A 115343-nucleotide genomic window follows, 5' to 3' on the forward strand; every position below is an offset into this window, starting at 1 on the left:
GGCGGCACGACGAGGTGGTGGAGGTCCTCGTCCAAGAGGGGCATCCCCGCGCACTCGCCGAGTGGGAGCTGGCCGGGTGCCTGCACGGGACGAGCCCCGAGACGATCGGGCTGTGCGCGGAGCAGATGCACCGGGAGTACGACGACACGAACCGGCGTCTACTGGTGGTGCGCAAGCCCGACGGCGTGGTCGCGCTGAGCCCACCGCAGAACGCGGCGGCGGTCAACTCGCTGCTCGGCGTTCCCGCGCTCGCCGCCGGCAACGCGCTCGTCGTGAAGGCGCCGCGCGGGAGCCCCTACGGCGTGATGTTCGTGCTGCGCGAGATCGTGGCGCCGATCCTCGACGAGGTCGGTGCCCCACCCGGCACCCTGAATGTGGTGTGCGGTCCGCCCAAGCGGATCCTCGACCAGTTCCTGGCCAGCCCGCTCGTCGACGACATCTTCTACTTCGGCAGCAGCGAACTCGGCATCCCGCTCGGTGCGGAGGCGGTACGCCGGGGCAAGAAGCCGATCCTGGAGTTGGCCGGCAACGACGGTTGCGTGGTGTGGCACGACGCCGATCTCGACCGTGCCGCCGAGGCGCTCACCGAGAGCTTCTTCGGGTCCGGCCAGATCTGCATGGTTCCCAACTACGTGGTGGCCCACCCGGCGATCGCGGACCGTCTGCTGGCCCGCCTGATCAGCCACGCCCGCAAGATCCGGCCCGGTCATCCCGAGGACCCGGACGTGCTGCTGTCGCCGGTGCTCAAGAGCGACCAGTTCGCCCGGTACGTGGAGCAGGCCACGGAGTGCGGCGCCGAGGTGCTCGCCGGTGGGAACCGGATGGAGCTGGACGGCTCGATCTCGTCCACCGGGGTGTTCGTCGAGCCGACCGTTCTGCGGGTCAACGGCCTGGCCGACGCCCGGGCGGTGTGGGCGGTGGCCCGGGAGACCTTCTTCCCGCTGCTGCCGGTCGTGGTGCCCGACCCGGAGCACGGCGACGGCCTGCTCGACGACGTCATCGACTTCCTCAACACTAACGAGTACGCCCTGCGCAACTCGGTCTGGGCCGGCGACGAGTCCGTTGTCGAGCAGTTCGTGGCCCGGGTGCACAACGGTGGCCTACTCAAGATCAACGATTCGCACATCGGGTTCGTTCCGTACCTGTCCACCCACGGTGGCGCCGGCCTGACCGGCGGCCCGGGGGGCGAGAGCAACTATCCAATGCTGCGTACGTCGCACCTGCAGGGCATCAGCATCGGCCGCGACGTCCAACCCCGGCGGGCGGCCCTCGCCTCGCCGCTGCGTGCCGAGCGGGAGGGTCTGGCCGCATGAGTTTTCTCGACACCGAGCGGGACACCTGCGAGATGCTGCTTCCGGGCCTGCTCAAGAGGCTCGGCGAGGTTCCCCTGATGGAGCTGGAACGCCCGGGTGGGCCGGGCGTCGCCCTCTTCCGGGAGGCGGGGGGCGCGGGTCTGGTGGTGCCCAAGACCTACCAGGGGCTCGGCGCGTCCGCCCTCCAGACCGTGCGGGTCACCCGCGCCCTGGCGGCGCAGGCGCCGTCGCTGGCGGTCGCCACCACGATGCACCAGTTCTCGGTCGCCGGCCTGGTGGCCCTGGCCCGGGCGAACGTCGGGTTCGAGTGGATGCTGCTGGAGGCGGTGGCCACCGATCGCCGGCTGGTCGCGTCCGGCTTCGCCGAGGGGCACGCCGGTCGCGGCATCCTGACGCCCACCATGACCGCCCGGCGGGACGGCAGGAACTGGCGGGTCACCGGAGCGAAGCGCCCGTGCAGCCTCTCCGCCTCGATGGACCTGCTGACCGCGAGCGTCGCGGTGCCCACCGAGGACGGCGGCACCCGCCTGGGTGTGGCGCTCATCCCGGCGGAGTCGCCGGGCATCACGATCGAGCCCTTCTGGGCGTCGCCGGTGCTCACCGGAGCCGAGTCCGACGCCGTGCTGCTCAACGACGTCGAGGTGCATCCGGACCTGTTCGTCTATCCGGAGGTCGCGCTCGACGGCCAGCTCGACGACCTGCAGACCATCGGGTTCGTCTGGTTCCAGCTCCTGGTGACCGCGTGTTACCTGGGGGTGGCGTCGGCGCTGGTCGAGCGCGCGATCACCAGCGGCCGGGGACCGGTCACCGAGCGGGCGGACGTGGCGACCGCCGTGCAGGGCGCGGCGATCATGTTGGACGGCGCGGCACGCAGCCTCGACGACGGCGACGGCGGCAACGACGCCCTCGGCCGGGCGCTCGTGGTGCGCTTCGCCGCCGCGAACGCGATCGCCACGGCGGTGCGCGGGTCGGTGGATCTGCTCGGTGGGATGGCGTTCATCTCCTCGCCCGAGGTGGCCTATCTCGCCGCCACGTCGCACGCGGTCGCCTTCCACCCACCGTCGCGGGTGAGCACCGCCGCGGAACTGACGGCCTGGTTCGGCGGCCAGCCGCTCGTGGTCAGCTAGGAGGAGTGGTGACAGCCAGCAGCGTAGAGACCGATCACCAGGTACGGGAGCAGGTCCGGAACAACTACCGTCGGTTCCTGTCCCGGGGTCGCGCCAAGCTCGGCGACATGTTCGGCGGGCACGTTGAGGTCGGCTCCGAGGGCGCGTGGGTGTACACCTCGGACGGCGACCGTTTCCTCAACGTGGGCGGCTACGGCGTCTTCCTGCACGGCGCCCGGCACCCGGCCGTGGTCGCCGCGGTCGTCGCGCAGATCCAGAGCCATCCGATAGCCACCCGACTGATGCTGGAGCCGTCGGTGGCCGAGGCCGCGGCGGCGCTCGTCGCGGTGGCGCCGCCCGGGCTGACCCGGGTGCACTTCGCGGGCTCCGGCGCGGAGGCCGTGGAGGCGGCCATCAAGATGGCCCGTGTCCAGGGCCGGCGCAGGCTCGTCTCGACCGTCAACGGCTACCACGGCAAGACCATGGGCGCGCTCTCCGTCACGGCGCAGGACCTCTACCAGCGCCCGTTCCGCCCGCTGTTGCCGGACGTCACGCACGTCCCGTACGGAGACGCCGAGGCGCTGGGCGCCGTACTGGCCGCCGGGCCGCCGGCCTGCGTGATCATGGAACCGGTGCAGGGCGAGGGCGGGGTGGTCGTCCCACCGCCCGGCTACCTGCGCGAGGTGTCCCGACTGTGCCGGGAGCACGGCGCGTTCCTGGTGCTCGACGAGATCCTCACCGGCGTCGGCCGCCTCGGTCACTGGTGGGGCGCCCTCCGCGAGGGCGTGACACCGGACGTGCTGCTGGCCGGCAAGAGCCTGTCCGGCGGCATCGTGCCGGTCTCCGCCGTGGTCGCCACCGCCGAGGCGTTCCAGGCCTTCGACAAGGACCCGTTCCTGCATACGTCCACGTTCTCCGGCGCGCCGATCGCGATGGCGGCCACCCGCGCGGCGATCACGGTCGCCACCGAGGAGCGGCTGATCGAGCGCGCGGCGACGCTCGGCGACGAGTTGCTGGCCCGACTGCGGGCGGTGGCCGCCGGCTACCCGCACCTGGTTCGTGAGGTACGCGGCGTCGGGCTGCTGATCGGCGTGGAGTTCGCCGGTCCGGGGCTCGCCGGCGAGGCCATCCTCGAACTCCTCAACGCCCGGGTGATCGTGAACCACTCGCTGAACGCCAGCGCCGTGCTGCGCCTCACTCCACCCGCGGTGCTCTCCGGCGACGAGGTCGCCCTCCTGGTCGACGCGTTCGACGGCGCGCTGCGCACGCTCGGCCACCGCTATCCGACAGCAGACCGGCTGGGGGTCCACTGACATGCGACGGGTCGAGATTCAGGCATTCCTACCCGGTGGGGACGGCGGCGCGGTGTTCGACCAGCTGGTCGACTTCGAGCGCTACCCACACCTGGTCGACGTGGTCCAGGCGGTGACCGTGCAGTCGCCGGCCGACGCGCGACGGGTCGTCAGCTCGTGGGAGGTCCTGTTCCGTAACGGGATCCTGGCCTGGACCGAGGCCGACGACCTGGACCGCGACCGTCTGACGATCGAGTTCGACCAGATCGACGGCGACTTCGACGAGTTCTCCGGCGCGTGGACGCTGCGCCAGGACCCGGACGGGGTGGCGATGACGTTCGTGGCGAGCTTCGACTTCGGCGTGCCCAGTCTCGCCAGCATCATCGACCCGGTCGCGGAGCGGGTCCTCACCGAGACGATCCACCACGTCCTGCGGGGACTGTTCCCGGCGGTGACCATCCCGGACGGCGTCCTGGCGACCGCGTCGGTCGGCGTCAGCGGGAAGGCCTGACGATGGACCAGCTGAACACGTTCGACACGCCGACCACCGCCCGGCTGCACCGCGCCGAGTGGCTCGCCGGACTCGCGCTGGCGAGTGGCCTGTTCATCGCGCACTGGGACGAGATCCGGTGGTTGCCGGCGATCGGGCTGTTCCTCTACATCGACCTGATCGGCTACATCCCCGGGGCGATCGCCTACCACCGCAGCCCGGACGGGCGGATTCCGAAGGCGTACTACGTCCTCTACAACAGCATGCACAGCCTGCTCAGCGCCGGACTGGTGGTGGCGCTCTGGGCCTGGCTGATCGGGCCGGAATGGGCGCTGCTGGCGGTGCCGATCCACCTCTTCGGTGACCGCTCGCTCTTCGGCAACCAGCTCAAGCCCTTCGGCGTGCCGTTCGAGCCGAAGCGTCTGCCCGCCTTCGACGCGCTGCTGCGCGAGGTGACCGGCCGTCCGTCGCCGGCCCCGGCCGGGCGAGCCGACGCACCGGTCCCGACGGCCACGTCGAGACCCACCTCGGTGGCCTGATGAGCCGGCCGGGCTCCGCGGCGAGCGGTTGGCAACGCGACGACCCACGGGCCGCGCGACTGCCCGCCCTCGCCGGCGACGAGGAGGCGTCCGTCGTCATCGTCGGCGGTGGGCTGGCCGGGCTCGCGCTGGCGTACCAGTTGACGAACCACCTGCCCGCCCGCGACATCCTGGTCCTGGAGGCCACCGAGGTCGGCTCCGGCGCCAGCGGACACAGCACCGGCATCGTCGGCCCCGGGGTCGGCGGCCCGATCACGACACTGGTCAGACGGTACGGACGGGACCGGGCCCGGACCATGTTCGCCGCCACGCTCGACGGGATCGCCGCGCTGCGGCGGCTGGCCCGGGCCCTGCCCGACGGCTGTGAGCTGACGGACGGCTTCCAGCTCGTGGCCGCGTCGGCGCCCGCACACGCCGGATCGCTCCGACGTCAGGCGCAGACCCTGCGCGACCTCGGCTTCGACGCCTCCTACCTGGACCGCGACGGCACCACCGAGCGCCTGGGCAGCGGCCGTTACCACGGCGCGTTGTGCTATCCCGACGTGGCGCTGGTCAACCCGTGGCTGCTGGTCCAGGCACTCCGCGCGGCGCTGCTCACCGCCGGGGTGCGCATCGCCGAGGACACGCCGGTCACCGCGATCACCGGCGGCGACCCGGTCACGGTGACGGCCGGGGGACATCGGGTACGCGCCAGACGGGTGGCCCTGACCACGGACGGCTTCACCACCGGGCTGGGACTGTTCACCCGGAACGTCGCGGTGATCCGTACCCATGTCCTGCGCACCGGCCCCGTACCCGCCGACCTGCTGGCGCGGACCGGTTGGGACGGGCGCGGCGCGGCCATCGACAGCCGGTCGTTCTTCAACTACCTGCGGATGACCGCCCGTGGCCGGCTGCTGTTCGGCGGTGGTCCCGCCCTGCTGGAGCCGCGCGTCGACGAGCGCGGCATCGCCGCCGTTCGGGACCGGCTGGTCCGCGAACTCGCCACGACCTTTCCGGCGCTGGCGGACGTGCCGGTGACCGACTTCTGGTCCGGCGTCACGGCGTCCACGTTCGACCGGCTGCCGATCGTCGGTCCGGTTCCGGGCCGGCCGGGTGTGTGGTTCGCGGGCGCGTGGTGTGGGCACGGCCTGGCCCTCTCCGCGCTGACGGCCGAGTTGCTCGCCCCCCGGCTGGCCGACCGCTCGGATCCGACGGCGGCCGACCCGACCGCGTCGCTGCCGGAGCTGCCCTGGCTGCGCAGCACTGCGGGAATGATGCCGACGGGCCGGATCGGCAATCTGCTGCTGGCCGGCTACCTGCGCGGACTGGACGCGGCCGACAAGATCGCCCCCGCCCGCCGCTCGCCGACCCCACCCGCCCTCGCCGGGCCCGCTGTGCTGGCCGGGCCGACGGAGCTGTCGGCCTCCGCGACCGAGCCGCCGGATCCTGCGCGAGAGCCGCTGGCTTCTGCGACCACACACTCGCCGGCCTCGGCCGAGGAGCCTGCGGTCGCCTGGCCGGGCCGCCCGGTCGCGGGCGGGGACCCGGCCGTGGAGCAGCAGGTCGACGTCGTGATCGTGGGAGCGCGGGTGGCCGGTTCGGCGCTGGCGGCCCGGCTCGCGGCGGCCGGTCTGTCGGTGGCCGTGTTCGACCGGGGTGACCTGCCCGCGCCGACCCTGTCCACGCACATCCTGCACGGCACCGAGGACCTGCGGACCGAGGGCGTGTACGACACCGTCGTCGCACAGGGCGTGCCGCCGCTGCACGACGTGTGGGTCCGGCTGGACGACGTGAAGCTGCACTTCCGCCACCCGGACGATCCCGGGCTGTGTCCGCCTCGGGACGTCCTCGACCAGATCCTGCTGGACCGGGCGGTCGCCGCCGGCGCCAAGACCTCCACCGGCACCGCCGTCGTCGGTCTGCGGCGCGGCGCGGACGGCACGGTGACCGGCGTGACCGTGCAGCGTGCCGACGGTTCGGTCCGGGACGTGTCGGCGCGGCTGGTGGTGGGAGCGGACGGCCGTAACTCGTCGGTGGCCCGGTGGGTGGGTGCCCGGCAGTACCTGACGGCGCGCAGCGAACGGGCCCTGCTCTGGCGGTACTTCACCGGCGTACGGATCCCGCCGGCGCTGCTGTGGCACCGCGTCGGGGTGCACATCGTCTCGATCCTGCCCACCGGTCCCGAGGATTTCGTGGTCATCGCACAACCTCCGGAGCGCCTACAGGGCGAGCTGGCCGGTCGGAAGGTGGCCGGGTTCCTGCGGCACGTCGAGTCGGTCAGCCCTGAGGTGGGCCACCTCGCCGCCTCCGGCGAGCCGGTGGGGGACCTCCACCGCGTGGTGCGGTACCCGTCCTTCTTCCGGCAGCCGTTCGGGCCGGGCTGGGCCCTGGTGGGCGACGCCGGGCACGCCAAGGACGCCACCCTGGGACACGGGATCAACGACGCGTTGCGCAACGCCCGCGCACTCGCGGCGGTGCTCACGGCGCACTGGGAGCGGCCGGCGGCGCTGTCGTCGGGGCTGGCCCGGTGGGCTCGGGACCGGGACCGGGCCGAGTTGCCGAACTACTGGTACGGCCAGGACATCGGGCGGGGCGGCACGGTCACCGCGATGGAGCACGCGTTCCTCGCCGGCCTCCAGCGCAACCCCCGGGCGGTGGGCCGGCTCGACGACGTGATGGGTGACCGGCTCGACGCCGACCGGCTGCTCACCCTGCCCCGGCTGGTGGGTGCCGTCGCCCACCGCGTCACCGGCGGCGAACCCGCCTCGGCCGTCGGGCGTGAGGCCGTGGACCTTGTCCAGCTCGCGTGGGCACGCCGGCGCGCGGCGACCCGCCACGACCCGTCCGCTCCCTGACAGGTGGAGGCCGCCGCCATGGAACCGATGACCGCCCTGGCCGTCCTGCGCCGGCACGCGCAGCACTCCAGCGCCGCGCTGGCGCTGAACAGGGAGACGCGGCACTTCACGGTGCCCGGTCTCGACGGGTTCATCGCGTACCGGCCGGCCGGGCGGCGGCACGCCGTGCAACTGGGCAGCGTCTACGCCGACCCGGAGGACCGCAAGCGGCTGCTCGGGGCGTTCCACGGCTGGGCGCAGCAGGAGGGCCGGCGGCTGTGCGCGGTCCAGCTCACCCCGGACGACCTCGACCTGTACGCCGAATTCGGTTACCAGCTCAGTCAGCTCGGCGCCGCGTACTCGATCGACCTGGACAGCTTCACCCTGCGCGGCCGCAAGTTCGAGAAGGTCCGCAACAAGTTGGCGCGCTCCCGGCGGGCCGGGGTCACCGTGGTCGAGGCCGGCCGGGACGTGCCGTACGACGCGGCGCTCGCCGCGCGGCTGGACGCCCTGGACGCCCGTTGGCTCGCGGACAAGGGCCGGCACGTCAAGCAGATCGAGTTCCTGGTCGGTGAACGGGCCCGCCAGGACGATCCCGTACGCCGGCTGTTCCTCGCGTTGTCCGACGGTGAGCCGGTGGCGTACGTGTCGTACTCCCCGGCGTTCGGCCGCGAGGGCGGATGGCTGTACGACATCACGCGCCGTGAGCCCGACGCGCCACCCGGCGCGGTCGACCTGGCGTTCGTGGTCGCGTCGCAGCGTTTCCAGGCCGAGGGCGCGCGGTGGCTGCACCTGGGCCTCACGCCGTTTCGGGAGCTGTCGCCCCGGCACCAGCCGGCCGGTGGCAGCCACCGGGGCACCGACCGGCTGGTCGGGTTCATCGCCGAGCACGGGGACTGGATCTACCCGGCCCGCAGCCAGGCCGAGTTCAAGGAGAAGTGGCAGCCGCGGGTGACGCCCGAGTACGTCGGCTTCCACCCGAGCGTGTCACTGCGTACCGTCTGGCGGTTGCTGCGCTTGACCCGGGCGGTCTGAGAGCCCGACGGTCGTCTCCGGAAAGCCCGCGCGGGCCTCCGGAGACGACCGTTCGTCTCAGCTCCGCGTCACTCGACGGTCAGGCGGATGCGCCGCCGCCGGGCCGCGACGAGCGCGACGGCGCCGGCCAGCAGCAGGAGGATGCCGGCGCCGGCGATCGTGAGGGCCTTGACGCCGGTGATCGGCAGACCGGGTTCGCCGGCCCCGCCGCCGTTGCCGGTGCCGCCGCTGGGGCTGGCGGTGGGGCTGGCGGTGGGCTCACCGCTGGGGCCGCCGCCGACCGGGGCGCCCGGCTGGTCCACGGTGTACGCGCGCTCCACCGTGTCGGCGGTGACCGGGGACTTCGCCCGGAAGTAGTCGACGAGCACGGTGAGGTCGTTGTCGCCGGTCGCGAGCGGGTCGACGCCGCCGGCGAGCGCCTTGAAGTTGTCGCCGCCGGAGGCCAGGAACGAGTTGACCGTCACCCGGTAGGTGCCCTTCGGGTCGATGACCGTGCCGTTGAGGAAGATGCGGTCGGCGATGACCCGGTTGCCGGCCGGACCGTTCGGGTCGTAGACGTAGCTGAAGCCCTTCGAGACGCCCAGGTGCAGGAAGGGCCGCGACGCGCCCGCCGGTTGCCACTGCTGCTCCAGCGTCTCCTTGATCTCCGCGCCGGTGTAGGTCTTGGTGATCACGTCGTTGGCGAACGGCTGGACGGTGGCGGCGTCGGCGAAGGTGACCGTGCCGTCGGGGCTCTTGACGAAGTCGGCGCGCAGGCCGCCCGGGTTCATGAAGGCGATCTGCGCCCCGCCCCGGTTGGCCGGGCGGGTGCCCTCCAACTGGACGTCCGCGATGAAGTTGCCGAGGGTCGACTCGCTGCCACGGTCCTCGACGCCCTCGGCGGTGACGGCGCGCTTGATGTCGGCGGTGATCTCGCCGATCTTCACCTTGCCCTGCACGTCGGCCTCGGCCTTGGTGTCGGCCACGAACTGCGCGACCGCCGGGTCCGCCGGGTAGCCCTTGATCGGGAGGAGCGCGCCCTCGGCCGCGGTCACCTTGCCGTCCGCGACGGTGAGCTTGACCTGGTCCAACGCGTCCCCGTACCGGCCGGTCTGCAGGACGGGCCGCTTGTGCCCCAGATTCGGCACGTCGTACGAGCAGTTGTACGGGACGTGGGTGTGACCCGAGATGATGACGTTGATGTCGGCGCTGGCGCCGGTCACGATCTTGCCGAAGGGAGTGCTCGGGTCCGCCACGGCGGCGCAGGCGGCGGCGTCCGTGCCGCTCGCCTCCGAGCCCTCGTGCACGAGGAGCACGACCGCGTCCACGTCGTCGTCGGCCTTCAGCTTCGCCGCGACGCGGTTCGCCTCGGCGGTCGGGTCCTTGAAGGTCAGGCCCGGGATGCCGGCCGGTGACACCAGCGACGGGGTCTCCAGGGTGACCGCGCCGACGACGCCGATGCGGACGCCGCCGACCGTCAGCACGGTGGACTCCGCCAGGCGGCCGGGAGCGGCCTCGGTGCCCCGGTACACGTTCGCGGCCAGGTACGGGAAGCCGGCGCGCGGAATGACCCGGTCGTTGAGGTCGTCGAATCCGCGGTCGAGTTCGTGGTTGCCGATGCTCGACGCGTCGACCCCGATCATCTTGAGGAAGTCGATCGTGGGCTCGTCCTTCTGCACGAGCGAGATGAACGGGGACGCGCCGATGCTGTCACCGGCGGACAGGACCAGCGTGTTGTCGTTGGCCGCCCGCAACTGCTTGATCATGCCGGCCATCTGCGCGGCGCCACCGACTCCCGCCGTGGGTGCCTCCAGGCGGCCGTGGAAGTCGTTGAAGCCGAGGATCTGCACCTCGGTCGGCGCGGCCTGCGCCGGGGCCGGCGCGGTGCCCAGCACGACGAGTGTCGCCGCCGCCGTGGCCAGAGCCGCGCGCATAGGAAGGGAACGCAAGGGATACTCCTCATCGAACCATCGGTGGAAGCGCCGTTCGGGCGCCCTCGAAGGAGATTGCTTGATCTTCGCGCTCATGGTCAGTCATCCGTGTGAATGGCGAGTAACGTACCCGTTCACGTGACCATCAGGTAATTCTCGGTGCTGAACGATGTTCGTGCAGAGCGAGCCAGACCCGGTCGGCGGTGAGAGGCAGATCGGTGAAGCGGATGCCGGTCGCGTCGCGCAGGGCGTTCGCCAGCGCCGCCGCGACCGGATTGAACGGGCTCTCACTCATCGACTTCGCGCCCAGCGGCCCGACGGCGTCGCGCGTCCGGGCGAAGTGGACCTCCGTGCGCGGAATGTCGGCGAGGGTCGGCAGGTGGTACTGGCGGAACGCGGCGGTGGTGACGGTACCGCCCGGGTCGACGCGTACCTCCTCGCACAGGGCGGCCCCGATGGCCTGGGCGATCCCGCCCTCGACCTGGCCCCGGCACTGCATGGGGTTCACGACCGTGCCGGCGTCGGCGGCGTGGACGCTGCGCAGGATGCGGATCTCGCCCGTGTCCGGGTCGACCGCGACCCGGAACCACTGCGTGTTGAAGGCCACCGACCGTGGCGTGCCCGCGCAGTGCCCGTCGGCGGTCGTCTGCTCGCCGGCCGAGTGGGCGAGTTCCCACAGCTCCGGCAGGGGTAGCCGGTCGCCGGCGCAGTCGAGGGCGTCGGCGTCGAGTCGGCAGTGCGCGACCGGTACGCCGGTGTGCGTGGACGCGAGCGCGAGCAGGCGGTCGCGCAGCGCCTGGCAGGCCCGGAGAACGGCGGTGCCCGCGACGATCGTGCCGGTCGAGCCGAACGCCCCGGTGTCGTGTCCGACCAGGTCCGTGTCGGACTGGCGGATGGCGACCCGGTCGGGCGTGGTGCCCAGCGTCTCGGCGGCGAGCTGCTGGTGCACGGTGGTGCTGCCGTTGCCGAACTCGGCGGTGCCGACGGCGACCTCGAAACGCCCGTCGGGCAGCAGCGTCACCCGGGCGTCCGCGTAGTGCCCACCGGGTGGCGCGGTGGCGATCATCGACAGGGCCATGCCGTGCCCGGTGAGCCAACCGGGCGGTGCGGGCGGTCCCGCGTCCCGCGCGGCGGCGGCGACGACGTCCAGACACTGGTCGAGCCCGTAGCTGCCGACGGTCAGGTCGTCGTCGTGGCCGGCCGGCGGAACGAGTCGTTCACCGGGGCGTACGACATTGCGGGCGCGCAGGTCGACCGGGTCGAGGTCGAGGCGTCGCGCCAACTCGTCGAGGACCGACTCGACGGCGAAGCTGACCTGCCCGAGACCGTAGCCGCGGAACGCGCCGGCGGGGACGGTGTTGGTGTAGACCGCGTACCCGTCGACTCTCTTGTTCGGGCACCGGTACACCGACAGGGATTCGTGGCAGCCGTGGAACAGCACACCGGGCCCGTGGTTGCCGTACGCCCCGGTGTTGGAGACGACCCGCAGGCGGATGCCGGTCAGGGTGCCGTCCCGGCGGGCGCCGGCCGTCACCTCGACGGTGAAGGGGTGCCGGGTGGTGGTGGCGGTGAACTGCTCCGCGCGGGTGTGTTCGAGTTTCACCGGGCGGCCGGTCCGCAGCGCGGCGAGGACGACGAGGTCCTCGACGAGCATCTCCTGCTTGCCGCCGAACCCGCCACCGACCCGGCCGGTGAGCACCCGCACCCGGTCCAGCGGCAGGTCGAACAGCCGGCACAGCGCGCGGCGGGTGAGGAACGGCGTCTGGGTGCTGGAGCGTACGGTCACGCGTCCGTCGGCGTCGACCCAGGCCACGGCCCCGTGCGTCTCCAGGCTGGCGTGCTGCACACGTTGGGTGCGGAACGTCTGCCGATGGACGAGGTCGGCGGCCGCGAGCCCGGCGTCCACGTCGCCGACCTCGGCGTGGATCTCGCCGACCACGTTGTCGGCCGGTCGGGCGATGCCGGCCTCCGCGCCCCGGTCGCCGTGCAGGACCGGCGCGCCCGGTGCCATGGCCTCCTCCGGGTCGACGACCGCCGGTAGCAGCTCGTAGCGCACGACGACGCGTCGGCAGCCCTCCTCGGCGGCCGCCTCGGTGTCCGCGACGACGGCGGCGACCCGCTGCCCCACGTGGCGCACCACGTCGTCCAGGAGCCGGGTGTCGGCCGGGTCGTCGCTCGGGTGCTCGTGCTGCGCGGTCGAGTAGCGACGGTCGGGGGCGTCCGCGTGGGTGAGCACCGCGTGGACGCCCGGTAGGGCGAGCGCCGCGCTGGTGTCGACGGCCAGGATCCGCGCGTGCGGGTGGGGCGAGCGCAGCACCTTCAGGTGCAGCAGACCGGGCACGTCGACGTCGAACGTGTACCGGGCCGCGCCGGTGACCACCTCCCGACCGGCCGGCGCCGGCACGTTCGCCCCGACCGCCGCGCCCGAGGCCGGCTCGTGGACGTGGCGGTCACCGCGAACGGCGTCCTCGATCGCCCGGTAGCCGGTGCAGCGGCACAGGTTGCCCTTCAACGCCTGCGGGAGCGCGTCGAGTTGGCGCTCGTCGAGCGCGGCGGCCGTCATGATGAACCCGGCCGTGCAGAAACCGCACTGGAAGCCCTGCGCGTCCAGGAAGCGCTGCTGCACGGGGTGCAGGCCGTCGGGCGTGGCCAGGCCGCCGATGGTGGTGACCTGACGACCCCGGGCCCGGACCGCCGGGTAGACGCAGCTGTGCACGGGCTGGCCGTCGACGTGCACCGTGCAGGCGCCGCAGTCGCCCGTGTCGCAGCCCTTCTTGACCCCGAAGCGACCGCGTTCGCGCAGGTAGGTGCGCAGGCACTGGCCGGGCCAGGGCGCCTGCGCGCACGCCGTCCCGTCGACCACGATTCCTCCGGTGGTCACCACGTGCTCCTTCCGGCGAGTTCGGCGCGGATCTGCTCGGCGAACAGCAGGGTGAGGTGGCGTCGCCACCGCGGCAGACCGTGCACGTCGTCGACGTACCGCTCGGCGGGGATGTCGTCGCTGACGGCCCGCCGCAGGGTCCCGGCCGTGGGCAGGGCGTCGAACCGGAGCTGCACCGGCCGTACCGTGGACGCGGTCACGGTGAGCACGAACGACCCGTCCGGGTCGGCGCGGCCGACCAGCAGCGCGGCGGACCGGCCGCCGACGAACAGGGATCCCCGGCGGAACGCGGTCGGGCTGCGCAGGGTGGCGGCGGGCAGGGTCATCGACCGCAGGAACTCCCCGGGTACGAGGGCGGTGGTGCCCTCGCCCGTCACGAAGTCGGCGACCGCCAGCTCACGTCGGCCGCCCTCGGCGGTCAGCAGCAGGCAGGTGCCGTCCAGGGCCGCGCCCAGCGAGATCATCGGGCCGGCCGGCAGCGCCGTGCACAGGTTGCCGCCGACGGTCGCCGTGTTCCAGATCTTGAACGAGGCGAGGAACGCCTCGCAGCAGCGCCGGACCAGCTCCCGCAGTGCCGTCGGCCGCACCGCCGTGGACCGGGCCAGCTCCGCGATCGTGCACGTCGCGGCGATGTCCAGGCCGCGCGGTGTGTCGGTCACCGGCGGCCAGTCCTCGCCGGTCAGGTCGCGGAGCCGGCGGAGGTGCCGCTGCGGTTCGGAGAACAGGTACGTGCCACCGGCCAGCCAGGCGTCGCCCGGCTGCCAGCGACCGGCCGACGCCGCCGGCACCACGGTCCGTACCGAGTTCAGATCCACCCCGCACACCCCGTCCCGCGAACCCGGTCGGCTCACCTGACAGCCATCTCAGCAGTGCGGGAGGTCGCAGCCCATTGGCGCACGACACGAACGCGGTCGTGCGCTCAGCGCCGTGAGTTGGGCGTTCGCACAGCGGGCTCGGGGCTCAGTGACGTTGCAGCTGCAGCGCGAGGTACAGGTCGACGCGGTCGTCGAAGCGGTGCAGCTTGCGGCCGGTGAGCTGCTCGATGCGCTGGATGCGGTAGCGCAGGGTGTTGACGTGCACGTGCAGTTCCTTCGCCGTGCGGGTCCACGAGCCGTCGCAGCGCAGGAACATGTCGAGAGTGTGCACGAGGCGGGCGTCGTGCGCGCGGTCGTACTCGGCGAGGGGGCGCAACAGCCGGCGGTGGAACGCCCGTCGGGCCTCGGTCGGGACGCCGGCCAGCAGCAGCGCGTGCGAGGACAGGTCTGAGCTGGACACCACCGCCACCCGCTCCTGCCCGGTGACGGCGTACCGGTAGGCGTGGCGGGCCTCCTCGACCGCCGTGTCCAGCGCGTCGACCCCGGATGCCGCGGCGCTGATCCCGATGGCGAACCGCTCTCCGCCCAGAGCCGGTGTCAGTGCCCGCGTCGCCTGACGGATCCCCTCCACGAGGTCGGCCGGGCTGACCTCGCCGGGGGAGTCGACGGGGATGACCGCGTGGACCTCGTCGCCGACGGCCGCGATGGCCGACGTGGGCGCCAGCGGCCGCACGACCTCCTCGACGACGGTGAGCGGCAGGTCGCCGGGCGTGGCCGTGGCGGTTCCGGCGGTGAGAGCGAGGAAGGTGGCGTCCGGGTCCAGGCGGCACGCTTCGAGACGTGCCGCGATCTCGGCGGGCGCGGCCCCGCCGACCAGCGGTCGCAGCAGGAGCGCGGCGAGGCGACGCTCGACGTGCAGGTGCCGGTCGAGGTGGGCGCGTTCGAGGGTGAGCAGGGTGACCAGCCCCTCGACGGCCTGGCGGCGCTCGGGCGCCCAGGTGGTCACGTCGCCCGCGCAGGCCAGGAACCACGCGCCGACCCGCCGGCCCGGGTGGGCGCTCGCGCCGAAGAGCGAGACGCGCCGGTCCCGTCCAACGCCGAGGACGTGCGGCAGCCGAGGGGCGGTCAGGAACGTACGCGCCAGACGGGCGCACAGGTCGCCGTCGATCGGTGCGGTCCCCGCGACGAGCCGGCCGGTGGGCGACAGGACCCAGCAGGGGATCTCGGCGGCGGCCGACGGCAGCAGGTCGGCGAGGTGCGCGTCCTCGGTGAGCGCCGCGATCAGACCCTGGTGCCGATGCACGGTCGCGGCCAGTCCGGTGGCTCTCTCGACCCGCAGGGCGGCGCCGATCGCATCGCTGACGACGGTGAAGGACACCTCGACGGGTACCTCGAACACGGGGACGTCGTGACGTGCGCACGCCTCGACGACATCGGCCGGGACGGTGCCGAACGCCGCCGCGCCGGCCCCGACCGCGCTGACGCCCGCCCGCGCGACGGCCGCCGCGAACACCTCGGAGTCCGTCGGACCGCGTCTCCACATGAGACCGGTGAGCACCACCTCGCCGCCGGACAGGTAACGGCTCGGGTCGAGCAGGTCGGTGGTGAAGAACTGCTGGATCACCCGCTCGCCCTGGCTGTGGCCGCTGAGCAACGTCAGTTTGAGGCCGGCCTGGCCCAGGAGGTCGTTGAGTCGCATCGACAACTCCTTGCCTTGGAGGAAGCTCCAGAGACCGTAGGGCGGCAATGTTTCAAGTTCGGTTCGCTCGCCCAATGCACCCGGCTCGATGTCGCTGCTTGACTACCGCCACCGCGAAGTGGAGGGGAGGTCCGGTGCACGAGCGTCTGACGTGGTTCAACGCGTTGCCGGCGGCCGACGCCGAGCGGGAGTTGTCGGCGTGCTGCGCGTCGCCGTCGTGGGCGCGGGCCGTGGTCGCCTCCCGTCCCTACGCCACCCCGGAGGCGCTCGTCACCACGGGATCCGCGACGCTCGCCGCCCTGCCCTGGCCCGACATCGCCGAGGCGTTGGCGGCGCATCCCCGGATCGGGCAACGGGCCGACGGCGACGGGCGGGACGCGACCTGGTCCCGCCGCGAGCAGGCCGGCGTCGCGGACAGCGACGAGGCAACCCGGCTCGCCCTGCACGAGGTCAACCGCGCCTACGAGGCGCGCTTCGGCCACCTCTTCCTGATCTTCGCGAACGGACGGTCGCCCGCGGAGATCGTCGCCGCCGCCACCGCCCGGCTCGCCAACGGCGCGGCGGCGGAGCGGGAGGTGGTCCGGGCCGAGCTGAGCCGGATCACGGCGCTGCGACTGACGAGGCTGATGGACGAGTGAGCCTCTCCACGCACGTCCTCGACACCGCCCGTGGGGAACCGGCCCAGGGAGTGGCGGTGCACCTGTACCGCTGGGCCGGCGACCGGTGGATCGACGTCGCCACGGGGCGTACGGACCCCGACGGGCGGCTGCGCGACTGGGTGCCCAAGCGGCGCTGGGCCCGGGGGACGTACCGACTCTGCTTCGACACCGCCGGCTATCTCGGCCTCGGGGCGTTCTTCCCGGAGGTGTCGGTGGTGTTCGTGGTCACGGATGTCTGGCGGCACGTGCACGTGCCCCTGCTGCTGAGCCCGTACGGCTATTCGACGTATCGAGGGAGTTGACCCGTTGGACGTTGTTCTCGGCCCCCACCAGTACGGCAAGGCCGAAGTGCGGCTGGTCCACGTCGTCCGCCACGGCGAACGGCACGACCTGACCGACCTGACGGTCGGCGTCGCGCTCGCCGGCGACCTGGCCGACACCCACCTGACCGGCGACAACAGCAAGGTTCTGCCGACCGACAGCCAGAAGAACACGGTGTACGCCTTCGCCCGCCGCCACGGCGTCGGCGCGATCGAGGACTTCGGGCTGCGCCTGGCACGGCATTTCGTCGAGTCGCAGCCCGCCATCACCCGGGCGACCGTCGACATCCACGAGCACGCCTGGGGACGCCTGGGCCCGCACTCGTTCGCCCGCTCGGGGACCGAGACGCGGACGGCGACGGTCACCGTCGACGGATCGGACGCCGTCGTCGTCTCCGGGCTGACCGGGATGGTGCTGATGAACACGACCGACTCGGAGTTCTTCGGCTTCGTGCGGGACGCGTACACGACGTTGCCCGAGGCGCACGACCGGATCCTGGCCACGGCCGTGGACGCCCGCTGGCGACACGCGACGAGCGGGAGCGACGACTGGGCGGTCTCGTTCGGCGAGGTACGGCGGCATCTCGTCGAGGCGTTCGTCGACACGCACAGCCTTTCCCTGCAACAGACGCTGCACGCGATGGGGCAGCGGGTGCTGGAACACCGGCCGGAGATCACCGAGGTACGGATGTCGCTGCCCAACAAGCACCACTTCCTCGTCGACCTCGCGCCCTTCGGGCTCGACAACCCCAACGAGGTCTTCCACGCCCCCGACCGCCCGTACGGGCTGATCGAGGGCGCGGTGCGTCGCGACGACGCGCCACGGTGGGTCGAGTCGTGGTGGGACGTGTGACCTCGCCCCGGCCGGAGCGCATTGTCATCGAGGGCTGCGCGGTCGCGACGGTCGACGGCACGGGCCGCGAGTACGAGCGCGGTCACCTGGTCGTCGAGGGTGGACGGATCGTCGCCGTCGGGCCCGGTCCGGCGGCCGCCACGGACGAGGCGGTGCCCGTCCGGCGCGTCGACGGCACCGGCTGCCTCGCCACGCCGGGGCTGGTCAACACCCACCACCACCTCTACCAGTGGGTTACCCGGGGCCTCGCGCAGCAGGCCGACCTGTTCGGCTGGCTGACCGAGCTGTATCCGGTGTGGGCGCGCATCGGCGAGGAGGACGTCTCGGCGGCCGTCGGCGCGGGGCTGGGCTGGCTCGCGCTGTCCGGCTGCACCACGACCACCGACCACCACTACGTGTTCCCGGCGGGGGCCGGCGACCTGTTCGCCGCCGAGGTGGCCGAGGCGGGCCGGGTGGGGCTGCGCTTCCACCCCGTCCGCGGCTCCATGGACCTCGGCGCGTCCGCCGGCGGTCTACCTCCGGACCACCTCGTGGAGGACACCGACGCCGCGCTGGCCGCGACGGCCGACGCGATCGACCGCTTCTCCGATCCCGCACCGGACGCGATGGTCCGGGTCGCGGTCGGCCCCTGCTCCCCGTTCTCCGCGAGCGAACGGTTGATGCGGGACGCCGCCGCGTTGGCGCGGGACCGGGGCGTCCGACTGCACACCCACCTGGCCGAGACCGTGGACGAGGAGGACTACTGCCGGGCCACGCACGGCTGTGCGCCCGCCGAGTACGCCGAGCGGCTCGGCTGGCTCGGCGACGACGTCTGGCTCGCGCACGGCGTGCACCTGGACGCCGACGCCATCGGGCGGATCGCGGCGACCGGCACGTCGTTGGCGCACTGTCCCAGCTCCAACGCCCGGCTCGGCGCGGGCATCGCCCCCGTGCGGGACCTGCTCGACGCCGGCGCGTCCGTCGGCCTCGGCGTCGACGGCGCCGCCTCGCAGGAGGCCGGACAGATGGTCGCGGAGGTACGCCAGGCGCTACTGGTGGCCCGCCTGCGGGGTGGGCCGACCGCCCTGACCGCGCGCGAGGCGCTCACCCTCGCCACCCGTGGCGGCGCCCGCTGCCTCGGCCGCGCGGACGAGATCGGCTCACTGGAGGTGGGCAAGCTGGCCGACGTCGCGCTCTGGCGTCTCGACGGGCTCGGCCACGCCGACATCGCCGATCCGGTCGCCGCCCTCGTCCTCGGCGCGCCGCCGCCGGTGGAGCTGCTGCTCGTCGGCGGTCGACCGGTCGTCGAGGGCGGCCGTCTGACCACCGTCGACGAACGGGACCTGCTCCTGCGGGCCCGACGGGCAGCGGGTCGGCTGCGCGACGCATCCCGGTGACGGCCCACCCGACAGCGAGGACAGGAGTGCACGTGCCGACGATGACCGAACGGGAAATCCTCAGCCCCGAGGCGCTGGAGTTCGTCAGCGAGCTGCACCGGCGCTTCGACGCCCGCCGGGCCGAACTGCTCGACCGTCGCGCCCGGCGACGCGCGGAGATCGCCCGGACCGGTCGACTCGACTTCCTGACCGGGACGAAGGACATCCGCGAATCCGAGTGGCGGGTGCCCCCGCCGCCACCCGGTCTCGTCGACCGGCGCGTCGAGATCACCGGACCCACCGACCGCAAGATGGCCATCAACGCGCTCAACTCCGGCGCGCAGGTCTGGCTCGCCGACCTGGAGGACGCCAACACGCCGCACTGGGCGAACGTGATGGCCGGGCAGATCAACCTGTACGACGCCGTACGCGCCACGATCACCCACGACGCGCCGGACGGGCGGCACTACGCCCTGCGCGCCGACGGGCCGCTCGCCACCATCGTCGTACGACCACGGGGCTGGCATCTCGACGAGCGTCACGTGCTGGTCGACGGCGTGCCGGCCGCCGGCGCGCTCGTCGACTTCGGCCTGCACGCCTTCCACAACGCGCGGGAGTCGATCGCGCGGGGCGTCGGCCCGTACTACTACCTGCCGAAGCTGGAGAGCCACTCCGAGGCGCGACTCTGGCACGACGTGTTCGCGTACGCCGAGGACACGCTCGGCGTCGGACGCGGCGCGATCCGCGCGACCGTGCTCATCGAGACCATCACGGCGGCGTTCGAGATGGACGAGATCCTGCACGCGCTCGGACCGCACGCCGCCGGGCTCAACGCGGGGCGCTGGGACTACCTGTTCTCCATCATCAAGAACTTCCGCGAACGGACCGTCCTGCCCGACCGTGCCGCGATCACGATGACCGCGCCGTTCCTTCGCGCGTACACCGATCTGCTCGTCGCGACCTGTCACCGCCGTGGCGCGGTCGCGATCGGCGGCATGTCGGCCTTCGTGCCCGGCGGTGACGCGCAGCGGAACGCGGCGGCCTTCGCGCAGGTCCGCGCGGACAAGGAGCGGGAGGCGAACGACGGCTTCGACGGCTCCTGGGTGGCCCACCCCGCGCTGGTGCCGGTCTGCCGCGAGGTCTTCGACGGCGTCCTCGGACAGCGGGACAACCAACTGGACCGCACGCGCGACGAGGTGCGCGTGCCCGCCGACCGGCTGCTCGACTTCACGGTCACGGGCGGCGAGGTCACCTCGGCCGGGCTGCGGACCAACGTCTCGGTCGCGCTGCGATACCTGGAGGCCTGGCTCCGGGGCGTCGGGGCCGTCGCCATCAACAACCTCATGGAGGACGCGGCCACCGCCGAGATCTCCCGCGCCCAGGTCTGGCAGTGGGCGCACCAGGGTGTCCGGCTGGCCGACACCGGCGAGACCGTCTCCGCGGACCTCGTCCGACGCGTCGTGGGGGAGGAGCTGGCCGGGATCCGCAACGCCGTGGGGGAGACCGCCTACGCGGCCGGACGGTGGCCGGACGCACGCGCCCTCGTCGAGCGGGGCGCGCTGGACGACGAGTTCGTCGACTTTCTCACGGTGCCCGCGTACGAGGTCGTCGACTGATGGGCCGCCGACTGCACGAGCGGACCGGCCTCGAACTGGACCGCCGGCTCGCGCCGGTCGACGAGGCGCTGCGGCGTCGCTACCCGGGTGAGGCCCCCGGTCGGCAGCCGGTGCACACCGTCTACGTGCCGGCGGACCGGTACACCCCGGACCTGTGCCGGCGCTGGGGCGAGCAGGCGCTCGACACGTTGAACGGGTGCCCACCCCTGCCGTTCGGAGTGGAGCTGCGCGACCGCGTGCTGGCGAAGCTGTCCACCGAGCCCATCGAGGATCTCCGTCTCGACTTCGAGGACGGCTACGGCGTACGCGACGACGACGAGGAGGACGAGACCGCCCGGGTCGCCGCCACGGCGCTGCGGGACGGCCCGTGCCCCGCGTTCGTCGGGCTGCGCTGCAAGAGCCTCGACCCCGACAGCCGGGACCGGGCGATCCGTACCCTCGACGTGTTCCTCGACGCGCTCGGTCCACCCCCGCCCGGTTTCGTCGTCACCCTGCCGAAGGTTCGGGCCGTCGAGCAGGTCGCGGCCATGTCCCTGCTGTGCGCGGCGTTGGAGGCCGCGTACGCCCTGCCGGCTGGGAGCCTGCGCTTCGAGTTGCAGATCGAGACCCCGGAGGCGGTGCTGGGCGCGGACGGCACCGCCACCGTCGCCCGCATGATCACCGCGGCCCAGGGCCGCTGCGTCGGGCTGCACTACGGCACGTACGACTACAGCGCCGCCTGCGGCATCGCGGCCGCCCACCAGTCGCTGGAGCATCCCGTCGCCGACCACGCCAAGGCCGTCATGCAGGCGGCGGCGGCCGGCACCGGCGTACGCCTCAGCGACGGCTCCTCGAACGTGCTCCCGGTCGGCGACGCGACCGCCGTACACCGGGCCTGGCGGCTGCACACGAGCCTGGTCCGGCGGTCCCTCGCGCGGGGCTTCTACCAGGGTTGGGACCTGCATCCCGCGCAGTTGCCCACCCGGTACGCCGCCACCTACGCCTTCTTCCGCGAGAGCCGGGCGGCCACCGTGGAACGCCTCACGGCCTACCTGGACCGCCGGGCCGGTGGCGTGTTGGACGAACCAGCGACCGCACACGCGCTCGCGGGGTTCCTGCGCCGTGGGCTCGACTGCGGCGCGCTCGACCCGGACGAGGTCGGCGTCGACCGAGCCACCCTGGAGGCGCTGTGAGCTACGACCTCGTCCTGCGCTCGACGCGGGTCGTCACCCCGCAGGGCGAACGGCCGGCGACGGTCTGCGTCACCGACGGACGTGTCGAGGCGGTGACCGACCACGATGCCGTACCCGACGGGCCGGTCACCGACCTCGGCGACCTGGCCCTGCTGCCCGGCCTCGTCGACACCCACGTGCACGTCAACGAACCCGGGCGTACGGAGTGGGAGGGCTTCGCCTCGGCCACCCGCGCCGCGATAGCCGGCGGCGTGACGACGATCGTCGACATGCCGCTCAACTCCCTCCCGCCGACCGTGTCGGTGCCGGCCCTCGACGTCAAGCGCCGCGCCGCCGACGGCAGGGTGCACGCGGACGTCGGATTCTGGGGTGGGGCCGTGCCCGGCAACGCCGGAGACCTCGCGGCGCTGCACCGCGCGGGCGTCCTCGGTTTCAAGTGTTTCCTCGTCGACTCGGGCGTGCCGGAGTTCCCGCCGCTGGACCCACCGGCGCTCGACACCGCGCTGCGCGCGGTCGACGCCCTGTTCATCGTGCACGCCGAGAACCCCGACGACATCAGCGCCGCACCGCCGTCGCGCCGCTACGCCGACTTCGTGGCATCAAGGCCACCGAACGCCGAGACGGCGGCCATCGCCCAGGTGCTGGACGCCGCCCGTCGCGCCGCCGCGCGCGTCCACATCCTGCACCTGTCGTCCGCCGACGCCCTGCCGCTGATCGCCGCCGCGCGAGGCGCGGGCGTCAGAGTCACCGTCGAGACCTGCCCCCACTACCTCTGCCTCACCGCCGAGGAGGTGCCCGACGGCGCGACCGAGTACAAGTGCTGCCCGCCGATCCGCGACCGCGCCAACCAGGACCGGCTGTGGGCGGGCCTCGTCGCCGGTGTCATCGATTGTGTGGTCTCGGACCACTCGCCCAGCACGCCGACGCTGAAGAGACCGCCGAGCGGTGACTTCGCCGCCGCGTGGGGTGGCATCTCGTCGTTGCAGATCGGGCTGCCGGCGGTGTGGAGCGGTGCCCGGCGGCGCGGATACCGGCTGGTGGACGTCGTCCGCTGGATGGCGCAGCGACCCGCCGAGATCGCCGGGCTGGGCACCAAGGGGCGCATCGCTGCGGGATTCGACGCCGACCTCGTCGCCTTCGCGCCGGACGAGCCGTTCGTGGTCGACCCGACCGCGCTGCGACACCGCCACCCCGTCACCCCGTACACCGGGCGGACGCTGCACGGCGTCGTACGCGACGTGTGGCTGCGTGGCCAGCCGGTCTCGCCGGACGGACCGGCACGGGGACGCCTCATCTCCCGGAGCAGCCGATGACCACACTTCCCGACCTCGCCTCCCGGGCACTGTCCGGTGGCGTCGTCCACGCCAACGACGAGTTCTTCGCCCCCGCCGATCACCTCGTCGACCCGAAGCCGCCGACGTTCACCCCGGCCACCTTCGGGGCCAAGGGCCAGGTGTACGAGGGGTGGGAGACCCGCCGTCGGCGTACCCCCGGGCACGACCACGCCATCGTGCGGCTCGGCGTGCCCGGGATCGTGCACACGGTCGTCGTGGACACCAGCCACTTCACCGGCAACTACCCGCCGTACGCGGCGGTCGACGCCTGCCGCCTGGACGGGCATCCGGCACCCGAGGACCTCGACGACGCGACCTGGACGCCCCTGGTGCCCCGGGTGGCGCTCGCCGGCGACACCCGCAACGTCTTCTCCGTCGAACCGGGTCACCGGGTCACCCACATACGGCTGTCGATCTTCCCGGACGGCGGTGTCGCCCGGCTGCGGGTGCACGGCGAGGCCACCCCGGACCCCCGGTTCCTCGCCGGCGGCCTGGTCGACCTCGCGGCCCTGGAACACGGGGGTCTCGTCGTGGGGTGCAGCGACATGTTCTACGGCACGCCGCACAACCTCATCGCCCCCGGTCGGGCACGCACGATGGGGGAGGGCTGGGAGACGGCCCGCCGCCGCGACGACGGCAACGACTGGGTCCTGCTGCGCCTGGCCGCACCCGGCGTCGTCCGCGTCGTCGAGCTGGACACCAGCCACTTCAAGGGCAACGCGCCCGGGGCGGCGGCGGTCCGCGGGTGCGCCACCGACCCGGACGACCCGGACGGCTGGTTCGACCTGCTGCCGGTGACCCGCCTGCAACCCGACACCCGGCACCGCTTCCTGGTCGCGGACGCGGACGCCGCCACCTGGGTACGCCTCGACGCGTACCCGGACGGTGGAATGGCCCGGCTGCGTGTCCTGGGTGAGATCACCCCCGCCGGCCTGGCTACCCTGCGAAGGCGGTGGTCGTCGGCGTGAACCTGGCGTCCGCGGGTCTCGTTGCAGGTGCGTGGGGTCGTCATCGGGAGGACGGAACGTGCGGGCTCGTGGGACGTCTCTGCGCGGTCGTGGCTGGGTCGCCGGCCTGGTCGCGGTCGGTGTCGCCGCCGCCGTCGGCATCGGAGTGACCGCGTACGCGCGTCAGGACGAGACGGTCGGACGGTCGCTGTCCGACGAGCAGATGTCCGCCGTGCTGTCGGCGGGGCACGCCTGCCCGATGCTGTCCTCGGCCCGGATCGCCGGGCAGCTCATGGCCGAGTCCGGCGTGGACGTGAACGCCACGCGCACGGTGTCCGGCGGCACTGGCCTGACCGGCCTCGACGATCAGCAGTGGCAACGCTGGGTGCCCTGGCCAGGCGCGCAGCGCACCGACCCGGCCGCCGCCGTGGCCGCCCTGTCACACCTCATGTGCCAGCTCGGCGGTGAGATCCGGCAGGCCGGCGTCAAGGGCGACCCGTGGCGGCTGTCGCTGGCCGGCTTCCGGTCCGGCGTTCCGGCGGTGACCAAAGCTGGTCGGGTCCCCGACTCGGCCACCGAGTACGTCGACCGGGCCGCCGGCTACGCCACCTACTACCAGGGCCTGCCGCACTTCGCGGACGCCGGCGAGCTGGCCCTCACGGCCGGGGCAGCCCCGGACGCCGTACCCCTGCCCGAAACGCTCGCGCCCGTCATCGCCGCCGCCGGCCGGCGGTGCCCGCAGGTCCCCGCCGCCGCGCTCGCCGGTCAGATGATGGCCGTGTCCGGGTTCCGGGCGGACGCGCCGGGCGGCGTCGCCGGGGTGCCACCAGAGCTGTGGCAGCGGTACGCCCCCGCCAACGCCTCGCCGTCGAAGGCCGAGGACGCCGTCGGCGTGCTCGCTCTCGCGATGTGCCGACTGGCGAAGGAGCTGGCCGGGCTGCCGGGCGACCCGTACCTGCTCGCGCTCGCCGCGTGGCGGGCCGGCGAGGACACCGTCCGACGCGCCGGGGGCGTACCGGACGCGAGGACACTGTCCTTCCTGGACCAGGTCCGCCGGTACACCGACTACTACCGGCTCGACACCCGCCTCGGTGTCCTGCCGGTGGCCGCGCCGTCGCCGTCCGCCCCGGTGGGCCCGTCGAGGTCGCCCGCGGCCACCCCATCGAGGCGGGCGAGTGCGCCGCCTCCCGCGTCGCCGAAGCCGGGGACGCCCAAGCCCAGTGCGAGCCGGAAGCCCTCGGGGACGATGTTCGCGCACGAGCGGTCCGGCCAGTGCCTGGACGCGGGCGCCGCCACCGACCTGCTCGCCTCCCGGATTCAGCCGTGTGACCCGGACAAGGTGTCGCAGCGGTGGAACGTGCGGTCGGACGGCACGATCCGGTCCGCCCGCAGCGGACTCTGCCTCGAGGTCAACGACAGCGGCGTCACCGACGGCACCCTCGTGCAGACCGCCACCTGCGACGGTGCCGACACCCAGCGCTGGACCCTGCGCGACGACGCCCTGATCAGCCCGGTGAACGGCGGCATGTGCGTGGACATCGGCTGGGACCTGGCGACCACGGCCATCTGGACCTGCAACTACGACGCCGACCAGACCTGGCGGCCGGTCACCTGATCGGCCGTCCGCCTCCGGTGAGGGAAATCCCCGGAGATCGACCCACGGCTCTCCCGGTCGGACCTGTGCCCGCCCGCCGCCTGGTTGTCTGTCGGTGCCAACGATCACCGGCGCACAGGAGGCAGCCAGCATGGCGATCACCGACATCACCCCGGAAGAAATCGAGGCGGCGGCCGACAACCACCAGGCCGCGGAGGCGGACCTCGACAAGCAGCGTACGGGTCTCGACGACACGGTCAACGACCTCTACGCGGCCAACTCCGGTTACCTCATGGAGACGCTGAACAAGGTCCAGGACGAGTGGAGCACGGACATGATCGGCATCCTCAAGCTCCTCGACGACTGCGAGCAGTTCCTGCGTGAGTGCAAGACGGAACTGGAACGGCTCAACCAGGAGCAGGGCAGTTCCCTCTCCTGATCGCCGTCCTCCATCAACCTTGAGAAGGAGCATCCGCCGTGACGGATCCGGGTTACATCAAGTACGACTACGACTCCATGGACGTCGCCTACGACGAGATGAAGCGCATCAGCGACAACGTGATCACCCAGTTGGACGTCCTCGAGCAGGAGGCCAAGAGGGTTCTCGCCTTCAACGGTGAATACGTCGCCGCCTACGACGCGAAGGCCCAGAAGGTCCGGGACGGAATCACCACGCTGAACGACACCACGCTTGCGCGAAGCAAGGACCTGGCCGACAAGTTCGCCGACTACCAGTCGACCGACAGGAAGCTCGGCTCCCGGTAGACCGCAGGGGCGGCGGGGATTCTCTCCGCCGCCGCCCGCACCTCGTGACGCACACCTCGGTCCGGAAAGGAGCAGTGGAGCAAATGGCCAGCTCGGACAGCACCGAGATCGACCTCACGGCGTTACGCGACGCGGCGAGGCAGATCGAGGACCTCATGACCGACGGCAGCATGACGATCTTCGAGACGGCGGCGGACACCAGCACGCTGGAGGCCGGCAAACTCGACGCCGCCCAGTGGCTCGAGGCCATGGTCGCCGACCGCGGTGCCGGCCTGCGCCAGCACGCCCTCGACCTACAGGCGTCCTTCGAGGCACTCGGCACCAGGCTGCGCACCATCGCCGACATCTTCGAGCAGCAGGACCAGGCCAACGGCGACTCGTTGCAGGGCAAGGCCGTCGACGAGATCGAGACCTGGACCGCATCGGTCGGCGGCCTCACCATCCCGCCCGCCGATGGCGAGGAGACGTACGACACCGGCGACAACGTCAACCGCGACGGCGCGCGCCTCGGCTTCGAGGTGGACCCGATGACGGGCGAGGCGCGGAAGGCCGACGACGGCAGCATCGAGGTCACCCTGCCGGCGCCGGAGGACCTGAACGTCACCGTCTTCCCGGACACCTCCATCACCCCACAGGTGCTCTTCACCGACACCGACGTCCTCGACTACGACTACGAGGGCGGGTTCTTCACCGACGGCGAGAACAACCAGTCCGTGCCGCAGAGCACCAGCTTCACCACGACCGTCACGCCCGAGGACGACGAGAAGTAGGCCATGCCCGAGGATTCGGTCGGCTCACTCCAGACGCCCGCCCCCCGTGGGCAGACGTTCGCCTCGCTGCACGTGTGGACGGACCTGCAGCCGTACGTCAGCGAACTGGTGGACAACACGGCGGAGACCGGCAACGCCTGGCACGACGCGGGGGCCGCCTTTGACAAGGCCGCCGCCGAACTCGCCCGCATCAACGACGAGTTCGACCGGATCAAGACGGCCCTGGACCCGGGCTTCGTCGGCCAGGCCGGTGACGCGTTCCAGGAACGGACGACGGAACTGCTCAACCACAGCCGGGCCGTGCACGACCGGCTGGAGGGGTACGGGCAGCTGGTCGGCGACGTCGGGCACGACATCAAGGTGTTCGCCACCGCCTTCTGGGAGGCGGTGGAGACGTTCCACCAGCTCACCGACCAGCAGGAGAAGCTGTTCGAGGGGGCGGTGTACGACGCGTACAACGCGGTCGAGCTGTCGCCGCCGGCGGACATGTTGCAGAAGGCCCGCGACGCGGCGTACCAGATGGTCGAGCAGAACATCATGATGCCGCACATGCGGCAGCTGCTGATGACGCTGAGCGACAAGTACGTCATCAAGGGCGAGGCGCTGGACCCGCTGGAGATCACCCCGCCGAACGTGTTCACCAGCGCGGCGGACGACTCGTCCTCGTCCAACGGGGACGACGACGACTCCTCGTCCAACCAGGATGACGACGACTCCTCGTCGAACGACGACTCCTCGTTGTTGGACGACGACATCTCCTCGTCGAACAACAACGACGAGCGGGACGACGCGGCCGAGGACCGGGCGAACGACGCGATCGACAACCTCCAGGACGCCGCGCCGGACGGCAGCGCGGGCGGGTCGACCGGCGGCTCGTCCGGCGGGGGCCTCGGCGACGGCGCGCTGAACAGTGACGGCTCCGGGGCCGGCGGCAGCGACGGCTCCGGGTCCGGTGGCGGCGACGGTGCCGCGGAGCGGCAGGCCGCCCTTCAGGACGCGCAGAACGCGGCCAACGACGCCATCGACAGCCTCTCGAACCCGGCTGGCGGTACGTCCGGCAGCGAAGGCGCGCCGAGCGGGGAGACCTCCGGCGCCGGTGCGGGCGGTGGCATGCCGGGCATGGGCAGCGGTGGCAGCCCCGGGTCCGGCAGCTCGGGGGGCGGCAAGGGCAGCGGTAGTGGCGGGGGTCCGAGCAGCGGCAGCAGCCCCGGCAGTGGCGGTGGTAGTCCCGGCGGCGGCATGCCCGGCGGGGGCTCGGGCAGTTCCGGTGGCGGCAAGGGCAGCACCGGTGGCGCTGAGCAGGCACGGCAGAAGGCGTTGGACGACGCGCAGAAGGCGGCGAACGACGCGATCGAGGGTTTGCAGTCGGCCGGTGGCGGCATGCCGGGCAGCGGCTCCTCGGGAGGCGGCCTGCCGACCGAGTCCTCCGGCCCGTCCAGCGGCTCGGGTGGCGGCACCGGGCCCGGCGCGGGCGGTGGACAGCCGTCCGAGGCGGCCCGGCAGCAGGCCCTGAACGACGCCAAGAAGGCCGCCGACGACGCCATCGCGGACCTGTCGGGCAAGTCCGGCGCGGGTGGCGCCGAGCGTCAGCAGGCGCTCGACGACGCCCGGCAGGCCGCGGACAAGGCGATCGAGGACCTGCTGGGCAAGGGCGACGCCAGCACTCCCGCGGAGGCCGTGCAGGACGCCCGGGACGCGGCCACCGACGCCATCGACGATCTGTTGGAGGAGAACGAGGCAAGTGACGCGGATCCGGAGTCCAAGGAGCAGCGTCGTGCGGCGCTCGAGGACGCCCGGGACGCGCTCGACGACTCCCTCGAGGACATGGCCCGATCGGCGGACACCACGGATCCCCAGGATGCCCTGCACGACGACGCCGTCCGCGAGGCCCGGGAGGCGGTCGACGCCGCCATCGACGACCTGGTCGCGGACGCCGAGGCGCAGCCGGGCGAGAGCGCCGAGGAGAAGACCCGGATCGAGGCGCTGGAAGACGCCCGCGAGAGCGCGACCGAGGCTCTCGACGACCTGACCGAGGAGAACGGCGTCCACACCGGGGACGGCCGGCCGACCAGCCTCGCCGACTTCCTGCGGGGGACCGGTTCGGGCGGCGGCCTGGGCTCGGGTGGGAGCGGCTCGGCCGGTGGCGGTGGCGGCGGCTCGGCAGGGAGTGCGGGCGGTGTCGGTACCGCCGGCGGCCCGCTCACCGACCTCCGACCCGCCGTCCCGGTCGCGCAGGCCGGCCCGGCGGGCCCGGGGGCCGTCGACCCGTCCGCCGGGCAGGGCATGCCGATGATGCCGCCGATGGGTCAGGGCCACGGGCAGCAGCCACCCCGCGACCGGGAACGCAGCATCTGGCTGGAGGGCGACGACGAGGCCTGGCAGGAGAACAGCGACGGGGCTTCCGCCGAGGCGATCGGGCGGCCGTCGTGACCGTCGCGTTGCTCGAGGAGGCGGCGGCCCGGCTGAGCCGTACGCCGCCCGCGACCCTCTACGCCGCCGCAGACCGCTTCGAGGAGCGTCGGCAGACCTTCGCCGAGCTCGCCGACCGGTACCGTCGTGCCCTGCGTGACGCCGACGAGGCCTGCCGGACGACGGGCCCGTCGTCCTCGGTGCCGTCGTCGTCCGCCCACGTCGCGGCCGTGCTCGACCAGCTCGCCGCGACCGACTTCGCGAGCGCGCTGCGCCGGGCCGGCGACTCGCTGGCCGACGCCCGCGACCGGCTGGGCGAGCTGGTCGCCCGCCAGGCCGCGGATCCACAGACGCGACCCGATGGGTACGACGTGCAGGGCCAGGTCGTCCTCTCGTCCACCGGGGCGGCGCTACTGCGGGCCGGGCTGGACCTGCCGCCGCCGCCTCCGGTCACCGCGACCGGGCGGGAGCTGGCCGGATCGGCGCCTCCCGGCGTCGAGCTGTTCGCCGGCGACCTCGACCCCGACCGGGACGTCCCACCCAGCCCGCCCGGTGCCGCGTCGCCCGGCGCGGGCTCACCCATGATGCCGATGATGCCGATGGGCGGGATGGGCATGGGCATGGGCGCGGTCGGCGCGCAACAGCGCGAGCGGCGCGTCGTCATCCCCGCACCCGTCGATCCCGGCCCCTGGGCCGAATCGTCCGACGGCTGGGGAACGCCCGGACGCGGCCGGACCTCGACACCCGTACGCCCCGAGAGGAGCCCGTCATGACCGACCAGCGACCAACCGGTGAGACCGCCGCCGGATTCGAGGCCGCCCTGCAGACCCTCGCCGAGGAACGCGAACGCCTGGGACGCATGCACGAGCGGATGGCCCAGGGCACGACGACCACCTCGAAGGACCGGATGCTGTCGGTCGCCGTGAACGCCCGCGGCGAGATCCTCAAGCTGACGTTCCACACCACCCGGTACCGCCAGATGGCCCCGGCCGAGCTGGCCGCGCTGGTCACCGAGACGATAGCGGCGGCCCGCGCCGAGTCCCTGACCCAGCTCACCGACGTCGCCGGCGACGAGGTGCTGCCCGGCATCTCGTTCCAGGATCTGGCCGGCGGCCGGGTCGACCTGGACCGGATGGTGAGCAGCTTCCTCAGTGCCTCCCTCGACGTCCTGCCGCCGGGCGCGGTGTCCCCGGCCGACCAGGCACGGCTGCGGGGGGACAACTGATGTCTGAGATCACCTCCGCGGACATTCCCGGTGTGCACGGCGTGGCCGACCGGCTCGGGACCGGCGGCGACCGACTCGGGGAGGCGCTCAGGGCCTTGCAGCGGGACCTCGACGCCGTCTACGGGTGCTGGGGAGACGACGACGCGGGCAAGTCGTTCGCCAACAACTACGTCGGGACCGCCGAACAGCAGCTCGCCGACATCGCCACGACGGTCGCGACCCTCGGTGGGGTCGCCGACAACCTGCACGTGATCGCCGACGCGTTCCAGCAACTCGACGCGCAGGGCGGCGGCTCGCTGGAGCTGACCAGCGAGTAGCAGAGGGCACGGAGGATTCGATGGCGGAGGATTCCGGGCCCGGGGTCGTCGACCTGCCCCCCGATCTTCAGCGGCTGCTGAAGGTCGTGGTCGGCATGGAGTGGCCCGAGGGCAACGAGGCGATGCTGCGGCGCATGCACGGGCTGTGGAGCGAGCACGGCACCGTCCTGCGGGCACTGCGCGAGGACATGCCCGGGTTGGCCCGTTCCCTCGGCGACTCGATGACCGGGTCGGCCGCCACCACGTACACCGATCTGGTCCGCTCCGACCTCCCCGGAGTCCTCGACGCCCTCGCCAGCGTCACCGACGAACTCGCCAAGACCTCGATGAACGCCGCCGCGGACATCCAGAAGACCAAGGTCACGATCATCGTGCAGCTGATCGTGCTGGCGGCGTCCATCGCCTGGCTGCTGGCCACCCTCTTCGGCGCGCTCTTCATCCCGGTGGTGGTGGCCACCGCGCGCGGCATCCTCTACGCGATCCTGCGCACGCTGGTCACGGAACTGGCCGCCGAGGTCGCCCTCGGCTTCGGCGTGGACCTTGCCACCCAGCTCGCCCAGATCGCCCGCGGCCTGCGCATCGGCGGCCTGGACACCCAGTCGTTGCTGGTGTCCGGCGTCGGCAGCGTGATCGGTGGCGTCGCTGCCGGCGCGGGCCGCCTCGTCGCCGGCGAGGCCGCCCGACACCTGGCCAACGCGTGGACGAGCACCACCCAGAGCATCACCGGCAATGGGATGCGCGAGATCAGGGACATCCAGTTCAAGGGCGCGTACGCCGCCATCTCCGCGACCGCGCAGGGTGCCGGCGGTGCCATCGCGGACGCCAGCACCGGCGCCATCTTCGGGCAGGCGTTCAACTGGGGCTCGGTGACCGCCGCGACGATCGGCGGCGCGTCCGAGGGCGGACCCTCCAACGGCAGCCACGGCGGCGGCGTGGGTGAGGTGGCCGTGCCGGACGTGGACGGGCTACCCACCTACGCCGAGGCGGTCGGCGACGCCGAGAAGCCCGTCGACGCCGAGAAGCCCGGCGTCGAGGAGAAACCTGGGTTCGACGAGAAGCCCGACGCGAACGCGCCGGAGAAGTCGGCCGACACCGGCGGGGACAAGGCCGGAGACACTGCCGCCGACCGGCCCACCTCGGACGCCGCGTCGCAGGCGGATACGTCCGGCGCCACCGCCGCACCGGCGTCGCTGGGCACGCCCACCGCCGGTTCGACCACCGCGCCGACGACCGCCGCTCGTTCGGGCGGGACAGCATCGACCAGTCCGGCGGCGGCAGGCACCGGACCGGCCTCGGCCTCGGCTGCCCCGTCGTCGGCGTCCGCCGCGCCGACGTCCTCAACGTCGGCTCCGGCTTCGCCCTCCTCGGCCCCGGCGTCGGCGTCGTCGGCGTCGAATCCTGCGTCTGCGTCCTCTGCGTCGTCGGCGTCGGGTCCTGCGTCGGCATCGGCTCCGGCGACGTCTGCCTCGGCCCCGGCCGGATCGACGCCGTCCGTCGGCGCCGGCCCCGCCGCCGCGTCGCCCGCTTCGACGTCCGCTTCGACGTCGGCCTCCGCGCCGGGAGCTTCCTCGAACGGGAGTTCCGGGGTGGGGGCTGCGATGGGACCGTCGGCGGGTACCGCTCAGGTGACCGGCACTTCCGGTAGCGGCGCGGCGGGGGCTCCCACATCCGGGACGACCGCCGGCACCACACCGGTAGCCACAGTCGGCGGACCGTCGGGCGGGCAGACGAGCGGCAGTGCCACACCCACCGGTTCGACGCCGATGACCACTTCGTCGTCACCCGCCGGCACGTCAACCGGGGCGAGTGGATCGGCCGGTGCGCCCAACTCCACCACCGCGCCGTCCATGACGACGGCGGCCGGCGGTAGCCCGACGGCTACGACGACACCCGGCTCGACTGCCGCCTCGTCCCCGGCCCCGTCCGCCGCTACCGCCACGCCGGTCTCGCCGGCCAGCTCGTCGGCGGGACCGACGCCGTCGACATCCGCCTCCGGCACGCCGGCTGCCGCCTCGACGCCGTCGAACGCCGCCTCGACGACAACGTCGACCAGTTCACAGTCAACGTCGGCGCCGGTCGCTCCACTGCCGACGTCAGCACCCGCGCCGGCAACCGCGTCAGGCCCGCCGACGGCGCACCCCGCCACCTCATCGCCCGCCTCGACGTCGCCCGCCGCCTCGACGTCGGCGACCACTTCAGCGTCGGCCCCGACGTCAGCCTCCACTCCGCCCACGACGGGGACTCCACCCGCCCCTACGTCACCGACCGCGCCCGCGACACCGTCCCCGCCCGGAACCGCGACGACGACGCCGCCCACGGCGGGCACTGCGACGGCGACCGCGCCCGGAACCCCGGCGGCCCCGAGCCTCGCGCCGTCGACACCAACCACGACGCCGAATCCCACACCGACCGTGACATCGGGCCCGTCCGCGACGCCGGGCCCGTCCGCGACGCCGGGCCCGACCGCGACGCCGGGCCCGACCGCGACGCCGAACCCCACGTCAACGGCGACGCCGGTCTCCACCCCGACCGCGACTCCGACTTCCACTCCGACGCCGGCTCCGACCGCGACGCCGTCCCCGGCGGTTTCGCCGCCGACCACGATCGGCGACGCCCCGGCGGGCAAGCCGGCGCCGGTCGTCTCAACCCCGGATCCCGGCACGGGGTCCCGGCAGCACCCGCAGACCACAGGCTTGAGCGTGACCCCGCACGCCCCCGGGCCCGTGCCCACAACACCCGCGTCGAACAGTGGCGGTGGTGACGTGGGCGGTGTCGTCTTCGGGTACGCGGTGCCGCGTCCGGCCGAGCGCGCCCGTACCGATGGGGAGCCGATCCCGACCTCGCCACCCGCGCCCGACGAGTCGAGCAGCGCCGCACCGGCCGCCGCCGACGTGGCGGGCGCGGTGCCGGTCGATCGCAGCGGCTGGATCCCGGTCGGTGATCCGATGACTCTGGACCAGATGCGGGAACGCTATCCGTACCTGGACCGGGTCAACCCGCTCCGGTCGCTGCTGAACTGCGTGTTCGCGGCGATCGTCACCGATCTGCTGGTGCGCGTCGGTGGGCGGGACCGGTTCGAGGCGCCCGCGTCGGTCGTCACCGAGGTGGGGGTGCTGGGCTTCTACGCGGGACGGCCCCTGCAGGAGGTCGACGGCTACCAGGCCGTCATCGACGCGATGCGCGCCGCACCGGTGGGCTCGCGCGGCGTCCTGGTCGTCAACGACGCCACGGGCTCGGTGGCGCACTCCGTGAACGTGGTGCGTGACGAGCACGGGGTGTTCTTCCTGGACGGCCAGACGAACGCGCCCGCGACCGTACCGCCGGTGCCGTCGCGGGTCCGCTTCGTCGCCACCACGGCGGACGTGCCGACGCCTGCCGTACCGGCTGATCCGGCGCCGGCGACGGAGCCGGACCTCGCGGGATCGGACCACGCCGCGCTGTTCGGGCTGCAACCGCTCGGCGGCCCGCCGCGCGACCTCGTCGCCGCCCTGCTCGCGGCGGCGGGCCGCGACCAGGATCCGGCGTCGGTGGCGCACCGCTGGGGTACGACCGACCCCGGCCGCCTCGCCAACGGCCTCCGACTCCGGCTCGTCGTGGTGGGCGAGGACGGCGCGCTGCGGGCGTACGGCGATCCGGGGAGGCCCGAGGCGTTCGTGGCGCGCAGCGGCGGCGGCTACCTGGCGTTGACTCCGACCGCTGGCCGCGAGCCGGAGTTGCCGGGTGACGGGGACGTCGAGGCGATCGGGCAGCCACGGGGCCTGACCGGCCAGGACGGCGCGGAGCCGGTACGCGCGGTGGCGTCGGAGCTGCTCGACGCCCACGACGGCGGCCTCGGCCGGTACCGCTGGACGCTCGACGGTCACCAGGTGAACCTGAGCGCGCTGCTGACGCTGCCGTCGGTGCACCGTCACCTGCCCCGGCTGCTCGACGGCAACCTGGTGCTGCGGTCGGACCGGACCGGCCCCCGGGCGCACCGCTACGAGCTGCGGCTGACCGGTCGCCGCGCGGACGGTTACGACCTCGGCGTCGACCACCTCACCAGCCGGGTCGATCTCACCGTGACCCTGCGCCGCATCGGCCAGGTACGCGGCAGCACCACCCGCGAGTGGCCGCGGACGGTGACGCTCACCGAGGAGTTCCAGCGGACCGTCCCGCTGCTGCCGCTGCCGCCGTCCGGGATGCCGGAGCCGACGGGCGTTCCGTTCCCGGTCACGCCCGACCAGCTCCGCACCGGTGCGGTGACGGTCGGCGCGACCCGTAGCCCGTCCGACCGGGCCCGGACGGGCGGGTTCACCGACGCCGTACCCCTCGGGTTCGTGCGACTCGGCGACCAGTACCGCCTGGTGGCGCGGGCCGTCGGGGGCGCGGGTCCGGTGGAGCTGCTGCTCGACGTCACCGCCGTCGCCGAGCTGCGGGACCACTTCGCCGGACCGGGTCTGGACGGTCTCGCGTCGTACGAGCGCCCGCCGGGGTACGCGGAGCCGAACCGCAGCCTCGGTCCGGCACCGGAGGGGGTCGACAGCGTCAGGTGGGCCGACCCGTCCCTCGACCTCGACCGGCCCCGGTGGGACGCGCTCACGGCGCTCGCCCCGGACGTACCCGCCGTGCGGCTGCTCAGCTGGATCGGGGCGGTCGGCCGAGCGCCCGGCGACCTCACCGCCCTCGCCGACCGGATGGGTGTCGCCCCTCGGGCGCTGCTGACGCTCGCCGTCGACCTCGGTGTCGACCCGCGGGCGCTGAGCGTGTTCGCCAACCGTCTCGTGCGGCTCGACGAGGTGACCGTTCCGGAGCTGCGCAGAAGCCTCGACCCATTTGGTCGGATCACCGACGACGACGTGGTGGCGATCGCGGACATCGCCGGCCGACTGGGCCTCGCCGCCGACACCCTTCCGGCGCTGCTCGACTTCGTTCGCTACGCCGTGCCGTTCGACCTGCTCACCGCACTGCCGGACACCCTGCTCGACGCGGCGGTGGCGGTGGCCTGGCTGCGGCACGACATCGACACCCGGCCCGACCGGGCCGCCGAGGCGCTCGGACTCGACGACCGTGACCAGGTCGAGGACCTGGCGATGGAGTTGGGCGTGCTGCCCGGCCACCTGGCGGTAATCGCGCCGGAGGTCCGCGACGCCGTGCTGCCAGACCTGGACGTGCCCGGTTCGAGCAGGGCGCCGGTGGCCGGAAGAGCCGAGGCCGTTCGTGCGAATTTGCGCCGCAGCGGCTACCTGCCGCACGACAACGCCGCCGGCCTCACCCGTCAACTGACGCTGGCCGGCCGGCTCGGGTTTCACCCCGGTCAGCTCTCCTTCCTGCTGCCGTCGCCGCACATCGTGCTGCTGGCCCACGAGTTCCTCGCCGACGTGCCTCTGCAGCGGGTCGAACTCACCCTGCGGCTGCTCGCCGAGGACCTGACCGGCCCGTCCCAGGCGTTGCTGACCGGGCTGCCGCGCACCGAGGTCAGCGACGCCGAGCTGACCGAGTGGGCGGGCTCACTGACCAGCCTGGACTCCACCGCCCAGGATCTCCGGACCGCCGCCCGAGAGCTGCTCGACCGGTCGTGGGGCGATCTGCGCGGGGCGACGGCGCTGGGTTACCGGGTCGGGTCGTCGGCGCTGAACCGCTTTCTCGACGTCGCCCGGGTCGCGGTGGCCAGCGGCCGGCTGCCGGTGGACCTGCTCCGCATCGCGCACCGGATGAACCTGTCGGCGGACACGGTGCTGGTCGCGGCCGGTGTCATCGGCACCGACCCGCGGTACCTGCACCCGTTCACCGCGCCGCTGCTGCGCAGTGAGCTGCCCGTCTCCGACCCTGACTATGAGAACGTGGTGGAGGTCGCCGCGCTGCTGCGGACCTTCGCGGCCCGGCGCTCGCCGCTGCAGGACGAGGCGTTGCGCGTGCCGTGGATGTTCCGGCAGGCGGCGCGAGGTGCCGCCGGGGCGTGGGGTGCGGTGGTGACCCCGGCGGTCCTGACCACGGCTCTGGGCCGGTTGGGGCACGCGGAGGAGCCCGGGTCCGACACCGACGTGTTGCGCGAGCGGGGTAACGGGCTCCGCGAGGCGATGCAGCGCTTCGTCACGGACCTGCCCGCCGACCGGATCGGCCGGCTCGGTGACCTGGATGACCTGCTGAGCGGCTGGGTGGGAGGGTTGCGGCAGCTCGCCGGCTTGTATCCGGCCGTCGCGGCGGCGGTTATCAGCAGCCGGGATCGGCTGCGCAACTCCGTGGTGGCGCGCGACCGGCTGGAACGCGAGATCATCCGGCTTCTGGACGCCTCGGCGCAGCCGGCGCCCGAGCTGCAAGCGGCGTGGGCGAACCGGGACCAGGCCTTGCGGAGCCTCACCCTGGAGCCGCACGATCGGCTCGCCCGTACCCTGCCCGGGCTCTACCTCGCGGTGCTCACCGCCGACGCCCGGTACGCCCGACTGCTGGCTGCGGCGGTGGCGACGAACCTGCGACAGCGCCCCGAGCTGCGGGAACCGGACGGCACAAACCACCCGGCCGCCGCCGGCCTCGCCGGCGCGATGGAGGCGGTGGGGAGGGCGTTCGAGGAGATCCTGCACGACCAGCCGTTCTTCCAACGGCCGGACGACCTGAACGCCCTGGACTTCGACGATCGTCTCGTCAACGCGTTGCCGGACACGCATGGCAGCGCCGTGACCGGGCAGCGCTCCGGTGAGGCGTGGCTGGGGACGTACTGGACGCGGCGATTCGCCGACCCACGGTTCGATCCGTTCAACTTCCTGCTCGACCACGAGGCGCGGCCGTGGCTCGACCACCGGGCGGTCCTGGCGCTCGCCCGTGCCGCTGGTCAACCGCCCTGGAACATCTACGAGCTGGTGGCCGACGAGCTGGAGCGGACCCCGGTCGAGCTGCTGGACCCGGCCAACCGGCACGGCATCCCTCTCGACCGCCTGCTGGACTACGCCGCTCGCTGGTTCCTCGATCCGGCCGTCTTCGGGCTGCTCGACCCTGCGGCGCTGGCCGACGACGACCGGCACGCTGAGTACGCCACGCAGCTCGAGGAGCATCTCGACGCCCAGGGCAGCGCGGTTCGGCACTTCGTGCTGGCCCGGGCGACGCAGGGTCGGTTCGCCGGTCCGCCGGCCGACACCCCGCTGTTTGACGATCCGACGGCCGTGGTGCTGAGCATGGGTCTGCCCCGCGCCTGGGGAACGGGTGACCCGGTCCCACGCGCGACTCTGATCGAGTTTGGCGAGCTCCAGGTATCGCTGATCGAACTGACGGACGTCCAGGAGCCGTCCATCAGGTTGGGCGCCGAACTCGGCGTGCCGGCGATGTGGGCGGCCATGGTCGGCACGCGGGTCGGCCGGGTGCCACTGGACGTCGCGGCGCACGCGGCGCGGCTCGGGGTGGCAGACCCGCTGCTGCTCTTCGCGCTGGTCGCCGAACTCGGCGTCGACCCCGCCGTGTTCACCTCGGCCGACGGGCTACGGGGGCTCAACGACCCGGCGCCCGCGCACGACCGGTACGCGCCGGTGCATGCCCTGCTGGCGGACCCGGTCACCGGCCCGCGACTCGCCACGGCGTGGACCCGCCCCGGTGCCCGGGTCAGCTTGGTGCCGGGCGGCGACCGACCGCCCCGGCCGTTGATCGAGTCGCTGTGGCAGATCTACCGGGCGACCGATCGCGTACCCAGTGATCTCTTCCGGCTGGCGGCCAGCGCGTACCTGCACCCGGCGGTGCTCGCCGACGTCGCCGCCGATCTGGGGATGGACCCGCGCACGGTGTCGGCGCTGGCGCAGTCCCTGCCGGAGGGCCCGCAGCGAGACGCGGCATCCACCGCGCCTCGCGCGCCGCGTGTCGACCGGGCCGCCCGGGTACGCGACGTGGCGGTGGAGTGGGTGGACCGGCTCCAGCGGCGCTGGTCGGTGGCCCAGGACGAGATCGCCTCGCTGTTTCATTTCCTGCGGGGTGAGGGGCGTGACCTCTCGGTGCTCGACGACGGGTCGGCCACCCAGGTGGCGGATCTGCTGACGCAGTGGCGGGCGGAACGCGCCGCCCGGCAGGGACGCCCGGGGATCACCACACCGGCGAACTCGCTCGACCTCGACGAGGTCATCAACTCCGCGGACGCCGGCCCCGGGGGCCGGTCCACCGAGATCCCGGACCCGCCCGGTCTGCTGGATTTCCTGCGGTCCATCCCGGGAGTCGAGGTCACCGACTTCGCCGACGCCGCGCAGGCAGAGGTGGCGGCGCAGTGGCCGGCGGCCGCAGAACGGGCCGATGAGTCGTCCGACACCGACACGGACAGCACCGTGGACGCGCAGACCCCCGCACGCCGGTCTCCCACCGAACCGGGGGCGATCGGCGACCCGGACACTCCCGGACGCCCCCGGCTGCTGGCCGGCGAGATCGTCGGGCGCGCGCTGCCCGGTCTGGGCCGCGCCGGCGGCCGGGACCCGGAGCGGCTGCGACAGTGGGTGGCCGCGGTGGAGCCGGACCGGCCCGGCGACGAGGTGACGCTGAGCGAGACCGACTGCGTCGTCCGGGCGTACGCGGCGTTCGTCGCCCTGCACGGCCGCAGCGCGAACGTGGTCGACAACCGGGCCGCCGCCGCGCCTCAGTCGATGACCGTCCGGGACCTCCAGGATCTGTTGGACGGGTCGCTGACCCGGTTGACGGACTGGCCCGCCCTGGTCGACGGGCTGCGCGCGAACCCCGGCGCGCTGGCGCTGATCCACCTGCCCGCGAACGACCTGGTGCTCGCGCCGGACGCCGGCCCAACCCGGGGGCACGTCTTCTGGCTGTGGTCCGACGACCGGACCGGGACACCGACGCTGCGGGTGATCGACACGCAACGCGCCGGCCTGCTCGCCGACGAGGCGTTCGCCGGGACGCCGAGCACCCGGTGGGAGCGGGCGCTGACCGGGTACGGCGTCCGCGCGTTGCTGCTCGACGCGGACGGCCGCCCCGGCACGCTGCCGACGCCGAGGGGTGCCGGCCGGCCGCCGACGCAGTCGACGCCCGACGGTGTGCCGTCGTCGCCGCCGGTGCCGGATCGGTCCGACGTGGACGCCATCACCCTGGCGTCGCGCTCGCCCGCCGAGCCGGGCGTGCTGGGCCTGCCGGGAACGCGGCACGGGACCGGCTCGGACGCCGTCGCCGCAGCCCTGGCCCTGCCCGGTCGGGCCACCGGCCGTAACCCGGACCGGTTGCGTGACTGGGTGCGTACGGTCGAGGCGCAGCGCCCCCAGAGGGTGTTGCAGCACGACGTGGCCCGGGCGTACGGGGCGTTCGTCGCGATGCACGGCCGGGCGGCCAACGTCGTGGACAGCAGCAGGTCCCCGGACGTCGTCCGGCTCACCCTGCCCGAACTTCAGCAACTCCTCGGCGGTGCCGTGCGCGCCCTGAACGACGTACCGGGCATGCTCACCGCGCTGCGCGGCGCGCCCGGCGCGATGGCCCTGGTGCACGTACCCGATGGCGACCGCGTCTTCTGGCTCTGGTCGGACGATACCGGCGTCGCCCCGGTCGTGCGGGTCGTCGATCCCACCCACGCCGGGCTGTTGGACCGGCCCACGCCCGGCGTCCTGGAGCGGATGCTGCGCACGCCCGGCGTCACCGTCCTGGCGCTCGACGCGGACGGACAGCCCGGCGGCCAGGGCCCGGCCGGCGCTCTGCCGCCCGCCGCGCCGGCTCAGGGGACCACCGTGCCGTGGTATCTCGAGGACGGCGCGCTCGGCCAGTTCACCGTGCTGGCCGCCGGGCGACCGGCGAGCGCCCGCGTCGGGTCGGCCGCGCAGATCGCGAGGGGTCTCGCGGCCGGCCTGCCCGTCCTTCCCAGCGTGCCGGCCCACCACGCGGAGGCGATCCGGGTCGAGGTACGGCGCGAGATCGCCCGGGCGCTGACCGCGCCGGAGCGCGGCACCGGTCCGGCCGACGCTGCCTATGAGCAGTACCTCGAACACTGGGACGAGCGGCTCACCAGCGGCATCCACCTCAGTGTCGGCGACCGTCTGGTCTGGATTCTGCCGGTGCCCCGGGTGGCCCGTCCCGCGCCACCCGCACCCGAGCAGGACGCCAAGGTCTACAAGGTCAGCTTCGGTTCCACCTCCCGCGGCTGGAGCCGGGACAGCGAACGGCCGTCCGGCGGCGTCTCCAGCTGGGACACGGCTCTCGGCGGGATCAGTCGGCACCTGACCCGGGTGATCTTCCAACTGCCGGACATCACCTTCGGTAGCCAGCGCGAGCAGGGCAGCTCCGAGGGGCGCAAGGTGCTCGCCGGCCGCCAGATGTTCGTCACCGACTCCACCTCGTTCCAGGCCGGCCTGGCCTTCAAGGTGTACGTCGACGGCCGGCTCTGGGCCACCACGCGAACCCTGCCCCCGCACGAGAACCTGCTGCTCATCCAGTTCCCGACGCCGTACACCGACCCGGCGAACGGGCAGTTGAGCCCGGCCCGCGCCGACGCCGCCGTCGGCGGGTCACCGGCGCGTGTCCCGTACGCCGACCGGGTGTTCAACGCCCTGGCCACCGAAAGGTTGATCACCGGCTGGCACCGGGCGCTGCGGGAGAGCCTCGACGCGGACGCGGCCGCCGACTTCGCCCGACAGGGCGTGGCGCAACTGCTCAACGAGCGGACCGCGCTCAACCGCAACCGACGCCTGCTGCACGGCTCGGACCGTGCCACCGGCCTGCACCACGGCAGCACGACCATGTCGCTGCACCTCATGCTCCAGCCGATGAGCCTGCAACACCTCGGTGACACGCCGGACGTGGCGGTCCGCGACGACCTCGGCGTCATCGCGGAGGCCGGTACCAGCGCCGACGGCAGCCGGCACGTGGCGCTCGCCGGTGAGGTGGCGTCGTACGGCATCAGCCACCTCGCCCGTGCGCTGCCCAAGTCGGACGGAAAGCTGCCCAAGGACAACAGGTGGCAGGGCACGGTGAGCGCGGAGCTGGGCGGCAGCGTCGGACGCGATGCCGGCGTCGAACTCTCCGAGAGCGTGCTCAACCACACGGTGTTCAAGCGCACCGACGCGCAGACCCGCTACCGCCAGCAGTTCGAGGCCGTCCTGGTGACCCGGCTCAGCTCCGGTGACGTCCGGCCGGTGGTGCTGCTCGGCCTGCCCGGCGAGGTGGCCGTCTGGAAGGACCAGCGCGACGCGTACGAGCGGGCGTTGCTCGGCGCACCCGCCCACGGGCCGATCGTGGCGGTGCCACCGGCCGTGCGGCGTGTCGGCCGGCTGGTCGACGAGGCGGAGATTCGCGACCGCCTCGGGCCGCGCGCCGTCACCGTCCTCACCGGTGGTCGCGTCGTCGACCCGAAGACCCGCCGGCTGATGCCGTACGTCGAGACGCCGCAGGTGCGGGGCCGCTACCCGGCGACGGCCGTGCCCGGCGAGCCCCTGGCCCTGGCCACCCGGCGCGGCATGGGCCCGAGCGTGCCCCTGTCACTGCCCGGCGCCGAGGCGGTGCTCGACACCGCCACCGTCGGGCTGCTCGCCCTGTCGCAACGCGACGAACTGCCCGTCGACGTCATCGAGGACCTGGAGATCCACATCGGGCGCGACGCCATGGAGGCGGACCCGAGTCGATTCCAGACGGGTGACCCCTTCCAGGTCACCATCGACGGCGTTCCGTACGACGTGCTCGTCATCGCCTACCTGGAGGAGCTGCGCGACACGAGCACCTATCCCATGGACGTCAACCTGCGCGCCCTGCAGGGCAGTTCCGTGGAGGGTTCGGTCGGCACCTCCAACGGTCTGAGCGGTGGCTTCGGCGGCGGTCTGCTCGTCCCGTTGCCGCTGAACGAGTGGAAGCTCCAGCTCGGACGTGCCGAGGTGCAGGGGGAGTGGGACTGGTCCCGCTCGGACGCGTACGACGGCGCGGTCAAGCACTACCGGCGTACCGAGACGACGCAGGGCGTGACCGAGTTCCGGTATCGGGTGATCTACGAGGTCGTGTTGCGTCAGGGGACGCAGCCACGGGTCACGTACCTCGTCGGCGACGACCCGAGAGACCCGAACAACCCCGACGGCCCGGACGTCACCGCGCTTCGGACCGTGCTGCCCGACGAGCACCGGTTGGACCGGACGGTCACGCCAGGCGAGCAGGACCTGGCCGGCCGGGTGACCAACGTGAGCTTCCGGGAGTGGGACCAGGCCGACCCCATCCCGTACGAGAAGGAGTCCGCCGCCGGGGTCTTCCCCTTCCTGCCCGGCCTGCCCGAGGTCGCCGCACGCGTCGCCGACGCGTACCGGGAACTCAACAACCTGGGTCGTCGATGGTTCGAGGAACCGCTGAACTGGCCGCGACCGCTGTGGCGCGTGGGCATCGCCAGCCAGGTCGCCGGGCGTCTGGCCGAGATGACCGACGGCTACGGCTGGCTCATCGATCTGCCCGACGAGGGCGGGCACCACCAGGCGGTACGGGTGGAGATGCGGGCGTTCAAGCCCGCCCAGACCCGGCCCCCCTCGAAGGTCGAGATCGAGCACTACCAACAGTTCAGCGCCGGGCACAAGTGGTCGCACGACAGCGGCAGGAGCACCGGAGTCGCCATCTCCAGCGGTCCGGTCTTTCCACTCGGCGGTTCCGGCAGGGCCGACGACCCGACCGACCGGGTCGCGCCGTCCGACCCGTCCGGCCCCACCCGCCGGCAGGTCGGCGGCATCGGCAGCGGCGGACCGCTTCCCGGTGGTGACACCGCGGGTGAGGGCGGTCTGGGTCGCCTCGCCTTCGGTCCGTCCGGCGGCTACCGGTGGTCCCGCGAGGATGGGGTGTCCGACGAGTCCGGCTACATCGACATCACCCGGGCCACCTACGGAGGGCTCACCCAGCACTATCGCAGCGACGTCGTCTTCAAGATCACTGCGCAGCGGTGGGACGATGAGCAGGGCGAGATCCGGCAGGCCATCCGCCACGTGCGCGTCAACCTCGGCAAGGACTTCATCGCGCCGGACCGACTCGCGGCCGCGCTCGGCCTGCCCGGCGCCACCCCCGTCACGCCGTCGCAGCCGCCGGCCCATCGCCCGTTCGACCCGGAGCCCGTCCGCGCCTGGTCGCACCCGGAGCGGCTCGACGCCCGCGCCGTGCTGCCCGCCGTCACCCGCGCGCTGTCGGTCTGGAAGCTGCTACCGCGCCGCGCCAATCCGGTCGACCTGCCGCCCACGCTCCTCGTGCGCGCGCTCACCGCCCGCCTGCGGCCCGCCGCTCTGGAAGGGCAGTTCGCCACCCTGACCGGCACCGGCCTGCGGGTGTGGCAGCCGATCGTCACCGACGGGAAGGTGCGGTTCCTTCTCGTCCAGGTGACCGGCGACCTCCAACCGCCGACCGCGGATCTGCCTCGCGACGACGTCGCCCTGACCGAACGCAGCGAGGCGGTGACGGCGCACTCGACCGACACCGCGCACTCGGGCACCCTGCACGTGGGCGGCCGGATGCGGGCCCGTGGCGAGATCGCCTCGAAGGCGGACCTGGCCGGCGAGTTCCGGGCCGAGTGGCAGCGCACCACCGGCGTGGGCAGCGGCCTGGCCGACGAGACCAAGGACATCATGCGGCTCGGCATCAAGCAGTCGCACGAGTTCACCCAGCCCATCACCTTCCGGGTCGACATCGGCCTCACCACCGAACTGCCGGAACTCCTGCGGTTCCTCAGCACCGCCAGCGCCAACCTCCTACGCGCCCTGGAAGGGCTGGTGCGGCGCGACGCCGGCTCGTGGAGCCGCTGGTCGGCCGACTCGCCGGTAGTGGGCCGGGCCGAATGGTGGGTACGGACCACCACGATCACCGACATCACCGGCGACGGGCGGCTCGTCGTCCCGGCGTACCTGACGATCGCGGACACGCCCCCGACCTCCACCGGCCCGGCGGACGGCAGTTGGGCCCCGGCCGGTCCGTCCCGGCCGGCGGCGGTGCCGGCGGTCCGGGTCGAGCGGGGCCCGCGCCCCGCGCCCCCCACCCTCAACGCGACGGTGCTGGCCGACCCCACCTTCACCCCGCAGTCGATGAGCGCGATCGCGGCAGCCGCCCACGCCTGGGCGAAGCTGGTCACCGAACCGCTGCGGACGTGGCCGGACGTCTTCGACGAGGACAACCCACCCCAGATCGCCCGCAAGGGCCACCTCAGCTCCCTGGAGCGCGCGGTGGCCCACCACACCTCGGACCGCCAACTCAACCGGCGGTTCGACGAACTTCTCGAACACCGGTACCGGGTCGGTGACACCGGCATCCGGCTCGGTCTGGACCTTCGGGGCTCGTCGTTCAACGTGGACCTCGCCCCGGATGGCACGGTGCAGCCCCGCGGCTTCGTCCACAAGGGCCGCAACTACCGGCAGCGGGACACCAGACCCAGCTACGAGGTCTCCGAGAGCACCAGTTCCTCGGTGGGCGGCGGAGCGACGCTGCGCGGCACGGGCGGCAACGTCCGGACCGGCCCGGGTGGCTCCGGGTACCGCGGCTTCGGCGGCGGCCGGGGGTACGAGGGCGAGACCAGCAACGTCGGCGAACGCAACAGCGAACGGCGAGCCCAGTACCACCTGATGCGCTACGACGCGACTCTGGTGATCTATCCGCCGGGCAGTCCGGGTCACCGGCTGCTGATCGACCGGGACGGTGGGCTGTTCGCCGTGACGACCGTGCGACCGGACACCACGTACCAGCCCCCGGCCCGGTTCGCGCCGACGGTCGTCGACCGCGTGCAGGGCATGGAGCTGGGCAGCCGCATCGACACCGCGCCCACGGCCCGGATGGCGGCGCCGTCCCCGGCCCGGCTGGACGAGCCGGCGTTCCGGCGGACGGTCGACGAGGTGGCCGACGCCGGCAACGCGGCGTTCGTACGCACCGGCCTGCTGTCCCTCGCCGAGTGCCTCGCGCTGGCCGAGCGGATGGTCACCCGGCTCTACCCGTCGGCCACGCCGGAGCTGCACGCCCTTCGCCCGAGCCGCACCCGGGAGGCCGACGCCGCGACGTCCTGGCTGACCGGTCAGACCGACTGGACGCCCGTGGCGGGTTGGCACACGGTCGAGGCGGACCTGCGCGACCGGCCCGGCACGACGGCCGTCGTACTGCTGCAACGACCGAACCAGACCGTGCACCACATGTTGCTCGCGCACACCCTCGCGGACGGTCGCGTGCTCTGGGCCGACCCGGGCCGTCCGCCCGGCGAACGGGTCTTCGCGAATCCCGGGCCGTTCGCGGACGCCCGGTTCGAGTCGGCCGTCGCCGCTCGGGCTCTCGTCATCGGCGCGGACGCCACCGTCACGCCCGGCCGGGCCAGCCCGGAATCCGCGTCGACCGCGCGTGCCCTGGTGGACGCGCCGCTGGGCCACGACGTGCGGGGCAGCGTCCCCACCCGGGCCACCGCGCGGCCCTCGGACGCCCCCGCGCCGCCGTCGACTGGTGAGACGCCGGCGGCGCGTCCGGCAGCCGTCGTCGACGCCGAGCCGCCCGCGCGGGTGGCGGTCGACGTCCAGGCGGTACGCGCCACCCTGCGCGACCGGGCGGCCGCCGGCGACGACCCGATCCCGTACCGGACGGGTCCGGTCCTGACCGGCGCGGACGCCGCCGGCCTGAGCCTGACCCTGCGCACGGCCGGCCCGGTGGACCTTGCCGAACTCTCCGGGCGGCTGGCCGACCCGAGCACGGTGACCACCGAGCCGGACGGCCACGGCGTGACCCTGCGCCTCTCCGACACCCGCGACACCTGGGCGGACCTGCGGGCCGTGGCCCGCCACGTCCGGGCATCCGGTGCGCGGATCCGGTCGGCCACGGTCGACGCCGTGCTCGGGCCCGACGAGCACACCGCGCTCGCCGCGTTCGTGTCCACCCACCACGCGGCCCTCGCCCGGATGGTCGGTGTCACCGAGGCCACCGTCGACGCGCTGCGCGCCTCGATCAACTGGACGAACCTCAACCTCGGTGTCCTGCAGGCCCAGATCCGACTGGTGCACGCGCTGCGGGGCGCCGGTCGGGCGGCCGCGCCGGCGTGGCTGGGCAACCACCACTACTGGTGGCACGACGACGAGCCGGCGGTCGTGTCGCACGAGGCACGCCGCCTCCTCGACGCCGTCGCCGCCGTCCTGCCCGACGACCCCTCCGACCTGGTCGCCCTCGCCCTGCTCGCCGACGACGTGAACCACGGACCGGCGGTCCCCGTTGGTCAGTCATGACGATCCGCATGATCTCGGCCGACGGTGGCCGCCACGTGCTGGCGGAGGATCCCGCGGAGCTGCTCGCCGAGCTGATCGACGGGTACGCCCGGTTGCCGTCGCGGCACCGCCGCGCCGCCCGGACCGCCCACGCGGAGCGCTCCCTCGCCCGGATCCGGCAACGGTTGCTCGCCGGGTTCGGGCCGGATGCCGTACCGCCGACGGTCCTCGTCGACGTGCACCGCGCCGAGGTCGGCGGGCAGCACCGCGACGACGACACGATCTGGTTGGACACCGATGACGACGAGCGCTACCTGCGCTCGCTGGCCGCCGCCGGGGAGATCTTCCTGACCGTGGGGGAGGGGCATTCGCGAGGGATGTCCCCCGACTTCGCGGGGGCGAGCGGTGACGACACCCCGACCGCCCGCGTGCGCTGATAGGAACCGGGCATGCGGAGACGGCGTACGGCGGTGGGACGGCAGGCGGAACTCGACGCCCTCGCCACGGCCGGACGCGACGCCGGGGACGGCGGCCGCTTCGCGCTGGTCCGTGGCGTCGCGGGTAGCGGGCGGACGGCCCTGCTGGACGCCGCCGCCGACGCCTGGCAGTCCACGGGCGTCGCGGTGCTGCGGTTGCCGCCGGCCGGTCCGGCGCAGAGCGGCACGAGCGGGTTCGAAGCGCTGCTCGACGCGGTCCGGGAGCACTACGAATCGCTGGGTGAGCCGACCCTGGCGGCGCCCGTGGCCGCCCTCGGCGCGCTGTGCCCGCCGTCCACCGACCCGTCGCCGGGCCGCAGCGCCGTACTGGCCCGCGAGGCCGGCGCGCTCTTCGCCCTGATCGGCCGTCGGGGCCCGACCGTCCTGCTGGCCGACGACGCCGTCGACCAGCCGGCCCAGGTCCTCGCGCTCGGCGCGGCCGTCCGCCCGGGAGTCCTGGTCGTCGCCGCCACCGAGCCGGACGCGCCCGCCGCCGGTCGCCTCGACGCGCTTGCCGACGTGGTCGTCGACCTCCCACCGCTGCCTGCCCCGGCGGTACGCGAACTGCTCGGTCGCCGCTACCGCACCCCCGTCGACGACGCGTTCGCCTCGGCACTGGGTGACGCGCTCGGCCCGCTGGCCGGGCATCCGGCGACCGTCGTGGCGACCGTCGACGCGTTACGCCGCGACGGCCGGCTCACCGAGGCCGGCGGGCACCTGTGCCTGCGCGACCCGTACGCGCCGATCCTCCTGCCTCCCGGTCACCCGCTGACCGTCCGGCTGCACGCGTACGGCGCCGACGCCGTACGTCTGGCCACGATGGCGTCGGTGGCCCGGTTCGGCCTCGCCGATCTGCCGCTGTTCGCCGCGGCCACGCTCGGCGACCCCGACGGTCACGGCGCGATCCTCGACAACCTGGTGGAGGCCGGAGTGCTGGTCGCCGACCGGCTCGGCGGCATCCGCCCGCAGAGCCCCGCGCTGGCCGCCCGTCTCGTCCACGACGCCGGACCGCGGGCGGTGGCCCGACTGCACCGGGCGTGCGCCGCCGCGCTGTTCCGCCGTACGGGCGCGGGTGACCGGGCGGACCGGGCCACGCTCGCCGACCACGTCACCTCGGCCGGCGCCGCGGTGCCGCCCGATCGGCGTACCGCCCGCACGCTGCTGTCCACCGCCGCCCGGGCCACGGAACGGGAACCGGACCGCGCGGCGCACTGGCTGAGCGCCGCGCTGCGGCACTGCGACGGCGACGACACGGCCGGCGACATCCAGGCGCGGCTGCTGCGGCTACTGGTGCGGACCGGCCAGTTCACCCGACTCACCGACGAGGTCGACCGGATCGCCGCCCTCGGCGTCCCCACCGCGGGCCACGCCGACCTGGCCGCCGCCGCGCTGCTCGCCACCCTGCACACCGGTCGGTCGCTGTCACCGCGCGTACGGGCGGCGCTGGCCGGGCCGGACCCCATGGTGGCGTTCGGCGACGCCTGGCCGGCCGGTACACCGATCCCGGTCACCGACCCGCCGGTCGCGGACGCGTCGCTACTGACGGCGCACGAGTTCGCCACGGTCCGGCGCGCGCTCACCGTCGGGGCGGGGGACGACCCGCTGGTACGTGCCGGCAGCCTCGGCGACCTGGCCCTGGTGCTGCGCCTGGTGCTCGGCGACAGCCGGTACGGCGTACCCGTCGACGGTCCGGTCGCCGCCTACCACCGGTTGCACGAGCACCGCGCACGAGGCGACCTCGCCGGCGTGCTCTCCGCCGCCCGGGAGGCGAACGTCACCGACCTGCCGGACCGGCTCGTGCCCCGGCTGGCCCGACTGTGGGCCGCCGAGGCGTTGGCGCTGCGCGGGCAGAGCGAGGCCGCCGCCGAGTGGCTGCGCTCGGTGCCGACCGATCCGCCGTACGTGGCCCTGCGCTGGTGGGTCTCCAACGGCCCCGGATGGGAGCCACGCGACGCGGCGGACGTGCGGGAGCGGCTCGCCGCCGGCCGGCGTGCCTACGAGGCGCACCTGTCGTACGGCAGCGTGCTCGGCGTGGAGCAGTTGCTCGTCCGGCTCGCGGAGCTGGGCGCCCGGTACGCCCCCGGCACGGCGGGCCTCCGGCTGCCGGTACCGGACGGCACGGGTGGTCCACGGCTCACCACCGAGGCGGAGTCGTTGATCCACGCCCTCGTCGAGCGGGACGCCTCGGCCGCCGAGCGGAGCGTCGAGCAGACCCGCGCGCGTGGTCACCGTCTCGACCTGTGGCACGCCAACCTGGCCCTCGGCCACACCGCCGAGGACGCCGGACCGTGGTTGCGCCAGGCGTACGAGGTGGCCCGGACGCTGGACGCGGCGTCGACCCGGACGGTGGTCGCCACGGCGATGCGCCGCCGGGGCGTACCGCTGCCGCAGACCCGTGGCGCCCGGCCCGCGTTCAGCGCGATCGAGCTGCAGATCATCGAGCTGCTGCGCGGCGGGCGCACGAATCGGCAGATCGCCGCTCGCCTGCGCCTCAGCGAGAAGACCGTGGAGAACCACCTGACCCGACTGTTCGCCCGTACCGGCCTGCGTTCGCGCGTGGAGTTGGCCGCGGCGAGCCTGGACAGGGACGTTCTCGGTGCGGTGTCCTGACCGGTCGACGCGGAGGTACCACCCGGCGTGAGAAGCAAGAGGATCCTCGTCTCCCGGACCGCCCCGGCGGCCAGCCGCAGCATCCGCGAGGCGTTGCAGAAGGCGGAGCCCGGCGCGCTCATCATGGTGGCGCCGGGCCGCTATCCGGAGAACCTGCTCCTGGACAAGGTGGTCACGGTGACCGCCGAGGAGGGGCCGGGCACCGTCAAGATCACCGCTGCCAGCGGCCCGGCCGTCGTGCTGACCGCCGAGTCGGCGGCACTCAACGCGCTGACCATCGAGGCGCTCGACGCGGACAGCCCCGCCGTCGCCTTCGAGGCCGGCCAGCTCGGCGTCACCGAGTGTGAGCTGTCCGCCGGCTCCTGGGCGACCGTCTTCGTCCTCGGCCGGGCCTCGCTCACCATGCGCGGTAGCCGCGTCACCAACCAGGTCGGCGCGGGGGTGGTGGTCACCGCCGCGACCGGGACCGTCCTCGACGACTGCCGTCTCGTCCAACTGGGCACCTCCGGCGTGGTCGTCGGCGAGAGCGGCGTGTTGCGGATGCGGGCCAGCACCGTGCAGGGCGCGGGCGGCAACGGGGTGTGTCTCAACGGGCGCGCGTCCCTCGACCTGGCGGACTGCGAGATCATCGCCGCCGGTAAACCGGCCCTCGCCGTGGAGCAGCAGGCCGCGGCGGTGATCCGGCGGTTGACCGTCACCGGCGGCGACAGCATCGGCGCGTACCTGGCGACCACCGGCGCGGTGTCCATCGAGGACAGCGCGATCAGCGGCAACGCGCACGACGGCGTGTTCGTCAGCGGCCGGTGCGCTCCACGGTTGACGCGGTTGGCGGTGCGTTCCCCCGGCCGGCACGGCCTCCGCTTCGTCGGGCAGGCCGCGGGTGTCGTCGAGCGGTGCGCGGTCGTCGGGGCCGGCGCCACGGCGGTCAGCGTCGACGAACGCTCCACACCCGAGTTCGGTGAGCTGGAGGTCGACGGCGGCGGCGACTCGGCGGTACGCATCGACGGCGGTGCCGACCCGTTCTTCCGCCGCCTCCAGGTGTCCGGCTGCCCCGGTACGGCCATCGTGGTCACCGGTGCGGCGCGCGGCACCCTGGAGAACGTCACCGTGGACTCACCGGGCAGCCACGGTCTGGTGGTCGAGGACGGGGCGCGTACCACGGTCAGCGGGCTCAGCCTGCGCGCCGCCACGGCCGCCGGCCTGCGGGTCGCCGGGGCCACCCTCACCTGCACCGACGCCGACATCGCCGGGTCCGGCGGCCCCGGTGTGGAGGCCGCCGCCGGGGCCGAGCTGTCCCTGACCCGGTGCCGCGTGCACGACGGCCGGGCCGACGGGTGCGCCATCGCCGCCGACGCGTCCGGCGTCGTCGCGGAGTCGGAGTTCCACGGCAACGCGGGCAACGGGGTCACCGTCGCCACCACCGAGCAGGTACGCCTGACCGGCTGCGCGGCACACGACAACCGCGGATCCGGGCTGCGCCAGCTGGTGCCGGGTGAACTGACCGTGGACGGGTTCAGCAGCGCCCGCAACGGCGCGCCGGACGCGTACGGCACCACCGCTGCCGCCACCGCCACCGCGTACGCCACGACGGCCCCGGCGGACCGCGCCGAGATCCGCCGCGCCGGTGACCCGCTGGCCGAACTGCACGACCTGGTCGGCCTGCAGAGCGTCAAGCACGAGGTGTCGTCGCTGGTCAACCTCAACAAGATGTCGCAACGCCGCAAGGAGGCCGGGCTCAGCGCCCCGCCCATGGCCCGGCACCTCGTCTTCGCGGGGCCGCCCGGCACCGGCAAGACGACAGTCGCCCGGCTCTACGGCGCGATCCTCGCCGACCTGCGGGTCCTGCGCTCCGGTCACCTCGTCGAGGTGGCCCGCGCCGACCTGGTCGCCCAGATCATCGGCGGCACCGCGATCAAGACCACCGAGGCGTTCAACCGTGCCCTCGGCGGGGTCCTGTTCATCGACGAGGCGTACACGCTCAGCACCGGCCGGGGCGGCACCGGCCCCGACTTCGGTCGCGAGGCGATCGACACGCTGGTGAAGCTCATGGAGGATCACCGCGAGGACATCGTGGTGATCGCCGCCGGCTACTCCGCCGAGATGCAGCGTTTCCTCGACACCAACCCGGGCCTCGAATCGCGGTTCAGCCGGACCATCGAGTTCCTCAGCTACAGCGCCGCCGAGCTGGTGACCATCGTCGAGGAGCAGTGCCGCCGGCACGACTACCACCTGGACGCGGAGGCGGCCGAGCTGCTGCTGACGCACTTCGAGGCGATCCCCAGGACCGGAACGTTCGGCAACGGCCGAACCGCCCGCAAGGTGTTCGAACGGATGGCCGACCGGCAGGCGTCCCGGCTCGCCACGTCCGACCGGCTCACCGACGCCGACATGCGACTGCTCACCGCCGCCGACTTCGCCGGTGACGCGTGACGGGCGTGGACCTGCGCGGCGGGCCGGCGCTCACCCTGGTCACCGGGCCGCCCGGCGTCGGCCGTACCCATGCGCTGCGGGCCACCGCCGACGCCGCCGCCCGGGACGGCGCGCGGGTGCTGGCGCTGCGGCTGGCGCCGGAGGACCGCCACGAGCCGTGGTACCTGGCCGGACGCATCCTCGCCGCGCTCAGCCCGGCCCGTGGATCCGGCCGGGTGGCCGAGCCACCGACGACCGCCCTCGCCGGCATCCTGCGCCGACGACCCGGCCTGCTCCTCGTCCTCGACGACGCCCAGTGGGCCGACCCGGAGTCGGCGGAGGCGATCGGCGACGTGCTGGACGACCCGACGGGCTCGGCGGTGCGGTGCGTGGCCGCCCTGCGGACCGGCGGTGGGCCGGCCGTCCCGCGCCCCCGGCCCGGCCTGCGCGCCCGCATCGTGCCGCTGCGGCCACGACCCGCGGCCGAGGCCGAGGCGTTCGCCGCCCGGCTGCTGCGCGCCACCCCGCACGAGGACCTGGCCGCGGCACTGCGCCGCTACGGCGCCGGCGTGCCCGCCGCGATCGACGCGGTCGTCGCCGGATACCGCGACACCGGGCAGCTCGTCGTGGCCGACGGTCGCGCGGGCCTCCGCGATCCGGGCGCGGTCCCGATCATCCCGGCCGGACACCAACTGCTGCGGCCGGTACGTCGGCTCGACCGGTCGGCACGCGCGGTGGCGCGTGCCCTCGCCGTGCTGCAACCGTTCGGACCGGCCGCGCCCGCCCTCATCGGACAGGCCCTCGGACTGACCCCGGACGAGGTGGACCGGCAACTCAGCGTCGCGCGTACGGAGGGAGTCACCCGGGCTCTGCGGGGCGGTTGGACGGTCACCCCGCCGGCCCTGGCGCTCGCCCTCGCCGCCGGCCTCGGTCCGTACGAACGACACCGCACCGCCCAGGTCGCGGCCGAGGCGCTCGGGGGCGACAGCTCCGCCGTACCCGATCCACACGACCTGCCCGACCGTCTCGTCGAGGCCGGCACGTCGGTCGACCCCGGGCAGCCCGTCGCGGCCCTCGCCCGCGTACGCGCCGGTGGTCGGCCCGCCCGGCTCTCGCTGGCCGACCGGTGCCTCCTGGACTTCCGGGCGGGTCGCTGGACCGCCGCCCTCGACGGGGCGCTGCTCGCTGAGGCGGCGGGGCAGCCCGGAACCGACGTGCCGGTCGCCCGCGTGGCGGCCGAGGTGCTGCTCGCCCGGGGTCGGCCGGCGCGGGCCCGAGCCCTGCTGGACGCCGTCGCCGACCAGCCGCCGCACCTGCTGGCACCGGTCCGCGCCGACCTGCACCGGGCCCTCGGTGATCCAGCGGCGGCCGCCGGGGCGGTACGGGACGCGCTGGAGCTGTCGACCGACGGCGAGCTGTGGGTGCTCGCCGCCGAACTGGCGACCGAACACGGCGACCCCGCCACCGCCCGGGCAGCGCGAGCGGCGAGGCTGCCCGCGTACCCGGCGGCCGTGGTCCGTCTGATCGTCGACGGGGACGCCGACGCGGCCGCCGAGGCCGTGGAGTGGACGCGACGACAGGAACGACCGTACGAGGTGGCCCGCACCCTGGAACGCGCGGTGCGCTGGGCGGGCGCGGACCCGGGCCTGCTCGCCGAGGCGTACGTCATCCTCGGCGGGCTCGGGGCGCTGCTGCACCGGTCCCGCCTGCGACAGTTCGCCCGGCAGCGCGGCGCCCCGGTCGCCGGTCGCGCCGAGACCGTCGCCGAGGGCGACCTGCTGCTCGCCGTCCTGGTCGCCGAGGGACTGTCCAACCGGGAGCTGGCGGCGGCGACGCAGAGCAGCGAGAAGAGCGTCGAGGGCCGGCTGAGCCGCCTGTTCGCCCGGACGGGCTACCGCTCCCGCGTCGAGCTGGCCACCGCCGTGCTGGCCGGAACGTTCCCCGGGCAGGTCGACCCGGTCAGGCACACGGCCTAACGCCGTTCCGGGGCGATGAGGCTGGACAGCGGCAGCTCGATGCCCTTGGCCCGGGGCCGCCAGCGGTCGTTCTCCGCGTGCAGCACCTGGTCGACCGTCGTCCGCTCGTAGTACCGGCTGGGCAGCAGCATCGTCACCCCGTCCGCCACCAGCTCCGGCAGCCGTGACCGCACCGAGGTCAGGCCGGCCAACAGGGCGGCGCTGGCCAGCACGTCCACCGCCCGGTTCGGCGCGACCCGCAACCGGACCAGCCGGTGCCCGGCGCGGACTCCGGGACGCCGCGCCAGCAGCACTAGGACGTCGTCGTCCGTACCCGAGGGGTCCGGTCGGTCCGGCACCACCGCCCACATCCGTCCGCCGCGCGGCGCGAAGACGACCTCGTTCGGCAGGCCGTCCGCGCCGTGTCGGGCGCCGGCGCACCGCAGCGTCAGCGGGTTGGCGGGCAGCTCGACCGGATCGCGCGGCTGCCCGGCCTCGTCCACCCGGTAGCCCTGTTCGAGACGGGCCAGGTCCAACCAGCCCGCCGGCAGCAGGAACGTCCCGTCGGTCGCCTGGTGGCGCAGGTCGGCGGGCAGGTCGACACCGGGCCCGCCCAGGTGCACCGCCCCACCCGCCTCGACCCGCAGCGCCAGCAGATGCTGGCGTGGACCGGACCGGGCCAGCCCGTCGCCGGCGAGGTGGCCGACCAGATGGAGGTTCGCCGACGGCACCCCCTCGACCGCGACGCGCTGTGCCGGCCACGGCGACGACAGCCACAGGCGTACCGGCGTCGCGTTGACCTCGGGCCGCTCCGGCAGCCAGCGCACGCCGTGCGGCCGCCGGCCCCGGGCGGACACCGTCAACGACGGCCGTGGACTCGGCGGCGGCAGCGGACCGGCCGTCGCCGGGGCCGTCGCGGCCGGCTCCACCACTGCGCCGCCGGGCGACAGCTCCGGGACCTGCCGCCGCAGGGAGACCAACCAGCCGTCGTCGTTGCGCCACCGGCTGTCGTCCGGGTCCGGGCCGGCGGAGGCAGCGCGCTGCCAGCGCGCGGGAAGCCGCCGCTCGTCGACGGCCCGCGGCAGTCCCTCCTGTACGGACACCACGGCGCCCGGCGCGAGCGACCACACCTGGACGCCCAACTCCTCCTCCAGCACCCGCAGGTGCTCGTGCAGACCGTCCGCCCGCTCCGGCGGCACCGGGGTGAGCACCATGAGGTCGTCGCCGTCCCAGCCGGCCATCTCCAACAGCCGGCGCAACTGGGCGGTGCCGGTGGCCAGGACACCGCCGTCCCCGTGCCGCAGCCCCAGCCGGCCGTCCTCCAGGATCGTCAGGTCGACGAGCGTCAGACCTGGCTCGGCGCCCAACCCCCGGTACCGGTCGCGCGTCGCCGCCTCGCGCTGCCGCGAGGTGCTCATCAGCGCCACCGCACCGGCCGAGGCCGTCGTGACGCCGTCGGCCGGGGTGAGCCGCCCGTCCAGGTCGGTGTCGAACACCGGCTCACCCGTGGCGTACGGGGGACGGGCCGCCCGCCACGGCACCGGCTGCCCGGACCGGTCCCGCGCGGCCAGGTCCCGGCAGCCCTTGAGCAGCACCGCCTCCGCGCCGACCGGAGGGGTCCACACCGTCGCGCCGGTCGCCTCGGCCAGCGCGTGCACCTGGGCGTCGAGCAGACGCTGCTCCGCCTCGTCCACCGGCCAGCGCAGCCACAGCCGCAGGTCACCACCGTGCAGCGGGATCGACGACAGCGCGGCGGCGACCTCGTCGGCCCCGTGCACCGCGCTGCGTCCCCGATACGTGGACAGCACGAACCCGCCGCCCCGGGTGGCGAGGGCAACCGTCGCCAGATCGGGGTGCGCCGCCCCCAGCCGGGCCGCCGCCGCACGTCGTACGACGTAGCTCTCCCGGTCGGCGAATTCGAGGCCGTTCGGCAGGGGCAGGGTGACGAGCCCGCCGCGTTGCAGGACGAGACCGCCCGCCAGGTCGTACCAGCCGGGCAGTGACGTACGCAGCGACGCCGGCTGCACCAGCACCCAGTCGACCACCTCGCCGCTGGCCCGGTTCACCGGTACCGCCTCGGTCCGGCCTCCGGCCGCGGCCACCGGCTGGACCGTCGCCCCGGTCGGGGTCACCAGCACATCACTGCCCAGGGCGTCCGCCAGCCGGGCGAACACCGCCGCCTGCCGCGCGCCGTCGTCCATCAGCACCCGCAGGTCCCGCTCCCCGGCGCCGGCCTCGCGGGCGAGATCGGCCAGGGCGTCGACGGACAGCGCGGTCACCGGATCCTCCGGCGTGGCCAGCCCGCCCTCGTCACAGCGGACCAGCGCCAGGTCGGCGAGGCCGGGAACGGGCGAGGGGCGATCGTCCGGGCCCCGCGTCACCACGTCGACCACCGGTTCCGCGGCCTGTCGCATCATGTCGCCAGCCCTTCAGCCATCGCGCGCACGGACCATCGGGCCGCCGGGGCGGCACCGATCACCACCGGCACGGTACGGTGCCCGACCGGCGTCAGCGAGCGGCGCTCCCGCCACAGAGTTCCCACGGACGTCGCCGGGCAGAACACCACCCGCAGCGGTGCCGGGTCCAGCCGTGCCAGCTCTGCCAGGGACGCGAGCCGGCGGGTCCGCTCCGGCAGTGGCTCCGCGCCGAGCGCGTCACCGATGACCACGACGTCGACGGCCGGCGCGAGCTGGGTGAGCAGTCGCACGCCCAGCCCCCGGCTCGCGTCCGGGTCGCCGCCGAGGGTGAGGACGTCCGGGGCGGCCGCCAGGTCGACCCAGAGGCGGCGTCCGTCGCGTTCGCCGAGCACGACGGGGATGCTCGACGGCGGCGGGTTCCAGCCGTCCTCGAGCCATCCGTAGGCCGAGCCCCAGCGGGCCGGCCGGGCGCCGACCAGCCGGACGGTCGTGGTGGCCGTGCCGGTGCTCAGGTCGGCGACCAGGGGTGGGAACCAGCCGGGCATGGTCGCCGCGAGCGATCCGATGCCGGCCACCCGTTGCAGGTCACCGGCCGGCAGCACGATGGCACGGCGCAGTCCGTCGACCACCGGCGCGGGCGTCTGCGTCGCCGGATCCGTGGCCTGCTCGTCGTCGACCGACGGAAGTTCGTCAGGCGGTGTGGACGGCTCGCCCGCAACGAGCGCGGCGTCGTCCGCCGGTTGCCGGGGCCCGGGTACGGGCGTCGGTCGGGCTGTGGCGATCGGCGGCGACACGCGCGTCGGTGGCGTGGCGGGCGTCAGTGGTGTGACCGGCTGCGGCGCGGCGGTCGGGGCCGGGCTGAGCGGTCGCGGAGCGACGACCCGCGTCGCGGCGGTCGGTGCTGCCACGGGCTTCGGGCCCGGCGGCACGACCCGCTGCGGCCCGGACTGCTCCGACTCGCCGGGCAGCGGCGCGGTGGGCTTCGGCTCGGCGGGCACCGATTCGGCGGGCGGCGGCGCGGCCTGCTCCAACTCGGCGGGCGGCGGCGCGGTTGGCTTCGGGGCGGCGGGCTTCGGCTCGGCCTCACCTGAGCCGGCGGCTTCCGACCTGTCCGTCGATGGCTCGACGTCGTCTGGCTCGGTGGCCCGTGGCCAAGCCGTGCGGGACTCCACCGTCGACGGTTTTACGGTTCGCGGCGGGGCGGTCGACGACCCGGGGGTCGGTGCCGAGGTGCGGGGTGGCACTACCGGCAGAGGCCCAGCCGGATCGGATACAGGGGAGTGCCGCGCGATGCTCGATGGAGCAGGAGCAGGAGCAGGAGCAGGAGCAGGAGCAGGAGCCGGCGGTGCCGGCGGCGCGGCGGACAGCGGCGGCCGGTGGGGTTCGGCCGTGGGGGCCGCCGGCGTGGCGGATGTCGCAATGGTGCCCGAGGGCCTGCCAGGGGTCGGGTCGGACAGCCTCGGGACGAGCGGCGCGTCGGGGGTGTCGGCGGGCACGAGCCGGGTGGCGGCGGGCGGCCGGGCGTCCGCAGACGGCGGTGCCGTGGACGCCACGGGTGCGGCGGAGGGGCGGGTGGTGACCGGCGGCGCGGGGGCCGGGTCCACGGTGGAGGCGGCGGGTACGGCGACGACGCCGACGGCGGGCGCGTCGGCCTCCGTGCGCGCGGTGCGGTCGCGGCGTCCGCCGGTGGCCCGGCGGGACGGGCTGGCCGGCGTCGGGGCACGGCGGGAGCGCAGGACCAGCAGGGGTACGGCCAGCGCGGCCAGGAGTAGAGCGGTCAGGGTGACCAGCAGGGTGGGGGACGTGCCGCCCTCGTCGCTACGCGGCCCGGCCTCGGCGGATGAGTCCGGGGCCCCGGGCGACGGCGGGGTGGACGCCGGCGCGACGGACGGCAGTGGCCCGGTTCGCACACCGGGGCCGCGCGCGTCGGCCGGCAGCAGCAGGATCCAGCCGGGTTCGAGGACCGTCGGGTCGTCCATGACGCGACCGTCCGGCTGCGCTCGTCCGCGGTTGAGCTCGAAGATCTCGCGATAGCGCTTGCCGTCCCCGAGGGTCTGTGCGGCGATCGCGAAGAGGAACTCACGCCGGCCGTCGACCGGATCGCCGACCACATAGAACTTGTCGGCCGTGGCCGAGGGAGTCGGGGCGGCATGCGCGTCCCGGGTCGGCCCCCACGTCAGGAGCAGCCCGATCACCACGGCGGCCAGGATCGCGGGCACTTTGCCGCGATCCGTGGCGCGGATCGTGAACAGCGGAGCCCCGCCCTTCGTTTCCATGGTGAACTCCTGAGTGTGGAGGCATTATGAGCGGAATTACACCGTATTCGTCCGGCGAGGGCAATGTCGCTGACCGATGCCGTGCCGCCGTCCTGGAAATCGGTGAACAGGTCGATCGGCTGCGTGTCCATCTTGGTCGGCTCGACCCCGAGCGGCTGCGCATGTCCCCCCTACGGTTCCAGGCACTGCTCGTCGGATTCGACATCTACGCTCGGATGCTCGACGACGCGCTGAACGACATCGTCGCCGAGCTACGGTCGCCCGCCGCGCCGGGGCGTCGCGACCTCGAGATGGTCGCGGGCGAGAACCGATGACCGGCACACCGTACGAGGTCGACCCGGGCTCCGCCATCGGTGAGCTGGCGGCGGATCTCGTCAACCGGTTGGCCCTGCTGCGACAGCTCGTGGAGCCCGCCACCGCGGCCGCCCCGGGTTCCGGCCTGGTCGCGTTGCCGCCGGCGCACGAGTGCGCGATAGCCGTGGACGGGCTGCTGGGGCGTACCGGCATTCTCAGCCTCATCGGCGGCGCTCTGGAGGCGGGCTGGTCGGTCGGCGGCGACGCCGGTTGGGACACCGGCCACGTGGCGGGACGGGGTGAGTGAGATGTACTGCGAGGACGCCATCATGCGCGCGCAGGTCGGTCTTCTCACCATCGGTCGGGTCGACGACGCGGAACGCTCGGAGGTGGCACGCCACCTGACCGAATGTCCGTCGTGCCGGTCCGAGCGCGACGACATCGCCCGGGTCGTCGGGCTGCTCGAGGTGCTGCGTTCCGCTCCCGGCGTCTCTCCGTACGACTCGTTCGCGTCCCCCGCCGTGGCGCGACCCCGCCCTCCGGCGCAACTCTTCGGCGCCCCCGGCACGCCGCCGCCCAGCGCCCCGGAGCGTACGGCGCTTCCGCCCGGTGGCCCGCCGCGGCCGGCTCTCGAATCGGCCGACCGTCCCGTACGCGTGGTGGCGACGCCACCGTGGTTCGAGCCACAGCGGCGTCCGGTGTCCCCGCCGAGGGCCGCCGAGCGCCTGGTGCCGCGACCCGTCGAGTCGGCCGGCCCGGTGTCCCGCGTTCCCGCGCCGCCGTACCGCGCGTCCGTGCCGTACCGACCGGCCCTGCCCTATCGACCGGCCCTGCCGTACGCGCCCGTCGCCGCCCTCGCGTCCCGTCCCGACGGTTACCTGCCACCTCGCCCCACCACCGGCCCCCTCGCCCGGGGCCCGCACTCGCACCGGCGGCCGCGCCGCAGGTCGGTCCGGTTTCCCGTCTCGTTGGTCCTGCTCACCGTGACCCTGACCGCCGGCGCGGTCCTCGCCCCCTGGCCGTCGGCCGACGGGCGGGCACCGGTCGTGGCGACCGCCGCCTCCGGCGACACGGCGCAGGTCGACCTACGTGCCGTGCTGCGCGGCGGTGGTGACAGCGTGCGCGTGGAGCTGACCGTCGTCGGGCTCGCCCCGGGCGCCACCTACCAGGTGTACGTCGGCACGGTGCACGGTGACCTGGAGCTGCTCGGCGAGCTGCCCGGGGACGGAGGATCCACCGAGTGGTCGGGCGCGGCGACGGTGCCGGTCGACGACCTCGCGTACCTCAGCGTGTGGGAGGTGGGAGGTTCGGTCGTCGCCGCGGCGAACGTCGTGGAGGACCCGGAGAAGGCGGTGTGACGTACGACACATCGCGGGTTTGAACGCTGTTTGCACAGGTCCCGATCCCCAATGGACACCACAGGTGTCGGTAGGGTCCCCTCGTCCGTGAACCCGGCATTCGGCGGCGTCGTTATGGTTTCCGTGGATCAGGCCACCGCGCAGGCGGCGTCCGGTGAGTTGTCACAGCCTCCGGCGGATGACGAGGCGTTACGGGTTGCGTATCGGACCCATGGTCCGATCCTGCTCAACTACCTGTCGCGCATGACCATGGGCAACCGTGCCCTGGCCGAGGACATCCTCCAGGAGACACTGGTCCGCGCCTGGAACCATCCGCAGGCGCGTACGGCCGACGGGCAGTGGAGCCGAGGCTGGCTGCTGACGGTTGCCCGGCGCATCGCCATCGACCACATGCGGTCGGTGCAGGGCCGGTCGACCGAGGTCCTCGACGAGCGCGTGGCGGAACGTCAGGTGGCCGACGACGACTTCGATCGGCTGTTGAACGCGCGGACGGTGCGGGAGGCGGTGGCGTCGCTGCCGGAGCGGCTGCGCGGGACGCTCGTCGAGATCTACTTCCGGGAGAGTTCGGTCGCCGAGGCGGCCCGTAACCTGTCCGTTCCCGAGGGAACGGTCAAGTCCCGGACCTTCTACGCGCTGCGGGCGCTGCACGAGGAACTGGTGAAACGTGACTTCACGCTCTAGGACCTGTCCGGCCTCCCTTGTGGAACAGTCGTCTGGCCGTGTTCCGGTGACGGGCCGATCGATTCGGCGGTGGGTGGCGGCCGGACTGGTGGCCGCGCTGCTCGTCGTGCTGACGCCGGGCTCGGCGGCGGCGGCCGACGACTACGTCCTCTACGCCACGGTCACGGCGGGCGGCGCGACCAAGGCGCCGACCCTGACCGACCTCGCCGAGCGCTACCTGGGCGACGGCGGGCGGGCGCAGGAGTTGTTCAACATCAACAGCGGCCGGCAGCAGCCGGACGGCGCCGCGCTGACCGACCCGGACCGGCTCACCGCCGGGTGGTACATCGTGCTGCCCTGGGACGCCGTCGGGCCGGGTGTCCAGTACGGCGTCCTGCCGACCCGGCCGCCGGCCGCGTCTCCCGCTCCGACGTCGTCGTCCGCCCCCGGCGGCCCGGCGAGCCCTCCGGTGGGTCCCGGCGCGGCCGGGCCGGCGCCGACGTCGAGTCCGGGCGGCAAGTGCGTGGCCGCGGCTGTCGCCAGCGACCCGTCCAACTGGGCCCTGACCCGGTTGGCGGCGAGCCGGGTCTGGCCCCGCACGAGGGGCGCCGGCCAGTTGGTCGCGGTCGTGGACTCCGGGGTGGACGGCCGCCTGCCGCAGTTGGCCGGTCGGGTCGCGCAGGGAGCGGACCTGGTCACCGGCCGTGGGCGCGGTGATGCCGACTGCCTGGGCACCGGCACCGCGATGGCGGGTCTGATCGCCGCGGCCGCGCCGGCCGGTGGCGGCTTCGCCGGCGTCGCGCCGGAGGCGGTCGTGCTGCCGGTCCGGATCGCCACCGACGGCAGACCGGTGGGTCCGGCCGACCAGGCCGCGGCGATCGAGGTCGCCGCCTCCGCCGGTGCCACCGTGATCGCCCTCGGCGACCACGTCGCGGTCACCGACGAGAAGGTACGACAGGCGATCGACCAGGCGCTCTCGCGTGACATCGTGGTCGTCGCGAGCGCTCCGGCCGGTGCCGCGAACGCCGGCGCGGCCGCGCTGCTGCCGGAGTACCTGCTCTCGGTCGGTGGGGTCAGCGCCGACGGCAAGGCGGCCGAGGAGTACGCCACCGACACCGTCGACGTCGTGGCCCCGGGCGTCAACATCTCCAGCCTCGGCATCACCGGTACCAAGGGGTTCGTCGGTAGCGGCACGCGGTACGCCGTGGCACTGGTCGCCGGCGAGGCGGCGCTGGTCCGGGCCGCCCACCCGCGCCTGTCGGCAGTGCAGGTCGCTCGCCGGATCGTGGTGACCGCGGACGAGATGGGCGGATCCCCGGCCGGGAGTCCGTACGGCCACGGCATGATCGACCCGGAGGCCGCGGTCGTCGAGGACCTGCCGGACGAGACCGAGTCGTTGCCACCGGAGTCGACCGGTACGGCCGGCGGGGTCGGGGGCGCCAGCACGGTCACGCAGGTCGCCATCCTGCTGGTCCTGCTGGCCGTGCTGGTGGCCGGCGCCCTGCTGGTCGTCCGCCTGCGCCGCTCGACACGTCGTACGGTCGGCGGCGAGCGCGACGATCCGCCGGGCGGCGACGAACCGGTACGGAACGCGGACGCGGAGCCGTCGACGTCGGGCGGCGGACGATGAGTCACCCCACGACTGAACCTCCACCTGGCGACACTCGTTCTCCAGGTGGTGCAGCGGAACGTGCGGAGCGGGCGACCAGGATCATGAGGACTTGATGCCCAGTGGGCGACAACGGATGTGACGAACCGGAGGTGCGCGGCAAGGTCGCGCTCTACGTCGTCGGCCAGATCTCGGGCAGCGAGCGGTGGACGGTGGAGGAGCACCTTGCCCACTGTTCGGAGTGCCTGGACGAGAGCCGGATCCTCGGCGACGCCGTGCTGGCCCTGACGCTCCTCGGCGACGCGGATCGGCAGGAGCTGATCGCCGAGTTCGGCGTACCGGCCGGGGTGGCGACCGCCCCCGTGGCGGCGCGCAATGCGAGGACGTCCGGGCCGCCGGCGCGGGTCGACGCGGACCGACGGCCCGCCCCCCGGGCGCCCGGGACGACCCGGCCGGGTTCGGGCCCGCGTCGCCCGCTGCGTCGCCGGCCCGTCATGATCGCGGGTGGGCTGGTCCTGGTGGTTCTCCTCGCGGTCGGCGGGGTGCTCGGTCAGGCCGCGCTGTTCGGGCCACCGTCGCCCGCGCCGACGGCGCTGGTGGCCGACTCGGGAGGCAGTGCCAACGGCGCCGTCCTGTCGGTGACGGTGTCGGCGGGCGGCGGCGACAGCGCCGTACGGGCCACCGTGTCCGGTCTGGAACCGAACCGCAGCTACCGCTTCTACGTCACCGACGTGGACGGCAACAGCTACGACATGGCCGGGGTGACCGGTTCGGAACAGGCCCAGGACCTCACCACCGCGTGCCCGGTCCCGATGGACCGGGTGGACCGGTTCAGCGTGACGGCCCCCGACGGCGCGCTCGTTGTGGCGGCCGTGGTACGTCGGGACACCGCCGCGCCGTCCCCGCCCGGTTAGCGGTTCAACAAACTCTCAGTCGATAGTTGCCCACCGGAAACAACCAGGGCCTACCATCGCCTAATGCCCACCCCCGGCGGCGTGCGCCACGCCCGTCCACCGTCGCCGCCGGCATGACGCCCGACCAGCCCCGACGGCCGAGCCGGTCGGCGGCCCGCCCCTGATGCCACCGTCCGCAGCCTCCTCCACCGGCCCGCGTCGACGTCTCTCCGGCTCCCTGCGCTGGCTGGCCGACGGCCTCGCCGTCGTCGGACCGGATCCGGACGGCGTCGTCGCCGTGGCCGCCGGCCAGCTGCCGACGGAGCCCGGTGTGGTGACCGTCGTGGGCGAGGTGGCCGGGCACCAGGATTGGCAGGCCGTCACGGAGGCGCTCCCGGCGCTGGTCCGGCCGGGTACGGCCGTGCGGTTGGGTCTCTCCGGCGCCGGCACCGCCCTCGAGTCGGGCACCACGCCGGAGTCCGACGTCTCGCCCGCCGCCGCACTCTCCCGGCTGTTACAGACCGATGTGTACGCCCCGGACGGGCCGGTCCTGCTGGTGCCCGGCGGGACGCTGTACGCCCCGCAGGGTTGGCGGCGGTTCGGTGAGCCCGGGCCAGCGGAGTCGACCGTCCTGCGCCATCCGCGCCCGGACTGGGAACGCGAGGTCGACACGGTCGCCCGGCACACCTCGGGTCCGCTGCGCGCGCGCTCCATTCCGGCCGGTCTCTGGCTGCACCGGCAGACCACCCGGTCGGGGTCGGCCTCGTACGACGACCCGGTGTACGCGATCCCGGTGGACGACGGCCGGCCCGTCGTGGTGGTCGGCCGGCCCGGGCTCGCGCCGCCGGATCCGCGCGCGGTCCGCACCGTCCTCGACGCGCTCGACCCCTCGCTGCTGTTGACGCCGTACGGCGTACCCCTGTCGCTGGTCCTGGATCTCGCGAGCGAGCTCGCCGGGCGGTGGGGACGCCCGGTGGAGGTCGCCACCGGCCTGCCCACCGTGGACGACCGGGCCCTGGTCTCGGCGGCGGTGGACCCCGACGGCCAGGGTTGGTGGATTCCGCCGGCGTCGCGGCTGCGGTGCGCGCCCGGCCAGCCGCCGGTGCCGATCGACCCGGGACCGGTGGTCGCCGGGCTGGCCCCCGACGGCGACGCCTTCCGGCTCGGCGACGGGTGGGTCGTGGAGCCGATGGCGTGGGGCCTGTGGGTGCGCCCGCCGTCGGTCGGGAAGGACCACGACGACGTGCGCCAGCGTCCGACCGACGGCACACGGCTCACCATCCTGGTCGGTCTTCCGGATCAACCGCCGCCGCCCGGCGTCCGGACGCTGCTGTCGGGTCTCGTCGCCCGGCTCACCCCGCAGCAGTGGGCGCGGACGACGTTCGCGCCGGTCGAGGTCGACGAGTTGCTCGGGGGCGGCGGTGTGCCCGAGCGCGCTCACCGACCCCAGGTGCGGCCGACCAGCGCGGCGTCGCGGCCGAGCACCGGCCCGGTCGGCAGCAGCGCGAGGAACTCGCGGGGCACGTCCACTGGCGACACACCGGAGTAGCCGAGCGACTCCACGGCCTGGTCGTCGGGCAGCGGGAACTTCACCCCGAACTCCGACACCAGGTAGACACCCGTGGGCACCGCCGCGGGGGCCGGTCGGTCGCGCAGCAGCATCCCGCTGCCGGTCCGCATCACCACCTCGTCGGCCAGCCCGGCCGCGTCCGCCTCGGTGGACGCGCTGACGGCCCGCTCCAGTGCCGCGTCGGGGACGGCGAGCGCCTCGGACCGTACGCTGCCGCTGGTGATCGTGTGCCGCACGCACGCGACCGCCCCTCGCAGGTCGTTGACCGTGGACGGCGGCTCGGCGGGGAACCCGGTGAGGTACTCACCGCCGTCGAGCACGGGCGTCCCGTGCAGCGCGTCCGCGTCGATCGGGATCGGTCGCGGTGTCGAGCCGGGGTACGCACGGCGGGTGGCGGGGTCGCCCAGCAGCAGCGCGCCGACCGTACGGCTGATCGGCGTGAGCCCGTCCGCGCGTGCGAGATAGAGCTCACGCGTGGCGAGCGCCGGATTCGCCACCTCGAAGATCTGCCCGACCACCGAGGGTCCGCCGGCGACGGACGGCCCCGGGCGGCCCCGCCCGGCGATCGCCGGCACGACCAGGTCCCGCCCGGAGTCGAGCGGGTTGAGCCAGGCGGCGGTCACCCGGACCGGAGGGACGCCGCCGTACCCCAGCGCGAACCGCGCCTGGTCGCCGGCGAGGCGGTAGCGGCGACCCTGCCACACCAGGTGCAGCGCGTTGTCCGGAGTGGACACCAGCAGCGCGCCCGGATCGCGGCCCGCGACGTCGTCGAGCACCAGGGTGGTGCGTTCGGTCCTGGTGCGGTCCAACGGGCGTCGGGCGCAGACGGTCCACGCGCCCCGGTAGAGCTGCTTGCCGGTCGGTACGGCGTCCGGCGCGTCCGGGATCCCCACCGGCGCGCCGACGGGCACCCCGGTCAGCGAGTTGCGGGAGACCGATCGCACCGGGGCGGTGCTCTGCATGATCAGCACCGCGGACGTGTAGTTGAGCACCGGCCGGAGCTCACCGCCGAGCAGCAGGTACCGCGCTCCGGTCTCCTTGACCAGGATGATCGAACCGGGCTGCCGCCACTTGTCGCTGCCGCCGGGGCGCAGCAGTCCGTAGATGCCGAAGCCAGCGGCGATGAGGACGCTGAGCAGCAGCCCCACGGCCGCTCCGATGGTGAACCGTCGGTGTGGTGGGTCGTCGCCCTCCGGGCGGCCCTTCATGAGCGCGCCGATCAACCGGCCGGCCTCGAAGAGGTAGGCCTGGACCTGGTCCCTGCGCGAGCGCACGTCAGCCCGCCCAGGCCCGGATGGCGGAGTACACGCCGAGCACGGCGCCGAGCACCGGTAGGACGGCGAGCGCGACGACCAGCTCCAGGATGTCGGCGGCCCGCGCCCAGTACGGCCGCAGCCGCCGCCCCGGCAGGGCGGTGCTCGCGGCGAGGAAGGCCAGCCCGGCCGCGGCGAGCACCGGCAGTGCCGCGACGCGCAGGTAGAACGGCTGCTCGCCACCGAAGCCGAGCAGCACCAGGACGATGAGGACCGTCGCCGGGACCACCACCGTCCACCGCTGGACGGTGGTGCTCAGGTGTCGGGCGCGCAGCAGGAGCAGGGCGGCCGTGATCAGGGCCAGCGTGCGGGGCCACGGGCCGCCGGGCAGCGCGAGGAACACGGCGAGCGCGAGCTGCGCCACGCCGACACCGATCAGCAGCGCGGACTGGTGGCCGACCACCGCGTTGCCGCGCTCCACCACCAGCTTGTACGGAACGGGGTCGATGTCGTCGGAGAGCTGCTCCGGCCGGCGCGGCATCATCGGCAGCGTCAACCCGCCGAGGCGGAACGCCAGCAGCGGCAGCACCATCATCACCGCCAGCGTGGTGACCAGGGCGGTACCGGCGGTCCGTTGGGTGTCGAACCCGCCGGCGGCGGCGACCACCGCCGGCACGCCGGTCAGCAGCAGGGCGGTGATCGCGCCGGTGAACAGCACCGCGCCGTCGGCGACGGCGGCGAAGCCGGCACAGACCGCCGCCAGCGCGCAGAGGCACACGGCGGCGACGGTGACCGTCCACGTGGCGTCCGGCGCGGCCCACCGTGCCACCGCCCAGCCGGCCTCCGCGGTGTACGCGGCGGCGCAGCCGGCCAGGAGTGTGCCGGCCACCGGATCGGCGGCGGCCCGGCTCACCAGGCCCGCCGCGCCGACCAGCACGATCGCCGCCACCGCCGCGATGATTCCCTGGTACGCCGACGGCCCGCCCAGTGCCAGTACCGGTAGCCCGGTCAGGACGGCGAGACCGCCGTACGACAGCAGCAGTGCCCGCAGCCGGGCCGGCGTCCACGTGCCACGGTGCTGCCCGACCTGCTCGGCGAGCCCGTCGACGAGATCGTCGTAGCCGATCGGGGGTAGTGCGGCGGCACGGGGCAGCAGGTGGACCGTGTCGCCGTCGAGCAGGTCGAGGGCGGCCGGGGTGCGCTCCTCGTCCAGCGGCGGACCGCCGATCCGTTGCAGGACCCAGCCGTCGTGGCTGGTGCCGTGGTCGCCGGCCTGCGGGTCGAGTTCGGCAAGGACGACGGGCAGCACGTCGACCAGCGGCGTATCGACCGGCATCGCCAGATCGACGACATGTTCTTTCAGGACAAAACGTAGCCTTACCGGCGCTACCGTGCGATGCTGAATCAGCTCATCCATCGTTCGGACCCGGTTCCCTCCTGCCGCTGCCACGCCGACCAGATCTCGCCAGATCAGGGCCGTCACGCTAGCGGCGACAGCGGCACGCAGCCGTCGCCGTCGCACGGCCGGTCGCAGGTAGGGGGAAAACCTCCACGAACGACAGGAGTGCACGTGGGCACCGTTCCCTTCGTCCGCCGTCCACGCGTCGCCGGCCCGGTCGCGCCACCCGGTGAGATCGAGCTCCAGCCGCCACCGCCGGTGCCGGAACCGGCAGCGGGCGGCATGGGACAGATCTGGCTCTACATCCCGATGGGCCTCGCCTCGATGGCGATGATGCTCGTCTTCGTGCGCCGGGACGCGGGCGTGCTCGCGTACATCGGCATGGGTCTGATGGCCGTGTCGGTGCTGGCCGGCGTCGTGGTGCCGTTCTTCCGGGCGGCCAGCGAGCACAAGGAACGCATGCACGGGGACCGGCGCGACTACCAGCGCTACCTCACCCAGATCCGTCGAAGCGCCCGCACCAGTCTCGTCGACCAGTACCACGCCGCACGCTGGCTGCACCCCGATCCACGGGCCCTCTGGTCCCACGCGTTGAGCCGGCGGCTGTGGGAGCGCCGCACCGCGCACGAGGACTTCGGCGAGGTCCGGGTCGGCATCGGAGCGCGTCGATCGACGACCACCCTCACCGCGCCGCAGAGCAAACCCGTCGAGGAGTTGGAACCGATGGCCGCGCATGCGCTGCGCCGGTTCATCCGCGCCTACTCCACCCTGCGTGAGGCGCCGGTCGCGGTCTACCTCCGGGGGTTCGCCCGCCTCCAGCTCACCGGCGACGCGGCCGCCGTGCACGGCCTCACCCGCGCGATGCTCGCCCAACTCGCTGTCGCGCACGCGCCCGGCGACCTGCTCATCGCCTGTCTCACCGCGCCCGGCCGCGAGCGGGACTGGGACTGGCTGAAGTGGCTGCCGCACGCGCAGAACGACGAGGACCCCGACGGCGCCGGCGCGGGCCGCCTGGTGGTCGCCGACCTGCCGGCGCTCGACGCGCTGCTCGCCGGGCTCGGGGTCGCCGACCGTCCGGCCTTCGAGCCGGACACCCCGATCACGGCCTCCGAACCGTTCGTCGTGGTCGTGCTCGACGGTCCGGCGATCCACGGCGAGCACCGGCTCGCCGTCGAGGGCTACCGCAACGCGGTCGTCGTCGACACCGCCGGGGCGTTCGACTGGCAGTCCCGCCCGCAGACCCTGTTCGCCGAGGTGGCCGCCGACGACCTGCACCTCGTCACGTTCGACCATCTCGGCAAGCCGTCGCGCAGCCGGCTGTGCCGGCCCGACACCATCGGCCTGCCGTCCGTCGACGCCCTCGCCCGCCGGATCTCCCGCCTGCGGATCGGCCAGGCCGTCGACACCGAGGAACCACTGGCCACCGACTACGACCTGGCCGGCCTGCTCGGCATCGCCGACCTGCGCACCTTCGACCCGGACGCCTACCGGGCCAACCGCCCGGCCGCGCAACGGCTGCGCGTGCCGATCGGCATCTCCACCACGGGCGCCCCGATCGAGTTGGACCTCAAGGAGTCCGCCGAGAACGGCATGGGCCCGCACGGCGTCCTCATCGGCGCCACCGGCTCGGGCAAGAGCGAACTGCTGCGCACGCTCGTGCTCGCCCTCGCCACCCGACACACGTCGGCCGAACTCAACCTCGTCCTGGTCGACTTCAAGGGCGGCGCGGCCTTCCTCGGCTTCGACCGGCTGCCGCACACCGCCGCGGTGATCACCAACCTGGCCGACGAACTCGAACTGGTCGACCGGATGCGCGACGCGCTCACCGGCGAGCTGGTCCGCCGGCAGGAGCACCTGCGGGCCACCGGCAACTACGCCTCTCGACGGGACTACGAACGGGCGCGTGTGGAGGGAGTGCCGCTGGAACCGATGCCGGCCCTGCTGATCGTGGTCGACGAGTTCAGCGAACTGCTGACCGGCAAGCCGCAGTTCATCGAGGTCTTCGCGATGATCGGCCGACTCGGGCGCTCACTCGGCGTGCACCTGCTGCTGGCCAGCCAACGGCTCGACGAGGGGCGCATCCACCAGATCGAGTCACACCTGTCGTACCGGATCGGTCTGCGGACCTTCTCCGCCATGGAGAGTCGTAGCGTGCTCGGCGTCCCCGACGCGTACGAGCTGCCCAACGTCCCGGGCAACGGGTTCCTGCGCTCGGACATCCAGACCCTGACCCGGTTCAAGGCCGCCTACTCGTCCGGCCCGTACCGGCGGAACGGGCGTACCCAGCGGGGCGCGGCGCGGACCGATGTGGTCACCTTCGGCGTGGCGCACGTCGAGCCGGTCGCGGCACCACCGCAGAGCCCCGACGACGCCGACGGCGAGAAGCCGCCCATGCTCGCCGAGGTGCTGCTGCAACGCCTACAGGGGCGTGGGCCCGCCGCGCACCAGGTGTGGCTGCCGCCGCTGCGGGAGCCGGCCAGCCTGGACCGGCTGCTGCCACCGCTCACGGACGACCCGGAACGTGGCCTGTGCCCGATCGGCGGCTACCAGCCCCTCACCGTGCCGGTCGGGCTGCTCGACCTGCCCGCGCAGCAACGCCGCGAACTCCTCCTCGCCGACCTGTCCGGCGGACGCGGCAACATCGGTGTGGTCGGCGGGCCGCAGAGCGGCAAGAGCACCCTCCTGCGGACGCTCATCTGCGCGCTCGCGCTCACCCACGGTCCGCAGGACGTGCAGGTCTACTGCCTCGACTTCGGCGGTGGCAGCCTCGCGTCCCTCGGCGGCCTGCCGCACGTCGGATCGGTGGCGAACCGGCTGGACCGCGACCGGGTCACCCGCACCGTCCTGGAGCTGTCCAACCTGCTGGTCCTGCGGGAGAACCTGTTCAGCAGCTACAACATCGACTCGATGGCGAGCTATCGCCGGATCCGCGCCACCGGTTCGCTGCGCGACCAGGACCCGTACGGCGACGTGTTCCTCGTCATCGACGGCTGGTTCTCCGTCCGTCAGGACTTCGAGGAGTTGGAACCCCGCCTCACCGACATCGCCGCCCGCGGTCTGGGCTTCGGCGTCCACCTCGTCGTCGCCGCCCGGCGCTGGGCGGAGATGCGGCCCTGGCTGCGCGACGCCCTCGGCACCCGGTTCGAGCTGCGGCTCGGCGACCCGATCGACTCCGAGATCAACAGCAAGTTCGCCGCCACCGTACCGTCAATTCCCGGGCGCGGCATCGTGCCGGAGCGCCTGCACTTCCTCGGCGCGCTTCCCCGTGTGGACGGGGACAGCGGCACCGAGGACCTGGCCGACGCGGTCGCCGACCTGGTCGACGCGGTGGCCGCCGGATCGCTGCCGCGCGCGCCGGAGGTCCGACTCCTGCCGGGCAGACTGCCCGACACCGCGCTGCCCGCGCCCACCGCCGCCCGCCCGAGCGCGGACGTACAGGTCGCCCTGGGGCTCGACGACGTCAAACTGGAACCGCTGTGGCACGACTTCGACGCCAGCCCGCACCTGTTGATCTTCGGCGACGCCGAGACCGGCAAGACCACGCTGCTGCGCCACCTGGCCCGCTCGATCGCCGCGCACCATCCCGCCGACGAGGCGCGGATCATCTTCGGCGACTTCGGCCGCGAGCTGTACGACGCCGTGCCGCAGGAACACCAGATCGGCTACTCGGTCAGCGCGGGCTCGCTCGCCTCGGCCCTGCAAGAGGCGGTCGGTCTGCTCAAGGAGCGGGTGCCCGGCCCGGACATCATCCCGAGCCGACTGCCGTCCCGGGACTGGTGGACGGGTGGCCGGATCTTCATCCTGGTGGACGACTACGAGCTGGCCGAGGCCGAGAAGCCCCTGCAACACCTGCTGCCCCTGCTCCCGCACGGCGCGGACATCGGTCTGCACCTGGTCGTGGCCCGACGGACCGCCGGCGCGTCCCGGGCCATGATGGACCAGGTGGTCCGGCGGGCCTGGGAGCTGGGCACCTCGGCCATGCTCTTCTCCTGCCCGCGCGAGGAGGGCGCCTTCCTCGGTACGGTGCGGCCCCGCGTGCTACCGGTCGGCCGGGCCCAGTACATCGACCGCCGCCGCAACGTGCGTCTCGTGCAGGCGCCGGTCATCGAGTGAGTCGCAGGCGTCCGGGTCGCCCCGTCGAGCGGTGTCACCGCACCGGCGGGGCGACCTCGGGGTCCGGCTCGGACACCTCGGCCGTACGCGCCGGACGCCACCGGCGGCGGTGACCGGCGGGCCCGAGGACAGCCAGCACCGCGCCGCCGGCGGCGACCAGCAGCACCAGGGCCACGCCGGTCGCCAGGAGCGGTCCCACCTGCGCGGGGTCGGTCAGGTCCGGTGCCGTCGCCCGTCGTGCCCCGACCACGGTCGAGCCCGCCGTACCCTCCTCGGGCAGCATGGTCGCCAGCGCGGCCATCGGGTTGACCACGCCCCAGCCGAACTGCGCGTCCGGTAACGCCGCGGCGGGCAGGTCCGCGGTCGCCTGGAGGCGGTGACGGATCTGCGCCGCGCTGAGCCCGGGACGGTAGGCGCGCACCAACGCGGCGGTCCCGGCCACGAACGGCGCGGCGTAGCTGGTCCCGCTGCCCTGCCAGTGGCCGGCGCCCCGTGGACCGATGCTGACGACGTCCTCGCCGGGCGCGACCAGCGCCACCCCCGCGCTCGGCGACGCCGAGTCCGACCGCCGCCCGCTGCTGTCCATCGCCCCGACGGCGAGGACGCCGGGTAGCGCCGCCGGGTAGGTGCGCACGCCCGTCCCGGCGTCCCGGTTGCCGACCGCCGCGACGACCACGACGTTGCGCTGCTCGGCGTAGCGCACGGCCGCCTCCATCGCCGGATTGCGTACCGTGGTGCCGGCCGAGACGTTGACCACGTCCGCGCCCCGGTCCACGGCCGTGCGGATGCCGGTCGCGATCGCGTCCGGCGCGCCGGCGGGCTGGTCGGTGATCCGGATCGGCAGGATCCGGACTCCCGGCGCGAGACCGGCGAACCCCGTGCCCGACGCCGGCGCGGCCGCGATGATGCCCGCCACGAACGTGCCGTGCCCCAGGCAGTCGGTATCGGCCCGCCGCCCGCCGGTCCGGGTCAGGTCGACACCCGGCAGTACGCGCCGGGCGAGCTGCGGGCTCCGAGCGTCCACCCCGGAGTCGAGGACGGCGACGACGACTCCGGAGCCCTCGGTCAGCGTCCACGCCCGCTCGGGTGTCAAGTGCCGCTGCGGCCAGGGGATGTCCGGCATCGACGCGGCCGGCGCGGGCAGGCACTGCCCGGTCCGCAGCGGCGGGAGGACGGGCGCCGCCCACACCGGGCCGACGCCGAGCAGGGCGGTCGCGAGTCCCGCCGTGGCGGCGTGGGCGAGCCGTCTGAGACGCATCCGTTGTCACCTTCCGTCCTTCTCAGGAGACGTTCGCGGTCAGGGTCCGCTCGACGAAGCCCAGTGGTGGCCCGGCGAGGCGGTCGGCGATGCCCTCGTCGGTGACCATCCGGGGGGTGGCGGACCGCCGCCGGTCCAACGCGCGTTGCAGACGGCGCAGCGCCGCCCGGTCGTCGTCGTCGAGCCCGCGCCCGCTGCCGGTGTCGCCGGGAAGCAGTTCCCGCAGCAGCACGGCGGTGCCGGGTAGCGCGCCCCGGTCGCCGCCCGGCTCGTCGTCGACCGCCAGGACCCTGAACCGCGTACCGGCCAGGAACACCGCCTCGTCCAGGTCGCCGTGCTCGCCGAGCACCCCGATCTGCCGGGCGGTCCGCGACAACACCACGAAGTCGACGTCCGCGCCGTCGGCACACACGTCCATGGACGCGCTGACGCTGCGGAACGCCGGCTCGACGAGCGTCGTGCCCTCCGGGTAGAGCCGCCGGGCGGGTACGCCCAACCGCCCCTGGCCGACCACGGCCCGGCGGTACGGCGGCAGTCGCCGCAGTCCGGAGACCAGGCAGGGCAGGAAGCCCGGGGTGTCGACGTCCTGTCCCGTCCGCAGCGCGGCGTTGACCGTGGCGGCCGAGGTGCGCAGGTACGCCCGGACCGCGACCAGGTCCGACTTCTCCGCGGGCGCGATCTCCTGACGCAGCGCCGGCGAGGCGGCGAGCGCCGCGTTCACCAAAGTGATCGAGTCGTGGTAGGTGACGCCCAGGGCGACGGCCAGCGCGGTCTGCTCCTCGGCGGTGCTGGGCCGGTCGACCACCGCCGTGCCGGACGCCGGGATCCAGCGCGGGACCTCCTCGACCGGGGGCGCCTCGGTGACGTCCGGGCCGGAGATGGTGCGCATGGCCGGGATCGGTCCGAGGCCCGCGACGCTCAGCGGCGGTACGGAGGTGCCGTGCGCAGGCCGTTCGGCGGGCGACGGCACCGGCGGGGGATCGGGCGGCACCGACACCGGCGGCACCGGCGGGGCGACGACCGGCACCGGCGGGGAGAAAGCCGGCACCGGCGCGGAGACGGCCGGCACCGGCGGGAGCGGCGGGGCGACATCCGGCACCGGCGGGGCGAGAGCCGGCACCGGCAGGACCGGCGAGGCGGCGACCGGCACCGGTAGGACCGGCGGCGGCGGGGCGGCGACCGGCGGCGGCGAGGCGGGCGGTACGTCGGCGGGCTTCGGTGCCGTCGCGGCGGGTGGTGGCGGGGGCGCGGCAGACGCGGGAACCCCGGTCAGGGCGACCGGCGGCGGCGCGACCGGTTCGGTGGTGGACGCCGCGACTTCCGCCGCTGCCGGGGCCACCGGGCGCAGCGGCAGGGGCAGCGTGAGCGTCGCCGAGTTCGCCCAGGCGGGGCGCGTGCGCCGCGCGGGCACCACCGGTTCGGGTGCCGGCTCGGCCGCCGGTTCGACCGCCGGTGTAGGACCGCCTGGTCCGTCCCACACCCGGCGTACGGCGTCCCGCAGGGCGGGGGATGTCTCGCACGCCAGCACGAGGCGTCCCTCGACCGGGTCGACGAACGCCAGGTCCGTCGAGGCGTACCCGCCGTCGCGGCGCAGCAGCACCCCCATCGGCACCACCTCGGCGAGCAGCCGCTCCACCGTCCGGTGCCGGTAGAGCCGGTCACCGGTGCGACGCCAACCCTCCATGATCGCCGGTGTCCCGTGTCGCATCGGTTCGGCGGGGGCCGGCTCCGGCGGCCGGGCATCGCCGAGTAGGGCGGCCAGCGTGTCCAGCCACGCCGGCTCGGGCACGACCTCCGAGGTGTCCAGCAGCGCCGCCTCCACCCGTACCGGAAAGTGTGCCGGCAGTCCGGCGAAGAGCGACGCGACGTCCGCGGCGTCGGCCGGCGGCCGGCCGACGTGGCGTAGCACGAGCGTCGGTCCGCGGGGGTCGACCGGGACGCGGTACGCCGGATCCCCGGCGGCGGCCGGCGCGGAGGTGGCCAAGCGCAGCAGCAGGCCGGCCGGGACCGGGTCGGCGACCAGTCGCCCGAGGTTCATCGGCCGGTCGGGCAGGCAGGGCTCCCAGGCCGGGGTGGGGCACCGGTTGGCGCTGACCGGGCAGTCACCGCCGCCGGAGAACGAGCGCCAACCCCAGGCGCCGGTGCCGCCGGCGGCATACCAGGTGCCGTTCGGCACGACGACGACCGGCCCGTCGGGCGCGAGCAGCTCCACCCCGGTGCGCGCCGCGAGGTCGGTCAACCAGGGGGCGTACGCCTCGTCGGGGCGCCCGACGCGATCCGCCGCCACCCACACCCGCCGCACCCCGCCGATCTGCGCGGCCTCCTGCACGACGCTTCGCAGCAACGCGGCGCAGTCCGGCTCGCGCAGCGCACGTTCCGACGGCACGACGAGCACGTCGGGCGGTGCGCCGGCGCGCAACAGCCGCCACAGTTCCAGCGGTTGATCCTCGACGTGCGAGAGGACGGCGGTCGCGCCGTGCCACTCGACGTGCAGGGGCACGTCCCGTCGGCGCCTTCTCCACCCGATCGCAGTCACGCCCTTGCAACGGGCCCGGCACCCCGCCCGGTTCACGCCGGGGGCGTCCGGGCAGAATCTTCGATGTCGATTGCCGTCGAAGTGAACGAGCGCGATCCCGTCCACGTTGCTAATACGTGGCTGCTACCGGGAGAGGGTGGAACACGGTGCGGGGCTTCGGGCTACAGAGGATCACCGGAACAGGCCGTGGACTGTTCGCGGGCGTGGCGGCGGTGATCGTGCTGGTGCTGGTGATCGGCCTGGGCTGGAGCTTCGCGTACGCGGGGAAGGACAGCCTCACCGGCCGCGCGCTCACCGGGGACCAGCTCACCGCGCTGTCCAGGGCGGGTCACGCCTGCCCGGCCGTGAGCTCCGCCCGCCTCGCCGGTCAGCTCATGGCGGAGTCCGAACTGGATCCGGCGGCGGCGCGTACGGAGTCGGGTGGACGCGGCATCGCCGGGCTCACCGATGAGCAGTGGCGTCGGTGGGCACCGTGGTCCGGCGCGCAGCGCGAGGACACCGAGGCGGCCCTGCTCGCGTTGGCGCATCTGATGTGCAACCTCGTCGGCGAGCTTCGTACCAGCGGTGTCGACGGGGACGCGTGGCGGCTGGCGGTCGCGGCGTTCCGGTCCGGGCTCCCGGAGGTCCGCAAGGCGGGCCGGGTGCCCGGCAAGGCGAGCGACTACGTCGACCGGACGGGCAAGTACGCGGCCTACTACGAGACCCTGCCGCAGTTCGCGTCCGCCGGGTCGACCCAGTCCCTGGCCGCCGGGTCGGCGCCCGCGGCGGTGCCGATGCCGGACGAGCTGGTCCCGGCCGTGGTCGCGGCGGGCAGCCGCTGCCCCGAGGTGAGCCCACCGGCGGTCGCCGGGCAGTTGATGGCGCTGTCCAGCTTCAACGCGGAGCAGCGCGGGGCGTCCGGTGAGCTGGGGATCGCGGGCTTCTCCGAGGATCTGTGGCAGGACAACGCGCCCAAGGGCGCGTCCGTGTGGGATCCGCAGGTGGCCGTGCCGGTGATGGGCGACGTGCTGTGCCGTCTCGTCCGCGAGCTGTCCGCGCTTCCGGGAGACCCCTACCTGCTGGCCGTCGCGGCGTGGCACGCGGGCGTCGACACGGTGCGCCGGGCCGGCGGTGTCCCGGACGCGATGACGCGGGCACACCTGGCGACCGTCGCCGCGTACACCGACTACTACCGGCTCGACACCCGGCTGGCACCGCCGTCCGCGCCTCTGCCGTCGCCGTCCCCGTCGCTGTCCTCGTCTCCGACCTCCGCGTCGCCGTCGGTCCGGGCGCCGGCCCCCACGAAGTCCGCGCCGCCCGCCACCCGAGCCGCCACGAGCCCGGCCCGGCCGGCGGCCACCACGGCGCAGGCGCCCGCGACCACGGCGGCCCCGCCGCCGGCCGTGACGACGGCGCCCACCCGCTACGGTCCGGGCGGTCCTGGCGGCGGGGGATACCCGTGCCGCCGTCGCTGCCGCTGGTAATCGTGCCGTTGCGACGTCCCCTGGGTGGTGACCACCTCCTTGTTGCAAGATAATGGCAATAGCCATAACTAGGCAGCAGTGAGAGGACCTTTCCCATGGCCGTGTACAACCTGCCCGATCTGCCGTACGACTACGGCGCGCTCGAACCCGCGATGTCCGGCGAGATTCTGGAGTTGCACCACGACAAGCACCACGCGGCGTACGTCAAGGGCGCCAACGACGGGCTCGACCGTCTTGCCGAGGCCCGTGACAAGGGCGACTTCTCAACGGTGGTCGGGTTGGAGAAGACGTTCGCGTTCAACCTGTCCGGGCACGTGCTGCACTCGATCTTCTGGAACAACCTGTCCCCGGACGGTGGGGATCGCCCGGACGGTGAGTTGGCGGCGGCGATCGACGAGCACTTCGGCTCCTTCGACGGCTTCGCCGGTCAGTTGTCGGCGGCGACGAAGAGCGTGCAGGGCTCCGGCTGGGGTGTCCTGGCGTGGGAGCCGCTGAGTCAGCGGTTGATCGTGGAGCAGGTGTACGACCACCACGGCAACGTCGGGCAGGGGTCCACCCCGATCCTGGTGTTCGACGCCTGGGAGCATGCGTATTACCTGCAGTACCGCAACGTGCGTCCGGACTACGTGGACCGGCTGTGGAACCTGGTCAACTGGACCGATGTGACCTCGCGTTTCGACGCCGCCCGCGCCGCCACCCCGAAGATCTGACCGGGCGTGAGCGGGTACACCCCCGAGGCGGCCGAGATCGTCCAACGCGCCGCCGGGGTCATCGCCGCCAAGCATCGCGGTGACCTCGCCGGCGCGGAGGCGTTGATGTCGGCGTTCGGCTCCGAGCAGGCCCGTACCCTCGGCTTCTATCTGCTGGCCGACCTGGCGTTGGGTCTGGTCAGGGCGCAGAGCGGCCAGTCGATGGACGACCTGGTCCGCGAGCTGTCCCTGCTCCTGGCCGACACCGCCGGGTCACCACCGGCCTGACCGTCCGCCGGGTCCCGACCACCGAAGGGACCCGGCGGACGTCACGGACCCCGGTGTACGCCTCAGCCTCGAGCCCGGCTGGCCGGCGCGGCGGACAGCGCCGGCCGGGCCATCCGGTCCAGGGCGTCCTCGCGACTGTCGAAGATCGGGAAGACGCCGTCCAGGCGCATCGTGTGCAGGACGGTCCGGATGAACCGCGACGGCGCGGCGAGGCAGAGCGTCAGTCCCCGCTCGCGGGCGTCGAGGTGGGCCCGCACCAGCAGGCCGAGGCCGGTGGAGTCGATGGCGCGTACGCGACTCAGGTCGACCAGGACGGGCGCGCCCGCCTCGGCCGCCTGCCGCAGCGCGGCACGCAGCGCGTCGCCCGTGGCGACGTCGATGGCACCGCTGGCGGTGACGATGGTGGCGTCGTCGAGGTGGTCGATGCCGAGGACCCCGCCGGGACCGTGGCCGTCGTTCGAGGCCTGCCGGGGGTGCGCGGGCGGGAGCAGGCTGCAGTGGGGACAGCGGTGCGGGCCGGTGGCGAACGGCGAGCCGCTCCAGCCGTGCTCGGACACGAGCGTCCAGACGACCTCGGCGTCGGGCAGCACGCAGGCGGTGGCGGTGAGACTGTCGCCGCAGGTGTCACAGATGAGTGTCATCAGGTTGTCGTCCGGGACGACGGTCATGCCGCTGATCCTTTCTGTCCGCCGAGAGCGACGAGCGCCGGATCGCCGTGCGACGCCGACGGCGGCTCGGTGACGATCGGCAGGACCTGGTCCAGCCGGGCGTGGTGCAGAATGCGCTGGATACGCCGGTTGGGGTTGCGTACGACGAGGGTTCCGTCGGCGCGGGCCAGCCGTCGGTGGACGTCCAGCAGCAGGCCGATGGCGGCGGCGTCGAGGTAGCCGCACTCCGACAGGTCGACGACGACCTGCCCGGGGCTCAGCGCCAGCAGCCGGTCGAACACGGCGCCGCTCTCGGCCAGGCAGCTCAGGTCCAGTTGGGTGATGCTGACCTCCACCAGCGGCAGCGCGTACGACGGAGGTTTGAGTGGTCCCGTCACTGTCGTACCCCTTTCTCGTGCTCTGGTCGCCTGCCACCGTGCCGGTCCGGCGTGGCGGGCGTCGCGCGGATCTATGACAGTTGGGTGACAAATCCGCAGGCCGGCGGACGCGATTGGCCGTGTCGTCGTGGCCTGGGGATGATGCGGTTATGACGGCCGTACTGGTGATCGAGGACGACGACCGGATCCGACTGGCGCTGCTGCTCGCCCTTGCGGACGAGGGGTACGACGCGGTGGGCGCGGCCACCGCCGAGGAGGGGCTGCGCGCGCAGCGCCGTGATCCGGCGGACTACGTGCTCGTCGACCTGATGCTTCCCGGCCTCGACGGCTTCGAGTGCATCCGGCAGCTCCGCCGCGACGACGACGTGCCGATCGTGGTGGTCAGCGCCCGCGACGACACCCATGACATCGTCGCCGCCCTGGAGGCCGGCGCGGACGACTACCTGGTCAAGCCGGTCGCGATCAAGGAACTGACCGCGCGGCTGCGGGCGCTGCGTCGCCGTGCCCGCGCCGTGGTCGGGGGGCCGGCGGCGGAGCCGGTGCCGGTGCTGGCGTTCGGCGAGTTGGAGATCAGTCCCGACGCGGGCGAGGTGCGTCGTGGCGGACGGCCGGTGGCGGTTACCCGTACCGAGTTCCGGTTGCTGTGCGAGCTGGCCGAGCACGCGGGCCGGGTGCTGTCACGTCAGCAGTTGCTGCAACGGGTCTGGGGCTACGACATCGGCGACGAGCGGCTCGTCGACGTGCACGTCGGTCGGCTGCGACAGAAGATCGAGCCCGATCCGGCGACCCCGCGGCACCTGGTCACCCTGCGGGGTATGGGTTACAAGTTGCAGCGATGAGACGCCTCGGACTGCGTACCCGGGTCACCGCCGCGTTCGCCGTCGGCGCGCTCCTGCTCGCCGCCTCGATGGCCCTGGTCTCCTACGAGCTGACCCGCCGATCCCTGCTCGGGGAGCGGGAACGCACCGCCCTGCGCGCCGCGTACTTCGACGCGACGGTCGTGCGCGCCGGGATCGACACCGACACCCCCGATGTTGTGGAGGTGCTGCGGTCGCTGGACACCGGCGGCGGACGTCGCCCGGTCCTGCACCTCAACGGCGAGTGGTACGCCCGCACGGCCGACCCCGGCCCCACCACCGCCATTCCCCAGGACCTGCGCCGCGTCGTGGCGTCCGGGCAGCCGGCGATGCAACGGGTACGGGTCGACGGCCAGCCGGTTCTCGTGGTCGGCGTGCCCCTGTCCGCGACGGCGACGTACTTCGAGGTCAATTCCCTGCGCGAGTTGGAGCAGACGTTCGGAGTTCTGGCGCTCGCGCTGACCACCGTGGCCATCATGATCGCCGGTTCCGGCGCGGCGCTGGGGTGGCACGCCACCCGGCACGGGCTGCGCCCGTTGACGGCGGTCGCCGACGCGGCGGAGAAGATCGCGGCCGGCGACTTCACGGCCCGCCTGGACCCGGCCACCGACCCCGACCTGACCCGGTTGTCCTCCTCGTTCAACCAGATGGTCGACCGGCTCGCCCACCGCATCGAGCGGGACCGGCGCTTCGCCGCCGACGTCAGCCACGAACTGCGTTCGCCGTTGCAGACCCTCGCCGCCGCGGCGAGCGTGCTGGCCCGTCGCCGCGAACACCAGGACGAGCGGACGGCGATCGCGGCGGGGTTGGTCGCCGACGAGATCGACCGCTTTCAGCGACTCGTCAACGACCTGATCGACCTGGCCCGCAGCGACCAGCCCGCGCACCGCGCGCCGGTGGACCCGGTGGCGCTGGCGCGCGCCGCCTGCGCGGCCCTGGACCTGCCGGCGTCGATCGTGCGGCTCGCGCCCGGGGTGCCCGCGACGTGGCGGGTCGAGCGTCGGCGCGTCGCGCAGATCCTGGCGAACCTGCTGGACAACGCCGTCACCTACGGGGGCGGTCCGACGTCCGTCCTGCTCGACCGCGACGGCGGCGCCGCCGTGATCGAGGTCGAGGACGACGGCCCGGGCGTACCGGTCGAGGACCGGGAGGCCATCTTCGACCGCTTCGTGCGTGGACGTGCCGCCCACACGCGTGGCGCGGGCGACGGCACCGGGCTCGGTCTCGCCCTGGTCGCCCAGCACGCGACCGCGCACGGTGGGACCGTCACCGTCACCGACCACCCCGGCGGCGGCGCCCGGTTCCGCGTGACCCTGCCGGAGAGCCTGGCATGAGTCGTCGGCGCCTGCTCGGTCTGGGCCTCGTCGTGCTGCTGGCCGGCTGCGGCATCCCCGCCGACGACGCGCCCCGCCCGGTGCCACCGCCGCGCGGGCCGTTCCCGACCACCGCCGACACCGCGTCCGCCGACACCGCGCCGGCCGGTCCGGCCACCGAGACCCTCTGCCTGGTACGCGACAACCGGATCGTTCCGGTGCCGCGGAGCGTCGACCGTCCACCCACCATCGAGGAGCACCTGCGGCACCTGTTCGCCGGCCCCACCACGGCCGAACGCGACACCGACCTCACCAGCGCCCTGCCGGGGGCGGTCAACGCGGTCGGTGTGACGCTGAGCGCCAGCCAGGCCCGGGTCACGGTCGACGAACCGGGTGACGACGCCGGTCGCAGCGACGAGGTGCTCGCCTTCGGGCAGATCGTCTGCACGCTCACCAGCCGCCACGAGGTCAGCACCGTGACGTTCCTGCGCGACGAACGGCCGCTGGGAGTGCCGCGCGCCGACGGGTTGCTGTCGGCGCAGCCGCTCAGCCGGGTCGACTACGCCCCCCTCATCGCTCCACAGTGAGCCCTCCCGCCTGAGGTCGATCGCCGAATGTCGTTTCAACCGGACAGGTCCGTGGGTATCTGCCCGCCGGCTGATCGTCCGATCGACGGAGACCCTCGTGATCATGGCTTTGCTGCTCGACCTCGCCAACATCGTCGGCGGCTTCCTGCTCGCCATCGCCGTGCTGCGGTTGCTGCCGCGCGTCGGTGACGACCTGGGCCGCTTCGCCGGTCGGGTGGCGCCGATCGCGTGGGTGGTCGGGCTCGTGGCGCTGGTGACCGGCGGCTACTACCTGATCGTCCACCTGGTGTCCGGCCCCCGGGTGTTCCACTTCGAGGTGGTCGGGATCGGTGTCGGCCTGGCCCTGTTGTGGGGCCGTCTGACCGGTCGTCCGGCGTCGGGCGTGGAGCAGTCGGACGGCGCGACCGGAGTCCGCCTGTTGCTCGCGATCTTCGGCCTGATCGCGATCGTCGTCGGCATCCAGGGGCTGTTCACCCCGGACGGCTGATCGTTTTCCCCGCACCCATTTTGCAACCCCCCCTTGAATCGAGGAGACCTCCATGTCCGCCCAGGCATTTCTCTACATCATCGCCGTCATCCTGATCGTGCTCGCGGCCCTGCCCCTGCCCACCCGGGGCATCTCGTTCGCGCTGCTCGGCGCCGCCTGCGCGCTGCTCGCCTACGCCTGGCCGGTGATCACCAACTGATCCTGCGTTGTGGACAGCCGGTGGCCGGGAGCGCGAGGCGTTCCCGGCCACCGATGGTCAGAGCGGCCGGCCGAAGTGGCGGGTGAGCGCGGCACGCAACGTGTCGGCGTCCCCGGCCGACCACGCGACGAAGCAGTCCGGGCGTACGAGCAGCCCGGTCGCGGTCGTGCCCTCCAGGCGGCCGGTGACCACGTCCACCCGGTCCCGCCAGGGTGCCGCGACCTCGGCCCAGGCCCCCGTGGAGTCCAGCAGCAGCGGCCGGGCGCTGCGGGTCAGCTCGGCGAGGCGTACGACGCCCCGGTCGCCGTGGACGACCACGTCGGGGGCGGACCGGCCGGCCATCGGATCGGCGGGATCGGCGGGGTAGCGGATGTCCGCGCCGGACATCAGCGCCGCGATGTGCCCGGTCACCTCCGGTATCCGCAGTAGTTCGGCGAAGAGTTCCCGCAGTCCGGTGATCTCCTCGCCGGGACCGATCAGCGCCGACTGTGCCTTGGTGGACATGACGACCCGTTCGGCGACCGGACGACGTTCGGTCTCGTACGTGTCGAGCAGACCCTCCGGCGCCCAGCCGCGAACGGTGGCGGCGAGCTTCCACCCCAGGTTCACGGCGTCCTGTAGACCGAGGTTGAGGCCGGGGCCACCGATCGCCGGGTGCACGTGCGCGGCGTCGCCGACCAGCAGCACCCGGCCGGCGCGGTAGCGGGCGGCGATCCGGGTGTTGCCACCGCTCAGCCGGCGGAGCAGGCTGGGGCCGTCGGGTGGACCGAGGGGGACGTCGACGCCGAGCACCCGGGTGACGCTGGCGCGCAGCTCGGCCAGGCTCATCGGGGTCTCGTCGCTCGTCGGCGGGTCGGGCCACTCCGTGGTGCTGACCAGCGCCGGCCGGCCGGGGAACGGGGCCCAGGCGATCAGGCCGCGCGGCGTACGGGTGTGCTGGAACGGCGGCACGATCCCGTAGCCGGGGGCGAGCAGGCCGCCGGTCTCGGGGTCGAGGAACGACGCGGGGACGGTCACCGTCGCGGTACGGGAGACCGACCGGTCGTTGGTGACGCCGGGGAAGTCGATGCCGGCGGTACGGCGTACCCGGCTGCGGCCACCGTCCGCGCCGACGAGGAAGTGGGAGGTGAGCCGCGTACCGTCGGCGAGGTCGACCTCGACCGCGTCGGGCCGTTGGCGCAGGTCGACGACCTCGTGGCCGCGGCGCAGGTCGACGCCGAGTTCGGCGGCGCGGGCGGCGAGGGCGGCTTCGAGCTGGGCCTGCGGCACGCCGAGCGCGTAGTGCGGGTTGTCCGTGAGCGTCGTGAGGTCCAGCGGGAACGCGCCGAAGGTGAAGGCGGGTTGCGGGGACGGCGGGTTGCTGTCGCCGCTGAGGCGCGCGTGCAGGCCGCGCCGGTCGAGGAGGCGGACGACCTGGCCGATGAGGCCGTTGGCGCGCGGCTCGCCGCCGGGCGTCGGGTGGCGTTCGAGGACGACGGGGTGGACACCGGAGAGGGCCAGTTCGCAGGCGAGCATCAGGCCGTTCGGGCCGGCGCCGACGATGAGGACGTCGATCACGGTCGTGATCCCTTCGGGGCGTGCGTCATCGCCACGGCGGGCGCGGTGTACGACCGGCCCGCCGCGGGGTGTGACGCGGCTGAGGATGGTGGGTGAGGGGTGCCCGGGTGCGGGCCGGCGCGTCAGCGGGGCGGCGCGGGGAGGCCGGCGGCGACCTGGGCGAAGGCGTCGGTGATGAGGTGTTCGATCGGGGTGGGCGGGTCGGCGCTGTCGAGGTAGTGCTGCATGGCGACGGCGACGGCCGCGCTGGCGGCGGCCGCGACGAGCCTCGGGTACATGTCGGTGGCGAGGTCGGTCCCGGTGCGTTCGGCGACCGCGTTGGCCAACTCGGCCTCGGCGGTCGCGACGGCGCGCAGGCGCTCGCCCTGGAGGGCGGGCTCGGCGAGCATGGTGCGGACGCCGGCCACCCACTGGGCGTGCGCGGGGGAGGGCATCGCCTCGACCTCGGGGCCGCGCGTGAACTGCGCCAGCGCGGCCTGGGTGAGCGCCTCCCACAGCGGCTCGTCGGCGGGACGTTCGCGCAGCGCGGCGGCGGTGCGCAGGCTGCGGTCGAGGTGGCGGGAGGCGATGGCCTCGGCCTTGCTGGAGAAGTAGTTGTTGAAGGTGCGCGGGGAGACGCCGGCCGCCTCGGCGATGTCCTCGACGCGGACGTTGTCGTAGCCGCGCTCGGCGGTGAGGTGGATCGCGGCCCAGCCGAGCGCCGCCCGCGTCTCGGCCTTCTTGCGCTCCCGCAGCCCCGTCATGCCACCACACTAGCACTTCTTGCGTGTCACGCAAAGATGCGTGTCACGCAAGTAACTGAGTCTTGGGGCCGCCGCCCGGAGCCAAGCTGTCGCCTCCGCGTACCCCGATGTTCGGCGTCAGGTCGACTGAGATCGATAGAGTGCGCCGACCGCCACCGACGGCGGTTCTCATGTGTGCGAAGGGGAGTCGATGTCGATGACAACACGCCGCCCAGCCCGCGCCCTCGGTGCTCTCGCGGCCGCCATCGCGCTGGTGGCGGCCCTGCTGCCGGCCACACCGGCGGCCGCCGCGACCACGGCGTTGCGGGCGGCGACGCTGAACATCTACAACGGGTTGAGCCAGGCCGACTTCGCGCACGACCTGAACCTGATCGCGTCCCGGGCGGACCTCGTCGGTCTCAACGAGGTCGGCAACCGCAAGGACTTCCTGGAGAACTGGGCCGCCGACAACGGATGGTGGTTGTACGCGCCGGGCGGCACCAACCAGGCCGGCGAGGCGCTGATCGCCCGCCGGAGCATGTTCGACGTACGGGACAAGGGCTCGATCTTCGTATGTGACACCAACGGCCCGGGCGAGGTGCCGCCCGCGCGGTACAACAACTGGGTCACGTACCGCCACAAGGCCAGCGGTCGGACCGTGACACACATCGACGCCCACGCGGTGGCCGGCATCGAAGACGCCGGCCGGCCGGAGGACCTGCCACGCACCCGGTGCGCCGAGGCGCAGTTCCAGGGCCTCAAGGACCTGGCGGTAGACAAGCAGAGCGCAGGCCAGGTCATCGTCAGCGGTGACCTCAACGTCGACTTCAGCGCCGACCGCGGCTACGGGTACGCGAAGTTCCCGTGGCGGGTCTTCGAGGCCAACGAGCTGCCCAACCTGCGCTCGAACTACAACCTGTACGGCGAGAAGGGCACCGGTACGCACGGCAACCGGCACATCGACTACATCTACTTCTGGAAGCGGCTGCCCGAGTACCAGCTCATGTGGATGACCGGCTACGACATCGTCGGCGGCACCGCGTCCGACCACAACGGCGTCGTCGCCACGTTCACCATCCAGACCTGACGCGCCGGGGGATACCCTGCCTGCGGTGCAGGAAGGCCGGACAGGAGGTGCCGCGATGGCGGCAGGGCGGACGTTGCCAACGCAGGAGGACGTGCTCGGATACTTCGACACGCTGTCGAACTGGGGCCGGTGGGGCGACGACGACGAGCGCGGCACGCTGAACCACATCACCGACGACGTCCGGCTGGCGGCGGCGCGAGCCGTGCGCCACGGCAGGAGTGTGTCCTGCGCGTGGGAGGTCACCGTGCCGGGGGAGATGGAGCGTTCGACGACCGTGTGCCCGTACGCCGTGGAGATGCCGGGCGCGGAGAACATGCCGGCGGCCTTCCACGCCGACCGGCGCTGGGGCTTCTCGAACGAGCGACTCGGCATCGCGTACCACGGCAACACCATCACCCACCTCGATTCGCCGTGCCACCTCTTCTGGGACGGCGCGATGTACAACGGGCGGTCGCACTCGCTGGTCGGGGAGGCGACGGGCTCGGCGTGGGCGGCCGTCACGGCGGCGGCGGACGGCATCGTCACCCGCGGTGTCCTGCTGGACGTCGCCCGGGCCCGTGACGTCCCCTGGTGGGAACCGGGCCAGGGTGTGGTCCCCGAGGACCTCGAAGAGGCCGAGCGCCGCCAGGGCGTACGGGTGGGCGTCGGCGACGCGGTGCTCCTGCGCACCGGCCACGGTCGGTTCCGGCGCGAGGGTCGCGCGGCCAGCGGTTTCGCGCAGACCGGTTGGCACGCGTCCTGCCTGCCGTGGCTGCACGAGCGCGGCGTCGCGCTGATCGGCGCCGACTCCCCGCAGGACGTCCAACCCTCGGGGTACGACGACGTGTTGATGCCCGTGCACGCCGTCGGTCTCGTCGCGATGGGTCTGTGGCTGCTGGACAACTGCGACCTGGAGGCGTGCGCGACGACCGCCGCCGAACTCGGCCAGTGGGACTTCCAGCTCGCCGTCGCACCGGTCCGCCTCGCCGGCACGTCCGGCAGCCCGGTCAACCCGATCGCCACGTTCTGACCGGTACGCGCGCCGCTCAGTGGCGCTGCGCGAGTTTGGCGTCGAGCGCCCCGGTGTCGGCCTCGCCGAGCGAGGTGAGGATGTCCCGCGCCCGCTGCCACGCCAGGCGGGCCGACGGGGCGTCGCCGGAGGCCAGGTGAGCGTCGCCGAGACTCACCAACGCGTCCGCCTCCAACCGGCGGTGACCGATCTCGCGGCGCAGGCGGACGGCGTGTCCGTAGCAGGTGACCGCGTCGGTGAACGCGTCGAGCTGAAGGTGCGACTGCCCGAGGCTGCCCCAGGTGATCGCCTGCCCGAGCACGTTCTCCGCCGACGTGAACAGGGCCAGCGCCTGCTGGCAGCTCTCGATCGCGGCGTGGTGGTCACCGAGCTGGCCCTGGGACCAGCCCACCGCGTTCAACGCGAAGGCCTGGCCGGTGACGTGGCCGGCCTGCCGGTGCAGCCGCAGCGCCTCCCGGGCGTGGCCGAGGGCCAACTCGGGCTCGCCCGTCTGGTCGCGGATCCAGCCGAGGTTCAGCTCGACGCGGGCCTGCCCGGCGAGGTCGTCCAGCCGCCGGTACCGGTCGTACGCCAGCTCCAGGTGGCGCTGCGCGTCCGCGTACTGGTGCAGCGCGATGCCGGCGAAGCCGAGCACCCCGTGGGCGTACGCCTCGGCCCGGTCGTCGGCCAGCCGGACGGCCGCCGACAACGCCGCACGCAGGCTGCCGGTCCAGTCTTCCCAGTAGCCGCGCTGGTTGAGGTAGGTGGTGATCGCCCAGGCGAGGTGGCACGTGTGGCGGTCGAATCCGTGGTCGACGGCCAGCCGCAGCGCCGAGAGCAGCACCGGGTGCTCGTCGGTGAACCACGCCAGCGCCGCGTCCCGGTCGGCCAGTGGCACCGGCGCGACCCCCGGCCCCGGCGGGTCGATCGGCAGTCGGTCCCGCTGCGGGTAGAGCAGTTCGTCGGCGGCGTACGCGACGCCGAGGTAGTGGTCGAGCAGCCGGGTACGGGCCGCGTGCCGGTCCGCCTCGCCGTCCTCGGCCGCGGTCAGCTCGGCGGCGTACGCGCGCAGCAGGTCGTGGTAGGTGAACCGGCCGGGCCGGTGCTCGCTGAGCAGGTGGGCCCGGGTCAGCTCGGTCAGGTGGCGGTGAGCCCGCGCGGGCGTGATCCCGGCGAGGCTGGCCGCCGCCGCGACGGCGAAGTCCGGGCCCGGATGCACGCTCAGCAGCCGGAACAGCCCGGCGGTGGCCGCGTCGAGCGTCCGGTACGACCAGGACATGACCAGCCGCAGGTCGGTGACGGGTTCGCCGCCGTCGAAGGCGTCGAGGCGATCGGCCTCCGGGCGCAGGTGCGCCGCCAGGTCCATCAACCGGAACCCACTGTGGATCGCCGCGCGGGCGGCCACGACCGACAGCGCCAGCGGCAGCCCGGCGGACGCGCCGACGATGGCGTCGACGGCCTCGGGCTCGGCGGCCACGCGTTCCACGCCGAGGCGTCGGGTCAGCAGCTCGCGGGACTCGGCCCCGGACATGACGTCGAGGGTGACCGGATGGGCGCCGTTCACGCTGACCAGGCCCAGGAACTGGTGGCGGCTGGTGACCAGGACGAAGCAGCCCGGCGCTCCCGGCAGCAGCGGGCGTACCTGGTCGGCGTCGCCGGCATTGTCCAGCACGACGAGCACCCGCCGGCCGGCCAGCAGGCTCCGGTACCGGGCGACCTGCTCGTCCAGCCCGGTCGACGGGCGGGCCGCCGGTCCCGCGAGAGCGTTGACGAACCCGGCGAGCGCCGTGCCCGGACTGAGCGGGACGCCGCCCGGGTCGAAGCCACGCAGGTTGACGTAGAGCTGCCCGTCGGGGAAGTGCGCGGCGACGCGGTGCGCCCAGTGCGCCGCGAGCGCGGTCTTGCCCACGCCGGCGGTGCCGGAGACGATCGCGAGCCCCATCGCGGTCGGCTGGTCCACCGACCGGGCCAGGATCTCGTCGAGGCGGGCCAGCGCGCCCTCGCGGCCGACGAAGCCGAAACCGTCCGCCGGCAACTGCGCCGGAACGCCACCCGACGGGGGCGGGGTGGGCGCCCCGGCGAGGAAACGGTCCCGCCTCGACCCCTGTAGACCGAAGGCGTCGGCGAGCAACAGCATCGTCGCGGGACGCGGTCGGGCGATCCGCCCCGCCTCCAGGTCCCGCAGGTGACGGACCGACAGCCCGGTCTTCGCGGCCAGATCCTCCTGGGTCAACGCGCTGCTGCGCCGAAGCTCCTGCACGGCCTCCCCGAACACGCGATCACCGTATCGACGGCGCTGAGCGTGGACAATCGGCCATCCGACGTACGACCCGGCACGCCCCGCGCCGTGCCGTGGCACGGCCGCACGGGTACGGTTTCGGTGCCCGACAAACGCCGGGGCGGCAGCGGCCGGCCCGGTGACGACGGACGGTGGGAGGAGCGACGGTGGCGCAGCCGAGAGCACTTGTGGTCCGCGGCGGGTGGGAGGGGCACCAGCCGGTCAAGGCGACCGAGTTGTTCATTCCGTTCCTCGAAGGCAACGGCTACGCGGTCCGGGTCGAGGAGTCGACGGAGATCTACGCCGACGCTGACGAGCTGGCCGGCACCGACCTGATCGTGCAGTGCATGACGATGTCGGAGATCACCTCGGCCCAGGTCGCCGGGCTCGCCGCGGCGGTCGTCGCGGGCACGGGCTTCACCGGCTGGCATGGCGGCATCGTGGACGCGTTCCGCGCCTCGGCGGAGTACCTGCACCTGGTGGGCGGCCAGTTCGCCACCCACCCGGGCAAGGAGCCGTGCGAGCGCCACGGTGGGGAGGAGGACAACTTCCTGCCGCACACCGTGCGCGTCACCGACCTCGGCCGGGAGCACCCGATCACCGCCGGCATCGAGGACTTCGACCTGGTCAGCGAGCAGTACTGGGTGCTGCACGACGACCTCATCGACGTCCTGGCCGTCACCACCCACCCCACGCGGGAGTGGCATCCGTGGCACCGGCCGGTCACCTCGCCGGCGATCTGGACCCGCCGCTGGGGCGCGGGCCGCGTCGTCGTGACGACTCCGGGCCACAACCTCGACGTGCTGGAGCACCCGTCCGTACGTACCGTCATCGAGAGGGGGATGGTGTGGGCGACCCGCACGGCGTCGGCATCGTAGGTCTCGGGGTCATCTCCCGCGCGTACCTGGACACTCTCGCGCACCACCCCGCGGTGCGTGTCGCCGCGCTGGCCGACCTCGACGCGTCCCGGTCGGCCGCGGCGGCGGCCACGGTCCCCGGCAGTGCGGCGATGAGCGTCGAGCGCCTGCTCGCCCACCCGGACGTGGACACGGTGCTCAACCTGACGATCCCCGCGGCGCACGCCGACGTCTCACGGGCAGCGATCGACGCCGGCAAGAACGTGTACGTCGAGAAGCCGCTCGCCGTGACGTTCCCGGACGGCCGCTCGATCGTCGACCGCGCCGCCTCGGCGGGCGTCCACATCGGGTGCGCGCCGGACACCGTCCTGGGCACGGGCACGCAGACGGCGCGTGCGGCGATCGACGACGGCCTGATCGGCCGCCCGATGTCCGCGACGGCCGTCATGGTCACGGCCGGTCACGAGCGCTGGCACCCGCACCCGGACTTCTACTACACCCCCGGCGGTGGCCCCCTGTTCGACATGGGGCCGTACTACATCTCGGCGCTCGTGCACCTGCTCGGGCCGGTCCGCGCGGTGGTCGGGGTGGCCAGCCGCCTGCGCTCCGAGCGCGTCATCGGTTCGGGCCCACGCGCCGGCGAACGCATCCCGGTGCGGGTGGACACCCACGTCACCGGCGTCCTCGAACACGTCGACGGCGCGCTGTCCACCATCACCACGAGCTTCGACGGCATCGCGACGACCGCCGCGCCCATCGAGGTCCAGGGGGAGACCGGCACGCTCGCCGTACCGGACCCGAACTACTTCGACGGCGAGGTCCGCCACTTCGCGCTCGGCGGCGACGAGTGGCGTGCCCTCCAGCCGCGCGCCGGGTACGCCGAGGGCGGCCGGGGGATCGGCCTGCTCGACTTCGTCCTGGCCGACGACCAGCGTGCGCCCCGCGCCGGTGGCGACGTCGCCCTGCACGTCCTCGAGACGATGACCGCGCTGCTGGAGTCGGCGGCGCAGGGCCGGCGGATCGAGCTGACGACGACTCCGCGACGGCCCGTGCTCGTGCCGCTCACCCCGGCGACACACTGGAAGGGCGTCGGATAGCCATGCTCCGGGGCTGGCACGGCTGGTTCGGCACCTTCACCGGCGTCTCCTTCCTCACGGTGGTCGTCCTGCCGCTGGTCGCGCTGGCGGTGTGGGCCCTGGCGCGTCGTCGGCGTGCCGCCGGTGACCCGCACGCGTGGCGGAAGTCGGTGGCCGAGGTCGGCATGGTCTACGGGACGGTGCCGTGGGTGTGGATGATCCTCCTGCCGGGGTCGGCGGCCGGCGTCGTCACCGGTCGGGTGAGCCTCGTGCCGCTACGGGACCTGGTCACGATCGTCGTCGATGGTGGCCCGTCGAGGGCGACGGGCCAGATCGTCGGCAATCTGCTGGTGTTCGCGGCGCTGGGGTTCTTCGCCCCGCTGCGGTTCGCGGCGTTGACCTCGGTGCGCCGGGTTCTGCTGCTCGGGGCGGGCTGCTCGGTCCTGGTGGAGGCCGCGCAGTACGTCCTGCGGCTCGACCGGGTGTCCTCGGTGGACGATGTGCTGCTCAACGCCGCCGGTGCGGGTCTGGCCGCGCTGGCGTCACGACGCTGGTGGACGTCCGTCCCGGCGAACGCTGTCGCGCGGCGGATGTCAGATGGTGATGACGACCTTGGCCCGCGCGTGTTCGCCCTCGACGTACCGGATGGCGTCGGGCACCTCGTGCAGGGGGTACGTCCGGTCGACGACCGGTGTGAGGCGGCCGGCCTCGACGTGGGCGCGGAGCGTGTCGAGGTGCTGCCGGCTCGGCGTCGTGGTGAGCGTGACGACGCGCTGCCGGACCAGCGGCGCGAGTAGTCGTCCGCGCGCGATCAGCCACACCGGCCCGACGAGGCTGCCACCGCCGTACACGCCGCCGCCGGAGAGCACCAGCGTCCCGGTCGGTGTCAGCGCGCGCCGCAGGTCGGTGAGGGAGCGGTTGCCGACCAGGTCGAGCACGACGTCGTGGCGGCGTGAGCCGTCGGCGAAGTCGTCCCGGCGGTAGTCGACGACGTCGTCGGCGCCGAGCGAGCGGACCAGGTCGACGTTGCGGGTGCCGCACACCCCGGTCACGGTCGCGCCGAGCGCCTTGCCCAGTTGCACCGCGAGGGTGCCGACGCCGCCCGAGGCGCCGTTGACGAGCAGGCGCTGACCGGGCTCGACCCGCCCGACGTCGCACAGTCCCATCAGCGCCGTGATGCCGGCCAGCGGCAGGGCCGCCGCCTGCTGGGGCGTCAGGTTCGTCGGCATGGGCGCGACCTGCGTCCGGGGCACGCACGCGTACTCGGCGAACGCGCCGTTGGCGTCGCCGAGGTCGCCGAAGACCGCGTCGCCCACCCGGATGTCGCGCACGTCGGCTCCGACGGCCTCGACGCGGCCGGCGATGTCCCGGCCGCGTATCCGCGCGCGAGGCCGCGACAGGCCCATCGCCAACCGCGCCATCCGGGGATCGCCGCGCATGGCGTGCCAGTCGTACGCGTTGAGCGAGGCGGCCGCGACCCGGACGAGCACGTCGTCCGGGGCGGGCGCCGGCGTGGCGACGTCGCCGAGAACGAGGGTTTCCGGGCCGCCGTACCGGTCCTGCACGATCGCCTTCATCGGTCCTCCCCTGAGGTGTACGGTGTACACCAACGGTAGGTGTACACCGTACACCTGTCAATGGTGGTTATCGTTCAACAACCGCCGGACAGGACGAGGACGAGATGGTCGAGCAGGCTGAGACGCTGCGCCGCACACCGCTGAGCAGGGACCGCATCCTGCGGGCGGCCGTCGCGCTCGCCGACGAGACCGGCATCGAATCGCTCAGCATGCGCAACCTCGCCCAGGACCTGGGCGTCGTGCCGATGGCTCTCTACAAGCACGTGGCCAACAAGGACGAACTGCTCGACGGCATGATCGACGTGGTCGTCGGCCAGATCGACCCGCCCGAGCACGACACCACGTGGAAGGACGCCATCCGCCGCCGCATCCTCTCGGCGCGGGCGGTGCTGCGCCGGCACCCCTGGGCGCCGCTGGCGATCGAGTCGCGGACGATGGCGACGCCGGCCGTCCTGGCCTACCTCGACTCGGTGGTCGGCACCCTCCGCGCCGGTGGGTTCTCCGCGAACCTCGCACACCACGTCATGCACACGATGGGCAGCCGGGTACTGGGCTTCAGCCAGGAACTGTTCGACGACTCCCGCCGCGCCGGTCGGTCCGGAGCGGCCAGCCCCGAACCCGCCGCGGCGATGCCGCCGGAGTTCGCCGCCCAGTTCCCGCACCTGGCGGAGATCGCCACCGCGGCATCCCACGACGACGAGTCGGTCGTGGGACAGGGCTGCGATGACCAGTTCGAGTTCGAGTTCGCGCTCGACCTGCTGCTGGACGGCATCGAACGGCTGCACGAGCAGGGCTGGGCGTCACCGCGACGACCCCGGTGACGCCGTTTCTTCACCCCGATGTCGCCGGTGGACCCCACAGCTGACGCTTCGGCGTCTGCCGGTGCGGGTTGGCTGTCGGCCGTCGCACTGTCCTGCTCAGGAGCTGATCCGCGTGCCTTCCTCCCGTCGTACCTTCCTCGCCGGCGGCGCCGCCGCCGGTGTGGGCCTCGCCGTCGCCGGTGGCCTGCCGTCCCTGGCGCAGGCCAGCCCCGCCCGACCGCACTCGCCGGCCCTGGGTGGTCGCGTTCCCTTCCCGCCGCTGGTGGACGACCCCAAGGGGATCCTGGCCCTGCCCAAGGGCTTCCGCTACACGATCGTCACCCGGACCGGTGTCACCCGCCTCGACCGTGGTCAGGGCGTGACCCCGGCGGACCACGACGGCATGGCCGTCTACGACGCTGGACACGGCCGCTACACCCTGATCCAGAACCACGAGATCGACCCGGGCGCCGAGTTCGGCGTACCGCACGTCAAGGGCACCGTCTACGACCCGGGCGCCGTCGACGCCGGTGGCTGCACGGTGATCACAACCGATCCCGCGGGCCGCAACCTGGGCGAGTTCGTCGCCCTCTCCGGCACCATCTCCAACTGCGCGGGCGGCCCGACCCCGTGGGGCACCTGGCTGACCTGCGAGGAGACCGAGGACCGCGCCGGCGACAGGTGGGAGGAGGGCGACCGCTCCGGCGTCTACGCCAAGGACCACGGGTACGTCTTCGAGGTCTGGGCCGACGGCAGCGCCGACCCGCGGCCGATCAAGTGTCTGGGTCGCTACTCCCACGAGGCGCTGGCGATCGACAGGGACCGCACCCACGTCTACCTCTCCGAGGACGCCGACGAGCCCAACGGTCTCTTCTACCGCTGGTCCGCGCCGCGCGGCGTGAAGCTGGGCCCCGGCGTGCTGACCCGCCTCGCGCCGGACGCCGGCGTCCTCGCCGCGATGCAGATCATCATGGACGACGGTTCCGTGCTGCCGGACGTCGCCTACCTGACCTCCGCCCAGCTCGGCCGCCCGTTCCCGGTCCGGTGGATCGAGGTGCCGGACCGCGACGCGCGGCACACCTCGGTACGCGAGCAGTTCGCCGACGGTCAGGTCACCCGTGGCCGCAAGTTCGAGGGCGTCTGGAGCACCGACGAGGGCGTGTACGTCGTCAACTCCTACGCGTGGGACGAGGGCGACCTGCCGGCCGACGCGGCACCGCACGACGGCATGGTCTGGTTCTACAACTTCAAGGACCAGACCATCCAGCTCGTGACGTACTTCCCGCACCAGGCCGCCGCCGAGGAGGGGACGCCGGTCAAGTACACCGACATCACCTTCGACGGCCCGGACAACGTGACGGTCACCCCGTGGGGGAGCCTCGTGCTCGCCGAGGACGGCAAGGGCGCCTCGCACGTGCTCAGCACCATCCCCGGCGGGCCGACGTACGCGATCGCCCGTAACCAGCTCAACGACTCGGAGTTCTGCGGCCCGACCTTCAGCGCCGACGGCAAGGTGCTGTTCGTCAACATGCAGGACCCGGGCCTGACCCTGGCGATCACCGGCCCGTGGGACAAGTACCTGGGCTGACGACGTACGCAACGGCAGGTGGGGATCGGGCGACGGCCCGCTTCCCACCTGCCGTCTCTTCAAACCTCGGCAGTGCCTGACTATTGTCACGAGTTCGTGTGCACCTCGCATCACGGTCGGTGACTAAGCGCACTGGAGCCCACCGGGCCCCGTCGATGAGACTCGATGCAACGCCGGACGACAGCAGCCGGCCGGAATCGAGAGGCGGCGGGACAGTGGACGAACGCTACGACAGCTACTGCGCCGCGGATCGCCTGTTCTACGACTCGCTCGGCAGCGCCGTCGCGCAGCCGGTCTTTCCGGCCGCCGAGCGGGACATCCCGACCGGCTGGCGTCGTGAGCCGCTCGACGACTGGCTGATCTACGCCCCGGACGGCGGTTCGCTGCCGCAGCAGGGCTGGAAGATCCACGTGTCGGCGGGTCTGGCGAACGCCGAGCGCGTGTTGGACACCGTCTGGGACTACTGCGTACCCCGGGGCCTGTCCTTCAAGTTCCTCCGGGGGCCCCGCACGCTGCTGCTGCGCAACTCCAAGTACGCCTCCCGGGCCGCCAGCGGCAAGTTCGTCACCGTCTACCCGCGCGACGACGCGGAGCTGGAGCTGGTCTGCAAGGAGCTCGACGAGCTGCTCACCGGCGAGTCCGGGCCGTACATCCTCAGCGACCTGCGCTACGGCGCCGGTCCGATCCACGTGCGCTACGGCGGCTTCGCCGCCCGCTACTGCCACTCGCCCGACGGTCAGGTGGTGCCGGCGATCGAGGACGACTCCGGCACGCTGGTGCCGGACCGGCGCGATCCCGTCTTCCACGTGCCGTCCTGGGTCACCCTGCCCGACTTCCTCGGCCCGCACCTCGCGGCCCGCAGCGGCACCAGCACCGACCAGGTGCCGTACCGGATCGAACGGGTGATCCACTTCTCCAACGGCGGTGGCCTGTACGTGGGCCGCGACCTGCGCACCGACACCGAGGTCGTGCTGAAGGAGGCCCGGCCGCACGCCGGCCTGGACGCGGACGGCGTGGACGCCGTCGCCCGGCTGGCCCGCGAGGCCGACGCCCTGCGGCAACTCGCCGACCTGCCGCAGGTGCCCCGGGTGCACGACGAGTTCGACCTGGGCGAGCACCGGTTCCTCGCGCTGGAGTTCATCGAGGGTCGACCGTTGAACAAGGTGCTGGTCGACAGGTATCCGCTGATCGACGCCGACGCGACGGACGAGGACCGGGCGGCGTACGCCCGCTGGGCCCGGCACGTCCACGAGCAGGTCGAGTCCCTCATCGCGGCGATCCACGAACGTGGCCTGGTCTACGGTGACCTGCACCTGTTCAACATCATGATCCGTCCGGACGACCGGGTCGCCCTCGTCGACTTCGAGGTGGCCGCGCCGATCGACGGGCACCGCCGACCGGGGCTGCGCAACCAGGGCTTCGCGGCTCCCCGCGACCGGACCGGGCCGGCGGTCGACAGGTACGCCCTGGCATGCCTGCGGTTGGCGCTGTTCCTGCCGCTGACCCAGCTGGTACGGCTCGCCCCGGCGAAGGCGGCGCACCTGGCCGACATCATCGCCGCGAACTTCCCGGTGCCGAGGTCCTTCCTCGACCCGGCGGTCGAGGAGATCACCGGCGGCCCGCGGGTGACGGCCGCGCACGACGCGCCCGTCACCCGGGACAGGCTGGCGACCGCCATCCTGGCCAGCGCCACCCCGGCACGCCCCGACCGGCTCTTCCCCGGCGACATCGAGCAGTTCCGCAGCGGCGGCCTCAACCTCGCCCACGGGGCGGCGGGAGTGCTGTACGCGCTGCACACCAGCGGCGTCGGACGGTGGCCCGAGCACGAGGACTGGCTGGTACGACGGGCGACCGCGCCCCCGTCCGGCACCCGCTGCGGCTTCTACGACGGCCTGCACGGTGTCGCCCACGCCCTCGAGAGCCTCGGCCGCCGGCAGGACGCGCTGGACGTGCTCGACATCTGCCTGCGTGAGCCGCTGGACGGCCTCGACCACGGCCTGGCGAGCGGACTGTCCGGGATCGCGCTCAACCTGGCCGACCTGGCCGCCCGTACCGGGGAGGTGTCGCTGCGCGACGCCGCGTGGCGGGCCGCCGAGCGGGTGATCGGGCAACTGCCCGACGATCCCGGCCCGGACATCAGCGGTGGACGCCACCCGTACGCCGGGCTGCTGCGCGGCCGGACCGGACCGGCGTTGATGCTGCTGCGGCTCTACGAGCTCAGCGGCGACGAGGACCTGTTGGGGCACGCCGCCACGGCGTTGCGCCAGGATCTGCGCCGGTGCGTGCTGCGCCCGGACGGCGCCCTGGAGGTCAACGAGGGCTGGCGGACCATGCCGTACCTGGCACACGGCAGCGTCGGCATCGGACTGGTCCTCGATCAGTACCTGCGCCATCGCGACGACGACGGGTTCGCACAGGCCAGCGCGGGGATCCGGCGTGCGGCACGGTCACCGTTCTACGCGCAGACCGGGCTCTTCGCCGGCCGGGCCGGCATCATCGCCTACCTCGCCGCCTCGGTCCACGACGGCGACCGCCGGGAACTCGACGCGCAGGTGGACCGGCTGGCCTGGCACGCGCTGCCGTACCGGGAGGGGACCGCCTTCCCCGGTGAGCAGCTGCTCCGGCTCTCCATGGACCTCGGCACCGGCACCGCCGGCGTGTTGTACGCGCTGACCTGCGCGCAGGACGACGACCCGCCGGTGCTGCCCTTCCTCGCGCCCCTGCCGGGCGCGCAGAGACTCCCCCGCCACAGCGGGGGCGACCGGATCGACGAAGGAATGGAAGGGAGGTGAACGACATGGCGCTTCTGGACCTCCAGGGCCTGGAGATGGCTCCGGCCGACCGTACGGGTGGCGGTAGCCGGGCGAGCCTGCTGCTCTGCGGCGACAGCTCGCTCTCCGTCACGACCTGCAACTGATCCGTCGCACAAAGGTGATCGCCCTGGGTGGGTAGACGTGCCCACCCAGGGCGACCGCGTGGCACCGGGAGGAGCGATGTCGACGTTCGACGCGGGGGACCGGTTGCTGCGGCGAACGGTCCTGGCTGGCGGCGGCTGGACCGCCGGGCTCGCGGCGGTCGCGCTCCTGGGCGCGGCCGCCGAACTGTTGCTTCCCGCAGCCCTGGGCCGCGCCGTCGACGCCGCCCTCTCCGGAGGCTCGCTCTGGTGGGCGGTGGCCGCCGGCGGCCTGGTCGCCGCCCTCGTCTGCGTCGACGCCCTGACCGACCTGGCCAGCGGGTTCGGCGCCGCCCGCGCCACCGCCGGACTACGCCGCCAGCTGCTGCGCCACCTGTTCGCGCTGGATGTCCGTACCACCCGCCGGTACCCGGTGGGCGATCTCGTCGGTCGCCTGGTCGGCCAGTCCGCCGACGCGGGACAGGCCGGAAACGCCGTGGTCCTGGCCGCGGTGGCGGTGCTGCCGCCCGTCGGCAGCGTCGTCGCGCTCGCCCTCCTGGAACCGATCCTGGGGATCACCCTGCTCGCCGGCCTCGGCCTGCTCGCCGTCCTCATGCGCGCCTTCGTGGCCGACGCCTCCGCCGCGACGGCCGGCTACCAACGGGTGCTCGGCCTCATCGCCGGCCGACTGCTGGAGTCGCTGACCGGGGCCCGGACCATCGCCGCCGCCGCCACGGTCCACCGCGAGGAGGCCCGTGTGCTGGCGGCCCTACCGGAGCTGGGCCGGCACGGCCGACGTACGTGGGAGCTGCTGGCCCGGGCTAGCGCGCGTACCGCCGCCGTGGCGCCGCTGCTGCACCTGAGCGTCGTCGCGGTCGGCGGGTACGCCCTGACGGCCGGTTGGCTCACGCCCGGTGAACTGGTCGCCGCCGTCCGGTACGCGGCCATGGGCGCCGGGCTCGGTGCGGTCCTCGCCACGCTCAACCACCTGGTGCGCAGCCGCGCCGGGGCGCACCGGGTCGCCGAACCGCTGCGACAGCCCGCCATGACGAGCGGCGACCGGCCCCTACCACCCGGTGGTGGCGCCCTGCGACTGCGGGACGTGCGCGTGTACGGCGACGACGGCCGCCCCATTCTGGACGGCATCGACCTGGACGTACCGGCCGGCGCGACCGTGGCCGTCGTCGGCGCGTCCGGCGCCGGCAAGTCGACCCTCGCGGCCGTGGCGGGACGGCTGCACGACCCCGATCACGGTACGGCGCTCCTGGACGGCGTACCGCTGCGTGACCTCGACGCGTCGGCGCTGCGCCGAGCCGTCGGCTACGCCTTCGATCAGCCGGTGCTGATCGGCACGACCGTCCACGACGCGGTCGGCCTGGCGTTGCCGGGTGCCGTCGCGATGCCACCGGACGACGCGCGCCCGGCCACGCCTGCGGTCCTGCGGGCGGCCCGCCTGGCGGCGGTCGCCGACGTGATCGACCGGCTGCCCGAGCGGTACCGCACACCGCTGGTGGACGCGCCGCTCTCCGGTGGTGAGACCCAACGCCTCGGCCTGGCCCGGGCGTTCTCCGCCGAGCGGCTGCTCATCCTGGACGACGCCACGTCCAGCCTGGACACGGCGACCGAACACCGGATCACCGAAGCGATAGTCGCGCGCCCCGGCGAGCGGACCCGACTGGTGGTCACCCACCGGGCGGCGGCGGCCGCCCGCGCCGACCTCGTCGCTTGGCTGGACGGCGGTCGGCTGCGCGCGCTGGCGCCGCACCGGCGACTCTGGGCCGAGCCGGACTACCGGGCCGTGTTCGAGCCGGCCGGCGGTGGATCGTGACCCCGCTGTCCGTACGCCGGGTGACCTGGCGGGCGCTGCGGGCCCGCCGTGCCGACCTCGCCCGTCTCTGCGGGTGGTCGCTCGTCGAGGCGTTGCCGGCGCTGCTCACCGGGCTGCTGGTCGCCCGTGCCGTGGACGACGGCTTCCTGGCCGGGCGTCTCGTCGACGGGCTGGCGTGGTTGGGCGTCCTCGCCGTGGCCGTGCTGGTCGGCGCGGCGGCGACCGGCCGGACGTACCGGAGCCTCGGCGCGGTGGTCGAGCCGTTCCGCGACGAGGTGGCCGCCCAGGTGGTGCGGGGCGCGCTCCGGGACGCCACCCGCGCGGGTGGTCGCCCGGACAGCGCGGCGATGACCCGGCTGACCCACCAGATGGAGATCGTCCGGGACACCTTCGCCGGCCTGCTGATGGTCACGCGTGGTTTCCTCTTCTCCGCCGGCGCTGCCCTGCTCGGCCTCCTCGCCCTCGCGCCGGTGGCGGCGGCGCTGGCCGCCGCGCCGCTGGTCGCCGGCCTGGCTGTGTTCCTCGCCGCGCTGCCGGCCATGGTCGCGCACCAACGGGCGTACGTCCGCGCGGGCGAGCGGTTGGGCCACTCGGCGGCGACGGCGCTGGCCGGTCACCGCGACGTGCTGGCCTGTGGCGCTCAGGCGCGGGTGGCGTCCGAGGTGGAGCGTCGGGTGTCGGCGCAGGCCGCCGCCGAACGCACCCTCGCCCGGATGGCGGTGATCCGTAGCCTCAGCCTCGGCATCGGCGGTTGGTCGCCGCTGGTGGTGCTGCTCGTGGCCACTCCGTGGCTGGTCGAGCGCGGAATGACGGCGGGCGCGGTACTGGGGGCGCTGATCTACGTGTCCACCGGGCTGCAACCCGCCCTGCACACCCTCGTGCAGGGCCTCGGCGGCGGCGGGCTGCGCTACGCGGTCACCCTGGAGAACATCCTGCGCGTCTATCCCCACCGGCCGGCGTCCACGGGGGAGACTCCGGGCCCGCGCCCGTCGTCGAGGCCGGTCGGCGGCTCACCGGCCGCCGAGGTCCGGGGACTGACCTTCCGGTACGGCCCGAGCGCCGAGCCGATCCTGCGGAACTTCTCGCTGACGCTGGCCAACGGCGATCACCTGGCCGTGGTGGGACCCAGCGGCGCGGGCAAGTCCACGCTGGCCGCCCTGCTGGCCGGGCTCGTGCCGCCGCAGGAGGGCACGGTCCACCTGGCTGGTGCTCCGGTCGCCGACGCCGCGCCGGCCGTCCTGGCCCGGATGCGGGTGCTGCTGCCCCAGCAGGCGTACGTCTTCACCGGCACGCTGGCCGACAACCTCCGCTACCTCCGGCCCGACGCCGACGACGACACCCTGGCGGTCGCCCTCGACGAGCTGGGCGCACGCCCCCTGGCGACCCGCCTGGGTGGCCTGGACGCGCCGGTCGTGCCGGCCCAGCTCTCCGCCGGTGAGCGGCAGCTCGTCGCGGCGGTCCGGGCCTGGCTCGCGCCCGCCCCGCTGGCGGTCCTGGACGAGGCGACCTGCCATCTCGACCCGGCGTTGGAGGCGACCGTCGAGGCCGCGTTCGCTCGGCGGCCCGGCAGCCTCGTCGTGATCGCCCACCGGATCAGCTCCGTCCTGCGCGCCGATCGGGTGCTGGTCCTCGACGACGACGTGCCCGCCGTGGGGACGCACGAGCAGTTGCTGACCCGCTCGGCCACCTACCGGGCGCTCGTCGGCTGCTGGGAGGAGCCGGTGACGCCGTCCCCGGCGACACGGCCGGGCTGACCTCCGGCGGTCAGATCCAGCCCGCCTCGCCCGCCAACCGCACCGCCTCCACCCGGGTGCGCGCACCCACCTTGCGGGCGATCCGAGCGAGGTGGTTGCGGACGGTGCCACGGCTGAGCCCGAGCGACGCCGCGACCTCGACGACCGGTGCCCCCGCCGCCGTCAGCGTCAACACCTCCCGCTCCCGCTCGGTCAGCGGGCTGTCCGAGTGCAGGGCCGCGACGACGAGGTCCGCGTCGAGGACGGGCTCCCGGCGGGCGAGCCGGCGGATCCCGTCGACGACCCGCTGGGGAGCGGCGTCGTTGCGCAGGATGCCGACGGTCCGGGACGGGCTGAGCATGCCCCGCAGTCGGCGGGCCCGGTGCGGGTTGACCAGCATCAGGATGGGGCACAGGCCCAGGCGACCGGGCACCTCCTCCTCGACAAGATCAAGGTCGGCCACCACCACGTCCGGGCGCTGGGCCCGGACGGCCGCGGGGACCGCGTCGCGGCGATCCACCTCGGCCACGACACGGATGTCCTCCTCGGCGGCGAGGACGAACGACAGCGCCCCCAGCACCAGGGCCCCGTCCAGAGCGAGCAGGGTACGGATCACGACGAACCTTCCCGCGCTTGCATGACGATCACTCAACGTCAATATTCAAACACGCATCCGTCGGGGCCGCACGGCGACGGGGCGGGCCGCGACCGACCCGCCCCGATGGCTACAGCCAGCCGTTGCGTCGGGCGTGCCACACCGCTTCCAACCGGTTGCGGGCCCCGATCTTGCGCAGGATCGCCGACAGGTGGTTACGCACCGTCCCGTGGGCCAGGAAGAGGCGACCGGCGATCTCCTTGAGGGGCAGACCCTCGGCGGCCATCCGCAGCACGTCCAACTCCCGGGGCGTCAGCGGCATCTCCGACGGACTGAGCACCGCCACCGCGGCCGCCGGGTCGATCGCCCGCTCCCCGGCCGCGAGCGCGCGGATCGACCGCACCAACTCCACCAGCGGGCTGTCCTTGCCGACCAGGCCGCGTGCGCCGGCCGCCAGCGCCGCCTCCACGAGCGCCGGGCTCCACCGGGGGCTCATCGCCAACACGGCGGCGTGCGGCGCCTCGGCGCTGATCCGGGCGACCACCTCCACCGGGTCGGGCAGCTCCGGTGTCAGCGCCAGCACCACCACCTGCGGCCTGCACCGGCGGACCGCCGTCAACAGTTCGCCGACGCCCTCGACGTCGGCGACCACCTCCATGTCCTCCTCACGGGAGAGCGCGGCGCAGAGCGCTCCGCGCAGCAAACCCATGTCCTCGGCGACAACAACGTGGATCACCGTGTTTCTCCGATCTCAGGTGCACGTCACGACGGTCACCGAACCCGGTGTGTCCACGGGTCGGCCGCGATCGTCGTACGCGAGAAGTCGGGCGGCCATGGGCCCACGACGCCGTCACAGCGCGCGGGCGCGGGCACCATTGACCAGGCCAGCGGGGTGGGACCGACCGCGCGGGCGAGCAGCCCGGGGGTCGGCGGCCGGCCTCAGCCCGGGCGGGCGATCCCAGTCGGAGTTCGGCTCTCGACCAGGAGCGGCACGAGGTGGCAGAGCGCGGCGATGCCGGGGTGTGACTGCCGGTGAGCCGGCCGGATCAGACCTGGCGCGGGCGTCGAGCCCTCGTCGGTGCCGGCGGCGTCCTGGTCGACCGGGGTGACGGGCTGACCCGGAGGGTAGGCCGCCACGGCCGGCGGCGCCGGGCGCGCGGCGAGGTGGCCCGGTGGGGCCATGGAAGGTGGGTACGCGGCCACGGGTGTCGGCGGCGGTGCGACCGGTGCCGGCGTCGCCGCGGCGCGTACGGGCGGCAGCGCCGGAGTCGGCGGCGGAGTTGGCGGGGCCGGCGCGGGTGTCGCGCCGGGCGACGCGGCGGTCGCATCGCGCGCCGGGGGAGCGACCGGTGAACGCGGCGCGGGTACGACCACCGCGCCGAGAGCGGGCGGCAGGACGGCGTCGACGACGGGCAGCAGGACCGCGTCGACGACGCGCAGCAGCCCCGCGACGACGGGCGCGATCGGCAGGGCGCGCACGACGTCGACGGCGGGCCGCAGGACCGGGGTGAGCGGGCCCGCCACGGCGGGCGAGACGAGCGCTTCGGGCAGCCCTCGGTGATCGGGGGCGGCGGTCGCCGGCCGCCGTGCGGAATCGGCCGTCGATCGAGGTGGGCGAGGGCGGTGGGCGGGACGATGAGTCGCGCGGGCCGCGGTCGAGGAGCGCGGCCGTTCGTGCCGCGTGGCGTCGGACTGGACGGAGGTGGCCGTCCGGGACGGCGGCACGGAGGTCCGCGCCGCGTCCGTCGGGCGGCGGGGCGCGGTCGGGGACGGCACGTCGCGTGCCCCGACGACACCAGCTATCGCGCCGGTCAGCGGAGCGTGGCGCCCGCCCTGGCGGCGGTCGTCGGCGCGTACGCCGCTGCGGGGGTCGGGGTCGGAGCGTTCGGTGACGGTGACCCGCCGGACCGGCTCCACCAGAGCGCCGAGCTGCCGATGAAGCTCTGCGCCGGAGCCGCCGCGCGTGCCGTCGGCGCTGGCCGGCCCCTGGAACAGGAGGGCCAGGACGAAGCCGCCCCCGACGGCCACCGCCAACAGCGCCAGACGCCGGACGAGCCCGCGCAGTCGGCCGGCCACGACTGGCACGGGTCGACCGGGCGCGGACGTCGGCGCGGTTCCGTTGACGGGACTTCGCACGCGGGCACTACCCCCTTGCCTCGAGACTGACCCATAGTAGCGATGCGCTTACCTATTCGCATCTGCCGATGGAATCCGTCGACGGCGGGACGCGCCCTGGCGGCTGCGATGGACGCTCGGTGGCCGGGTCGGTCTCCAGCGGGGCGGCGCGGGCGCAGCCGCTCGTCGACGGTAGTGTCCCCAGCGTGGCGCGGCGGACGGGCTGCCGATCGTGTACTGGCGCCCCGGCTGCCGCTACTGCCTCCAGCTCCGCTTCTCGCTTGGCCGGCTCGCTCGGCAGGCACACTGGGTCGACATCTGGCACGACCCGCAGGGCGCCGCGGCCGGTCGGGGGCGGACTACTCGCGCCGGAGCCGGAGATACTGATGGTCATGTACGCGTGACATTCGGCGTAGCCTCGGTCCATGGGTCTGCTCGACGGTCTCGACCGCTCCAGCCCGGCCGTCGATGACCTGATCCGTCTCGGGCCGGTGACGATGTCCGCCGAGCGTCTGCGGGGATGCGCCGCCGCCGTGGCAGACGACCTGCGCGGCGAACCGGTCGTCGCCGTGCGGGCCAGCGCGACCGCCGAGACCGTGGTGGGGGTGGTCGGCGCGCTGCTCGGTGGCGCCGCCGTCGTCCCCGTGCCACCCGACTCCGGGCCTCGGGAGACGGCGCACATCCTGCGCGACTCCGGCGCGACGCTGCTGCTCGGCGGCACCGGGGACGAACCGGCGCGGATCGGTGTCCGTCGGGTCGACCTGGGCCGGACCTCGGACACCCGGCACCCGGCGCCGGCCCCCGAACGCACCGCGCTGATCATGTACACGAGCGGCACCACGGGAGCGCCCAAGGGGGCGGTCCTGTCGCACCGTGCCGTCGAGGCCGGCATCGACGCGCTCGCCGACGCCTGGGCCTGGACCCCTGACGACCTTCTGGTGCACGGGCTGCCCCTGTTCCACGTCCACGGTCTCGTTCTCGGGGTGCTCGGCGCGCTGCGGGTGGGCTGCCGGCTGCACCACACCGGACGGCCGACGCCCGAGGCGTACGCCGAGGCGGGCGGCACCCTCTACTTCGCGGTACCGACGGTCTGGTCGCGGATCTGCGCCCAGCCGACGGCCGCCGCGCGCCTCAGCTCGGCGCGGCTGCTGGTCTCCGGCAGCGCCGCCCTGCCCGCGCCGTCGTTCGAGCGGATGCGCCAGCTCACCGGTCACCGGCCGGTCGAGCGTTACGGCATGACCGAAACGTTGATCACGTTGAGCAATCGCGCCGACGACCCGCACCGTCGGCCCGGCATGGTCGGCACGCCGGTGCGGGGCGTAAAGGCGCGGGTGCTCGACGAGGACGGGCGGCCGGTACCCGCCGACGGGACGGCCATCGGGGAGCTGTGGGTTCGCGGACCGATGCTCTTCGACGGTTACCTGGGCAAGCCCGACGTGACCGCCCGGCTGCTCGACGGGGACGGGTGGTTCCGCACCGGAGACATCGCGAGCGTGTCACCCGATGGTGTGCACCGACTGGTCGGTCGTCGGTCGACCGACCTGATCAAGAGCGGTGGTTACCGGATCGGCGCTGGTGAGGTTGAGGATGCGCTGTTGGCCCACCCGGGTGTTCGCGAGGCCGCGGTCGTCGGCACGCCGAACGACGACCTCGGCCAGGAGGTCACCGCCTTCGTCGTCGCGGACCAGGTGAGCGCGGCCGAGCTCGTCGACTTCGTGGCGCGGACGCTGTCCGTTCACAAACGGCCGCGCCAGATCAGGTTTCTCGACACGCTGCCCCGCAATGCGATGGGCAAGGTGCAGAAGCACCTGCTCGCCGGCTGACGACCAGCACGTCGGGGGCTCGGTTCCGGCGCCCAGCCGTCACCCGTGCCGGGCAAGGCCTACGCGCTGCGCGTCATGCGCGTTATGCGTGTCCTGCGTCGAACGTAGGACTTATTCGCATAAGTCCGGTTGATGTGAGTTCGTCTCTACTACGTTTCCCGGTGGGAGCGGCAACCGATTTGTCGCTGTCTGCGCCGACTGTGGCGTGCAGAGACACGGTGTACGGAGAAGGGCCAGATATGTCCAACCATCGACACCCGAACGTCAGCGATGCGGCGGCAGACCAGCCACGTCCGCCGAAGAGGCGCAGGGCCCGCTGGCTGGTCGCCGGGGTGGCCGGACTGACCGGGGTCGCCGGTCTGGCGGCCGTCGGCGTGCCCGGCGGCCTGACCGGAGCCCTCGGAGCGGGCGGAGGACTGCTCGGGAAACAGGTCCTCGCCGGCAGCAGCCGGGCGGCGGACGACGACAGCGGCAAGCACGATCCGGGCGGTCGCGACAAGGAGCACGGTCGCGACAAGGAACGCGGGGACGACGACTGGAGCGGTGGCGGCCGGGACGCCTGGGACGTGCCGTGCGGCGCCAACGAGCTGATCGCGGCGATCGTGCGCGCGAACGCCGGTCACGGGGCGAAGCTTCGGCTCGCCAAGGGGTGCACCTACACGCTCTCCGCGTCCGCGCCTCAGCCGCCCGTGCCGCACGGCCCCGTCGGCCTGCCCATCGTCACCCAGCCGATCACGATCGACGGCAACGGTTCCACAATCGTCCGGGCGGCCTCCGCCACGCCGTTCCGGATCCTCGAGGTGGGGGCCGGCGGTGACCTGAAGCTGCGCGACGCCACCGTCAAGGGCGGCGACGACACCAGCGGGCTCGGCGGTGGCGGTGGTGGCATCCGCGTCGACATCGGCGGCCGGGCCACCCTGGAGAACATCGACGTCGTCTTCAACCACTCCAACGGCCCCGGCGGAGGGATCGCCAACTTCGGTGACACCAGGATCCTCGGCCGCAGCGAGCACGGCGGCAAGGACAAGGACGGCAAGGACGGCAAGGACCGGGAGCGGTACGGCGACGACGAGAGCCGGATCAGCGACAACGGCGCGCTGTTCGACGGCGGTGGTGTCTACAACAACGGCAACCTCACGGTGCGGAACACCAGGCTCAGCGACAACAGCACGATCGGGACCGTCATCATCCTGCCGATCGGCGGCGCGGGCGGCGGCCTGTCGAACTCCAGCGTCGCCGTGCTCGACGACGTCCGCGTGCACCACAACAGCGCCGGCTTCCGGGGTGGTGGCATCCGCACCGGGATCAACGGCAACACCACGGCCAGGAACATCGAGGTCACCGAGAACACGGCCGGTAGCGAGGGCGGCGGAATCTTCACCGACGGGACCTTCCAGCTCCAGCACGGCAAGATCGTTCGTAACGACGCCGGCCAACGCGGCGGCGGCGTGTTCAACCAGATCGGCCAGTTCGTGGCCGAGGACAGCCAGATCAGTGAGAACGCCGCCAGCACGAGAAGCACCATCGAGAACGGCGGCGGCGTCTACAACGGCAGCGGTGTGGTCGTCCTGCGGCGCACCGTCGTGGCCCGTAACAAGGCGTTCGGCACGAACTCACGCGGCGGCGGAATCTACAACAACGCCACCCTCACCCTCACCCAGACCAAGGTCACGGAGAACGTCTCCGTCGTGGCGCCGGGTGGGGTCTTCAACGACGGTGGTCAGGTCACGGTGGACGACAAGTCGGCCATCAGCGGCAACCGACCCACCAATTGCACGCCAAGCGCACCACCCGTGCCCAACTGCTTCGGCTGACCACCGCGGCACCTGGTCCCGCCCACGGTCCGACCTGGTTGGACCGTGGGCGGGACTCGCCGTGTGTGGTCAGATTCGGGAGGTGAAGGTGGCCAGGAAGCGGTGCGGGGTGACCGCGCCGGTGTTGTCGAAGCAGATCACGTCGACGTCGGCGTTCGTGGTGTACGTCCACGCCTGGGTGAGGTGGCAGTAGTTGCTGCCGGCGCCCTGCGCCACCACCTGGGCGTGCGTCTCCTTGAGGCCGACCTGCGGGAAGGTCGCCAGATAGCGGCCGGCGGGCACCAGCGCCGCCACGGTGTTCGCACCGACGCCGAGCACCGAGTTGTCGTTGGTGGGTCCGCCGACGGCGGTACCCAGGTAGCCGAAGTACGACGGCGGGCCGAGGGAGCCGATCACCGGCCGGCGACGGTGGTACGAGAGGACGAAGTCGGTGTTGACGGCAGCCCCGGCCTGGTCATAGCAGAAGACGTAGACCTGCACCTCGGTGCCGACGGGCGCCCACGAGTAGACCTTGCAGCGGCGGGGTCCGGCGTTCGGCTGTACCGCGGTGACCTGCACGTCGCCGGCGAGCACGCCGGCCAGTCCGACACCGGGGAGTCGCACCAGGTACTGCCCGACGCCCACCGGCCCGGCGGTGTTCACCGCGCCCGTCGAGTTGTACCACTGCGCCACCGCCCCGCTGGCCCACTGCACGTACGCGTGGGAGGTGCCGGCCGCCACGACGCCCGAACTGGTCGTCCAGAGCACGGTGAACGGGGTGTCCTCGCGGGTGCCGCCGGGCCGGTGGCACTGCACGTCGACGATCTCGTCGGTGCCGGACTGGAACCAGCGGACCACCTCGCAGTAGTGCCCGGTCCGGTTCACCGGCGTCACGTGGGGCACGCCCCGCGCGCCGGCGCCCACCTGCGGGAAGCGCACCTGGAAGCGGCCGGGCGCGAGCTTGACGCCGTCGGCCCAGGCGGCCGGGAACGCCGTCTTCCAGCTACCCCACTGCCGGCTGGTGTCCAGCACGGTCCAGACCGCCACGGTGGGGTCCTTGACGTACGCGAAGCCCCAGCGGTCGGCAGTGGTGGCGGCGGCCGGCGCCGGTGGTGCGAGCGCGCTGGCGGCCAGGACGGCGGCCAGCGCGGCGGTGACGAACGTTCGGAGACGCATGGTTCCTCCACTCGACAGGGACGTGTCGGGGAGGAGTGTGCTTTCGGTGATGACATGGTCACAGTCGGCTACCGCACGCTTCGGTGTCGGGTGTCGGCCAACGAGAGGCGGGGGGCCCCCCCCCGGGGGGGGGCGCGCCCGGGGGGGGGGGGGGGGGGGGGCCGCGCCCCCCCCCCCCCCCCCCCCCCCGCGGGGGGGGCCCCCCGCCTCGGGTTGCGTGTGGGGTCAGCCGCCGGCGAAGGTCACCTCGGTGCCGCACTTGGCCTTCTGGTTCAGGCAGGACTTCACCAGGGGTCCGATGCGGGCCGGTTCCCAGGCGTTCATGAAGTCACCGTGCATGGAGGACGGCTTGCCCGAGGAGAGGCTCAGGCCGTTGCCGCCCAGCGACTGGTAGTTGACCATGAAGGACAGGTTCGGCACCGCCACCGGGTACTTGCCGGTGCAGACGCCGTTGACCGGGTCGCCCATGTGCGACTTGTGGTCGGGCGAGTCGATGTTCTTGCCGTCCCAGCAGTCCTTGAAGACGAGCTGGAAGATGAGGTTGCCGCCGGAGGCGCAGACCGGCCAGTTGCCGTCCGAGCTGCGGCCGGTCTCGGCGCTGCCGGCGCACCAGAACTGGTTGCTACCGGCGTTCTTCGGGGTGTCCACCTGCTTCTTGGCGTCGCCCTCGACCATCCGCAGGCCCGGCGGGAAGGGCTTGACGGTCGACGGGTCCTTCACCCGCGAGCCGTAGTAGACCCGGAAGCTCTTCATCGGTACGGGCTGGCCGTCCTTGCGCAGCTCCGGGGTCCAGTAGGCGCTCAGGTCACCGGGGGCGTTGCAGGTTGTCGTCGAGGAGAGCAGCTTGTCGGTCGTGGTGAACGCGTCGATCTTCGGGCCGAAGAAGGTGTGCATGTGCGACGCGCCCGGCAGGCCGGGGACGACGATCGGGTCGTCCGGTGCCGAGTTGGCCAGCTCGCAGTCCGTGTGGAACTCGGGAACGCGGGTCGTTCCCGGCGTCACCGGCTTCGGCGTGATCGCGTTGAAGGCAGCCAGTTCCCGGTCCCACCTGGCCTGGTCGACAGGTACCCAGCCAGCCGCGGGCGCGGTGCCCGGCGTGGTGGGCGTGGCGCCCGGGGTGGTCGGGGTGGTGCCCGGGGTGGTCGGCGTCGCCGGGCTGGCGCTCGGCGAGGGCGACGCGCTCGGCGTCGTGCCCGTCGTGGAGCCGAACGTGAACCAGTTGAGGTTGACGAAGTCCGACCGGGAGCTGCTCTTCATGACGGCGAAGACGGTCTGCGGGCCGGTCGGCACGCTGGCCGCCGTGGCCGTGACCGTCGTCCACTTCTGCCAGCCGCCGGTGTGGGCGATCGGGAAGCTGGCCAGCAGGGCGCCGGTCTGCGTACCGAGGCGCAGCTCGACCGCGCCCCCGTCGGTGTTGTTCGCCGCAACCCGGGCCTTCAGGTCGGCGCCGGCGATCGTGACGCCGTCGTACCGCAGCCAGTCTCCGTTGCCGAGCCAGCCGACGTTCCGGCCGCCGTCGGCGTCGCCGGTGCCCTCGGTCTGCGCGCCGGACTGGGCCGCGAAAGCCTCCGCCTGGATCCGGCCCGCAACGGCGACCTCTTCGGCCTGGGCGCCGGCGATGTAGATGCCACTGCCCACCAGGGCGGCGGCGACCCCCGAGGCGAGCGTGATGCGAGCGATGCGGCGGCGCTTGCGCGCCCGGTCCGGCGGTGCGACGTGCGCGGGGGGAGGATTCCGCATTACCAGTGAATTCCTTCGAGTCGGCGATAACGCTCTGTCGGATGAAGTATGTGCACGTGGGAGGCTTGCGGCAATCTGCGGAAAGAGAATTAAGGAGGGTGCCGGGTAACTGTCCTGGTAGCCGTCGAGCGGGCTTCGGATAACAATTTTTTGCCCTCGTACCCTTAAGTTTCTATTAAATCGGTCGGCGGGGGCCGTTGGTGTGCCGGCTCGGAGAGGGATCGGGACGAGCCTGTCGATCGGGGCCGGGTCCGTTCGTAGCCCTGGTGGGAGCCCGGCATCGAGCCGGGCGACCGACCCGCGCTGAACTGTCAGCATCGGACCGTCGAGCTGTCGAAAGGATCGTCATGAAGCAGTACCTGTGGTCCCAGGCCTGACCGGGAGCCGGCCGGCCGACATGGACCTGGCGAGCATCTACCGCGCGGAGTACGGCCGCTGTGTCGCCACCCTGGCCCGTCTCCTCGGCGACATCAACCTCGCCGAGGAGGCGGTCCAGGACGCCTTCGCCACGGCACTGGAGAAGTGGCGGACGCCGCCACCCAACCCGGGCGGCTGGATCGTGACGACCGCCCGCAACCGGGCGATCGACCGGCTTCGCCGCGAGTCGACCCGCGAGGCCCGGCACGCCCAGGCCCTCCTGCTCCAGCATCAGGACGCGCCCCAGGAGGTGGGACCCGTGCGGGACGACCAGTTACGACTCATCTTCACCTGCTGCCACCCGGCGCTCTCCCTCGAGGCGCGGACGGCCCTCACGCTGCGCCTGCTCGGTGGCCTCGAGGTCCCCGAGATCGCCCGGGCCTACCTGGTCCGGGAGACGACCATCGCCCAGCGGATCGTGCGCGCGAAGAAGAAGATCCGCGAGGCGGCCATTCCCTACCGGGTACCGGCCGACCACGAGCTGCCGGATCGGCTGCCGCCCGTGCTCACCGTGCTCTACCTGATGTTCAACGAGGGCTACACGTCCACCGCCGGACCGTTGATCAGGACGGACCTGTGCGCCGAGGCGATCCGGCTCACCCGCGAGTTGGCGGCGCTGATGCCGGACGAGCCCGAGGTCCTCGGCCTGCTCGCGCTGCTGCTGCTGATCGAGGCGCGTCGCCCGGCCCGGCTCGGCCCAAACGGTGAGCTGGTGCTCCTCGCCGACCAGGACCGGTCACTGTGGAACGCCACGCTCATCGCCGAGGGGCACGATCTGGTCCGCCGGTGCCTGCGACGCAACCGGCCCGGCCCGTACCAGATCCAGGCCGCGATCAACGCGGTGCACACCGACGGCGCGGCCACCGACTGGCGTCAGGTCCTGGCACTGTACGACCAGCTCCTCGCGATCGCGCCGAGCCCCGTCGTGGCGCTCAACCGCGCGGTGGCGGTGGCCGAGGCGCACGGCCCCGAGGCGGCTCTCGCCGCGCTGGAGACGGTCGACCTTCCCGGCTACCACCGGCTGCCCGCCACCCGGGCCGAGCTGCTGGCCCGGCTCGGACGCGACACGCAGGCCCGCGCCGCCTACGACGATGCCATCGCGCTGACCGGTAACGAGACCGAGCGCGCCTTCCTCAGGGCGCGTCGTAGCGAACTCACCCATCCGAGGCGACCAGCGTGACCGCCACATACACCTTCGACCGGGGTGGCTGATGGGGTAAGTGCACGGATGCACCAGATTGATGCTCGCCGTGGCTCGTTCGGTAGCCTCTGACAGGCTCTGACAACGTCTGACAAAGTCGTCTGACATGGGGGACTGATGAGGGACCAGCGTGCCGGGGAGTCGAGTCCGGACGGACGGCCCGCCCAGAGGTTCGCCGAGCAGTTGCGGACGCTGCGCAGCGCCGCCGGAGACCCCTCGTTCCGCAAGATGGCGGGGCGATCAGGACGGATCTCGCACACGACCCTGCACGAGGCCGCCGCCGGCACCCGGTTTCCCTCGTGGGAGACCACGCGGGAGTTCGTCCGAGCCTGCGAGGCGGACGAGGCCCTGTGGCGGGGCCGGTGGGAGGAGGCGCAGCGCCCGGTGACGGCCGCCCGGCCCAGCGGGGACGGTGACCCCGCGCCGGTCGTCGCCGCGTCAGCGCCGGAGGAACAGGGCGTGGTTCGGGTCGTGGAGCATCCGGGCGCCGAGGATCGCGTCGCGACGACGCGCCGACGCCGTCTGCCGTGGCTGAACATCGCAGCGGTGGTGCTGGTGCTGGTGGTGGCGGTGGCCGCTGTCCTGGGCGCGACCGTTCGTGGCCGGTCGGGCGCCGACGGCTCCAGCGCGCCGACCGTGTCACCGTCACCCACCGCGTCACCGTCCGCGACGGCGTTCTCGGACTCCCTGATCCCCGGAGACTCGAGCAGGTTCGTCGCCGACGTCACCATCCCCGACGGCACCCAGGTAAAGGTCAACGCCCAGTTCGACAAGGTGTGGGCTCTCGCGAACGTGGGAAAGGTCGACTGGCACAACCGGTACCTGGCGCGGATGGACCCCGCCGCCGACGGTGCCGGCTGCCGGACACCGGATCGGGTGCCGATCGGTGACACGCCGCCCGGCGAACAGGTGATGATCCGTGTTCGGGTCACCGCGCCGAGCCGCCCGGGCAGGTGCTGGGTCAGTTGGAAGATGGTCGACGAGGCTGGCCGGGAGTACTTCCCGACCCGGCGGCCGGTGTACTTCATGGTCACCGTGACCGCCTGAGGTCCGGCCGCGATGTCAGACACGGGTTCCGAGCCAAGCTGACAACACCGCATTCATCGAGGTCGGTGACGGTCTGACGGATCTGACAGGACACCGGGGTACCGAACAGCGGGGCACTTCTCGCAAGGTGATGTCGAACCGAGAACGACTCACCAGCTATGAGGAGGAGCCATTTTGCGCCGTCCCTGGTTATCCGTCGGACTCGCCGCGCTCTGCGTGGCCGTCGGCGTCCCGGCCCACGCGGCGGCATCCGGCGCCACGACGCCGCGGACCGCCACCGCCGCCGCGCGGCCCGTCGTGGACATGGAGGCCACCGTCCTGGCCGCCCAGATCGACCCCCGCCGGGCCGACAACACACTGACTCCGGGTGCGAAGAGCTCCGTGCTCGCCGTGGAACAGGCGTTGCAGGCGCAGGGCCTGCTGAACGCGCAGTGGGTCGACGGCTACTTCGGCACGGTGACCGTCTCGGCGTACGCGGCGTACCAACGCTCACTCGGCTACACCGGACTGGCCGCGAACGGCCTGCCCGGCGTGACGTCGCTGACCAGGCTCGGGCAGAACCGCTACACGGTCGCCAACACGATCGCACCGGGCGCGAAGGTCGCGCGCGACGGGTACGTCGTCAACGCCCGGACCCAGGCGATGCTGGCCGAGGCGCAGCGTCTGCTGGGCCAGACCCTGGTGCTCGAACAGGGCTCGTACAACCCCGGGGGTGACCCGACCTCGGCCGGCACGCATGACGGCGGGGGTGTGGTGGACATCGCGGTCACCGGCATGACCGCGACCCGACGCACCGCCGTCGTACGGGCGCTGCGACGGGTCGGCTTCGCCGCCTGGGTCCGTGACCCGAGTCAGGGGGACTGGCCATGGCACATCCACGCCACGGCGATCAGTGACACGGACCTGTCCAGCCAGGCGCAGCACCAGACGGGTGACTACCACCTCGGCATGAACGGTCTGGCCAACCGTGGCCCGGACGACGGCCCCCAGATCCCGATCCAGACCTGGGAGCAGTACCAGCGCGGGCAGTGACCCGCACCCCCCTCACCGTCCCGGAAAGGACACCATGAACATCCGTAAGAGTCTGGCCGCCGTCGGCG

At 73.6% G+C, this 115343-nt stretch carries 85 protein-coding genes and 1 pseudogene (2 of these 86 cut by a window edge); 61 read left to right on the plus strand and 25 right to left on the minus strand.

The annotated features are described in order from the left end of the window. The 7 genes in view from ACIA3K_RS21090 to ACIA3K_RS21120 are tightly spaced (at most 18 nt apart) and all read left to right on the plus strand, a layout consistent with a single transcriptional unit that may run on beyond the window. On the plus strand, positions 1 to 1313 hold the 3' portion of the coding sequence (locus ACIA3K_RS21090) for an aldehyde dehydrogenase family protein (protein ID WP_396803070.1). Its footprint begins 214 nt before the window's first position; only the last 1313 of its 1527 coding nucleotides appear in the window; its start codon lies off the left edge, out of view; the stop codon is at positions 1311 to 1313. Further along, positions 1310 to 2440, plus strand: a complete 1131-nt coding sequence (locus tag ACIA3K_RS21095; protein ID WP_396803072.1) for an acyl-CoA dehydrogenase — start codon at positions 1310 to 1312, stop codon at positions 2438 to 2440. The genes ACIA3K_RS21090 and ACIA3K_RS21095 overlap by 4 nt, the downstream gene beginning before the upstream one ends. Before the next feature lie 8 nt (positions 2441 to 2448). Further along, positions 2449 to 3732, plus strand: a complete 1284-nt coding sequence (locus ACIA3K_RS21100; RefSeq protein ID WP_396803074.1) for an aspartate aminotransferase family protein — start codon at positions 2449 to 2451, stop codon at positions 3730 to 3732. A gap of 1 nt (position 3733) precedes the next feature. Continuing rightward, positions 3734 to 4222, plus strand: a complete 489-nt coding sequence (locus ACIA3K_RS21105) for a type II toxin-antitoxin system RatA family toxin (protein ID WP_396803075.1) — start codon at positions 3734 to 3736, stop codon at positions 4220 to 4222. Between the two features lie 2 nt (positions 4223 to 4224). After that, a complete protein-coding gene (locus ACIA3K_RS21110; protein WP_396803076.1) occupies positions 4225 to 4740 on the plus strand; it encodes a hypothetical protein in 516 nt (171 codons plus the stop codon). Next, the gene (locus tag ACIA3K_RS21115) at positions 4740 to 7577 is read left to right on the plus strand and encodes an FAD-dependent oxidoreductase (protein ID WP_396803078.1); all 2838 of its coding nucleotides are present in this window, start codon (positions 4740 to 4742) and stop codon (positions 7575 to 7577) included. The genes ACIA3K_RS21110 and ACIA3K_RS21115 overlap by 1 nt, the downstream gene beginning before the upstream one ends. Before the next feature lie 18 nt (positions 7578 to 7595). After that, complete coding sequence (locus tag ACIA3K_RS21120) at positions 7596 to 8591, plus strand: phosphatidylglycerol lysyltransferase domain-containing protein (protein WP_396803079.1); 996 nt, start codon at positions 7596 to 7598, stop codon at positions 8589 to 8591. Positions 8592 to 8659: 68 nt separating this feature from the next. Here ACIA3K_RS21120 and ACIA3K_RS21125 read toward each other — a convergent pair whose 3' ends face one another. The 4 genes from ACIA3K_RS21125 to ACIA3K_RS21140 form a co-directional block, all read right to left on the minus strand. Next, entirely contained in the window at positions 8660 to 10519 is a 1860-nt protein-coding gene (locus ACIA3K_RS21125) for a bifunctional metallophosphatase/5'-nucleotidase (RefSeq protein WP_396803080.1), read from the minus strand. A 127-nt stretch (positions 10520 to 10646) separates the two neighbouring features. Next, entirely contained in the window at positions 10647 to 13382 is a 2736-nt protein-coding gene (locus tag ACIA3K_RS21130; protein WP_396803081.1) for a molybdopterin-dependent oxidoreductase, read from the minus strand. After that, positions 13379 to 14197 carry an FAD binding domain-containing protein gene (locus ACIA3K_RS21135; RefSeq protein WP_396803082.1) on the minus strand — a complete coding sequence of 273 codons (819 nt, stop codon included), beginning with the start codon at positions 14195 to 14197 and terminating at the stop codon, positions 13379 to 13381. The genes ACIA3K_RS21130 and ACIA3K_RS21135 overlap by 4 nt, the downstream gene beginning before the upstream one ends. A 145-nt stretch (positions 14198 to 14342) precedes the next feature. Continuing rightward, a complete protein-coding gene (locus ACIA3K_RS21140; RefSeq protein ID WP_396803083.1) occupies positions 14343 to 15896 on the minus strand; it encodes a helix-turn-helix domain-containing protein in 1554 nt (517 codons plus the stop codon). A 134-nt stretch (positions 15897 to 16030) separates the two neighbouring features. Here ACIA3K_RS21140 and uraD point away from each other — a divergent pair, with 134 nt between their 5' ends. The 16 genes from uraD (at position 16031) to ACIA3K_RS21220 (ending at position 31232) form a co-directional block, all read left to right on the plus strand. Then, positions 16031 to 16534, plus strand: coding sequence for a 2-oxo-4-hydroxy-4-carboxy-5-ureidoimidazoline decarboxylase (gene uraD, locus ACIA3K_RS21145; RefSeq protein WP_396803085.1), 504 nt, complete (start codon positions 16031 to 16033; stop codon positions 16532 to 16534). Continuing rightward, a complete protein-coding gene (uraH, locus tag ACIA3K_RS21150) occupies positions 16531 to 16857 on the plus strand; it encodes a hydroxyisourate hydrolase (protein WP_355047963.1) in 327 nt (108 codons plus the stop codon). Before uraD ends, uraH begins: the two co-directional genes overlap by 4 nt. A 4-nt stretch (positions 16858 to 16861) precedes the next feature. Beyond that, entirely contained in the window at positions 16862 to 17728 is an 867-nt protein-coding gene (gene pucL, locus ACIA3K_RS21155) for a factor-independent urate hydroxylase (protein WP_396803086.1), read from the plus strand. Then, positions 17725 to 19104, plus strand: coding sequence for an 8-oxoguanine deaminase (locus ACIA3K_RS21160; protein ID WP_396803087.1), 1380 nt, complete (start codon positions 17725 to 17727; stop codon positions 19102 to 19104). Before pucL ends, ACIA3K_RS21160 begins: the two co-directional genes overlap by 4 nt. Before the next feature lie 41 nt (positions 19105 to 19145). Next, positions 19146 to 20699: a malate synthase A gene (aceB, locus tag ACIA3K_RS21165; RefSeq protein ID WP_396803089.1), complete on the plus strand. Its 1554-nt coding sequence runs from the start codon at positions 19146 to 19148 to the stop codon at positions 20697 to 20699. Then, a complete protein-coding gene (locus tag ACIA3K_RS21170; RefSeq protein ID WP_396803090.1) occupies positions 20699 to 21871 on the plus strand; it encodes a DUF6986 family protein in 1173 nt (390 codons plus the stop codon). The genes aceB and ACIA3K_RS21170 overlap by 1 nt, the downstream gene beginning before the upstream one ends. Beyond that, complete coding sequence (allB, locus tag ACIA3K_RS21175; RefSeq protein ID WP_396803092.1) at positions 21868 to 23184, plus strand: allantoinase AllB; 1317 nt, start codon at positions 21868 to 21870, stop codon at positions 23182 to 23184. Before ACIA3K_RS21170 ends, allB begins: the two co-directional genes overlap by 4 nt. Continuing rightward, complete coding sequence (gene alc / locus ACIA3K_RS21180) at positions 23181 to 24173, plus strand: allantoicase (RefSeq protein WP_396803094.1); 993 nt, start codon at positions 23181 to 23183, stop codon at positions 24171 to 24173. The genes allB and alc overlap by 4 nt, the downstream gene beginning before the upstream one ends. Positions 24174 to 24231: 58 nt before the next feature. Then, the gene (locus ACIA3K_RS21185; RefSeq protein ID WP_396803095.1) at positions 24232 to 25767 is read left to right on the plus strand and encodes a ricin-type beta-trefoil lectin domain protein; all 1536 of its coding nucleotides are present in this window, start codon (positions 24232 to 24234) and stop codon (positions 25765 to 25767) included. Positions 25768 to 25897: 130 nt separating this feature from the next. Further along, positions 25898 to 26185: a WXG100 family type VII secretion target gene (locus ACIA3K_RS21190; protein ID WP_396803097.1), complete on the plus strand. Its 288-nt coding sequence runs from the start codon at positions 25898 to 25900 to the stop codon at positions 26183 to 26185. 38 nt (positions 26186 to 26223) lie between these two features. Beyond that, positions 26224 to 26511: a hypothetical protein gene (locus tag ACIA3K_RS21195; RefSeq protein ID WP_396803099.1), complete on the plus strand. Its 288-nt coding sequence runs from the start codon at positions 26224 to 26226 to the stop codon at positions 26509 to 26511. An 83-nt stretch (positions 26512 to 26594) separates the two neighbouring features. Then, positions 26595 to 27281 carry a hypothetical protein gene (locus tag ACIA3K_RS21200; protein WP_396803100.1) on the plus strand — a complete coding sequence of 229 codons (687 nt, stop codon included), beginning with the start codon at positions 26595 to 26597 and terminating at the stop codon, positions 27279 to 27281. Between the two features lie 3 nt (positions 27282 to 27284). Then, on the plus strand, positions 27285 to 29711 hold the full coding sequence (locus tag ACIA3K_RS21205; RefSeq protein ID WP_396803102.1) for a hypothetical protein: 2427 nt from the start codon (positions 27285 to 27287) through the stop codon (positions 29709 to 29711). Next, on the plus strand, positions 29708 to 30463 hold the full coding sequence (locus ACIA3K_RS21210; protein WP_396803104.1) for a hypothetical protein: 756 nt from the start codon (positions 29708 to 29710) through the stop codon (positions 30461 to 30463). The genes ACIA3K_RS21205 and ACIA3K_RS21210 overlap by 4 nt, the downstream gene beginning before the upstream one ends. Continuing rightward, on the plus strand, positions 30460 to 30915 hold the full coding sequence (locus ACIA3K_RS21215; protein ID WP_396803106.1) for a YbaB/EbfC family nucleoid-associated protein: 456 nt from the start codon (positions 30460 to 30462) through the stop codon (positions 30913 to 30915). The genes ACIA3K_RS21210 and ACIA3K_RS21215 overlap by 4 nt, the downstream gene beginning before the upstream one ends. Beyond that, entirely contained in the window at positions 30915 to 31232 is a 318-nt protein-coding gene (locus ACIA3K_RS21220) for a hypothetical protein (protein WP_396803108.1), read from the plus strand. Before ACIA3K_RS21215 ends, ACIA3K_RS21220 begins: the two co-directional genes overlap by 1 nt. A gap of 67 nt (positions 31233 to 31299) precedes the next feature. On the opposite strand, the gene ACIA3K_RS21225 is transcribed toward ACIA3K_RS21220, so the two are convergent. The 4 genes from ACIA3K_RS21225 to ACIA3K_RS21240 form a co-directional block, all read right to left on the minus strand. Then, a complete protein-coding gene (locus ACIA3K_RS21225; RefSeq protein WP_396803110.1) occupies positions 31300 to 31701 on the minus strand; it encodes a hypothetical protein in 402 nt (133 codons plus the stop codon). A 3-nt stretch (positions 31702 to 31704) separates the two neighbouring features. Next, entirely contained in the window at positions 31705 to 32205 is a 501-nt protein-coding gene (locus ACIA3K_RS21230) for a hypothetical protein (RefSeq protein WP_396803112.1), read from the minus strand. Beyond that, entirely contained in the window at positions 32206 to 32514 is a 309-nt protein-coding gene (locus ACIA3K_RS21235; protein ID WP_396803113.1) for a hypothetical protein, read from the minus strand. Positions 32515 to 32853: 339 nt separating this feature from the next. After that, positions 32854 to 33963, minus strand: a complete 1110-nt coding sequence (locus tag ACIA3K_RS21240) for a hypothetical protein (RefSeq protein WP_396803114.1) — start codon at positions 33961 to 33963, stop codon at positions 32854 to 32856. 31 nt (positions 33964 to 33994) lie between these two features. Here ACIA3K_RS21240 and ACIA3K_RS21245 point away from each other — a divergent pair, with 31 nt between their 5' ends. From ACIA3K_RS21245 to ACIA3K_RS21265, 5 genes are read left to right on the plus strand one after another with little or no spacing between them, the layout of a single operon-like run. Beyond that, positions 33995 to 47359, plus strand: a complete 13365-nt coding sequence (locus ACIA3K_RS21245) for a toxin glutamine deamidase domain-containing protein (RefSeq protein ID WP_396803116.1) — start codon at positions 33995 to 33997, stop codon at positions 47357 to 47359. Continuing rightward, complete coding sequence (locus ACIA3K_RS21250; protein ID WP_396803118.1) at positions 47356 to 47775, plus strand: hypothetical protein; 420 nt, start codon at positions 47356 to 47358, stop codon at positions 47773 to 47775. Before ACIA3K_RS21245 ends, ACIA3K_RS21250 begins: the two co-directional genes overlap by 4 nt. A gap of 12 nt (positions 47776 to 47787) precedes the next feature. Then, positions 47788 to 50424, plus strand: coding sequence for a LuxR C-terminal-related transcriptional regulator (locus tag ACIA3K_RS21255; protein WP_396803119.1), 2637 nt, complete (start codon positions 47788 to 47790; stop codon positions 50422 to 50424). Between the two features lie 27 nt (positions 50425 to 50451). Continuing rightward, positions 50452 to 52854 carry a right-handed parallel beta-helix repeat-containing protein gene (locus tag ACIA3K_RS21260; protein ID WP_396803120.1) on the plus strand — a complete coding sequence of 801 codons (2403 nt, stop codon included), beginning with the start codon at positions 50452 to 50454 and terminating at the stop codon, positions 52852 to 52854. After that, positions 52851 to 54809, plus strand: a complete 1959-nt coding sequence (locus tag ACIA3K_RS21265) for an AAA family ATPase (protein WP_396803121.1) — start codon at positions 52851 to 52853, stop codon at positions 54807 to 54809. Before ACIA3K_RS21260 ends, ACIA3K_RS21265 begins: the two co-directional genes overlap by 4 nt. On the opposite strand, the gene ACIA3K_RS21270 is transcribed toward ACIA3K_RS21265, so the two are convergent. After that, a complete protein-coding gene (locus ACIA3K_RS21270; RefSeq protein WP_396803122.1) occupies positions 54806 to 57205 on the minus strand; it encodes a hypothetical protein in 2400 nt (799 codons plus the stop codon). The genes ACIA3K_RS21265 and ACIA3K_RS21270 overlap by 4 nt on opposite strands. Next, positions 57202 to 59481, minus strand: coding sequence for a hypothetical protein (locus ACIA3K_RS21275; protein WP_396803123.1), 2280 nt, complete (start codon positions 59479 to 59481; stop codon positions 57202 to 57204). The genes ACIA3K_RS21270 and ACIA3K_RS21275 overlap by 4 nt, the downstream gene beginning before the upstream one ends. 161 nt (positions 59482 to 59642) lie before the next feature. On the opposite strand from ACIA3K_RS21275, the gene ACIA3K_RS21280 reads away from it, so the two are divergent. From ACIA3K_RS21280 to ACIA3K_RS21310, 7 genes are all read left to right on the plus strand, one after another. Further along, positions 59643 to 59795, plus strand: coding sequence for a hypothetical protein (locus tag ACIA3K_RS21280; protein ID WP_396803124.1), 153 nt, complete (start codon positions 59643 to 59645; stop codon positions 59793 to 59795). Beyond that, positions 59792 to 60082: a hypothetical protein gene (locus ACIA3K_RS21285; RefSeq protein WP_396803126.1), complete on the plus strand. Its 291-nt coding sequence runs from the start codon at positions 59792 to 59794 to the stop codon at positions 60080 to 60082. Before ACIA3K_RS21280 ends, ACIA3K_RS21285 begins: the two co-directional genes overlap by 4 nt. Before the next feature lies 1 nt (position 60083). After that, positions 60084 to 61133 carry a hypothetical protein gene (locus tag ACIA3K_RS21290; RefSeq protein WP_396803127.1) on the plus strand — a complete coding sequence of 350 codons (1050 nt, stop codon included), beginning with the start codon at positions 60084 to 60086 and terminating at the stop codon, positions 61131 to 61133. Between the two features lie 114 nt (positions 61134 to 61247). Next, entirely contained in the window at positions 61248 to 61814 is a 567-nt protein-coding gene (locus tag ACIA3K_RS21295; RefSeq protein WP_396803128.1) for a sigma-70 family RNA polymerase sigma factor, read from the plus strand. Positions 61815 to 61887: 73 nt separating this feature from the next. Then, positions 61888 to 63423 (plus strand): S8 family serine peptidase, encoded by a 1536-nt coding sequence (locus tag ACIA3K_RS21300; RefSeq protein ID WP_396803129.1) that lies wholly within the window; start codon positions 61888 to 61890, stop codon positions 63421 to 63423. A gap of 101 nt (positions 63424 to 63524) precedes the next feature. Continuing rightward, complete coding sequence (locus ACIA3K_RS21305; RefSeq protein ID WP_396803130.1) at positions 63525 to 64316, plus strand: zf-HC2 domain-containing protein; 792 nt, start codon at positions 63525 to 63527, stop codon at positions 64314 to 64316. 163 nt (positions 64317 to 64479) lie between these two features. Then, positions 64480 to 65844, plus strand: coding sequence for a hypothetical protein (locus tag ACIA3K_RS21310; protein WP_396803132.1), 1365 nt, complete (start codon positions 64480 to 64482; stop codon positions 65842 to 65844). Here ACIA3K_RS21310 and eccB read toward each other — a convergent pair. Next, positions 65733 to 67139 carry a type VII secretion protein EccB gene (eccB, locus tag ACIA3K_RS21315; protein WP_396803133.1) on the minus strand — a complete coding sequence of 469 codons (1407 nt, stop codon included), beginning with the start codon at positions 67137 to 67139 and terminating at the stop codon, positions 65733 to 65735. The genes ACIA3K_RS21310 and eccB overlap by 112 nt on opposite strands. A 1-nt stretch (position 67140) precedes the next feature. Beyond that, the gene (gene eccD, locus ACIA3K_RS21320) at positions 67141 to 68535 is read right to left on the minus strand and encodes a type VII secretion integral membrane protein EccD (RefSeq protein ID WP_396803135.1); all 1395 of its coding nucleotides are present in this window, start codon (positions 68533 to 68535) and stop codon (positions 67141 to 67143) included. 153 nt (positions 68536 to 68688) lie between these two features. Here eccD and eccCa point away from each other — a divergent pair, with 153 nt between their 5' ends. Further along, positions 68689 to 72630 (plus strand): type VII secretion protein EccCa, encoded by a 3942-nt coding sequence (gene eccCa, locus ACIA3K_RS21325; RefSeq protein ID WP_396803137.1) that lies wholly within the window; start codon positions 68689 to 68691, stop codon positions 72628 to 72630. A 34-nt stretch (positions 72631 to 72664) separates the two neighbouring features. On the opposite strand, the gene mycP is transcribed toward eccCa, so the two are convergent. Further along, positions 72665 to 73888 carry a type VII secretion-associated serine protease mycosin gene (gene mycP / locus ACIA3K_RS21330; protein WP_396803138.1) on the minus strand — a complete coding sequence of 408 codons (1224 nt, stop codon included), beginning with the start codon at positions 73886 to 73888 and terminating at the stop codon, positions 72665 to 72667. Between the two features lie 22 nt (positions 73889 to 73910). Further along, a complete protein-coding gene (locus ACIA3K_RS21335; RefSeq protein ID WP_396803139.1) occupies positions 73911 to 76388 on the minus strand; it encodes a hypothetical protein in 2478 nt (825 codons plus the stop codon). 239 nt (positions 76389 to 76627) lie between these two features. Between ACIA3K_RS21335 and ACIA3K_RS21340 the strand changes: the two genes are divergently transcribed. The 3 genes from ACIA3K_RS21340 (at position 76628) to ACIA3K_RS21350 (ending at position 78864) form a co-directional block, all read left to right on the plus strand. Then, complete coding sequence (locus ACIA3K_RS21340) at positions 76628 to 77887, plus strand: hypothetical protein (protein WP_396803141.1); 1260 nt, start codon at positions 76628 to 76630, stop codon at positions 77885 to 77887. Positions 77888 to 77982: 95 nt separating this feature from the next. Then, positions 77983 to 78597: a superoxide dismutase gene (locus tag ACIA3K_RS21345; protein ID WP_396803142.1), complete on the plus strand. Its 615-nt coding sequence runs from the start codon at positions 77983 to 77985 to the stop codon at positions 78595 to 78597. 6 nt (positions 78598 to 78603) lie between these two features. Then, a complete protein-coding gene (locus ACIA3K_RS21350) occupies positions 78604 to 78864 on the plus strand; it encodes a superoxide dismutase (protein ID WP_396803144.1) in 261 nt (86 codons plus the stop codon). Between the two features lie 62 nt (positions 78865 to 78926). On the opposite strand, the gene ACIA3K_RS21355 is transcribed toward ACIA3K_RS21350, so the two are convergent. Continuing rightward, complete coding sequence (locus ACIA3K_RS21355; RefSeq protein ID WP_396803145.1) at positions 78927 to 79532, minus strand: STAS domain-containing protein; 606 nt, start codon at positions 79530 to 79532, stop codon at positions 78927 to 78929. After that, on the minus strand, positions 79529 to 79909 hold the full coding sequence (locus ACIA3K_RS21360; RefSeq protein WP_396803146.1) for an STAS domain-containing protein: 381 nt from the start codon (positions 79907 to 79909) through the stop codon (positions 79529 to 79531). The genes ACIA3K_RS21355 and ACIA3K_RS21360 overlap by 4 nt, the downstream gene beginning before the upstream one ends. 149 nt (positions 79910 to 80058) lie before the next feature. On the opposite strand from ACIA3K_RS21360, the gene ACIA3K_RS21365 reads away from it, so the two are divergent. The 5 genes from ACIA3K_RS21365 (at position 80059) to ACIA3K_RS21385 (ending at position 83352) form a co-directional block, all read left to right on the plus strand. Then, a complete protein-coding gene (locus ACIA3K_RS21365; protein ID WP_396803147.1) occupies positions 80059 to 80748 on the plus strand; it encodes a response regulator transcription factor in 690 nt (229 codons plus the stop codon). Then, entirely contained in the window at positions 80745 to 82100 is a 1356-nt protein-coding gene (locus tag ACIA3K_RS21370) for a sensor histidine kinase (RefSeq protein WP_396803149.1), read from the plus strand. The genes ACIA3K_RS21365 and ACIA3K_RS21370 overlap by 4 nt, the downstream gene beginning before the upstream one ends. Then, entirely contained in the window at positions 82097 to 82666 is a 570-nt protein-coding gene (locus ACIA3K_RS21375; RefSeq protein WP_396803151.1) for a GerMN domain-containing protein, read from the plus strand. The genes ACIA3K_RS21370 and ACIA3K_RS21375 overlap by 4 nt, the downstream gene beginning before the upstream one ends. A 103-nt stretch (positions 82667 to 82769) precedes the next feature. Next, on the plus strand, positions 82770 to 83153 hold the full coding sequence (locus ACIA3K_RS21380; RefSeq protein WP_396803306.1) for a hypothetical protein: 384 nt from the start codon (positions 82770 to 82772) through the stop codon (positions 83151 to 83153). A 52-nt stretch (positions 83154 to 83205) separates the two neighbouring features. Next, on the plus strand, positions 83206 to 83352 hold the full coding sequence (locus ACIA3K_RS21385; protein WP_355048005.1) for a hypothetical protein: 147 nt from the start codon (positions 83206 to 83208) through the stop codon (positions 83350 to 83352). Between the two features lie 57 nt (positions 83353 to 83409). Here ACIA3K_RS21385 and ACIA3K_RS21390 read toward each other — a convergent pair whose 3' ends face one another. Further along, complete coding sequence (locus ACIA3K_RS21390) at positions 83410 to 84909, minus strand: FAD-dependent monooxygenase (protein WP_396803152.1); 1500 nt, start codon at positions 84907 to 84909, stop codon at positions 83410 to 83412. Positions 84910 to 85031: 122 nt separating this feature from the next. Continuing rightward, positions 85032 to 85652, minus strand: a complete 621-nt coding sequence (locus ACIA3K_RS21395) for a TetR/AcrR family transcriptional regulator (protein ID WP_396803153.1) — start codon at positions 85650 to 85652, stop codon at positions 85032 to 85034. Between the two features lie 190 nt (positions 85653 to 85842). Between ACIA3K_RS21395 and ACIA3K_RS21400 the strand changes: the two genes are divergently transcribed. After that, positions 85843 to 86718 carry an endonuclease/exonuclease/phosphatase family protein gene (locus ACIA3K_RS21400; RefSeq protein ID WP_396803154.1) on the plus strand — a complete coding sequence of 292 codons (876 nt, stop codon included), beginning with the start codon at positions 85843 to 85845 and terminating at the stop codon, positions 86716 to 86718. A 55-nt stretch (positions 86719 to 86773) separates the two neighbouring features. Continuing rightward, positions 86774 to 87727 (plus strand): cyclase family protein, encoded by a 954-nt coding sequence (locus tag ACIA3K_RS21405; RefSeq protein WP_396803155.1) that lies wholly within the window; start codon positions 86774 to 86776, stop codon positions 87725 to 87727. Positions 87728 to 87743: 16 nt separating this feature from the next. Here ACIA3K_RS21405 and ACIA3K_RS21410 read toward each other — a convergent pair whose 3' ends face one another. Continuing rightward, complete coding sequence (locus ACIA3K_RS21410) at positions 87744 to 89981, minus strand: ATP-binding protein (RefSeq protein ID WP_396803157.1); 2238 nt, start codon at positions 89979 to 89981, stop codon at positions 87744 to 87746. A 170-nt stretch (positions 89982 to 90151) separates the two neighbouring features. Here ACIA3K_RS21410 and ACIA3K_RS21415 point away from each other — a divergent pair, with 170 nt between their 5' ends. The 3 genes and pseudogenes from ACIA3K_RS21415 to ACIA3K_RS21425 all read left to right on the plus strand — a co-directional run. Beyond that, positions 90152 to 90862 carry a ThuA domain-containing protein gene (locus ACIA3K_RS21415; RefSeq protein WP_396803159.1) on the plus strand — a complete coding sequence of 237 codons (711 nt, stop codon included), beginning with the start codon at positions 90152 to 90154 and terminating at the stop codon, positions 90860 to 90862. Next, positions 90832 to 91938, plus strand: a complete 1107-nt coding sequence (locus ACIA3K_RS21420; RefSeq protein ID WP_396803161.1) for a Gfo/Idh/MocA family protein — start codon at positions 90832 to 90834, stop codon at positions 91936 to 91938. Before ACIA3K_RS21415 ends, ACIA3K_RS21420 begins: the two co-directional genes overlap by 31 nt. Before the next feature lie 194 nt (positions 91939 to 92132). Further along, positions 92133 to 92447 (plus strand): annotated as a pseudogene (locus ACIA3K_RS21425) (VanZ family protein); the annotation flags it as partial. 63 nt (positions 92448 to 92510) lie between these two features. On the opposite strand, the gene ACIA3K_RS21430 reads toward ACIA3K_RS21425, so the two are convergent. Continuing rightward, a complete protein-coding gene (locus tag ACIA3K_RS21430; RefSeq protein WP_396803163.1) occupies positions 92511 to 93494 on the minus strand; it encodes an NAD(P)-dependent alcohol dehydrogenase in 984 nt (327 codons plus the stop codon). 104 nt (positions 93495 to 93598) lie between these two features. Between ACIA3K_RS21430 and ACIA3K_RS21435 the strand changes: the two genes are divergently transcribed. The 6 genes from ACIA3K_RS21435 to ACIA3K_RS21460 all read left to right on the plus strand — a co-directional run bounded on the left by ACIA3K_RS21435 (position 93599) and on the right by ACIA3K_RS21460 (position 102357). Then, positions 93599 to 94315, plus strand: a complete 717-nt coding sequence (locus tag ACIA3K_RS21435; RefSeq protein WP_396803165.1) for a TetR/AcrR family transcriptional regulator — start codon at positions 93599 to 93601, stop codon at positions 94313 to 94315. A 112-nt stretch (positions 94316 to 94427) separates the two neighbouring features. Continuing rightward, positions 94428 to 95882 carry an alkaline phosphatase PhoX gene (locus ACIA3K_RS21440; RefSeq protein WP_396803167.1) on the plus strand — a complete coding sequence of 485 codons (1455 nt, stop codon included), beginning with the start codon at positions 94428 to 94430 and terminating at the stop codon, positions 95880 to 95882. A gap of 215 nt (positions 95883 to 96097) precedes the next feature. Next, positions 96098 to 98674 (plus strand): class III lanthionine synthetase LanKC, encoded by a 2577-nt coding sequence (gene lanKC / locus ACIA3K_RS21445; RefSeq protein ID WP_396803169.1) that lies wholly within the window; start codon positions 96098 to 96100, stop codon positions 98672 to 98674. Positions 98675 to 98679: 5 nt separating this feature from the next. Beyond that, on the plus strand, positions 98680 to 98799 hold the full coding sequence (locus tag ACIA3K_RS21450; RefSeq protein WP_013734295.1) for a SapB/AmfS family lanthipeptide: 120 nt from the start codon (positions 98680 to 98682) through the stop codon (positions 98797 to 98799). A 76-nt stretch (positions 98800 to 98875) separates the two neighbouring features. Further along, on the plus strand, positions 98876 to 100603 hold the full coding sequence (locus ACIA3K_RS21455; RefSeq protein ID WP_396803171.1) for an ATP-binding cassette domain-containing protein: 1728 nt from the start codon (positions 98876 to 98878) through the stop codon (positions 100601 to 100603). Next, complete coding sequence (locus tag ACIA3K_RS21460; protein WP_396803173.1) at positions 100600 to 102357, plus strand: ATP-binding cassette domain-containing protein; 1758 nt, start codon at positions 100600 to 100602, stop codon at positions 102355 to 102357. Before ACIA3K_RS21455 ends, ACIA3K_RS21460 begins: the two co-directional genes overlap by 4 nt. A 10-nt stretch (positions 102358 to 102367) precedes the next feature. Here ACIA3K_RS21460 and ACIA3K_RS21465 read toward each other — a convergent pair whose 3' ends face one another. From ACIA3K_RS21465 to ACIA3K_RS21475, 3 genes are all read right to left on the minus strand, one after another. Further along, positions 102368 to 102952 carry a response regulator transcription factor gene (locus ACIA3K_RS21465; protein WP_396803175.1) on the minus strand — a complete coding sequence of 195 codons (585 nt, stop codon included), beginning with the start codon at positions 102950 to 102952 and terminating at the stop codon, positions 102368 to 102370. Between the two features lie 109 nt (positions 102953 to 103061). Then, positions 103062 to 103667: a response regulator transcription factor gene (locus ACIA3K_RS21470; RefSeq protein WP_357125411.1), complete on the minus strand. Its 606-nt coding sequence runs from the start codon at positions 103665 to 103667 to the stop codon at positions 103062 to 103064. 203 nt (positions 103668 to 103870) lie between these two features. Further along, positions 103871 to 105016, minus strand: coding sequence for a hypothetical protein (locus ACIA3K_RS21475; RefSeq protein ID WP_396803178.1), 1146 nt, complete (start codon positions 105014 to 105016; stop codon positions 103871 to 103873). Positions 105017 to 105471: 455 nt separating this feature from the next. Between ACIA3K_RS21475 and ACIA3K_RS21480 the strand changes: the two genes are divergently transcribed. Further along, the gene (locus ACIA3K_RS21480; RefSeq protein WP_396803180.1) at positions 105472 to 106869 is read left to right on the plus strand and encodes an acyl-CoA synthetase; all 1398 of its coding nucleotides are present in this window, start codon (positions 105472 to 105474) and stop codon (positions 106867 to 106869) included. 239 nt (positions 106870 to 107108) lie between these two features. Beyond that, positions 107109 to 108683: a hypothetical protein gene (locus tag ACIA3K_RS21485; RefSeq protein WP_396803182.1), complete on the plus strand. Its 1575-nt coding sequence runs from the start codon at positions 107109 to 107111 to the stop codon at positions 108681 to 108683. 69 nt (positions 108684 to 108752) lie between these two features. On the opposite strand, the gene ACIA3K_RS21490 is transcribed toward ACIA3K_RS21485, so the two are convergent. Then, a complete protein-coding gene (locus tag ACIA3K_RS21490) occupies positions 108753 to 109838 on the minus strand; it encodes a hypothetical protein (RefSeq protein ID WP_396803184.1) in 1086 nt (361 codons plus the stop codon). 225 nt (positions 109839 to 110063) lie between these two features. Beyond that, positions 110064 to 111578, minus strand: coding sequence for a DUF1996 domain-containing protein (locus ACIA3K_RS21495; RefSeq protein WP_396803185.1), 1515 nt, complete (start codon positions 111576 to 111578; stop codon positions 110064 to 110066). Positions 111579 to 111975: 397 nt separating this feature from the next. Here ACIA3K_RS21495 and ACIA3K_RS21500 point away from each other — a divergent pair, with 397 nt between their 5' ends. From ACIA3K_RS21500 to ACIA3K_RS21515, 4 genes are all read left to right on the plus strand, one after another. Continuing rightward, positions 111976 to 113175: an RNA polymerase sigma factor gene (locus ACIA3K_RS21500; protein WP_396803308.1), complete on the plus strand. Its 1200-nt coding sequence runs from the start codon at positions 111976 to 111978 to the stop codon at positions 113173 to 113175. 138 nt (positions 113176 to 113313) lie between these two features. After that, on the plus strand, positions 113314 to 114243 hold the full coding sequence (locus ACIA3K_RS21505; RefSeq protein ID WP_396803187.1) for an NBR1-Ig-like domain-containing protein: 930 nt from the start codon (positions 113314 to 113316) through the stop codon (positions 114241 to 114243). A gap of 174 nt (positions 114244 to 114417) precedes the next feature. Beyond that, a complete protein-coding gene (locus tag ACIA3K_RS21510) occupies positions 114418 to 115275 on the plus strand; it encodes a peptidoglycan-binding protein (RefSeq protein WP_396803189.1) in 858 nt (285 codons plus the stop codon). A 34-nt stretch (positions 115276 to 115309) separates the two neighbouring features. Beyond that, positions 115310 to 115343: the 5' end (the start) of a peptidase inhibitor family I36 protein gene (locus tag ACIA3K_RS21515; RefSeq protein WP_396803191.1), read on the plus strand. It continues 851 nt past the right edge of the window; the window shows 34 of its 885 coding nt (coding positions 1-34); it begins with the start codon at positions 115310 to 115312; its stop codon lies beyond the right edge, outside the window.

The sequence above is a fragment of the Micromonospora sp. NPDC051543 genome (genome assembly GCF_044454415.1).
Lineage (GTDB): Bacteria > Actinomycetota > Actinomycetes > Mycobacteriales > Micromonosporaceae > Micromonospora.

What these genes read in the sequence shown, in the direction of transcription:
- ACIA3K_RS21095 (WP_396803072.1), top strand. Translation starts at nt 1,310, where the DNA reads ATGAGTTTTCTCGACACCGAGCGGGACACCTGCGAGATGCTGCTTCCG.
- ACIA3K_RS21105 (WP_396803075.1), top strand. Translation starts at nt 3,734, where the DNA reads ATGCGACGGGTCGAGATTCAGGCATTCCTACCCGGTGGGGACGGCGGC.
- ACIA3K_RS21110 (WP_396803076.1), top strand. Translation starts at nt 4,225, where the DNA reads ATGGACCAGCTGAACACGTTCGACACGCCGACCACCGCCCGGCTGCAC.
- ACIA3K_RS21115 (WP_396803078.1), top strand. Translation starts at nt 4,740, where the DNA reads ATGAGCCGGCCGGGCTCCGCGGCGAGCGGTTGGCAACGCGACGACCCA.
- ACIA3K_RS21120 (WP_396803079.1), top strand. Translation starts at nt 7,596, where the DNA reads ATGGAACCGATGACCGCCCTGGCCGTCCTGCGCCGGCACGCGCAGCAC.
- ACIA3K_RS21140 (WP_396803083.1), bottom strand. Translation starts at nt 15,896, where the DNA reads ATGCGACTCAACGACCTCCTGGGCCAGGCCGGCCTCAAACTGACGTTG.
- aceB (WP_396803089.1), top strand. Translation starts at nt 19,146, where the DNA reads ATGACCGAACGGGAAATCCTCAGCCCCGAGGCGCTGGAGTTCGTCAGC.
- ACIA3K_RS21170 (WP_396803090.1), top strand. Translation starts at nt 20,699, where the DNA reads ATGGGCCGCCGACTGCACGAGCGGACCGGCCTCGAACTGGACCGCCGG.
- alc (WP_396803094.1), top strand. Translation starts at nt 23,181, where the DNA reads ATGACCACACTTCCCGACCTCGCCTCCCGGGCACTGTCCGGTGGCGTC.
- ACIA3K_RS21190 (WP_396803097.1), top strand. Translation starts at nt 25,898, where the DNA reads ATGGCGATCACCGACATCACCCCGGAAGAAATCGAGGCGGCGGCCGAC.
- ACIA3K_RS21200 (WP_396803100.1), top strand. Translation starts at nt 26,595, where the DNA reads ATGGCCAGCTCGGACAGCACCGAGATCGACCTCACGGCGTTACGCGAC.
- ACIA3K_RS21205 (WP_396803102.1), top strand. Translation starts at nt 27,285, where the DNA reads ATGCCCGAGGATTCGGTCGGCTCACTCCAGACGCCCGCCCCCCGTGGG.
- ACIA3K_RS21215 (WP_396803106.1), top strand. Translation starts at nt 30,460, where the DNA reads ATGACCGACCAGCGACCAACCGGTGAGACCGCCGCCGGATTCGAGGCC.
- ACIA3K_RS21220 (WP_396803108.1), top strand. Translation starts at nt 30,915, where the DNA reads ATGTCTGAGATCACCTCCGCGGACATTCCCGGTGTGCACGGCGTGGCC.
- ACIA3K_RS21225 (WP_396803110.1), bottom strand. Translation starts at nt 31,701, where the DNA reads ATGCCGCGCGCGGTGGCCACCACCACCGGGATGAAGAGCGCGCCGAAG.
- ACIA3K_RS21250 (WP_396803118.1), top strand. Translation starts at nt 47,356, where the DNA reads ATGACGATCCGCATGATCTCGGCCGACGGTGGCCGCCACGTGCTGGCG.
- ACIA3K_RS21255 (WP_396803119.1), top strand. Translation starts at nt 47,788, where the DNA reads ATGCGGAGACGGCGTACGGCGGTGGGACGGCAGGCGGAACTCGACGCC.
- ACIA3K_RS21270 (WP_396803122.1), bottom strand. Translation starts at nt 57,205, where the DNA reads ATGATGCGACAGGCCGCGGAACCGGTGGTCGACGTGGTGACGCGGGGC.
- ACIA3K_RS21275 (WP_396803123.1), bottom strand. Translation starts at nt 59,481, where the DNA reads ATGGAAACGAAGGGCGGGGCTCCGCTGTTCACGATCCGCGCCACGGAT.
- ACIA3K_RS21280 (WP_396803124.1), top strand. Translation starts at nt 59,643, where the DNA reads ATGTCCCCCCTACGGTTCCAGGCACTGCTCGTCGGATTCGACATCTAC.
- ACIA3K_RS21285 (WP_396803126.1), top strand. Translation starts at nt 59,792, where the DNA reads ATGACCGGCACACCGTACGAGGTCGACCCGGGCTCCGCCATCGGTGAG.
- ACIA3K_RS21290 (WP_396803127.1), top strand. Translation starts at nt 60,084, where the DNA reads ATGTACTGCGAGGACGCCATCATGCGCGCGCAGGTCGGTCTTCTCACC.
- ACIA3K_RS21295 (WP_396803128.1), top strand. Translation starts at nt 61,248, where the DNA reads ATGGTTTCCGTGGATCAGGCCACCGCGCAGGCGGCGTCCGGTGAGTTG.
- ACIA3K_RS21310 (WP_396803132.1), top strand. Translation starts at nt 64,480, where the DNA reads ATGCCACCGTCCGCAGCCTCCTCCACCGGCCCGCGTCGACGTCTCTCC.
- eccD (WP_396803135.1), bottom strand. Translation starts at nt 68,535, where the DNA reads ATGGATGAGCTGATTCAGCATCGCACGGTAGCGCCGGTAAGGCTACGT.
- mycP (WP_396803138.1), bottom strand. Translation starts at nt 73,888, where the DNA reads ATGCGTCTCAGACGGCTCGCCCACGCCGCCACGGCGGGACTCGCGACC.
- ACIA3K_RS21345 (WP_396803142.1), top strand. Translation starts at nt 77,983, where the DNA reads ATGGCCGTGTACAACCTGCCCGATCTGCCGTACGACTACGGCGCGCTC.
- ACIA3K_RS21355 (WP_396803145.1), bottom strand. Translation starts at nt 79,532, where the DNA reads ATGACCGTCGTCCCGGACGACAACCTGATGACACTCATCTGTGACACC.
- ACIA3K_RS21365 (WP_396803147.1), top strand. Translation starts at nt 80,059, where the DNA reads ATGACGGCCGTACTGGTGATCGAGGACGACGACCGGATCCGACTGGCG.
- ACIA3K_RS21370 (WP_396803149.1), top strand. Translation starts at nt 80,745, where the DNA reads ATGAGACGCCTCGGACTGCGTACCCGGGTCACCGCCGCGTTCGCCGTC.
- ACIA3K_RS21375 (WP_396803151.1), top strand. Translation starts at nt 82,097, where the DNA reads ATGAGTCGTCGGCGCCTGCTCGGTCTGGGCCTCGTCGTGCTGCTGGCC.
- ACIA3K_RS21380 (WP_396803306.1), top strand. Translation starts at nt 82,770, where the DNA reads ATGGCTTTGCTGCTCGACCTCGCCAACATCGTCGGCGGCTTCCTGCTC.
- ACIA3K_RS21385 (WP_355048005.1), top strand. Translation starts at nt 83,206, where the DNA reads ATGTCCGCCCAGGCATTTCTCTACATCATCGCCGTCATCCTGATCGTG.
- ACIA3K_RS21395 (WP_396803153.1), bottom strand. Translation starts at nt 85,652, where the DNA reads ATGACGGGGCTGCGGGAGCGCAAGAAGGCCGAGACGCGGGCGGCGCTC.
- ACIA3K_RS21400 (WP_396803154.1), top strand. Translation starts at nt 85,843, where the DNA reads ATGTCGATGACAACACGCCGCCCAGCCCGCGCCCTCGGTGCTCTCGCG.
- ACIA3K_RS21405 (WP_396803155.1), top strand. Translation starts at nt 86,774, where the DNA reads ATGGCGGCAGGGCGGACGTTGCCAACGCAGGAGGACGTGCTCGGATAC.
- ACIA3K_RS21430 (WP_396803163.1), bottom strand. Translation starts at nt 93,494, where the DNA reads ATGAAGGCGATCGTGCAGGACCGGTACGGCGGCCCGGAAACCCTCGTT.
- ACIA3K_RS21435 (WP_396803165.1), top strand. Translation starts at nt 93,599, where the DNA reads ATGGTCGAGCAGGCTGAGACGCTGCGCCGCACACCGCTGAGCAGGGAC.
- ACIA3K_RS21450 (WP_013734295.1), top strand. Translation starts at nt 98,680, where the DNA reads ATGGCGCTTCTGGACCTCCAGGGCCTGGAGATGGCTCCGGCCGACCGT.
- ACIA3K_RS21455 (WP_396803171.1), top strand. Translation starts at nt 98,876, where the DNA reads ATGTCGACGTTCGACGCGGGGGACCGGTTGCTGCGGCGAACGGTCCTG.
- ACIA3K_RS21480 (WP_396803180.1), top strand. Translation starts at nt 105,472, where the DNA reads ATGGGTCTGCTCGACGGTCTCGACCGCTCCAGCCCGGCCGTCGATGAC.
- ACIA3K_RS21485 (WP_396803182.1), top strand. Translation starts at nt 107,109, where the DNA reads ATGTCCAACCATCGACACCCGAACGTCAGCGATGCGGCGGCAGACCAG.
- ACIA3K_RS21490 (WP_396803184.1), bottom strand. Translation starts at nt 109,838, where the DNA reads ATGCGTCTCCGAACGTTCGTCACCGCCGCGCTGGCCGCCGTCCTGGCC.
- ACIA3K_RS21495 (WP_396803185.1), bottom strand. Translation starts at nt 111,578, where the DNA reads ATGCGGAATCCTCCCCCCGCGCACGTCGCACCGCCGGACCGGGCGCGC.
- ACIA3K_RS21500 (WP_396803308.1), top strand. Translation starts at nt 111,976, where the DNA reads ATGGACCTGGCGAGCATCTACCGCGCGGAGTACGGCCGCTGTGTCGCC.
- ACIA3K_RS21505 (WP_396803187.1), top strand. Translation starts at nt 113,314, where the DNA reads ATGAGGGACCAGCGTGCCGGGGAGTCGAGTCCGGACGGACGGCCCGCC.